General features: G+C 42.4%; 104 protein-coding genes, 3 tRNA genes, 3 rRNA genes and 3 pseudogenes (2 of these 113 only partly in view). 57 read left to right on the plus strand and 56 right to left on the minus strand.

The window, feature by feature from the left end:
* Positions 1–10, minus strand: partial view of a prolipoprotein diacylglyceryl transferase gene (lgt, locus tag NQU59_RS05865; RefSeq protein WP_005238626.1) — the start only. 803 nt of this gene lie to the left of the window's left edge; the window shows 10 of its 813 coding nt (coding positions 1–10); its start codon is at positions 8–10; the stop codon falls past the left edge of the window.
* A 109-nt stretch (positions 11–119) separates the two neighbouring features.
* Here lgt and NQU59_RS05870 point away from each other — a divergent pair, with 109 nt between their 5' ends.
* The 4 genes from NQU59_RS05870 (at position 120) to NQU59_RS05885 (ending at position 4,922) form a co-directional block, all read left to right on the plus strand.
* Complete coding sequence (locus NQU59_RS05870) at positions 120–902, plus strand: NRDE family protein (protein WP_043972251.1); 783 nt, start codon at positions 120–122, stop codon at positions 900–902.
* A 142-nt stretch (positions 903–1,044) separates the two neighbouring features.
* On the plus strand, positions 1,045–2,637 hold the full coding sequence (locus tag NQU59_RS05875; RefSeq protein ID WP_257065309.1) for an alkaline phosphatase: 1,593 nt from the start codon (positions 1,045–1,047) through the stop codon (positions 2,635–2,637).
* 20 nt (positions 2,638–2,657) lie between these two features.
* A complete protein-coding gene (locus tag NQU59_RS05880; RefSeq protein WP_005238630.1) occupies positions 2,658–4,193 on the plus strand; it encodes an alkaline phosphatase in 1,536 nt (511 codons plus the stop codon).
* A 78-nt stretch (positions 4,194–4,271) separates the two neighbouring features.
* Complete coding sequence (locus tag NQU59_RS05885) at positions 4,272–4,922, plus strand: hypothetical protein (RefSeq protein ID WP_005238631.1); 651 nt, start codon at positions 4,272–4,274, stop codon at positions 4,920–4,922.
* Between the two features lie 230 nt (positions 4,923–5,152).
* Here the strand turns inward: NQU59_RS05885 and NQU59_RS05890 are convergent, their stop codons facing one another.
* The 4 genes from NQU59_RS05890 to tatA all read right to left on the minus strand — a co-directional run bounded on the left by NQU59_RS05890 (position 5,153) and on the right by tatA (position 8,753).
* Positions 5,153–7,150 carry a PhoX family protein gene (locus tag NQU59_RS05890; protein WP_257065310.1) on the minus strand — a complete coding sequence of 666 codons (1,998 nt, stop codon included), beginning with the start codon at positions 7,148–7,150 and terminating at the stop codon, positions 5,153–5,155.
* 176 nt (positions 7,151–7,326) lie between these two features.
* Positions 7,327–8,091, minus strand: a complete 765-nt coding sequence (gene tatC, locus NQU59_RS05895) for a twin-arginine translocase subunit TatC (protein WP_005238633.1) — start codon at positions 8,089–8,091, stop codon at positions 7,327–7,329.
* Entirely contained in the window at positions 8,088–8,525 is a 438-nt protein-coding gene (gene tatB / locus NQU59_RS05900) for a Sec-independent protein translocase protein TatB (RefSeq protein WP_257065311.1), read from the minus strand. The genes tatC and tatB overlap by 4 nt, the downstream gene beginning before the upstream one ends.
* 12 nt (positions 8,526–8,537) lie before the next feature.
* The gene (gene tatA, locus NQU59_RS05905; protein ID WP_005238635.1) at positions 8,538–8,753 is read right to left on the minus strand and encodes a Sec-independent protein translocase subunit TatA; all 216 of its coding nucleotides are present in this window, start codon (positions 8,751–8,753) and stop codon (positions 8,538–8,540) included.
* 152 nt (positions 8,754–8,905) lie between these two features.
* On the opposite strand from tatA, the gene NQU59_RS05910 reads away from it, so the two are divergent.
* Positions 8,906–9,793 (plus strand): hypothetical protein, encoded by an 888-nt coding sequence (locus tag NQU59_RS05910; protein WP_005238641.1) that lies wholly within the window; start codon positions 8,906–8,908, stop codon positions 9,791–9,793.
* Positions 9,794–9,810: 17 nt separating this feature from the next.
* Here the strand turns inward: NQU59_RS05910 and rdgB are convergent, their stop codons facing one another.
* The 10 genes and pseudogenes from rdgB to NQU59_RS05965 all read right to left on the minus strand — a co-directional run bounded on the left by rdgB (position 9,811) and on the right by NQU59_RS05965 (position 21,946).
* On the minus strand, positions 9,811–10,434 hold the full coding sequence (rdgB, locus tag NQU59_RS05915; RefSeq protein WP_004757126.1) for an RdgB/HAM1 family non-canonical purine NTP pyrophosphatase: 624 nt from the start codon (positions 10,432–10,434) through the stop codon (positions 9,811–9,813).
* Positions 10,435–10,510: 76 nt separating this feature from the next.
* A pseudogene (locus tag NQU59_RS05920) lies at positions 10,511–10,950 on the minus strand (hypothetical protein).
* Between the two features lies 1 nt (position 10,951).
* Positions 10,952–11,532: pseudogene (locus tag NQU59_RS18750) on the minus strand (class I SAM-dependent methyltransferase).
* Between the two features lie 156 nt (positions 11,533–11,688).
* Positions 11,689–12,276 (minus strand): tetratricopeptide repeat protein, encoded by a 588-nt coding sequence (locus NQU59_RS05935; protein ID WP_257065314.1) that lies wholly within the window; start codon positions 12,274–12,276, stop codon positions 11,689–11,691.
* Positions 12,273–12,866, minus strand: coding sequence for a methionine biosynthesis protein MetW (gene metW, locus NQU59_RS05940; protein ID WP_005238649.1), 594 nt, complete (start codon positions 12,864–12,866; stop codon positions 12,273–12,275). Before metW ends, NQU59_RS05935 begins: the two co-directional genes overlap by 4 nt.
* Entirely contained in the window at positions 12,866–14,026 is a 1,161-nt protein-coding gene (metX, locus tag NQU59_RS05945; protein WP_005238651.1) for a homoserine O-succinyltransferase MetX, read from the minus strand. The genes metW and metX overlap by 1 nt, the downstream gene beginning before the upstream one ends.
* Before the next feature lie 126 nt (positions 14,027–14,152).
* Entirely contained in the window at positions 14,153–15,850 is a 1,698-nt protein-coding gene (leuA, locus tag NQU59_RS05950; protein ID WP_005238653.1) for a 2-isopropylmalate synthase, read from the minus strand.
* 461 nt (positions 15,851–16,311) lie between these two features.
* Positions 16,312–16,995: a Fe2+-dependent dioxygenase gene (locus NQU59_RS05955; RefSeq protein WP_005238654.1), complete on the minus strand. Its 684-nt coding sequence runs from the start codon at positions 16,993–16,995 to the stop codon at positions 16,312–16,314.
* 106 nt (positions 16,996–17,101) lie between these two features.
* Positions 17,102–19,414, minus strand: coding sequence for a TonB-dependent receptor (locus tag NQU59_RS05960; RefSeq protein ID WP_257065315.1), 2,313 nt, complete (start codon positions 19,412–19,414; stop codon positions 17,102–17,104).
* 327 nt (positions 19,415–19,741) lie between these two features.
* Entirely contained in the window at positions 19,742–21,946 is a 2,205-nt protein-coding gene (locus NQU59_RS05965; protein WP_257065316.1) for a TonB-dependent receptor, read from the minus strand.
* A gap of 228 nt (positions 21,947–22,174) precedes the next feature.
* On the opposite strand from NQU59_RS05965, the gene tig reads away from it, so the two are divergent.
* The 4 genes from tig (at position 22,175) to NQU59_RS05985 (ending at position 26,602) form a co-directional block, all read left to right on the plus strand.
* A complete protein-coding gene (tig, locus tag NQU59_RS05970; protein WP_005238659.1) occupies positions 22,175–23,506 on the plus strand; it encodes a trigger factor in 1,332 nt (443 codons plus the stop codon).
* 268 nt (positions 23,507–23,774) lie between these two features.
* On the plus strand, positions 23,775–24,380 hold the full coding sequence (gene clpP, locus NQU59_RS05975; protein ID WP_004877521.1) for an ATP-dependent Clp endopeptidase proteolytic subunit ClpP: 606 nt from the start codon (positions 23,775–23,777) through the stop codon (positions 24,378–24,380).
* Between the two features lie 41 nt (positions 24,381–24,421).
* On the plus strand, positions 24,422–25,732 hold the full coding sequence (gene clpX, locus NQU59_RS05980) for an ATP-dependent Clp protease ATP-binding subunit ClpX (RefSeq protein WP_005238662.1): 1,311 nt from the start codon (positions 24,422–24,424) through the stop codon (positions 25,730–25,732).
* A 153-nt stretch (positions 25,733–25,885) separates the two neighbouring features.
* Positions 25,886–26,602, plus strand: a complete 717-nt coding sequence (locus NQU59_RS05985) for a DUF2846 domain-containing protein (protein ID WP_257065317.1) — start codon at positions 25,886–25,888, stop codon at positions 26,600–26,602.
* 22 nt (positions 26,603–26,624) lie between these two features.
* Here NQU59_RS05985 and NQU59_RS05990 read toward each other — a convergent pair whose 3' ends face one another.
* The 3 genes from NQU59_RS05990 to NQU59_RS06000 all read right to left on the minus strand — a co-directional run bounded on the left by NQU59_RS05990 (position 26,625) and on the right by NQU59_RS06000 (position 29,806).
* Positions 26,625–27,167, minus strand: a complete 543-nt coding sequence (locus tag NQU59_RS05990) for a DUF2059 domain-containing protein (RefSeq protein WP_257065318.1) — start codon at positions 27,165–27,167, stop codon at positions 26,625–26,627.
* A 103-nt stretch (positions 27,168–27,270) separates the two neighbouring features.
* Positions 27,271–28,797 carry a fumarate hydratase gene (locus tag NQU59_RS05995; protein WP_005238666.1) on the minus strand — a complete coding sequence of 509 codons (1,527 nt, stop codon included), beginning with the start codon at positions 28,795–28,797 and terminating at the stop codon, positions 27,271–27,273.
* A gap of 148 nt (positions 28,798–28,945) precedes the next feature.
* Positions 28,946–29,806: an AraC family transcriptional regulator gene (locus NQU59_RS06000; protein WP_257065319.1), complete on the minus strand. Its 861-nt coding sequence runs from the start codon at positions 29,804–29,806 to the stop codon at positions 28,946–28,948.
* A gap of 184 nt (positions 29,807–29,990) precedes the next feature.
* Between NQU59_RS06000 and NQU59_RS06005 the strand changes: the two genes are divergently transcribed.
* Together NQU59_RS06005 and NQU59_RS06010 are read left to right on the plus strand one after the other, a co-directional pair.
* Positions 29,991–30,896 carry a DMT family transporter gene (locus NQU59_RS06005; RefSeq protein ID WP_257065320.1) on the plus strand — a complete coding sequence of 302 codons (906 nt, stop codon included), beginning with the start codon at positions 29,991–29,993 and terminating at the stop codon, positions 30,894–30,896.
* 67 nt (positions 30,897–30,963) lie between these two features.
* Positions 30,964–31,641 (plus strand): DUF6348 family protein, encoded by a 678-nt coding sequence (locus NQU59_RS06010; protein WP_257065321.1) that lies wholly within the window; start codon positions 30,964–30,966, stop codon positions 31,639–31,641.
* A gap of 35 nt (positions 31,642–31,676) precedes the next feature.
* Here the strand turns inward: NQU59_RS06010 and pta are convergent, their stop codons facing one another.
* The 3 genes from pta to NQU59_RS06025 all read right to left on the minus strand — a co-directional run bounded on the left by pta (position 31,677) and on the right by NQU59_RS06025 (position 36,578).
* Complete coding sequence (gene pta / locus NQU59_RS06015) at positions 31,677–33,812, minus strand: phosphate acetyltransferase (RefSeq protein ID WP_257065322.1); 2,136 nt, start codon at positions 33,810–33,812, stop codon at positions 31,677–31,679.
* A 29-nt stretch (positions 33,813–33,841) separates the two neighbouring features.
* Positions 33,842–35,017: an acetate/propionate family kinase gene (locus NQU59_RS06020; RefSeq protein WP_096911282.1), complete on the minus strand. Its 1,176-nt coding sequence runs from the start codon at positions 35,015–35,017 to the stop codon at positions 33,842–33,844.
* A gap of 295 nt (positions 35,018–35,312) precedes the next feature.
* Complete coding sequence (locus tag NQU59_RS06025; RefSeq protein WP_005238677.1) at positions 35,313–36,578, minus strand: glutamate-5-semialdehyde dehydrogenase; 1,266 nt, start codon at positions 36,576–36,578, stop codon at positions 35,313–35,315.
* Positions 36,579–36,932: 354 nt separating this feature from the next.
* Between NQU59_RS06025 and NQU59_RS06030 the strand changes: the two genes are divergently transcribed.
* Positions 36,933–38,246, plus strand: a complete 1,314-nt coding sequence (locus NQU59_RS06030) for an alpha/beta fold hydrolase (protein ID WP_005238678.1) — start codon at positions 36,933–36,935, stop codon at positions 38,244–38,246.
* Positions 38,247–38,295: 49 nt separating this feature from the next.
* On the opposite strand, the gene NQU59_RS06035 is transcribed toward NQU59_RS06030, so the two are convergent.
* Both NQU59_RS06035 and nagZ read right to left on the minus strand, forming a co-directional pair.
* On the minus strand, positions 38,296–39,138 hold the full coding sequence (locus NQU59_RS06035; protein WP_257065323.1) for a class I SAM-dependent methyltransferase: 843 nt from the start codon (positions 39,136–39,138) through the stop codon (positions 38,296–38,298).
* 281 nt (positions 39,139–39,419) lie between these two features.
* A complete protein-coding gene (gene nagZ / locus NQU59_RS06040) occupies positions 39,420–40,442 on the minus strand; it encodes a beta-N-acetylhexosaminidase (protein ID WP_005238681.1) in 1,023 nt (340 codons plus the stop codon).
* A 248-nt stretch (positions 40,443–40,690) separates the two neighbouring features.
* On the opposite strand from nagZ, the gene NQU59_RS06045 reads away from it, so the two are divergent.
* Positions 40,691–42,874, plus strand: a complete 2,184-nt coding sequence (locus tag NQU59_RS06045; protein WP_043972208.1) for a carboxy terminal-processing peptidase — start codon at positions 40,691–40,693, stop codon at positions 42,872–42,874.
* Between the two features lie 72 nt (positions 42,875–42,946).
* Here the strand turns inward: NQU59_RS06045 and NQU59_RS06050 are convergent, their stop codons facing one another.
* From NQU59_RS06050 to NQU59_RS06075, 6 genes are all read right to left on the minus strand, one after another.
* On the minus strand, positions 42,947–43,396 hold the full coding sequence (locus NQU59_RS06050) for a DUF2147 domain-containing protein (RefSeq protein ID WP_043972204.1): 450 nt from the start codon (positions 43,394–43,396) through the stop codon (positions 42,947–42,949).
* A gap of 236 nt (positions 43,397–43,632) precedes the next feature.
* Positions 43,633–44,079, minus strand: coding sequence for a DUF2147 domain-containing protein (locus NQU59_RS06055; protein WP_005238686.1), 447 nt, complete (start codon positions 44,077–44,079; stop codon positions 43,633–43,635).
* A gap of 84 nt (positions 44,080–44,163) precedes the next feature.
* Positions 44,164–44,832 carry an LrgB family protein gene (locus NQU59_RS06060; protein ID WP_005276248.1) on the minus strand — a complete coding sequence of 223 codons (669 nt, stop codon included), beginning with the start codon at positions 44,830–44,832 and terminating at the stop codon, positions 44,164–44,166.
* 11 nt (positions 44,833–44,843) lie between these two features.
* The gene (locus NQU59_RS06065) at positions 44,844–45,206 is read right to left on the minus strand and encodes a hypothetical protein (RefSeq protein WP_043972199.1); all 363 of its coding nucleotides are present in this window, start codon (positions 45,204–45,206) and stop codon (positions 44,844–44,846) included.
* Between the two features lie 39 nt (positions 45,207–45,245).
* Complete coding sequence (gene hflX, locus NQU59_RS06070) at positions 45,246–46,592, minus strand: ribosome rescue GTPase HflX (protein ID WP_257065324.1); 1,347 nt, start codon at positions 46,590–46,592, stop codon at positions 45,246–45,248.
* Positions 46,593–46,666: 74 nt separating this feature from the next.
* Positions 46,667–46,807 (minus strand): hypothetical protein, encoded by a 141-nt coding sequence (locus tag NQU59_RS06075; RefSeq protein ID WP_005238698.1) that lies wholly within the window; start codon positions 46,805–46,807, stop codon positions 46,667–46,669.
* Positions 46,808–46,997: 190 nt separating this feature from the next.
* Here NQU59_RS06075 and NQU59_RS06080 point away from each other — a divergent pair, with 190 nt between their 5' ends.
* Positions 46,998–47,831 carry a lysophospholipid acyltransferase family protein gene (locus NQU59_RS06080; RefSeq protein WP_257065325.1) on the plus strand — a complete coding sequence of 278 codons (834 nt, stop codon included), beginning with the start codon at positions 46,998–47,000 and terminating at the stop codon, positions 47,829–47,831.
* Here NQU59_RS06080 and NQU59_RS06085 read toward each other — a convergent pair.
* The gene (locus tag NQU59_RS06085) at positions 47,824–49,386 is read right to left on the minus strand and encodes a phospholipase D family protein (protein ID WP_010589972.1); all 1,563 of its coding nucleotides are present in this window, start codon (positions 49,384–49,386) and stop codon (positions 47,824–47,826) included. The two genes, NQU59_RS06080 and NQU59_RS06085, sit on opposite strands and share 8 nt — an antisense overlap.
* 169 nt (positions 49,387–49,555) lie before the next feature.
* Between NQU59_RS06085 and NQU59_RS06090 the strand changes: the two genes are divergently transcribed.
* A complete protein-coding gene (locus NQU59_RS06090; protein ID WP_005238703.1) occupies positions 49,556–50,566 on the plus strand; it encodes a metallophosphoesterase in 1,011 nt (336 codons plus the stop codon).
* A gap of 51 nt (positions 50,567–50,617) precedes the next feature.
* Here the strand turns inward: NQU59_RS06090 and NQU59_RS06095 are convergent, their stop codons facing one another.
* Genes NQU59_RS06095 through NQU59_RS06105 form a run of 3 tightly spaced genes read right to left on the minus strand, consistent with a single transcriptional unit; the run spans position 50,618 to position 52,808 of the window.
* Entirely contained in the window at positions 50,618–51,097 is a 480-nt protein-coding gene (locus NQU59_RS06095; protein ID WP_005238705.1) for an OmpA family protein, read from the minus strand.
* 8 nt (positions 51,098–51,105) lie between these two features.
* Positions 51,106–52,329, minus strand: a complete 1,224-nt coding sequence (locus NQU59_RS06100) for a diguanylate cyclase domain-containing protein (protein ID WP_026040180.1) — start codon at positions 52,327–52,329, stop codon at positions 51,106–51,108.
* 5 nt (positions 52,330–52,334) lie between these two features.
* Positions 52,335–52,808 (minus strand): YfiR family protein, encoded by a 474-nt coding sequence (locus NQU59_RS06105; RefSeq protein WP_005238710.1) that lies wholly within the window; start codon positions 52,806–52,808, stop codon positions 52,335–52,337.
* A 556-nt stretch (positions 52,809–53,364) separates the two neighbouring features.
* Here NQU59_RS06105 and NQU59_RS06110 point away from each other — a divergent pair.
* From NQU59_RS06110 to NQU59_RS06150, 9 genes are all read left to right on the plus strand, one after another.
* Positions 53,365–54,901: ribosomal RNA gene (locus tag NQU59_RS06110) — 16S ribosomal RNA — on the plus strand.
* 59 nt (positions 54,902–54,960) lie between these two features.
* Positions 54,961–55,037: transfer RNA gene (locus NQU59_RS06115), tRNA-Ile, on the plus strand.
* A 55-nt stretch (positions 55,038–55,092) separates the two neighbouring features.
* Positions 55,093–55,168, plus strand: a tRNA-Ala gene (locus NQU59_RS06120).
* Between the two features lie 408 nt (positions 55,169–55,576).
* A 23S ribosomal RNA gene (locus NQU59_RS06125) occupies positions 55,577–58,464 on the plus strand.
* A gap of 174 nt (positions 58,465–58,638) precedes the next feature.
* A 5S ribosomal RNA gene (gene rrf / locus NQU59_RS06130) occupies positions 58,639–58,753 on the plus strand.
* Together the 16S, 23S and 5S rRNA genes with 2 tRNA genes alongside form the textbook arrangement of a ribosomal RNA operon.
* Before the next feature lie 90 nt (positions 58,754–58,843).
* Positions 58,844–59,236 (plus strand): putative signal transducing protein, encoded by a 393-nt coding sequence (locus tag NQU59_RS06135; RefSeq protein ID WP_257065326.1) that lies wholly within the window; start codon positions 58,844–58,846, stop codon positions 59,234–59,236.
* Positions 59,237–59,325: 89 nt separating this feature from the next.
* A complete protein-coding gene (locus NQU59_RS06140; RefSeq protein WP_005244407.1) occupies positions 59,326–59,673 on the plus strand; it encodes a GFA family protein in 348 nt (115 codons plus the stop codon).
* Positions 59,674–59,695: 22 nt separating this feature from the next.
* The gene (locus NQU59_RS06145; RefSeq protein ID WP_005244406.1) at positions 59,696–60,259 is read left to right on the plus strand and encodes a DUF4256 domain-containing protein; all 564 of its coding nucleotides are present in this window, start codon (positions 59,696–59,698) and stop codon (positions 60,257–60,259) included.
* 134 nt (positions 60,260–60,393) lie between these two features.
* Positions 60,394–61,557 (plus strand): acyl-CoA dehydrogenase family protein, encoded by a 1,164-nt coding sequence (locus NQU59_RS06150; RefSeq protein ID WP_151837758.1) that lies wholly within the window; start codon positions 60,394–60,396, stop codon positions 61,555–61,557.
* Positions 61,558–61,747: 190 nt separating this feature from the next.
* Here the strand turns inward: NQU59_RS06150 and NQU59_RS06155 are convergent, their stop codons facing one another.
* A complete protein-coding gene (locus NQU59_RS06155) occupies positions 61,748–62,257 on the minus strand; it encodes a GNAT family N-acetyltransferase (protein ID WP_257065327.1) in 510 nt (169 codons plus the stop codon).
* Entirely contained in the window at positions 62,254–62,853 is a 600-nt protein-coding gene (locus tag NQU59_RS06160) for a TetR/AcrR family transcriptional regulator (protein WP_005149660.1), read from the minus strand. Before NQU59_RS06160 ends, NQU59_RS06155 begins: the two co-directional genes overlap by 4 nt.
* 195 nt (positions 62,854–63,048) lie before the next feature.
* Here NQU59_RS06160 and NQU59_RS06165 point away from each other — a divergent pair, with 195 nt between their 5' ends.
* The 6 genes from NQU59_RS06165 to NQU59_RS06190 all read left to right on the plus strand — a co-directional run bounded on the left by NQU59_RS06165 (position 63,049) and on the right by NQU59_RS06190 (position 71,467).
* Positions 63,049–64,857: an acyclic terpene utilization AtuA family protein gene (locus NQU59_RS06165; protein ID WP_257065328.1), complete on the plus strand. Its 1,809-nt coding sequence runs from the start codon at positions 63,049–63,051 to the stop codon at positions 64,855–64,857.
* Between the two features lie 10 nt (positions 64,858–64,867).
* Positions 64,868–65,743, plus strand: coding sequence for an SDR family oxidoreductase (locus NQU59_RS06170; RefSeq protein WP_257065329.1), 876 nt, complete (start codon positions 64,868–64,870; stop codon positions 65,741–65,743).
* Positions 65,744–65,745: 2 nt separating this feature from the next.
* Positions 65,746–67,359 carry an acyl-CoA carboxylase subunit beta gene (locus tag NQU59_RS06175; RefSeq protein ID WP_257065330.1) on the plus strand — a complete coding sequence of 538 codons (1,614 nt, stop codon included), beginning with the start codon at positions 65,746–65,748 and terminating at the stop codon, positions 67,357–67,359.
* A 91-nt stretch (positions 67,360–67,450) separates the two neighbouring features.
* Positions 67,451–68,611 carry an acyl-CoA dehydrogenase family protein gene (locus tag NQU59_RS06180; protein ID WP_005269155.1) on the plus strand — a complete coding sequence of 387 codons (1,161 nt, stop codon included), beginning with the start codon at positions 67,451–67,453 and terminating at the stop codon, positions 68,609–68,611.
* Between the two features lie 10 nt (positions 68,612–68,621).
* Positions 68,622–69,455, plus strand: a complete 834-nt coding sequence (locus NQU59_RS06185; protein ID WP_257065331.1) for an enoyl-CoA hydratase/isomerase family protein — start codon at positions 68,622–68,624, stop codon at positions 69,453–69,455.
* A gap of 53 nt (positions 69,456–69,508) precedes the next feature.
* Complete coding sequence (locus NQU59_RS06190; protein ID WP_257065332.1) at positions 69,509–71,467, plus strand: acetyl/propionyl/methylcrotonyl-CoA carboxylase subunit alpha; 1,959 nt, start codon at positions 69,509–69,511, stop codon at positions 71,465–71,467.
* A 53-nt stretch (positions 71,468–71,520) separates the two neighbouring features.
* Here NQU59_RS06190 and NQU59_RS06195 read toward each other — a convergent pair whose 3' ends face one another.
* From NQU59_RS06195 to NQU59_RS06235, 9 genes and pseudogenes are all read right to left on the minus strand, one after another.
* A complete protein-coding gene (locus NQU59_RS06195; protein ID WP_257065333.1) occupies positions 71,521–72,450 on the minus strand; it encodes a lipase chaperone in 930 nt (309 codons plus the stop codon).
* Positions 72,451–72,461: 11 nt separating this feature from the next.
* Complete coding sequence (locus tag NQU59_RS06200; protein WP_257065334.1) at positions 72,462–73,808, minus strand: sphingomyelin phosphodiesterase; 1,347 nt, start codon at positions 73,806–73,808, stop codon at positions 72,462–72,464.
* A 356-nt stretch (positions 73,809–74,164) separates the two neighbouring features.
* Positions 74,165–74,584, minus strand: a complete 420-nt coding sequence (locus NQU59_RS06205) for a roadblock/LC7 domain-containing protein (protein WP_005244383.1) — start codon at positions 74,582–74,584, stop codon at positions 74,165–74,167.
* Positions 74,585–74,606: 22 nt separating this feature from the next.
* Positions 74,607–75,149, minus strand: coding sequence for a GTP-binding protein (locus tag NQU59_RS06210; protein WP_005244382.1), 543 nt, complete (start codon positions 75,147–75,149; stop codon positions 74,607–74,609).
* 8 nt (positions 75,150–75,157) lie between these two features.
* Positions 75,158–76,125 (minus strand): annotated as a pseudogene (locus NQU59_RS06215) (hypothetical protein).
* Positions 76,126–76,289: 164 nt separating this feature from the next.
* Entirely contained in the window at positions 76,290–76,649 is a 360-nt protein-coding gene (locus NQU59_RS06220) for a hypothetical protein (RefSeq protein WP_005244375.1), read from the minus strand.
* Between the two features lie 384 nt (positions 76,650–77,033).
* Entirely contained in the window at positions 77,034–77,696 is a 663-nt protein-coding gene (locus NQU59_RS06225) for a hypothetical protein (RefSeq protein WP_043971095.1), read from the minus strand.
* A gap of 15 nt (positions 77,697–77,711) precedes the next feature.
* Positions 77,712–78,137 (minus strand): ClpXP protease specificity-enhancing factor, encoded by a 426-nt coding sequence (locus tag NQU59_RS06230; RefSeq protein ID WP_016651224.1) that lies wholly within the window; start codon positions 78,135–78,137, stop codon positions 77,712–77,714.
* Between the two features lie 14 nt (positions 78,138–78,151).
* Entirely contained in the window at positions 78,152–78,811 is a 660-nt protein-coding gene (locus NQU59_RS06235; RefSeq protein ID WP_043971091.1) for a glutathione S-transferase N-terminal domain-containing protein, read from the minus strand.
* Between the two features lie 127 nt (positions 78,812–78,938).
* Between NQU59_RS06235 and NQU59_RS06240 the strand changes: the two genes are divergently transcribed.
* Complete coding sequence (locus tag NQU59_RS06240) at positions 78,939–79,334, plus strand: hypothetical protein (RefSeq protein WP_005244362.1); 396 nt, start codon at positions 78,939–78,941, stop codon at positions 79,332–79,334.
* A 67-nt stretch (positions 79,335–79,401) separates the two neighbouring features.
* Here the strand turns inward: NQU59_RS06240 and rpsI are convergent, their stop codons facing one another.
* Together rpsI and rplM are read right to left on the minus strand one after the other, a co-directional pair.
* Positions 79,402–79,788: a 30S ribosomal protein S9 gene (gene rpsI / locus NQU59_RS06245; protein WP_004640839.1), complete on the minus strand. Its 387-nt coding sequence runs from the start codon at positions 79,786–79,788 to the stop codon at positions 79,402–79,404.
* Between the two features lie 12 nt (positions 79,789–79,800).
* Entirely contained in the window at positions 79,801–80,229 is a 429-nt protein-coding gene (rplM, locus tag NQU59_RS06250) for a 50S ribosomal protein L13 (protein WP_005244360.1), read from the minus strand.
* 267 nt (positions 80,230–80,496) lie between these two features.
* On the opposite strand from rplM, the gene NQU59_RS06255 reads away from it, so the two are divergent.
* From NQU59_RS06255 to NQU59_RS06335, 17 genes are all read left to right on the plus strand, one after another.
* Complete coding sequence (locus tag NQU59_RS06255; protein ID WP_257065335.1) at positions 80,497–81,129, plus strand: hypothetical protein; 633 nt, start codon at positions 80,497–80,499, stop codon at positions 81,127–81,129.
* A gap of 77 nt (positions 81,130–81,206) precedes the next feature.
* A complete protein-coding gene (gene pdxA, locus NQU59_RS06260; RefSeq protein WP_005244356.1) occupies positions 81,207–82,175 on the plus strand; it encodes a 4-hydroxythreonine-4-phosphate dehydrogenase PdxA in 969 nt (322 codons plus the stop codon).
* 31 nt (positions 82,176–82,206) lie between these two features.
* Entirely contained in the window at positions 82,207–83,019 is an 813-nt protein-coding gene (gene rsmA / locus NQU59_RS06265; protein ID WP_005244355.1) for a 16S rRNA (adenine(1518)-N(6)/adenine(1519)-N(6))-dimethyltransferase RsmA, read from the plus strand.
* Positions 83,019–83,858: a symmetrical bis(5'-nucleosyl)-tetraphosphatase gene (locus NQU59_RS06270; protein ID WP_257065336.1), complete on the plus strand. Its 840-nt coding sequence runs from the start codon at positions 83,019–83,021 to the stop codon at positions 83,856–83,858. The genes rsmA and NQU59_RS06270 overlap by 1 nt, the downstream gene beginning before the upstream one ends.
* A 156-nt stretch (positions 83,859–84,014) precedes the next feature.
* Positions 84,015–85,286: a glycosyltransferase family 4 protein gene (locus tag NQU59_RS06275; protein WP_257066188.1), complete on the plus strand. Its 1,272-nt coding sequence runs from the start codon at positions 84,015–84,017 to the stop codon at positions 85,284–85,286.
* 39 nt (positions 85,287–85,325) lie between these two features.
* The gene (locus NQU59_RS06280) at positions 85,326–85,877 is read left to right on the plus strand and encodes a phosphatase PAP2 family protein (RefSeq protein ID WP_257065337.1); all 552 of its coding nucleotides are present in this window, start codon (positions 85,326–85,328) and stop codon (positions 85,875–85,877) included.
* Positions 85,878–85,972: 95 nt separating this feature from the next.
* On the plus strand, positions 85,973–86,173 hold the full coding sequence (gene iscX / locus NQU59_RS06285) for a Fe-S cluster assembly protein IscX (protein ID WP_004652532.1): 201 nt from the start codon (positions 85,973–85,975) through the stop codon (positions 86,171–86,173).
* 108 nt (positions 86,174–86,281) lie between these two features.
* Positions 86,282–86,713 carry a nucleoside-diphosphate kinase gene (ndk, locus tag NQU59_RS06290; protein ID WP_004652531.1) on the plus strand — a complete coding sequence of 144 codons (432 nt, stop codon included), beginning with the start codon at positions 86,282–86,284 and terminating at the stop codon, positions 86,711–86,713.
* Between the two features lie 121 nt (positions 86,714–86,834).
* Positions 86,835–88,070 (plus strand): 23S rRNA (adenine(2503)-C(2))-methyltransferase RlmN, encoded by a 1,236-nt coding sequence (gene rlmN / locus NQU59_RS06295; RefSeq protein ID WP_151837756.1) that lies wholly within the window; start codon positions 86,835–86,837, stop codon positions 88,068–88,070.
* A gap of 16 nt (positions 88,071–88,086) precedes the next feature.
* A complete protein-coding gene (pilW, locus tag NQU59_RS06300) occupies positions 88,087–88,893 on the plus strand; it encodes a type IV pilus biogenesis/stability protein PilW (RefSeq protein ID WP_257065338.1) in 807 nt (268 codons plus the stop codon).
* On the plus strand, positions 88,884–89,678 hold the full coding sequence (locus tag NQU59_RS06305; protein ID WP_005244327.1) for a helix-turn-helix domain-containing protein: 795 nt from the start codon (positions 88,884–88,886) through the stop codon (positions 89,676–89,678). Before pilW ends, NQU59_RS06305 begins: the two co-directional genes overlap by 10 nt.
* A 22-nt stretch (positions 89,679–89,700) precedes the next feature.
* Positions 89,701–90,816 (plus strand): flavodoxin-dependent (E)-4-hydroxy-3-methylbut-2-enyl-diphosphate synthase, encoded by a 1,116-nt coding sequence (gene ispG, locus NQU59_RS06310; RefSeq protein ID WP_005244326.1) that lies wholly within the window; start codon positions 89,701–89,703, stop codon positions 90,814–90,816.
* Positions 90,813–92,105: a histidine--tRNA ligase gene (hisS, locus tag NQU59_RS06315; protein ID WP_257065339.1), complete on the plus strand. Its 1,293-nt coding sequence runs from the start codon at positions 90,813–90,815 to the stop codon at positions 92,103–92,105. The genes ispG and hisS overlap by 4 nt, the downstream gene beginning before the upstream one ends.
* Before the next feature lie 29 nt (positions 92,106–92,134).
* Complete coding sequence (locus NQU59_RS06320; RefSeq protein ID WP_043971081.1) at positions 92,135–92,833, plus strand: YfgM family protein; 699 nt, start codon at positions 92,135–92,137, stop codon at positions 92,831–92,833.
* Entirely contained in the window at positions 92,833–93,975 is a 1,143-nt protein-coding gene (gene bamB / locus NQU59_RS06325) for an outer membrane protein assembly factor BamB (RefSeq protein WP_005244319.1), read from the plus strand. Before NQU59_RS06320 ends, bamB begins: the two co-directional genes overlap by 1 nt.
* A 176-nt stretch (positions 93,976–94,151) precedes the next feature.
* Positions 94,152–95,561, plus strand: coding sequence for a ribosome biogenesis GTPase Der (gene der / locus NQU59_RS06330; RefSeq protein WP_043971077.1), 1,410 nt, complete (start codon positions 94,152–94,154; stop codon positions 95,559–95,561).
* Positions 95,562–95,630: 69 nt separating this feature from the next.
* Positions 95,631–96,281, plus strand: coding sequence for a 4'-phosphopantetheinyl transferase family protein (locus NQU59_RS06335; protein ID WP_257065340.1), 651 nt, complete (start codon positions 95,631–95,633; stop codon positions 96,279–96,281).
* Between the two features lie 16 nt (positions 96,282–96,297).
* On the opposite strand, the gene NQU59_RS06340 is transcribed toward NQU59_RS06335, so the two are convergent.
* Entirely contained in the window at positions 96,298–97,764 is a 1,467-nt protein-coding gene (locus NQU59_RS06340) for an NCS1 family nucleobase:cation symporter-1 (protein ID WP_257065341.1), read from the minus strand.
* A 192-nt stretch (positions 97,765–97,956) separates the two neighbouring features.
* On the opposite strand from NQU59_RS06340, the gene NQU59_RS06345 reads away from it, so the two are divergent.
* On the plus strand, positions 97,957–98,670 hold the full coding sequence (locus NQU59_RS06345; protein WP_257065342.1) for an aspartate/glutamate racemase family protein: 714 nt from the start codon (positions 97,957–97,959) through the stop codon (positions 98,668–98,670).
* A gap of 113 nt (positions 98,671–98,783) precedes the next feature.
* Here the strand turns inward: NQU59_RS06345 and secF are convergent, their stop codons facing one another.
* The 8 genes from secF to queA form a co-directional block, all read right to left on the minus strand.
* Complete coding sequence (gene secF / locus NQU59_RS06350; protein ID WP_257065343.1) at positions 98,784–99,752, minus strand: protein translocase subunit SecF; 969 nt, start codon at positions 99,750–99,752, stop codon at positions 98,784–98,786.
* A 10-nt stretch (positions 99,753–99,762) separates the two neighbouring features.
* Entirely contained in the window at positions 99,763–101,664 is a 1,902-nt protein-coding gene (gene secD / locus NQU59_RS06355) for a protein translocase subunit SecD (RefSeq protein WP_005244309.1), read from the minus strand.
* 51 nt (positions 101,665–101,715) lie between these two features.
* Entirely contained in the window at positions 101,716–102,045 is a 330-nt protein-coding gene (gene yajC / locus NQU59_RS06360) for a preprotein translocase subunit YajC (protein ID WP_257065344.1), read from the minus strand.
* Positions 102,046–102,153: 108 nt separating this feature from the next.
* Positions 102,154–103,284 carry a tRNA guanosine(34) transglycosylase Tgt gene (gene tgt, locus NQU59_RS06365; protein WP_005244303.1) on the minus strand — a complete coding sequence of 377 codons (1,131 nt, stop codon included), beginning with the start codon at positions 103,282–103,284 and terminating at the stop codon, positions 102,154–102,156.
* 442 nt (positions 103,285–103,726) lie between these two features.
* Positions 103,727–104,296: a LemA family protein gene (locus NQU59_RS06370; RefSeq protein WP_257065345.1), complete on the minus strand. Its 570-nt coding sequence runs from the start codon at positions 104,294–104,296 to the stop codon at positions 103,727–103,729.
* 31 nt (positions 104,297–104,327) lie between these two features.
* Positions 104,328–105,356, minus strand: a complete 1,029-nt coding sequence (locus NQU59_RS06375; protein ID WP_257065346.1) for a hypothetical protein — start codon at positions 105,354–105,356, stop codon at positions 104,328–104,330.
* Between the two features lie 102 nt (positions 105,357–105,458).
* On the minus strand, positions 105,459–106,397 hold the full coding sequence (locus NQU59_RS06380) for a hypothetical protein (RefSeq protein WP_257065347.1): 939 nt from the start codon (positions 106,395–106,397) through the stop codon (positions 105,459–105,461).
* Positions 106,398–106,505: 108 nt separating this feature from the next.
* Complete coding sequence (gene queA, locus NQU59_RS06385; protein WP_257065348.1) at positions 106,506–107,543, minus strand: tRNA preQ1(34) S-adenosylmethionine ribosyltransferase-isomerase QueA; 1,038 nt, start codon at positions 107,541–107,543, stop codon at positions 106,506–106,508.
* 180 nt (positions 107,544–107,723) lie between these two features.
* On the opposite strand from queA, the gene NQU59_RS06390 reads away from it, so the two are divergent.
* From NQU59_RS06390 to NQU59_RS06410, 5 genes are all read left to right on the plus strand, one after another.
* Positions 107,724–107,810 (plus strand) — tRNA-Leu (locus tag NQU59_RS06390).
* Positions 107,811–108,234: 424 nt separating this feature from the next.
* On the plus strand, positions 108,235–108,495 hold the full coding sequence (locus tag NQU59_RS06395) for a hypothetical protein (protein WP_257065349.1): 261 nt from the start codon (positions 108,235–108,237) through the stop codon (positions 108,493–108,495).
* 53 nt (positions 108,496–108,548) lie between these two features.
* Positions 108,549–108,803 (plus strand): hypothetical protein, encoded by a 255-nt coding sequence (locus tag NQU59_RS06400; protein WP_257065350.1) that lies wholly within the window; start codon positions 108,549–108,551, stop codon positions 108,801–108,803.
* Positions 108,804–108,832: 29 nt separating this feature from the next.
* Entirely contained in the window at positions 108,833–109,312 is a 480-nt protein-coding gene (locus tag NQU59_RS06405; RefSeq protein WP_257065351.1) for a hypothetical protein, read from the plus strand.
* Positions 109,313–110,066: 754 nt separating this feature from the next.
* Positions 110,067–110,327, plus strand: a complete 261-nt coding sequence (locus tag NQU59_RS06410; protein ID WP_257065352.1) for a hypothetical protein — start codon at positions 110,067–110,069, stop codon at positions 110,325–110,327.
* On the opposite strand, the gene NQU59_RS06415 is transcribed toward NQU59_RS06410, so the two are convergent.
* Complete coding sequence (locus tag NQU59_RS06415) at positions 110,324–110,518, minus strand: hypothetical protein (RefSeq protein ID WP_257065353.1); 195 nt, start codon at positions 110,516–110,518, stop codon at positions 110,324–110,326. The genes NQU59_RS06410 and NQU59_RS06415 overlap by 4 nt on opposite strands.
* 152 nt (positions 110,519–110,670) lie before the next feature.
* Here NQU59_RS06415 and NQU59_RS06420 point away from each other — a divergent pair, with 152 nt between their 5' ends.
* The 3 genes from NQU59_RS06420 to NQU59_RS06430 form a co-directional block, all read left to right on the plus strand.
* Positions 110,671–111,942, plus strand: a complete 1,272-nt coding sequence (locus tag NQU59_RS06420; RefSeq protein ID WP_043971056.1) for a sensor histidine kinase — start codon at positions 110,671–110,673, stop codon at positions 111,940–111,942.
* 73 nt (positions 111,943–112,015) lie between these two features.
* The gene (gene glnE / locus NQU59_RS06425; RefSeq protein ID WP_257065354.1) at positions 112,016–114,763 is read left to right on the plus strand and encodes a bifunctional [glutamate--ammonia ligase]-adenylyl-L-tyrosine phosphorylase/[glutamate--ammonia-ligase] adenylyltransferase; all 2,748 of its coding nucleotides are present in this window, start codon (positions 112,016–112,018) and stop codon (positions 114,761–114,763) included.
* Positions 114,764–114,793: 30 nt separating this feature from the next.
* On the plus strand, positions 114,794–115,343 hold the 5' portion of the coding sequence (locus NQU59_RS06430) for a branched-chain amino acid transaminase (RefSeq protein ID WP_005244271.1). 377 nt of this gene lie beyond the right edge of the window; the window shows 550 of its 927 coding nt (coding positions 1–550); its start codon is at positions 114,794–114,796; the stop codon falls past the right edge of the window.

Below are 115,343 nucleotides of genomic sequence, written 5' to 3' on the forward strand. Positions count from 1 at the left end.
AGGTCAGCATCGCTGCTCCTCAATTTTATATTTTGAGCAGATTGTAGCGGAATGATATGAAAAATGTTGTACATTCAATGTGAAAGATCAAGGTCCCAAAAGGCGGGAGAAAAGGATTTATGTGTATTGTCGCTTTTGCATGGCAGGTGCTGGATGAGATGCCTCTATGTTTAATTTCAAATCGTGATGAGTTTTACCATCGACCAAGTTCTGCCTTGCATGCATGGGAAAATAGCAGCATTGTGGCAGGACAGGATTTGCAATCAGGGGGGACTTGGATGGGGGTGACGGCTTCTGGTCGCTGGGCGATTGTGACCAATTTTCGCAATGGCCGGGAGCAGAAAGCTTATGCCACTTCTCGTGGGTATTTGATTCAATCCTTTTTAGAAAGTGACTTGGCGCCGATTCGATTTGCCTGGCAACTGGAAAAACAGCAACAGGACTATGCGGGCTTTAACTTGTTTGTGGGGGATCGAACACAAGCGGTATATATGAGTAACCGTGGTGAAGCGCCGCAACTGCTCGCCAATGGCGTGTATGTGGTATCCAATGGCCTCATGTCTGAAGATTGGGAGAAAACCCGACATTTACGTCAGCGTTTTACCCAAGAATTTTTACCGATGTTGCAGCAAACACAAATGACTGAATCCGCAATCGATGCCGCCGCTTGGGATATTTTGGAGGATGAACGAAAGGTGATTCCAGATTTGTTACCCGATACGGGAATCAATACAGAAATGGAAGAATTATTGTCCTCTACTTTCATTCAGAGTCCAGTCTATGGAACACGCTGTTCAAATTTTTTAAGACTTAGCCCGACACAGTGGCATTGGCTGGAAAAATCCCAGCAAGGGCCGTCACGAGGTGCAATTGTTGATCTTCAGTTAAAATTAGCGCCTTGAATTGATATGTTATAACATAATTTCAATATAAAACAACAAGATGAAATAATACTGTCATCAAGGTGACATAAAAGGGTCACCCAGCATTGTTAAGGTGTAGCCAATCGAGTTACGTCCAAACAAATAGATCTGGGGATATTTTATGTTCTTATCAAAGATGAGCTTTTCCAAAAAGCTCTTGGCGGTCAGTTTAATGACAGTACTGTCAGCTGGCATGACTGCATGTAACGACAGTGATAAAAACGACAAAACGGAAGTACCTACAACACCAAAAGCTAAAAATGTGATTTTCTTTTTGGGTGATGGTATGGGAATTACTACTTTAACGGCATCACGAATTTATTCTGTTGGGGAAGATGGTGATTTGACCATTGATACACTGCCAGAAACTGCTTTTGTACGCACTTTTTCGGAAGATGGTCAGGTGACTGATAGCGCGCCGTCTATGGCGGCTTATATGACTGGCGTGAAAATGAAAAATGAAGTCATTTCCATGCAGACCGGAACGATCGCATCTGCACCAAAAGCAGATGGAACCAGTACCTGTGATGATGTTGCAGAGAATAAAGGCAAAAAACCTGTTGAAACCTTACTCGAACTTGCCAAAGCGCAGGGGATGGGTACAGGTGTCGTGACTACCACGCGTATTACCCATGCAACGCCAGCCACAACCTATGCCCATGTTTGCCATCGTGATGCAGAGAATGATATTGCGGCACAGCTTGTTCCCGCAGGTAAAGGGACCGGATGGGGCGCTTATAACAGCAAGCTTAAAGATGGTGTAGATGTAGTGTTAGGTGGTGGTTTACGTCAGTTTAAACCGACGACTGTTGCAGGCGGTAAACGTGCTGACGGCCGAGACCTAGTAAAAGAAATGCAAGATCAAGGTTATAACTTTGTTTCAAGTGGTACTGACCTTGCAAAAATTGATCCAAGCAAAACTAAAAAATTATTGGGTCTCTTTAATGCCAGCCATATGAATTATGACTTGGATCGTACTAATAAGAAGATTGATGAACCTAGCTTAGCGGATATGACTACCAAGGCGATTGATGTCCTACAGGCAAAAAACAAAAGTTTCTTCTTGATGGTTGAGGGTGGCCGTATTGACCATGCACTACATGACACCAATGCAAAACGTGCGTTGCAGGATACGGTTGCTTTTGACAATGCGATTAAGGCAGCGATTGATAAAATTAAACTGACCGATCCAGAGCTCAAAAATACCTTGATCGTGGTGACTGCTGACCATGACCATACCATGGTCTTGAATGGTTATGCGAAGCGTACAGGTAAATATGTAAAAGGTGCTGAGACCAGTGTCTTGGGCCTAGTGAAGAACTATAACAAAGCGGGATTCTCAACCGATGTCAACGGCAATCCATATCCGATCATTGGCTTTGGTACAGGTAAAAAACGTTTAGATAATGACCGTATTGAAGCGCGTGGTGTTTTAGCTGATAACGATAGTTGTAATCCAGCTGCAGGCCCAGCAGGTAAATATACCGATAGCCGTGGGACGGATATTGATAAAGAGGGTTGGTGTACGGGTACAGCTTCAGATGATTTCCAGCAAGAAGCAGTGGTGCAGACTGGTTTCGCTGATAGTGAAACGCACGGCGGTACCGATGTATTCCTTGGCGCGATTGGTGTGGGGTCAGACAACTTCCACGGCAGTCTAGAGAATATCGAAGTATTTAATTTAGTTCGCAAAGCCATTGGCCTAGATAAATAACAACAGACTGGAGAATGATGATGTTAAAACAATTTAAATTAGGTCAGTTGGGTATGAAAGCATCTGCTTTAACTGTTGCACTCTTGGCTGCAAGTACAGGTGTACAGGCGGCGGGCGAAGCTAAAAATATCATTTTCTTTTTAGGTGATGGTATGGGGCCAACTACGGTCACGGCAAGCCGTATTTATGGCTATGGTGAATCTGGCAAATTAACCATGGACACCTTGCGCCGTACAGTACGTATCAAGACCTATTCTGAAGATGGTCAAACCACAGATAGTGCGCCGTCAATGGCAGCCTATATGACAGGGAAAAAAACCCGTAATGAAGTGATTGGCATGACACCGGGAACTGTTGCTGTTGAGCCAAGCTCAGGTACGGCACCGGATGGAACGAAAGTGTCGAATGCCGTGAATAACTGCCCAACGCCTGGTTCGAGTGTAGCAGCAGGCAGTCCTGCCGAGACGATTCTTGAATTGGCCAAGGCCAATGGCAAAAAGGTAGGGGCGATTACCACCACAGAATTAACCCATGCAACCCCAGCTGCAACTTTTGCTCATGTGTGTAACCGTAATGCGCAATTTGAGATTGCGCGTCAAGTGATTCCTGGTGGTGCAGGATATAACCCTAAACTGCTTGATGGTGTAGATGTGCTCATGGGCGGGGGACGTAACCACTTTACCCCATATAACGCGACTGACAATAAAAAGGGTCGTATTGACGGGCGTAATTTGCTGGATGAGCTAAAAGCGAAAAATTATACCGTCGGTGCAACCAAAGCAGACATGGATGCTGCACCACTGAATAAAAAATATATCGGTCTTTATTCGGCAACTTCACATCTGGAATATGATTTGGATCGCCCTAGAACGGCACCGAATCAACCAAGTTTGGCTGAAATGACCGCGAAATCGATTGATTTATTGCAGGCACAAGATACCGCAGGCAAAGGCTTCTTCTTGATGGTTGAAGGTGGACGTATTGACCATGCATTACATGGAACCAATGCCAAACGTGCCTTGCAGGATACTATTGCCTTTGATAATGCGATCAAGACCGCACTGGATAAAATCAAGAAAACTGATCCTGAGTTAAAAAATACCTTAATCGTCGTCACGGCTGACCATGACCATACCATGACGTTTAATGGTTATACCGCACGTACTGGCAAAACCACGGCGACGAATCCAGGTATCTTGGGTTTAAGCTATAGTTATCAAGAGGCAAAAGCATCAGATACGCGTAGCCGCGTGTTAGAGGATGGCAAGAAACATGCCCCTAACTTTGATGCGAAAGGCAAGACCTCAACCACTTTAGTGTTTGGTAATGGTGGTGGGCCACGTCCAACGTCACGCATCGATATTACGGACAATGAGGCAGCAGCCGATGATTATTTACAAGAGGTTGGGGTAAAACTTGGTAGTCCTGGCTCTGAAACACATGGTGGTGGAGATGTCTTATTGTTTGCTGAAGGTGCAGGTTCACAAGTCTTTAAAGGGACGAGAGAAAATGCATGGGTATTTAGCAAATTAAAAGAAGCATTTGGCTTTAAATAAACCTTTTATTGAAGTTTTTCATCATATTGCAAGAAACCTCAGTCACTATGACTGAGGTTTTTTTATGTAGGAAATAACATGCGTCTTGTGATTAGTTCGGTCTTACTCTGTTTGGGAATGACTTGTTTGCATGCGGCACCCTTATTAAGCGCCAGTATTATGCGTGAGACGCAAACCATTGGGAATGATGGTGTGACACGTACCAGTGTGTTTCAGGAGCGTATGTATCGTAATACACAGAATATCTGGATTGAGCGTGTATTGCCTAAACATCATCAACATGGTCAGGAGAAAGGTGGCCATAAACATTTAGATTTGGCTGAAGCAGCGCAACATTATTTTATTGATCATAAAAAACAGCCAAAACTCAATTTAGTGTTAATGGAAGATAAAACAGTTGTGCATTTACAGGATGCCGATGTTGATATGTTAGGCTTAAGTAATTGCTGGTCATGCGTTTATTCATTGATCGACCCTAAAAGTCTAAAAGCAATGACAGTGAAGAAAAAGGATGCAAACACGACATGGTATGAGACTCAGAATAAGAAAAATAAAATGAGTATTGAATGGGATAATCGCAATAACATTGCCAAACGTGTTGAAGTGCGTAGTCTGGATGGTTTGCGCTATGACATCTTAAAAGCCAATATTCAACAGGTGAATATTGCCGAACCTTGGAAAACATATAGTAAGTTTACAACGAAGGACTATTCCGATTTTGGGGATTAACTGAACTAAAATTGCATGTTTGAATTTAGCCCCTTCTTAAAGGGGCTTTATCATAATAAGACGCATCAAAATAGATTTAGCCAAGTAATCAGTATAAATGAGCCAGATCACTCCAATATAATCAGTCGAACATTGCGATATTGCTTATTTGTGTCCGAACGGATCATGATGAATTGATCTAGACATACAAAAGCCGACATGATGTCGGCTTTTGTATTTTCAATGCTTGCTTATTTCGTTGTTGTAGCTTTCTTTTCTACGGAAGGTGCAATTGGATCTGCAGTAATATAACCCACGGCAGCAGCAAAACGGTCTTTGTAGTTTGCACGGACTAAAGGATCAAGCGTTTTTTGTACTTTGTCGTGTAATGGAGATTCCCAGTCACCCGGGTGCTGGAAGTTGCTCATGATATAAGTCCAACCATTCACCGCATCTACAGCATGTAGACCTGTTGATTCAGCACCAGCAGGCGTGGATAAGATACGGCTTAATTGTTTGGTATCGACATGATAAGCCCATAAGAAGTTATTGATGTGCATGCCACTATCTTCACCAATGAAGAGGGTACGTAAATTTTCAGAGAACTTGATGTTATCTGGGTTGGCAATTTTATCTGCATTGGCAAGGTTACCTAGGGCATCAGCAGTGGCAAGGTCTTCACCAACCAAAGCCGCTGGAGCTTCCATGTGTACCGAAACCCATTCACTATTAATCAACTGGTTTTTTTGATCAACTTGGCTACCTTTTAAGGTGTGAGCATACACGGCACCTGCTTTCGGACCTTGGACTTGGATATCAGTGGTTTTGTCAATCATAGAAGACTGAACATAAGACATTGCAGAATAAGCAATTTTATCCTTAATGTTGACCGTTGTACCTTCCATTTTGGTAAATCCCATACTTGCACCGACTAACGCTGCATAACGATGGGTTTCAAGGAATGCAGCCTCACGTTCTTTACCTGCAACTAATTTCACCCAGTTATCTTTGCCACTGAAGCGAATCTTGGTATAGCTTGCATCTTTAGGATCAGCAGTTTTGACATCCATAAGATCAGAAATTTTATATTGATCAGCCCAGCCTTTTACTTCATCGCTTGTTGCATGACCAAGATTGATCCAGCTGATATCACCCGCACCTGGGCCTACGCCAGATGTTTGCTTCCATTTAGCAACATAGAGCGTGCCTGCAGATAAATCTTTTTCTTTATCTGCAACGAACATAAACAAGCCGCCATTGGTTGCATCATCACCCATTAACGCCGTGCGGTTATCTGGCATGACTTGTACCAGCTCATGTGAAATACGACCTAAACAGTAATGTTTTTTAATTGAACCCGTACCATCGGTATTAACCGTCACTTCTGGTAAATGACCGTAGTGGTAAGGATTGCCTGTATTGCTGTCGCCAAATAGGTTTTGACTGAATACAGGTAGATAGCTTGCTGCAACGTTATTTGCATCAGGCTCGTATTCTTCACTCGAAAGATGTGTTCCCCATGGCGATAAGCTGGCACCACAAGTAATCCATAAGCCATTGACCTTGGAGGTATCCACATTGTGATATTTCACCAAAGATAAATGACCTGTTTTAGGGTCTTGATCCAGAGTTAAAATGGCGATGGGGGAAGGTAAAAGACCATACATAGATTTTAGATTTTGATCACGAGTAGTGTATTCAAATTGCACCACATGGAAAACAGGATTTCCTGTAACACCTAAGGCTTTCTTATCTGCATCAGTAAAATCTTTACCTGTCGCTTGTTTAAAGCTGATCAACGAACTTCCATCTGGACAGTCTGAAAAGAATTGGCGTTCTTGCCCTGCTTTTGATTTATCGATAATCGGTTGGTTATTGATATCAACATAACCTCCAGCAAGAATTTTGCCGCCTTTGCCATCTGTTACCAAGTCCCCTGTGGTGAAGAATGGCTTATAAGCAAGGGTGTAATCGGTTTTTGAACCATCATCCCAATTGATACTGAGCGTTGAGGCAACGCTGGTCGTTGCCATTGCGGCAGGGTCAGTTAGATTAGGTGCTGCCATGGGGGTAAATGTTGCATTTTTAAATTTGGCAGCCAGAGGTGCAGGGGTGGCAGAGTCATTATTGTCATCATTGCAGCCGGTTAAAACGGCGGCGGTACTCATTGCTCCGAGGGGTAAAAAGGGAACGCCTGCGAACCATTTTAAAATATCACGACGACTTGGCTGATGGGTATTGGCTGTCATAGTAAATCCATTTCTTTAATATAGGGCAAATAAATCCTGATCGATTCTATGAAGCAGAGATGACATTTTTTGACAGTTTTAATGCAATTTTAAGACAGTTAATTTTTATAAATAATTAAAAAATATGAAATTAAATAAAAAATCCCTGAGGTTTTTCAGGGAGCTGTAGCCAGTTTTCAGTCAGTTACTTTTCTTTTTTCCAGTATTTTTCCGAACAGTAAACCCAGTTCAAACAACATCCACATAGGGACTGCCAGCATAATCATCGACAAGGCATCGGGTGGCGTGACAAACATGGCCAAAAAGAAACAGCCCACAATAATGAAGCGGCGTTTTTCAACCAGACTCTGGGTGCTCACCACACCAATTAAAATCAGGACGAGGGTAATAATCGGGATTTCAAAGGTAAAGCCAAACACCAAAAACAGCTTTAAACAGAAGCTTAAATAACTATTGATGTCAGTCATCGGTGCTACAGTTTCAGGGGAAACACTAATAAAGAAATGTAGAATTGCAGGCAGTGTAATAAAATAAGCAAATGCCACGCCTAAATAGAACAGCACAATACTGCCGAATAAGAGCGGAATGGCCAGATGACGTTCTTTTTCATACAGTGCAGGTTTGATGAAAGACCAGATCTGATAAATGATATAGGGCATTGCCAGCATAAATGCGACGAATAGATTCAGCTTAAACGGTGCCATAAATGTAGCAGTGACATCGGTTGCAATCATGGTTGATGTTGCGGGTAACTGCTGTCTTAACGGTTCAGAGAGCCATTGATAAGTGGTATTTCTAAATGGCAATAAGCAGAAAAAAAGAAGAATCGTTACCCCAACAATCTTAAACAGATATTGTCGCAGCACAATTAAATGCTGCATCACCGGCATTTGTTGCAGGGATTCTTCAGTACTGGCTGAGGTTGATGGTAATTGGCTCATACGGCAATCTTTAATTCTGTAGCAAACTTTGGTGCCGATAAGGGCAACTCAAGCTTATGAGGTAAATACTTTTGATAGCTAATACTAAACGGTACAATATGTTGCGTTGAACAAGGGCTATAAGTCACGGGTGACTGAGTCTTGGTTTCTGCAACTTCTGTCTCTGATGTTGGTGTACCTTTTAGCGCATCAAGTTGTTGTTGCATCCTGCGTTCGAGCTCAGTAATTTTATCAATTTCTTTTTGCATTTCTTCACGGAACTCAGAAAGGCGGAGTTCTCGATCAATTTCGTTCTGAATGTTGTTGATAAATTTTTTAATTTTTCCATACCATTTTGCTACGAACCGTGCAGCTTCTGGTAATTTATCCGGGCCAAGCACCAGCAATGCAATCACTGCAAAGCAAAAGATCTCGGTCATTCCCAAATTCAGCATAGTCGTGCTCGCTTAGCCTTTTACTGAGTTTTCAGTATTTTTAACTTGAGCATCAATGGTGCGAGGTTCATTTAAAGGAGCAGTTGTTTCTTCTTCTTTCATGGACTTTTTGAAGTCTTTTACTGCACCACCCACATCTTTACCCAAGTTTTTAAGCTTCGATGTACCAAAAAGTAAAATCACGACAATTGCAAAAATCAGTACATGCCAAATTGATAAGCCAGCCATTCTTCTATTCCTATAAAACTTTGCTATATCTCAACAGTTGGGCATGACAAAGATGTGACACTTGTATTGCAGTTTTAAGACAAAGCAGCTGTTTTCCTGTAAATAGTGCTAGCATAAGCAGCGTATAAATAAGTGATCAAAACTAGATTGATATGACTTTTATCCTCCCAATAGGTGCCTTGTTTTTCGGGTTTTTGATCGCTCAATTCAAAGTCTCAGAACAGACCAAAAAAATCTTGTCTGCTTTATTGGCGCGGTTATTTATTCCTGTCGTGATTATTTACAATATGGTGTTCTATCAGGCAGGTAGCTTTGCACTTATTCTATTTAGTTTCATTTCATCGATCTTGCTGTTTTACTTATTTGCGTATTTCTCTAAAGACCGTTTGCAGGCACTTTGTTTGAGTTATAGCAATATTGGTTGGCTTGGTTTTCCATTCGCCATAGCCTTATTTGGCGAGCAAGTCAGTGCAGCGATGATTGCACTGTATATTGGCGGATCTTTATTTGGCAATATTTGGGCGGTGACTGCCGTTTCAAAAGAATCATCAAACGCCTCTATGATTTTCCAGAAAGTTTTAAAATCACCGCCAGTCTTGGCCTTGTTGGCAGCATTGATTTTATGGCTATGTGGTATTCAACGTTTACAGGGGAATCTTGTTCTAGAAGGGCTGTATGATGTTGCCAAATTTGGGATGAGCTTTGCGGGCATGTGTATTTTAGGGATGTGGCTCCGATATACACGGGTACATCGGGCTGACTTATGGCTCAGTACGCGCACACTGATGCTGAAATTATTGTGTGGTCTGGTTATTTGTAGCGTGACTTATTATTGCATTGAGATTCCACAGATTAACTTCTTGATACCTGTGCTGTTCCTTTTATTTTGTCTGCCGCCTGCCGCTAATATTGTTGCTTTGGAAACGCATTACCAAGGTACAGGCATTTCAGCCCGTTATATTGCTGCAGGAACTATCGTAAGCTGTGTGGTGATTGTGATCTATGGTCTATTGCTGCATATAAAAAGTGCCCTCATATAGGAGAGCACTTTAGGGTTTTAAACCAAACTGGCTTTAAATAGCTGCATCGCTTGACCGCGATGGCTGATCTTATTTTTCTCAGCTTTGCTGAGTTCAGCACTCGAAACATTGAGTTCTGGCAGCCAAAATAAAGGGTCATAACCAAAACCGTTTTCACCACGTGCAGCGGCTAAAATCTCACCCTTCCAAATACCTTGGAAAATTTGTGGCAAAGGGTCTTCTGCATGGGTGACCAATGCCAAAACACAAACAAACATGCCTTCAATGGTTTCACCTTCTTTACGCAAAGGTGCAAGATCAGCCAACAGCTTTTGATTATTGGCAGCATCATTGCCATGTTCGCCTGCATAACGTGCTGAGTAAATCCCAGGTGCACCACCTAAGATCGGGACACATAGTCCAGAATCATCTGCCAGTGCAGGTTTACCTGAAAGTTTAGATGCATGACGTGCTTTGATAATGGCATTTTCAACAAAGCTAAGACCATCTTCAATCGCATCTTCAATATCGAGTTTGCCTTGCGGAATAATCTCGACAGGTAGATTCAGTTGTTGAAACAGATGTTCAAATTCAACAACTTTGCCTTTGTTGTTACTTGCAAGGACAAGACTGCCTTGGTTGAGCCATGCTTGGGTAGACATGCTGAAAATCTCAATATTTTAAATCAGATGAATTGTACTCGATTTGGTGGTCTAAGTCGGTTGTATATCTTTGTGATTAAACACCGATAATAGTAAGTCCATCAACATCTTGTTCTAATAGTTTGCTGAAGAAACGTATAAGATCATCCATCATTTTGATCACTTCCACTTTATATTTTGGATATTTTTCTTAAAAATTTTTGTTTCTTGTTTAAATAAAAGACCAACATTATCGTTATAGCGTAAATATTTTTTAGCTTCTAAGTAAACTTTATATGTATCAAGTTTTGCAATCACTTGCACTATTTCTGCTGCATCAAGATATGTATTTTCCCAGTGTGACCAAGGCTTTTTATCCCCTAAAAATAAGTGTTCAACTAAAGAAAATGCGATCTCATCAATGACAATTGAATGATCACAATTCGGATTTCGTTGCAAATCATAGGGAATGATCTGCATGTTAAGACCAGCATAAATTCCATTTGAATAGGATGTAACGGTAAAAGAAAATTTCATGCTAAAGTTTTTTCAAAATCAGTGTGTGGAAATTCCAGAATTTAATTTTTCCGTGAGCATTTGGATGTTCTGTTCTGGTTTCTTGATTCAATAAAATTTCATAATCTTCAATGAACAGTTGTTCAATTTGCTGGCGATTAAATCCTCGCATGGTCTGAGGCCGTTGTAATAACCAAGCATCATCTTGACCTAAAAGTTGTATTAATAAAATCCCGCCTTGCGGCAAGGCATGTTTCATCTTTGCGAGTACATGATCAATTTGGTTAGGGGCGCAAAAGAACAGACTGAATAGGGCAATGATAATACTGGCTGATGGAAACGGATAATTTTCAAAAACATGATTTGAGAAAAAGAATTTAGGATGATTTTTAAATCGATACTGACATACCCGTTGTGCTGCTTCAGAGGGATCAAAGGCATAAACCCGATAGTCATTTTCAGTAAGAAGGCTGCTTCATTGCCTGCGCCACATCCACAATCAATGGCAACACGAGGGAGGGTCGCATCAACATACTGGAGTGCATATTCCAAGATCGGACGATGTGATTGATCTTGGGTGAGTTCCGCAAATATCTGAGACATGAGTACTAAAAAATGAACAATTTAAAATAAATAACAGCTTAAGATCTCTTTGTAAAAGTAGAAATTGAACTACATTTAAATCAATTTGGAATAAAGCCAATAAAAAACCGACTCTCACAAGTCGGTTTTTATATCATCCAATAGATCTAAATCAGATTATTGCGCTTGAATCCATTTATCAGCACGGTCACGTGCAGTACGGATCTGATCTTGAGTCAAGTTTGCAGCCAATGCGGTTTTCTTCCCTTCAGATAGGCTGATGACTTTAGTATCCAGCATGCCATCACGGGTAGATAACTCATACCATTGATAAGCGCCAACAAAGTTTTTCTTTTGCTCTTCCATCATTGCAAGATTGAAGCTGGCACGGTTATCGCCGTTGCTTGCTGCTTTCTCGAAATATTTACGCGCTAAAGCTTCGTCTTTTTTGGTACCAATACCATCGGCATACATACGACCGACATTCAACTGCGCTGCAGATAAGCCTTGATCTGCTGCTGCCTTGAATAAAGAGAATGCTTGTTTCTCATCTTTAGCAACGTCTTTACCAAATTGGTAGCGGGTTGCTAAATAAAACTGTGCCCCAGCTTGACCAGATCTTGCTGCGCTTTGTAATTCACTGATACTCATGACTGAATATCGCGCTGCCTGTGTTGCCACAGATTGTGGTTGAGCAACATAGTCAGCGTGCGCTTGTATACTGATCAGACCAAATAAAAATGTGCTGATTAATGTCTTTTTCATAGAGCGCTCACTCGATAAATTGCGACTTCACCAAATAGGTTCGGCATATGCTTACTGAGCACACTACCTTGTTGGTCACCATTAACGGCAAGTCGATTAATAATTTTAATCCGATTCTCAGCACACAAGGCTTCAAAGTCACGGAAAGTACATAAATGAATATTCGGGGTGTTATACCACATATATGGCAAAGCTTCCGAAACAGGCATTTTCCCTTTCAAGGCAAGAAAAGAACGTGTCTTCCAATGCGCAAAGTTTGGAAAAGTAATAATGGCCTGTTTGCCGACACGCACCATATCACGAAGTAATACATCGGGGGCATCTACAGCTTGCAAAGCTTGTGCCATGACCACAGAGTCAAAAGACTGGTCGGCAAAACGGCTTAAACCGAGGTTTAAGTCCTGTTGGATAATATTTAACCCCCGACTGATGGCAATTGCAATCTTTTCTTGATCAATTTCTAGCCCATAGGCACGAATATTGTGCTGTTTACTCATATGAGCCAGCAATTCACCATCACCACAGCCTAAGTCTAACACGCTAGAGTTCGGGTTGATCCATTTTTCAGCGAGTCGTTGATCTATACGCATTAGTGCTGCTCCTGCGATGTCGATTGCAACTGTTGTTCTCCACCTAAAAATGCGCGTAGGGTTTTCACGTAGAGTGGAATAGGGAAGAGGAAAGAGTCATGCCCTTGTTCAGCATCAATGTCTAAGTAGCTGACAGGCTTATGATTATCAATCAAAGCATCCACCAGTTCCTGTGAGCGACTCGGACTAAAACGCCAGTCTGTGGTAAATGAAATCACCAAAAATTGGCACTTCGGTTGACTCATGGCTTTCGTCAAAGAATGTTCATATTCACGTGAAGGGTCAAAATAATCCAAGGCCTTGGTCATAATCAAGTAAGTATTTGCATCGAAATTGCGACTAAATTGTTCACCTTGGTAACGCAAATAGCTTTCCACTTGGAATTCGACATCAAAGCCATACATAAATTTGCCCGATTTTAAATCGCGACCAAATTTTTGTTTCATGGCTTCTTCAGACAGGTAGGTGATATGACCGACCATCCGTGCCAGAATCAAACCGCGTTTGGGATAGCTGTCATTTTCAAGATAACGGCCATGATGGAAATCAGGATCGGAAAGAATTGATTGGCGCGCAACCTCGTTGAAGGCAATATTTTGTGCGGAAAGCTTGGGTGCACTGGCAATAATGGCACATTTTTTTAAGCGGTCTGGATAATCCAGTGACCATTGTAGTGCCTGCATTCCCCCCAAAGAGCCGCCAATCACTGAATACCAAACTTTAATCCCTAAACGATCTGACAGCATGGCTTGGGTTTTGACCCAATCGCGAACTGTGACCAATGGAAAGTCTGGGCCATAAGGACGATTTTCATTTTCAGGATTGGGTGAGGTTGGTCCCGTTGAACCGCTGCAACCCCCGATATTATTTAAGGAAACGACAAAGAAGTGATTGGTATCAATCGCTTTTCCCGGTCCAATACAACTGTCCCACCAACCTGCTTTTTTGTCATCATCATGATGGTAGCCTGCCGCATGGTGATGTCCTGACAATGCATGACAAATCAGAATGGCATTGGATTGATCTGCATTGAGTGTTCCATAGGTTTCAACCATTAAATCGAAACGCGGCAATACTCGGCCACATTCAAGTTCTAAAGGTTGTTCAAACTGAAACTTTTGTGGTGTGACTAAACCCACTGAATCCGATGGAAAAGACACTGGAATGATTCGCCCTATAATAAATCATTAATAATAAAAGGATACCAATTCAGGTATCCTTTCCAAAGTCATTTTTTCTGATATTACAACTCAGCTTTACTGACGATTATATGATATTTCACTGATCTAAACCGCAGCAGCAACCACTTGATCTGTGGTCAAGACGCCTTGTTCAATCAGACGGTTGGTACAGGCAATAATGGCCTCGATTGATGACGTCACGATGTTGTCATGCACACCGGCACCGAATGCACTCTTACCTGTGCCTTTGACTTGAAGCTCAATCAAGGCAAGGGCTTTGGCATTGGCACCAGAACTGATGCTGCGCTCTTCATAGTTCACCACATCAATTGGTAACTGCAAGGCATTGAGCATGGCTGAAATTGGGCCATTACCTTCACCACGGAGGCGTTGAATTTCGCCGTCGATTTCAACGTCTAATTCAATGATTTGTGTACCATTAATATCCGACAATTGATAATGTTTGGTGTGATAATGACTGTTTTTCACATCCACATAAGTCTTTTCAAATAATGACCAGATTTCATGTGCACTGATTTCAGTCCCGTTTTCATCAGTATGTTGTTGTACGATCTGACTGAATTCAATTTGGACACGGCGTGGCAAGGCAACGTTGTAGTTCGATTCCAATAAGTAAGCGATACCGCCTTTGCCTGACTGGCTATTGACACGGATGACCGCATCATAGTCACGACCCAAGTCTTTCGGATCGATTGGCAAGTAAGGCATATCCCAGATCTCTTCGTTTTTCTGGAATTCGAAGCCTTTTTTAATTGCATCCTGGTGCGAACCAGAGAATGCAGTAAAGACCAAGTCACCTGCATATGGATGACGAGGGTGTACTGGTAAACCTGTACATTCTTCGACGGTGGCAATCACTTCGTTGATATTTGAGAAGTCTAAGTTTGGTGCAACACCTTGGGTATACATGTTCAAGGCAATTGCAGCAACGTCGACATTACCTGTACGCTCACCATTCCCAAACACACAACCTTCAACACGGTCAGCACCCGCCATGATCGCCAATTCAGAGGCTGCAATACCACAGCCACGGTCATTGTGGCAGTGAACTGAGATAATCACGCCATCACGACGCGCCAAGTTACGGTGCATCCATTCGATTTGATCGGCATAGACATTTGGTGTAGACACTTCGACCGTTGCAGGCAAGTTCAAAATGACTTTATTGGTCGGTGACGCTTCCCAGATTTCCGTGACAGCATCGCAGACCTCTTTGGCAACCTCTAATTCAGTTGCAGAGAAACATTCTGGACTGTATTGGAAAATCCAGTCCGTTGCCGGGTATTGTGCTGCATATTCTTTGACTTTTGTTGCGGCATTAATCGCAAGTTGTTTTGAGCCATTGGCATCGACATTCAAGACTTTCTTACGGAAAGTAGGCGAGTTTGAGTTGTAGATATGCACAATGGCACGTTCTGCACCAACTAAGGCTTCAAAAGTACGTTCGATCAAATGATCACGTGCTTGAACTAAAACCTCGATGTAAACATCTTTAGGGATCAAATTTTCTTCAATCAACTTACGGGTAAAATCAAAGTCGATTTGTGAGGCAGAAGGGAAGCCAATTTCAATATGTTTAAAGCCGATTTTAACCAACATGTGGAACATTTTTAATTTTTGATCCATATTCATCGGTTCAAAAATCGCTTGGTTACCATCACGAAGGTCGGTACTCATCCAGATCGGTGCTTGATTGATTTCATTATTCGGCCACTGGCGATCGGGTAAATCCACGCGCTGGTACATACGGCGGTATTTTTTGCTTGGGTCAGCCAACATCATGAGAGAACTCCTTGTCGTAGCCATGGTTGCTGATTCAAATTTAAGGCAACATGCTACAGATATATATGGTGTCTAAAAGAAATAATTTAAAGAGAAGGTGCAGATTGGGCGCCTAAAAGTAGAGGCGAAAAAATTATATGCGCGCGAGGCGCAGCATCAGGAGAAGTGCAGCGAGATGTGTTGTATGAGACGGGTGGGTAAAGCCGCAATTTGTTTTCATCATCTACCATCATTCATATTTGTCATTTAATTTTGCAGTTATCTTAATCATCTAACTAGACTCAGTCTAGGTGAAAATACAGACGACTGCAAAGGGCTGTAAAATATTTTAATTTGAATGAATGGAAAATATTTCCCTGTTTTTGCACTATTTTGTGGAACAGGGAAATATTTTTCGTTAATTTTATTAATATTGGAAAATAATGTGAGGATCGACTCTAAATGTGACGAGAACTGTTAAATTATAGCTCAGCCCATTTACGCATGAGATTATGATAAAGATTGGTGAGTTTAATGACTTCTGCATGAGTGTCACCGAGTTGCATACGTAGATTCTGAATCGTTTGATCTAAGGTGAACAGCATATTCCGATCAGCGTCATCACGCACCATACTTTGCACCCAAAAGAAGGAAGCAGTTCGGCAGCCGCTACGAATCGCAGTGACTTCATGCAGACTTGATGACGGGTAAAGTACCATATCACCCGCAGGTAATTTGGCTTCATGGTAGCCATAAGTATCTTCAATGACTAACTCACCCCCTTCATACTCATCCGGTTCAGATAAAAATAGAGTACAGGAGAGGTCTGTACGTAAACGCTCTTTAGTACCACGAATGCGACGGATTGAATTATCGACATGGAAACCAAAAGATTCCTGATTTTCATAACGATTGAAAAGAGGAGGGATAATATCTAGGGGGAGAGCTGCTGAAAGGAAGAGAGGATGTTTCCCCAATTCCTCTAAAATAATATTACTCAGATGGTGGGTTAAAGGGTGATCTTCAGGCAGTTGCTGATTATTTTTTACTGTGGCAGAGAGGGTGCCTGCGGTAACTTTGCCATTGGCCCATTCGATTTTATCCATTTCTTCGCGAAAGTACTGAATTTGTTCTTTGCTTAATACATTTGGAATATGATGGATCACAATGATTACCTTTATAAAAACAATGAATGATAAAAAATAGCCTCATTATTATGAGGCTATTTTTGCAATAAAATCCATAATTAAATTATGGGTTTTATTGGTGAGATTAGTACTTAAAGTTTACAGAGAGTACCGCACTGCGGCCTTCAGCCTCTGATGCATAGTGTGATGCATAAGCTTTGGTGAAGTAGCGTTTATCAGATAAGTTGTTGATGTTTAATTGTAGGTCAACATTTTTATCTACATTATAACGAGCCATTGCATCGTAGCGAACATAGCCTGGAACCCATTTGGTATTCGCTGCATCACCATACACTCTATCCATAGCCACTGCACCAGCGCCTAAAGTAAGCTGTGGCAAGACTTTATAGGTTGTCCAAAGTGTTGCTGAGTTTTTTGCAACGTTTTGAACTCGGTTACCATTGGTTGGGCTTGGTTGATAATCTGGTGCAGTTGCAGTTCCCTTATTAACAAAGCCAGCATCTACGATTTCACTGTCTAGATAGGTATAACCAGCCGATACAGCCCATTTATCTGTGAGGTTACCATTCGCACCAAGCTCAATACCATCCACACGCGTTTTACCAATGTTTCTTGTGAAACCATCCGTATCTAAGGCACGTGTATTATCTTTCTGTGTACGGAAAATAGCAGCGGTTAAATTTAATTTATTATTTAATAAATCCCATTTAGTACCAATTTCGTATGTTTTCACTTCTTCAGGTTTTAAGTTGTTGATTGCACGTGACTGTTCATCCGTAGTGCTTCGCCCTGGAACGCTAATACCCTCTGAACTATCACCAGCATCCACACCGACAGGGTTGGCAGAAGTTGCATAGCTGATATAAACAGCACCATTCTCAGTTGGTTTGAAAGTAAGGCCAGCCTGATAGTTGAAGAAATCATTGCTTGAACTATATTTTGTCCCAGCTTTGACAAGTGTCGCACCTGAACCCGAATCTTGATTGTATTTCATATCAGTTTCGAATTTGTCCCAACGAACACCCAGATCAAGTAACCATTGTGGGGTGATCGTGATGTTGTCCAGCACATAAACCGATTGAGTTTTTGAGGTAATATTGGTGACATTCGGATTTGCTTTGATATTGCCTAACCATGCATCACCAGAATTAGGATTGTTTAGGCTAGTACACCAGCCATTCGAGTTGGATAATGAACAAGCATTATTTGCATTATTATTGCTTGAACTCCCTCCAATTTTTGAAGTGTTTGGATCGGTAACAATGTTGGTTCCACGATCTGAATCTTGCTTAGAATATTCAACGCCAGTATTGAAACTATGTTTAAGTGAACCCGTATCAAACTTACCAGTTAATGCAAGTTGATCCGTAAAGGTATCCGTATTGGTTAAATTGGTATTGACTCGACGCCAAACTTGACCATTTACAATATTGCCTTGGCTGTCATCTGGTTGAGTCCATAAATAATCGTTTTTAGATTTGCTATAGACGGCTGTATTACGAAGCGTCAAATTTTCGCTTAAATCATGTTCTAACTTGATGGTACCAATCTGATTTTCTTGTTTTTGGAAATCACGATCTTTCCAACCATAATAAGTACCCTGTTTAACATCTACAGGTTTTCCCGCAGTTGTTTTCTTAGTCGTATCATATTGATATGGGATACCAGAATCTGGCTCATCATTTGTTTTTAAGTAGTAATAGCTCAAAGTCCCACGAGTGGCAGAATCTAAACCGAAGCTAATACTTGGTGCGATACCTGCACGTTTATATTCAGCCCCATCATGTTGGCCCGCTTTTTCATTTTGGTGACCCATCACAACGACACGAGCTGCAACACCATTACCAAAATCTTTATTACCATCTAAAGTAATACGAGCGTAATTGTCTGTACCCCCAGAAATAGAGCCTTCTAAAGCATCACCTTTTTTAGCGACTTTAGAAATCATGTTGATGCTACCGCCAGATGTACCTGCACCACCTAAAGCAGATGCTGAACCTTTGGTCACTTCTACTTGTTCGATGGCGAACATTTCGCGGTTTTGAGAGGTTGAGCTACGAATGCCATCTACATACATTGAACTTTCAGAGTTATAACCGCGAATGAATGGACGGTCACCATTTGGGTTACCACCTTCACCCGCACCGAGGGTAATGCCTGGAACAGTACGTAAAGCATCACTTAAGGTTGTAACTTGCGTGTCTTCAATCAATTGTTTTGAAATCACAGAAACCGATTTTGGTGTATCCAGAAGCGGGGCAACAAATTTGCTGTTTGCAGATTTATCTACTTTGAGACTTTGTTCTTGTTCAGCTTGAGCATGAATTGTTGGGAGTTGCACTGCTTGGTCTTGTGCAATAGCAGGTACTGCAATCACAGAAAGTGAAGATGCAATTGCAGAAGAAACGAGTTTCTTCCGTGATTTAATAAAAGACATTTGGATAAATCCTGTTACAGACCTTAATGGTTTTGTAAATAATAATGATTTCTATTTTTATTGCAGCGATTATTAATTTGTTTTTGCTATTAAAAAATAGATTATAATTTGTAAAAAGAATGGTAAAGATGATTAAGTTATACGTAAATATTTGATTTTATTTTTATATTAGAAAAAATTCTTATTTTTTAAATTTTTATGGTTATTTTGGATGGATCGTGAATTGATTGTAAAACTATATCTTTTGATTGTTGTGTTTGGGTGAATTTTCTTCATTTAGAAATATAAAAAAGGGCTTTCACGAATGAAAGCCCTAGAGCCGATTGATTAGAAACGATAGGTTCCTTTAATTGCAAAAGAGCGACCTGGTGCAACGGTTGAGAAAACACCAACATGAGACGCATCATAAATGCGTTCATTGCTTAGATTGTTGATATTCATTTGTAGGCCAAGCTCAGGCATAACTTGATAACTTGCAAAAGCATCAAAACGAGTGTGTTCTGGTAAGTAATAAGTATTGCTGTCATCTACATAGCGTTTACCAACATAGGTCGCGCCACCGCCTAAACGCAACTTATCGGTCACCGCATAGGTTGTCCATAAGTTTGCATTATGTTTTGCAATAAATTTCATCTGATTGCCATTATCAGGGTTGCTGACATAGTCAGAGCCTTGTTTAACAAAACCGCCATCCAGTAATTCGCTATCTAAATAGCTATAGCCAGCTGAAATATCCCAAAGTGGCGTGATTTGGCCAATCGTGCTGAGCTCGACACCACGTACACGGTTTTCGCCATCAATGGTTACAAAGCCATGAGGGTCTGTGGTTCTTGCATTGGTTTTACGCGTTTCAAACAAGGCAGCATTGACGGCTAAACGTTGGTTTAAAAGCTCCCATTTTGTACCCAGTTCAATACTACGACTTTTTTCAGGATCAATATTGTCAGCTAAACGGTTACCACTCGATATGCCATCCGCACCACCAGCTTGACCTAGATTATCACCACTTGGGTTTAGTGAGGTGGCAAAGTTTGCATAGACGCGACCATTGGGTGCAACTTTGTAAACACTACCAACTTGATAACTAAACATGTTTTCTGAAACAGTATCTTTAAAGTTGGTCGACTCATAGTCATCGAAACGTAAGCCAAGATTCAAGTCCAGTTTATCGTTTAGACTCACTGTATCAGTAACATAGATCCCCGTATTTTCGATTTCACCATCTTTCTTTTTAGCTGCATAGGTGATGTGGAAATTTGGGTGGGTGTTACGGCTTGGATTGTAAAAATCAATAATTTCTTTGCCAGCACCGGTAACGGTCATGGCTTTACTGCCAATGCGCTCTTTACTGTAATCGACGCCCGTTACAAGATTATGTTGAATTCCCCAAGTATTGAATTTCGCTTGTAGGTTTAACTGTCCACTATTGACATGGCTGGTCCGATAAGAGGTACGATCATTTTGCTCATAGGTCAGACCAGAACCTTCCGTTTTACAGGCAGCACCGCTGATTGCACTATCACAGCCAAAACTTAAGCGAGTAAAGAAATAGTCTTGAATGGTTTCTAAATCACGGGCAAGAAAGTTCAACTTTAAGTTTTCATTAAAGTCATGTTCTAAGCGTAAGTCGAAGCTTTCAGAGGTGTAATTTCTAAAATCAATGTCTGGGCGACCAAAATTGGTCTCAAATGGCATGCTTTCAATTGGGGTTTTACGATTAGGGTTTTTGGCATTGCTGAAGGGTAATCCCATATCAGGCGTGTCGTTAAACTCTAAACGGCTATAGCCTACAGTGAAGCGGGTAGGGGTATTGAGGCCAATGGTAATTGATGGTGCAACACCCCAACGATCAACTTCAACATTATCACGGCGGGCAACTTCACCTTGATCCAGCATGGCATTAAGGCGCACTGCAATATTGTCATTTATTGCAACATTATTATCTGTGGTAAAGCGATATTTGGTGTGACCTTTACCTGAGTTCTGGTATTCAGAGGTAACTGTCGATTCAGTTTTATCTTTTGGTTTCTTGGTGATCAGGTTAATTGTGCCGCCCGTAGAGCCACGACCCGTATAAACTGAACCTGGTCCTTTAGTCACTTCAACGCTTTCTAGGTTAAAGACCTCATGTGAACCACGTGCATAATCTCGCATACCGTCAATCAGAATATCTGTACTGGCTTCATAACCACGAATAAATGGGCGATCTCCCATCGGTGTGCCACCCTCACCTGAACCCAAGGTAATTCCTGGTGTGGTACGTAATACATCTTGTAGCGAGCTTGCACCACGCTCATCAATTTCTTCTTTTGAAATAATATTAATGGTACGGGCTGTATCTAAAAGCGGGGTGGTAATTTTGGAATTACTGGATTCCTTAGCGTAGTAAGACGTGTGTTCAGCTTTTGTTTTAATGGTTTCGAGTGTGTGTACGACTTCTTCGTTGGCCATTGCAAAAGGCGTTGCTGTCATGCCAATGAGTGATGCAACTGCTAATTTGTTCTGTTTTTTCCTACTCTTAATATAACCCATACCCATTTACGCCCTATTTTAACCAGAATCAAAAAAGGAAAATAATAATGATAAAGTTTATCATTTACAATAAAAATAATTATTTTTAAGGTTGTTTTAAGAAAACTATGATTTTGGCTAAAATGAGAAATATATGTGCTTTTTAGCATCCGATTTTGTATATCCAGAAAGTTGTCATATAATGTGGCACTTTAAAAATTGTTATTACTAACTAATATCGAGGAAGCCATGCAAGTAACGACTGAAGCGGTTTCGGGCGTTGCCCGTCGTTTAAATGTTTCTGTACCGACGAGCCGTGTTAACGAGCAGTTTGAAGCTCGCTTACAACGCACTGCCAAAACTGTGAAGATCAACGGCTTCCGTCCAGGTAAAGTGCCTTTGAATGTTGTTCGCCGTGAATATGGTGCGAGCATTTATCAAGAAGTTGTGAATGACATCATTCGTGACACTGTATTTGAAGCAATTCAACAAGAAAAAATCAATGCGGTCGGTATGCCGAACATTGAGAAAGTTGAAAACAAAGATGATGCTTTAGTTTTTGAAGCGACTGTTGAAGTTTATCCAGAAGTAGAAGTGAAAGCTTTTGCTGATCTAGAAGTTGAACGTAAATCATCAGAAATCAACGACAAAGACGTTGATGTAATGATCGAAAACTTGCAAAAACAACGTCAAACTTGGGCTGTAACTAAAGGTATGGCGAAGAAAGACATGCAAGTAACTTTCGACTTCGAAGGGACTGTTGATGGTGAGAAGTTTGAAGGCGGCGCTGCTGAAGACTTTAAACTGGTACTTGGTTCAGGTCGTATGATCCCAGGTTTTGAAGACGGTATCGTTGGTATGAAAGCTGGCGAAGAGAAAGTGATTGATGTCACTTTCCCTGAAGATTACCAAGCTGAAAACTTAGCGGGTAAAGCGGCTCAATTCAAAATCACTGTGAAGCAAGTTGAAAAAGCAAAACTTCCTGAGATTGATGCTGAATTCTTAAAAATCTTCGGTTTGACTGAAGAGGAAGGCCTAGACAAGTTAAAAGCTGACGTTCGTAAGAATATGGAACGTGAAGTTCGCAACGGTCTTCGTAACCAAGTTAAACAAGCTGCATTTGATGCGCTTGTTGCTGCAAACGAAATTGAAGTGCCAGCTTCAATGGTTGCTCAAGAAGTTGACCGTCAACGTCAACAAATGATCCAGCAGTTTACGCAACAGTTTGGTGCTCAAGGTGCAGGTGCATTTGACAGCAGCATGCTTCCAGATGAATTGTTCAAAGAACAAGCTGAAAAATCAGTTAAGCTTGGTGTATTGGTCAGCAAAGTATTGGCTGACGCTAAACTTGAAGTGGATCAAGCACGTGTTGATGCTTATATCGATGACATGGCTTCTTCTTATGAAGACCCAACAGAAGTTGTTGAATACTTCAAAAATGACAAACAACAACGTGCTCAAATCGAAGCAGTTGTGTTAGAAGATCAAGTGGTTGATCACATCTTAGCTTCGGCTAAAGTAAAAGATGTTGCGATCAGCTATGAAGACTTATTAAAAGAGCAACAAGCTCGTCGTGGCTAAGCTTTTAAAAGTTGATTAAAGAAAAAGGCGCTTAATGCGCCTTTTTCTTTAGAAGAAGATCGCGTGCCTTCATATCTTTTGTGAGATGCAAAAGCATTCATGTCAGCTCTTTAAACCCTCTGTTATGAAAGTGTTAATTTAATTCGAAATTGCCAGATTTTAGTCTAAATAATCGAATATTTCAGATTGAACCTTTTGCAATTTCATTGATTATCCCTCATATTGTTGGCATAGATCGAGTCACAATAATTTAGGAATAAGTAAACGTATGTATGTTCCAACAATTGAAAATGCTTTAGTTCCTGTTGTCGTTGAACAATCCTCTCGTGGTGAGCGTTCATTTGATATTTATTCACGTCTATTACGTGAGCGTGTTATTTTTCTAACGGGTGAAGTTGAAGATAACATGGCGAACTTAATCGTTGCGCAGATGTTATTCTTAGAAGCAGAAAATCCAGAAAAAGATATCCATCTCTATATTAACTCACCGGGTGGTTCTGTGACTGCGGGTATGGCGATTTATGACACCATGCAGTTTATCAAACCTGATGTTGTAACTTATTGCATGGGACAAGCAGCATCAATGGGTGCATTCTTATTGAATGCAGGTGCAAAAGGCAAACGTTACTGTCTGGAAAATGCACGTGTCATGATTCACCAGCCACTTGGTGGTTTCCGTGGTCAGGCGTCTGATATTGAAATTCACGCACGTGAAATTCTGTTTATCAAAGAGCGTTTAAATCGTTTGATGGCTGAACACAGTGGCCAAGATTATGAAACGGTTGCACGTGACACAGATCGTGACAATTTTATGACTGCTCAAGCAGCCAAAGAATATGGTTTAGTTGACCAGGTACTAAGCAAACGTCCGTAATTTTTAGGGCCTAAGTTTAAGATTTAAGTTGTGGAGTAAATATGTCCGAACATCCTCAAGGACAAAAACATTGTTCATTTTGTGGTAAAACGCAATCTGAAGTTGGAAAGCTGATTGCAGGTGAGGACGCATATATTTGTAATGAGTGTGTAGATGTCTGCTTGGACTTGGTTCAAACCAGTCAACAAGTGGAAGCAGGGGATTGGGCAACCAAAGCCTTGCCGAAACCACATGAAATACGTGCTGCCTTAGACCAATATGTGATTGGGCAAGATGTTGCGAAGAAAACCTTATCGGTTGCAGTATATAACCATTATAAACGTTTGAAAGTGGGTCAGTCGACTCATGGGCATCAAGAGATTGAAATTGCGAAAAGTAATATTTTGCTGATTGGGCCTACGGGTTCAGGTAAAACATTATTGGCGCAAACATTGGCTCGTTTGCTCGATGTTCCCTTTGCGATGGCAGATGCCACCACTTTAACCGAAGCAGGTTATGTCGGTGAAGATGTTGAAAACATCGTGCAAAAGTTATTGCAAAAAGCGGATTACGATGTAGAGAAAGCACAAAAAGGCATTATCTACATTGATGAGATTGATAAGATTACCCGTAAATCTGAAAATCCATCGATTACCCGTGATGTGTCAGGTGAAGGCGTACAACAAGCCTTATTGAAAATGATTGAAGGTACGGTTGCGTCTATTCCACCACAAGGTGGTCGTAAGCACCCACAGCAAGAATTTATCCAAATCGATACGGCCAATATCCTGTTTATTTGTGGTGGTGCGTTCTCTGGTCTGGAAAAAATTGTCCAACAGCGTCAAGAGAAAGGTGGGATTGGTTTTACCGCAGATGTGAAAAATAAAGATGACAGCAAAAAAGTCTCTGAATTGTTCCGTCAGGTTGAAGCAACAGACTTGGTTAAATTCGGTTTGATTCCAGAATTTATTGGTCGTTTGCCTGTGATTGCGACATTAGAGGAACTGGATGAAGAAGCCTTGATGCAGATTTTGACAGAACCGAAAAATGCATTAACACGTCAGTATCAATATCTGTTTACCATGGAAAATGTAGATCTGGTCTTTGATGAGTCTGCGTTACGTGCCGTGGCGAAAAAAGCACTTGACCGTAATACAGGGGCACGTGGTTTACGTTCAATTCTGGAAAATGTATTGCTGGAAACCATGTATGACTTACCAAGTCGTACCGATGTTGGAACTGTGATTGTGGATGCAGCTGTGATTAACGGAACAGCGAAACCAACATTTAAAGCAGAGCGGTTACCGCAGGTTGGGACGCCAGAAGTGATTGAAAAGAAGGATTTGAAGGTAGTTGATTCTAAATCGGCTTAATTCACATTCATCTAAAAAAGCATGAAAGGCTTAGCTTTTCATGCTTTTTTTATTTGCAATTGAACGTTGAGGTGTTAATCTTAAAAAATTGAAAAAATCCGCATAGTTTTGCGCAGTTAAAAATAAATCCAAGAAAACGCCTTGAGGGATGTCATGCGTTATTTAATATTGTCATTATGTTGTGCAGGGGTGTTGGCTGGCTGTCAAAGTCATAAAACAGTTGAAGAAAAACCAACCGCACTGACTGCAACACTACCATCTGTTGATACAGCAAAAGAACCAGGCCTATTGGATCAATATCATGTTGGTGGTTTCAGCGCTGGTGGTTGGGTCAATCAAAAGTTAGGCCAATATTACGCACCAATCAAACCACAAAATGATCAAGCAGCGATCGTTTATCTGTATCGTCCCGATACCCGTTGGAATCGTCAGGAAATTGCCGCAGCAAATTTGTTTGTTAATGGCTATCGTATCCCCAGTCTGTTACATAACCACTATTATTGGCTGGAACTTCCTGCAGGTACCTATCGTCTGAGTGTAAGTCGTCCACTGGTGGGACTGCATTTTCAAAAGCCAAAATATTTAGACTTTACTGTGGATGCTGCACAAACCTATTTCATTAAATATGATGAAGAAAATAAGATTTCACGCAGTGAGCACACGGGCCCTTTTATGATTACACCAGAAAAAGTGGCCCATCAGGAAATTGCATTTACCCGTTTAAAATCATCGAGCTATAACTTCGTGGCACAAGATGCATCAGGTAAGGTGCGTTCCAAACCACAAGAATTAAAGCCAGCCAGATATGATGAGAAATCAGAAGTACATTTGGTGAAACCGTTTAAACTCTGGAATCCTTTGACTTGGTAATCACCATCAAGAAAACAGCAGTTTATTCCGCTTGAATTAAGGGTTGAAGGATAGTGAGGAACTGCGCTTTCAATTGTGAGCTTTGCTCTGGATCGCTTAAGGTTTTTTGACTGATGTTGCTCATATATTGAAAAATATTGGTGCTAATCAGCAAGGTTTTTTGATTGATGGATTGACCTTCGGGTGTTTTTAAAAACTTTAAATACGCCTGTACTTCTTCTTCGCTCAAGGCATCGGCATAAATTTTCTCAATTGCCTGTAGGGTTTCCGGACGAGCAAATACTTTGGAACTGGTCTCTTTGAGAAGTTGGCTCAGTTCTAAAACCGCGAGATGCTCTTGAGTTGTGGTGAGTTTTTCTTTTCCCAATACCCGCAATAAAATAGTTTCAGCTTCAAGGTCAAGCGTTGGTTGCATTTCATCAAGTGACGTATTTAGCACATGTTCAAGGTCACTGAGTTGAACCAGTTCTTTGACCGATTTGCTTTGAGCGGGGGATGCAAATGTATTTTGTATGCCTGCGAGAAGGCAAAGTCCAGTCACTAAGCTGAACATCGATTTATTCATCTCTATATCGCCTTATTCTTCTCATCTTTTTTATAATCTAGCAGAAGCTTTAGGCAAAAAAATAGCCGAATACGATGATTCGGCTATTTGAATTGTATGAATATTATGACGCAGCAGCATCAACCACTGGAATCTTGCCAATCTTGGCTTGCCAGATTTTTGGTGCAGTGGCATGGATTGAAGTACCATTTACATCCACCGCAACGGAAACAGGCATATCTTCAACCACGAATTTGTAGATGGCTTCCATACCTAAATCAGCAAAGGCCACGACTTCCGCTTCACGAACTGCTTTAGACACGAGGTAAGCCGCACCACCAACAGCCATCAAGTACGTTGCCTGATTGTCTTTGATCGCTTCAATTGCCGCAGGACCACGATCCGCTTTACCAATCATACCGAACAAGCCAGTTGCTTCTAACACTTGGCGAGTGAACTTATCCATACGGGTTGCAGTGGTTGGGCCAGCAGGACCAACGACTTCATCACCCACAGGATCAACGGGGCCAACGTAGTAAATAAATTTACCTTTTAAGTCGACTGGAAGTTCTTCGCCATTGTTTAACATGTCAACCATACGCTTATGCGCAGCATCACGACCTGTATAAATGGTACCGTTCAATAATAAGGTATCGCCTGGTTTCCAAGCATTCATTTCTTCTTGAGTAATGGTATCGAGGTTGACACGTTTCGATTGTGAAGAATCCCAAGTCACGGCAGGGTAGTCTTCAAGTTTTGGTGCTTGAATATGCGCAACACCTGAACCGTCTAACTGGAAGTGTGCGTGACGAGTCGCGGCACAGTTCGGAATCATACCGACGGGTTTACCTGCTGCGTGGCATGGGTAATCCTTGATTTTAATATCAAGGACTGTAGTTAAACCACCAAGACCTTGTGCACCAATCCCCAACGCATTGACTTTCTCGAAGATCTCGATACGGAGTTCTTCCATTTTGCTTTGTGGACCACGACGAAGTAATTCGTCCATGTTGATTTCTTCCATGAGTGCTTCTTTTGCAAGCATCATGGCTTTTTCAGCAGTACCACCAATCCCGATACCGAGCATACCCGGTGGACACCAGCCTGCACCCATAGTTGGAACAGTTTTCAGTACCCAGTCCACAATTGAATCAGATGGGTTGAGCATTGCAAGTTTAGATTTATTCTCTGAACCGCCACCCTTCGCTGCAACGGTAATATCAACTTTATTACCAGGAACGAGTTTGTAATGAATCACGGCAGGGGTATTGTCTTTGGTATTCTTACGACCAAAAGCTGGATCTGCTAAAACTGAGGCACGCAGTACGTTTGAGTTTTCTAGGTAACCTTGGCGTACACCTTCGTTGACTGCATCATCCAGACTCATGCTTAAATCAAATTTAACATCTAAGCCGACTTCAAGGAAAACGTTAACGATCCCTGTATCCTGACAGATTGGTCGGTGACCTTCAGCACACATACGTGAGTTGATAAGGATCTGGGCAATAGCGTCTTTTGCAGCTTTATTTTCTTCACGATCATAGGCACGGCTCATCGCTTGGATGAAGTCTTGTGGGTGATAGTAAGAAATAAACTGCAGGGCATCCTTGATTGATGTAATCAAGTCATCTTGTTTGATGATCGTTGTCATATCAAATTTCTCTTGAGCGGGCGATTAGCTGGCGGGCTAAATTATATGACAAAAAGCAATGAATGTGGGAGTTTTAGCTTAGATTTGGCGAAAGGTCTAAAGCGAATTTGAGCTTAAGAAATATTCGAAAAACAACACGGTCTGGATTTTAGTTTTTCCTGATGTGTGAAGGTGAATAGCCAAACTGCTTTTTAAAGCGATGGCTGAAATGACTGCTGGAGCTAAAGCCAAATTGTACGGCAATCTCAGTCAAATTGGCTGTACTCAGTTCAAGTGCTTGATGGGCTCGCTTAAGACGGCGCTGCATCACGTATTGGTGTGGTGGCATCTGCATCGATTGTTTAAACATATGCGCAAAATGATATTCGCTGAGTTGCGCTTGTTGCGCCAGATCAGACAAGGTCAAACTCAAATGGAGATGTTGATCAATCCATTCCAAGAGCTGTTTCAGTACATATGGGGACAATCCACCTTTAACATCAGGTGCTTGCCATTGTGCATGACTATAATTCTTGATCAGATGATTGAGTAATAGCGTGGTCGCCGTACTCATCTGTAAATGATTTTCACGATGTTGCCAAGCACCATTCAGTAAGAAGTGCCGGTAGATCATGGAAATGTGCGGGTCAGCCACAAAAATTTGCGGATTTAATATGATCTGGCTGGGCTCGCGATCCCAGACTTGTTCTGCGACGCGGTGTAGATGTTGTTCGGTATAGTAAAGATGCACAAAGGTCAGTGGATCACGCAAATCCCAAGTGGATTCAAAATCTTGTGGCATCAGGCACATACGATCTGGCCCACCACCATTGTGCCAGCCTTGAGCCGTCTTTTGGTAGCTTTCATAGCCTCCTTGAATATACATGCTCAAGGTATGATGATTACTACAGACGCTGACACGGTCTTGGTTATTTTGCCACATGGCGAGCTGCATACCCGAACCCAGTTCTACCGAGTCGAGCAATTGTGCTTTATATTGCTGTAATTGATCTAGAATCTGATATTTCATCTTCTATATGCAGTGCCGAATATTCTCCAGTTTAGTGTAGAACTTTCAGCCAGCTTTGTCATCTGCTCAACAAATTCATCTAAAAAACGCAAGGTGATGACAATCACCGCAAGATTATGCAAGCAGAGAGAGGGCTCAAACTCGCAAAATAGCCGCTATAGAGATTGAGTTTGGTTTTAAGAATATGAATGCGCTGTTATATGCGTTGGTTGTGGTGATCTGGGGAACCACATGGATTGCAATTACCCTGCAACAGCAAAGTGGAATTTCGGCCAGTGTGGCGGTGTTTTGGCGCTTTTTTATTTCTGCCATGGTGTTGTTTGCTTTTATTGTATTGAGTCGGAAGTTACAAAAACTGACAGGCAAAGATCATCTGTTTTGTATGTTGCAGGCTTGCTGTATTTTTGGCTTTAACTTCGTCTGTTTTTATTATGCGGTGCAATATATCAGTAGTGGCTTGGAAGCGGTGATTTTCTCCATGGCGGTGATTTTCAATACCATCAACGCCAGATTATTCTTTGCCCAGCAGGTGTCGACGCGTTTTTATCCTGCTGCTTTACTTGGTGTACTTGGGATTATTGCCTTGTTCTGGCATGACGTGGTGGGAACGACTTTAAATAGTCATACTCTGCTCGGTATCGGGCTGTGTATTCTAGGCACTTATGGTTTCTCTTTGGGCAATATGATCAGTACTCGCCATCAAAAGCATGGGTTGGATATTTTTACCACCAATGCTTATGCCATGTTGTATGGCTCATTGCTGATGGCGTTGATTTCATGGTTTAGACAGGATGAGTTTTTGCCGAGTATGCCATTCAGTGCAATCAGTGCTTTATTGTATCTGGCCATTTTTGGTTCTGTGATCGGTTTTACTGCGTATTTCTATTTGGTCGGACGGATAGGTGCAGGCAAAGCGGCTTATAGTACCTTATTATTCCCTTTGGTGGCTTTAGTGATTTCGACAGTCTGGGAAGGCTATCACTGGCAAATGAATGCGGTGATCGGTGTGATTTTGATTTTATGTGGCAATGCGATTTTCTTTGTAAAAGGGCCGCAGTTGAAAGCGAATACCGTTTCAAAACAAGCCTGAGTATGAAATTTGATTTAGTTGGTATATGAAGCTGATATATTGAATAAAAAAATATGGAATATGCTTTATGAATAATCAATCAGTCACACAAATAATGATTGATTTGTTGGAAGAACATGGTGTTTCGGTTCAAACGTTTGATGACTGGATTGTACCTTATGGGCAACTCCCAGCGATGCGGGCCAATTGGTTAGAGCATGAAACACATGGTCGTCTAGATGTTGAGGTGATGTTAGAGGATAAGCGAATCATCACTGAGAGTTTTGTGGGCATAGGGAGGGGAAATGAGGGGGTGCTGAATGCGCTGCAGAATTTTTCTGTTAATTCATTACATGTTTTTCTTGCTGCTTTCTGGAAGCAGCATGACCACACTGAAGTCACTATAGAGCAATGGCAAATAGCGGGAAAAAAATATACAGCTTATATCGGTAATATTGGACAGCGTAGCGATCTTAATAATTCACCAGCGCCACCTAGCGAATTCTTTTCTTCAATTGAACAGGCCATTCTAAAACACAAACCAGCTCATGATTTTGCGTGGTATAGAGTATTCTTTTGTGATTTTAAGGGTGAGCAAACGTTTGAAGCACTAGCTGAAAACCAAGACTGGGCAGATGGCTTAGAAGCTTTAAAACAGTTAAGTTGGGAACCAAGCTCTGGGTATTATAGTGTTCGTAATTTTATTATATTAAAACGCAAGAAAGATCGTGGTTGGGAACGGATTAGAAATTACTTTAAAAACTGATGTAGCAAAACCTGCTACATCAGTTTTTTTTATTCTTACATTGACTGAGCTGCCTGAATCGCAGTTAAAGCAATGGTAAACACAATATCATCAACCAATGCGCCACGAGACAAGTCATTCACAGGCTTGTTTAAACCTTGTAGCATCGGACCGACACTGACCACATTGGCAGCACGCTGCACCGCTTTATAGGTGGTGTTACCTGTATTTAAATCCGGGAAGATAAATACATTGGCACGCCCAGCCACTTGAGAATCAGGGGCTTTTTGGCGACCAACACTTTCAACTGAAGCTGCATCGTATTGTAATGGGCCATCAATCAGTAAATCAGGGCGGCGTTGCTGTGCAATTTTAGTCGCTTCAGCAACCTTCTCAACATCGGCGCCAGCACCTGAGGTTCCAGTCGAATAACTGATCATGGCGATACGCGGATCTAGACCAAAGGCTTTAGCTGAATCCGCAGACTGAATCGCAATCTCGGCAAGCTGTTCAGCATTTGGATCAGGATTGATCGCACAGTCACCATAAACATAGACTTCATCAGGCAGTAGCATAAAGAAGATTGATGACACCAGTGAGTAATTCGGTGCCGTTTTAATTAACTGAAAGGCAGGGCGTACGGTATTGGCGGTGGTATGAATGGCACCTGAAACCAGACCATCGACCTGATCCAGAGCCAACATCATGGTGCCCAGCACCACGGTATCTTGCAGTTGCGCTTTGGCTTGTAGTGCATCCAGTTTACCTTTACGTAACTCGACCATGGGTTCGATATATTGATCACGAATGGTATCTGGATCAATGATCTGTAAATCATCTGGTAACTGAATACCCCGTGCTTTTGCCACCTCAGCGACTGATTCCGGTTTTGCCAATAAAATACATTGTGCAATGCCACGAGTTTGACAAATCACAGCCGCTTGTACCGTGCGCGGCTCATCCCCTTCAGGCAGGACGATACGTTTTTTAGCTGAAATGGATTTTTGTACCAATTCATAGCGGAATGCTGAAGGCGAGAGACGTGGATGTAGATTATTTTGGGTATGTTGATCAAGCCAGTTATTGTCAATATGGCTGGAAACAAAACGCGTCACTTGCTCAGCGCGCTCAGTATCATCAATTGGAATTTCATTCCCAAAGCGCTGTAACAGCTGTGCGGTTTCCAAGGTGTCGAAAGGGGTATGTAAGATCGGCAAACCTTGCTTAATCGCACTTTGGCAAAATTCCAGTACATTATTTGGGGGCGCTGTTTGCTCGGTTAAAACCAAACCAGCCAATGGCGTACCATTGCTACTGGCAAGACTGGCTGCCAGAATCGCATCCGTTCTTTGTGAGGCACTAATAATCAGTTCACCGGCAACGAATTTATGCAGTTCGGATTCAATATTTGATGCAATCAAACTGGTGTGCAAAATACGACGTTGTTTGGCTTCACCTTGATGTAACCACGTGCCATTGATGATCGAAGCAATGTCCAGACTACGCGGCACGCTCAGAATATTACTAAATGGAACCAGGCCGATAATTGGCAGTTCATCGGTTCCCATATAGCGGTTATAGCGTTGTAGTTCTAGCGCAAAGGTTTCAATATGCTGGTCTAAACGTAGACTTGGATCAAGTGTCACTGGAATTTCAGCTGTTCCCTCAGGTAGACCTTTTGTCCGCATGAATAATACGCCTGTGGTGCGGGCTGAAGCGGCACCGCCGAATTGACGTAAATGTGCATCGACTTTTTCTGCTGTTTTACGTGGGTCTGCTAAATCTGCAGTGCTGACCAAGACCACTTGTGCATCCAGTGCTTGTGCAAGTGCGGCATTGATTTCACTGACAAAATGATCTTGCCCATTGGGTACCAGACCTTCAACGATAATGACATCATGATCGGCAGCGATTTGACGATGTAGGGCCACGGCCTCTTCAAGCAACTCATCGGTTTCACCTAGGGCAATCAGTTGTGTGAGTCGTTCATAGCTGATCGGTTCAACAGAAGGATGTTGAAATAAATGACGATACAGTGTGGTGGTGCGGTCTACTTTGGTATCTGCAATCTGAGAACATGGTTTTAAGAAACCCGCATTAATCCCTTTACAATCCAGCGCGTAGATCATACCTAAACAAGCTGAGGTTAAACCAACGCCTTCACCTGTGGGGATGAGTAAAATTGTATTCATAATGACCTTAAATATATCTAATCGGTTGATTAAGCAATTTTTTCAACTACTTGGCGGGTTTCTTTGGCAATACGGCCTTCTTCGTCGGTTGGAATCACCCAGATTTGTGGACCTGTACCATCGTCGATACGACCTTCACTACCGCGAGCCAAAGCATTATTTTTTTCTTTGCTAAATTGCAAACCAAAGTGCACTAAATAAGCCAAAGTCTTTTCACGGACATAAGCCGAGTTTTCACCAATACCACCTGTAAAGACTAAACCATCTAAACGTGGTAGACCGCAACTTAAAGCCGATAAAGATTTGGCCAAACGATAACAGAATACTTCAATGGCAAGGGTTGCACCTTCATGACCCTTTCCAGAAGCTTCAACCAAGGTGCGCATATCATTGGATAGACCTGACAAGCCCAGTAAACCACTTTCTTTATTGAGCATGCTGTCAATTTTCTGGATATCCCAACCGAGATTGCTGGCAATGAATAAATGCAAACTCGGATCGACGTCACCGCTACGCGTGCCCATCACCACACCTTCAAGCGGGGTCATCCCCATCGAGGTATCGACACTATGACCATTCCAGACAGCACAGGTCGAACTACCATTACCTAAATGGGCACTGAGCCAGCCACCTTCATTTTTATGGCCTGCCAGTTCGCTGGCGCGTTCAGTCACATAAGCATGGCTGGTGCCGTGGAAACCATAGCGACGCACTTGATAATCGGTATATAAGTATTGTGGCAGCGCATAACGATAGGCACGTTCAGGCATGGTTTGGTGGAATGCGGTATCGAATACAGCCACTTGTGGTAACTGGGGGAACAAGCGCAAGGTGGCTTCAATCCCAATCAAATGTGCTGGGTTATGCAAAGGCGCAAGTGGTGTTGCGGCCTCAATACGCTCAACCAGTTCGGGGGTCAGGAGTTCTGCTTTGGTGATGTCACCGCCGTGAACCACACGGTGACCAATGGCTTGTGGATTGTAATTGGCTAAGCGTGCCAATAGGGTCTCAAGGGCTTTGGCATGATCTGCATAGGGAATTGACAGTTCCAGTGGTTCGCCACCAATGGTTACCCCTTTAATACGGGCATCTGCGGCGCCCAGATTTTCTGCTAAACCATAAATACGGTCTTCACGGCGTTCCGAAATGAGCGCGTATTTGATGGATGATGAACCACAGTTAATTACTAATACCGATATAGCCACGTTTGAACACCTAACAGATTTTAAATTTTATGATGAACACTTTGATCTTGCTGCAATGCATCAGGCAATGGGATCAAGCGCAATGTTTTAACATGGGATGTCATCTTGGCGAAGATAGACTTTAGCCTATACAACCCGTCTATAAATCAATCTATTCAGTATAGTTTGGAAATCATCTGTTCTTTTGATTGATCTGTTGGTTTTATCATTATTTTTGTATGCAAATATATAAAAAAACGAGAAAGATCAAGTAAATGAACTTCCTCGTGTTTCTGTGAGCAAATGCCCGATTCTGCTATTGGCGGATTTGCCCGTCACCAAAAACGATCCATTTTTGTGAGGTTAAGCCCTCTAGACCGACTGGCCCACGTGCATGGATTTTATCGGTTGAAATCCCGATTTCAGCACCTAAACCATATTCAAAACCATCGGCAAAGCGGGTTGAGGCATTGATCATGACTGAGCTGGAATCCACACGTGCCAAGAACTCACGAGCTAGACTAAAGTTTTCAGTAATAATCGCATCGGTATGGTGTGAACCATACTTATTGATATGCTCAATTGCTTCATCCATCCCAGTCACCACTTTGACTGCAAGAATTGGACCGAGATATTCGGTATACCAATCTTCTTCTGTCGCTGTTTTTACAGAGATGCCTAAAATACGTTGGGTTTCGGCACAGCCACGTAGCTCAACTTGTTTTTCTGCATAGAGTTCAGCAATACGTGGTAAGAACTCTTCGGCAATCGCTTCATCGACCAATAAGGTCTCCATGGCATTACACACGCCATAGCGATGCGTTTTGGCATTGAGTGCGATGGGTAAGGCTTTTTGCAGGTCTGCTTGTGCTTCAACAAATACATGGCAGTTACCATCTAAGTGTTTAATCACAGGAATACGTGCTTCATTGCTGATACGTTCAATCAGGCTTTTACCGCCACGTGGCACAATCACGTCCACAAATTCGGTCATGGTAATCAGATGACCGACTGCAGCACGATCTGGTGTATCAATCACTTGAACCGCATGTTCAGGCAGACCTGAAATTTGCAGACCGTGTTGAATCGCCGTTGCAATCGCTTTATTCGACTCGAGTGCTTCTGAACCACCACGTAAAATAATAGCGTTACCTGATTTTAACGCCAATGAAGCAGCTTCAAGTGTCACATTCGGCCTAGATTCATAAATCATGCCGATCACACCCAAAGGCACACGCATTTTTCCGAGTTGGATACCTGATGGGCGATAAGCCAAATCGGTAATTTCACCAATTGGATCAATCAAGGCAATTACATCTTTTAAGCCTTGTAACATGCCCTTAAAGCGAGCAGGGGTCAGTTCTAAACGGTCAAGTAGGGCACTGTCGAGTTGACGTTGACGACCACTGTCCATGTCAATTTGATTGGCTGCCAAAATTTGGGTTTGATTATTTTCCAAAGCCGTATAGATTGCAGATAGGGCATGATTTTTTAAATGCGTCGATGCACTCGTTAAAATACGAGAGGCCTGACGTGCCTGAGCGCCGACTTGTTGCATATAATTTTGTATAGAGTCTTGCATAGCAGTTTGGTATTTGCATGTATTTATAAAGATAGTAACAGTCAACGGCTGAACAATGAATAGGCTGAACTGACAATTCAAAAAATTATCAAGCGTTAATTGGCACAAATTTTTTTATTTTAGTGCGATGAAGATATTGAATCTAAAGTCGAGATTACATATTTTGCAAAAGATTATGGAGCGAAACAAGATAAGTGGTTAAGGAAATGATTGCGTATAAAACGTGCATATGTATAGAATGAAAAAGTATAGGATAAATGTAATACAAATTTTATAAATTTGTTAACTTGCAAGTAGAAGTCATAGAAAATGAGATGCTTGCAACACAAAAATAAACAAGGATGGAGGAAGGGCATGAATTCCATTATCCAAATGGACTCGGATATCAATCATACCTACACAGGCTTTGGTTTTTTCGACATTTACAATAAAAACAGTTTTAAACAACCAGCGCGTACCACGTGGATTGATGGTTGGAAAATTGAATATATGGCAATTGCAGATCCGAAAACGATCTACAACACGCCGATTGTAATTGTCGGGGGCGCATTTCAAAATTTTAACTCTTATAAGTATTGTGTTGAGCAACTTTTCGAGAGTGGGCCCGTTATTTTAATTGATTTACCTTCGATGGGTGCGAATCAGCAAATTCGTAATGTTGATACAGGTGAATCTGCAGGTATTTTAGAACTGCCAGATTTATCTAAAATGCTAGGTCAATGGCTGGATATTGTTGGGATTGACAAAGTTTCAATGATGGGCATGTCATTGGGTTCCGTGGTGGCTTCGTCTTTTGCAGACCAACGGCCTGAGTTGATTGACCGTATGGTTTTGATGGGAGTGATGCAGAAAACCCGTAAAAGCTGGCGGATGTTGCTCGAAGAATCACTGCACTTAATGCGCGAAGACCGGATGGAAGAATTTGGTCAGGCCGTGATTCTTTATCTGGTCAATCATGCCAAACTTGATAAAACACGGATGTCACCTACTGCAAAACGTTTGTTCTTTAAACAGATGGCTGAGTTCAGTGCAACTGAACGCGAACGTTATGAAATCAACTGCAATCGCTTGTTGCGCTTAAGTGATGTACCTGTACCACAGTGTAAAACCTTGGTGGCAGCAGGGCAGTATGACAGTTTTACTTTACCGCATGAGAATGCAGATTTTGCATTGCAGTGTCAGGATATGCAGTTTGCATTGATTGCCAATGCTGATCATGTGCCACAATTGCAGCGCCGTAAAGAAACCATGAATTTGTTTACCACCTTTTTAAAAGGTGAATCCATAGACAATCTGGATGGCATTATCTCAATGACACGGGAACAAATGCAGCAGATCGAGCGGCGTGGTGAAGAACGTATTACGGTCTTACAGCCCGAAAGCAAATTATCGCATCGCCATCTTGCGACAGAAGCTGATGTGAAGATCGTTGATATCACTTTCTTTGGCGTGTATTTAAAGCTTCACAATATTGAGCAACTTGATTTTATCAATCAACATCCACGTGATTTAGCCTTACATTTAGCTGATGAAGAGGGTGAGTTTAAAATTGAATGTTTAATCTTTGATGCAACTGAGCAAGGACTGCGCATCTTATTTAAACACGGCAGTTTTGATATCGCAGAGCGTTTGACTCGTTTTATTCAACGCCAACAGCCAACTGAATAACGAGTATTTCAAGATTAAAAAGTGGCAATTTGCCACTTTTTTTGTGCGCTTATTTATTGGTGGCTTGAATCATCCAGACTAGGTCGCCTAAGTGTTGCTGCGTACTTTCTAAAGTGACTTGTTGAAAAAATTGCTTGGGTTGTAGCACCTCAACGTGATTAAAGCCAGCTTTATGAAAAAACTGTTCAACTTCGGCAGGGGTTTGAAAATGAAAGCTAAACGCACTGCGCGACATCCATTTTAATAAACGGCTACTGTTCCAGATAATGGTGGCGAGTTTGTTTTGGGTCGGTTCTGGATAGATGTCTGTTAAATAATGCAGCGTTTTAAAGCCTTGGCCGTAATTGGCAATGGCTTGAATCAGTTGCTGTAACATTGGTTTTTCAAAGTAATTGATCAGTCCCTCGCTGATAATCACCAAAGGCCGTTGAGGATCGAACACCTCAAATGCGGCAGCAAAAGCATCGGTAAATAAGTCGACAGACAGTACAGCATCGGTATTGCTTTCAATTTGTTGCAGTGCCGCTTGTTTGGTGGCAGCCATGTCTGGCAAATCCAGTTCACGGTAAGTGATCGTTGCATAATGTTGTCTAAACCACCAACCACGTGGTGATAAGCCACATGCAATTTCTAGCACTTGCAGGTCTGGATGTTGCTCAATCAGTGCTTTTAACTGGTTGTCGAGCATGCTGTGACGTTGTTTCAGTGTAGTGCGCATGCTGCCACCGACATATTTTTCTGCCCAGCTCTCAATTGGATGAACGAGAGCCGCTAAAGTTTTTCCTTTTGCTGTTGCCAGTGCTGGATGTGAAATCCCCATTTGATACCAGATATAGCCGGTGTAGTGTGCGGTAAATGAAATGTGGCGGTGTTTTGAAAGTTGTTGTGTCATCTGTCCTAGACTCTTTTTCCCTAATTCTTATTTTTAACGATATCTATAACGGTGTCTTGCTAAGTCCTCATCTGATATCAGGATAAGCTTTCAGCTGGAGTTACTTTGGTTTCGCCCAAAGTAACCAAAGGCATTGTCATCCGCAAAACCTGTTCATTCCTTGCATGTGATTAATTACAGCATATAGACAGACTATATCTATCTTTTGGAAATCACGCAGGTTGCGGATGACATTACCGGGTATCGTATATCGGCAAAAATATTTTTTAATATGAAGTAAGTTAGAACGAATTCTTAAACTCTTCAATGACTTTTCTGACGTTGTGCCAGTTTTCATCATCTAAAGTCAACGTCGTGCCGACTTGGATATTTGGAATTTTACCGCGCATACGTTCTAAGCGTTGTTGATTTGGCAAAGCCAAGGTTTGGATGCCATCCAAAGCGGTACATGCTGCGGCACGGTCATTACAGACCAGCCCCATATCACAACCTGCTTTTAAAGCGGCTTGGATACGTGCATCGGCACCACCTGCGACACAGGCAGCCTGCATGCTCAAGTCATCTGAGAATAATACGCCGTCAAATTTAAGCTGTTGACGTAAGATTTGCTGTAACCAGAAAGGGGAGAAACCTGCAGGATTTGGATCAACTTGATCGTAGATCACATGGGCTGGCATCAAGGCATCCAGTTGCGGCATCAGCTTGATAAAGCTTTGCATGTCTTTGTCGTAAATTTCTTGGTATGAGCGGTTATCAATTGCAGCGGCAACATGTGAGTCAGCCTTGACTGAACCATGTCCTGGGAAATGCTTTCCTGTCGTTGCCATGCCTGCTTTTTTCATACCACGCATAAAGGCATCTGCCAGAGGCACGATGTCTTGCATGTTTTTGGCGAAACCGCGATCACCAATTACATCGCTGACATCATTCAGGTCAAGAACTGGAGCAAAACTAAAATCAATCCCTACGGCCAGTACCTCAGTCGCCATTAACCAGCCGCATTGCTCAGCCAGTTCAATCGCTTGTTGTGGCTTGCTGAGGTAGCGCTCACCCAATCGGCCCATGGCTGGAAGTAAGGTAAAGCCTTGTCTTAAGCGTTGGACGCGGCCCCCTTCCTGATCAACGGCGATCAGAATCTCTGGACGGATTTGGCGCATATGGTCGGTTAAAGCACGAACTTGTTGAGGGGATTCAATATTTCGTGCAAATAAAATCATGCCGCCGACTTGCGGAGCTTGTAAGAGTTCAATATCTTCTTGGGTAAGTTCTGTGCCAGCAATATCCAGCATCAATGCGCCGATCATAAGGATTCCGTTTGAATTTTGATAAAAAATTGATGAAAAAAACGATAGCTAAATTGTGCAATGATTTGCTACATTTTGTCAGTACAGAATATGATAAAACTAGATGATATTGATGATAAGTGCTTGTTGGTGATTTATTTATAGTGACTTATGAGTTTTACATGTTGTGATGGAGGTGAATGAAAGGTGTTCATATTGATCAGATCAGCATGTAATAATTGCCATATCCAAGGAAGTACCAAAATTTTATGAAACTTCAAATGATAGCGTGTGCAGTTGCAATTGCGACTGGTGGTTTATTTTTCTCTCATACCATAAATGAGGCATTTGCAGCGACTGAGACACCTCTTGTTTCAACAGTCATCAAGCCATCTCAGGAACAGGCCTTGGTTGCGCGTCAGTTAGCTACATTGGTTGATCGTCAGCATTATTTAAATATGCGTCTGGATGCAACCACGTCAAACCGTATTTTGAATATGTATCTGGATAGTCTTGATCCAGATCATTCATTATTTTTAAGTGGTGAAGTGGAAGACTATCAAAAGAAATATGGCGCTACGTTTGGCAGTTCATTAAAAGCGGGTAACCTGACGGGACCGTTTGCGATTCATGCACAATATCGTGATCGTTTGAAACAATTCTATGAGTTTATGTTGGCTGAATTGAAGAAGCCGCAAAACCTCAATCAAAAAGATGTCTACCTTGATACGGATCGTGAAAAGGCAGCATATTTCAAAACCACGGCTGAACAACAGGCTCACTGGCAAAAAATGCTGGTTTCACAGCTCATTAATTTAACCATTAGCAAAGAAGAAGAGCAGGCTAAACAAAAAGCATTAAAAGCAGATCCATCGCTTGCCAATGGTCAGGATTTAACTGGACCCGAAGATTTAACCCCAGTTCAGACCTTGACGAAACGTTATACCCGTCAGTTAGAGCGTATTGGACGTGTGAAAAGCGATGATGTGTTGGAAAAAACCTTGAATGCCATGTTGGCCACCTATGATCCACACAGTAATTACTATCCGCCGATTGATGCGATGGAGTTAAACCGCCAAACCACTTTGCAGTTAGAAGGGATTGGCGTTTCGATTCGTCCTGAACGTGGCAATGAAGACTACACCAAAATTGAAACCATTGTTGAAGGTGGCCCGGCAAGTAAATCGGGGCAGGTGAAATCAGGTGATCGCATCATTGGGGTGGCTCAAGACGGCGAGAAAATGGTTGATGTGATTGGCTGGCCAAGTTCGGAAATCGTGGGGCTGATTCGAGGTAAACGGGGGACCAAAGTCGTGGTACGGTTACTAGGTGCTGGTGCATCAATGAGCCAGGCACGTAATGTGACCTTAACCCGTGACATTATCCAAGAAGAAGATGCTGGAGTCCGTTCCCGTACCATTGAAATTACTCGTGATGGTAAAAAACATCTGTTTGGTGTACTGGAAATCCCATCCTTCTATTTTGACTATCGTTCACGTCGTGCTGGGACCGAATATCGCTCCGTATCGGAAGATACAGCCAAAGCATTAGAGTCGCTGAAAGCACAAAAAGTAGAAGGGATCTTGGTCGACTTGCGTAATGACCCAGGTGGCTCACTGGAAGAGGTGGCACGTATGCTTGGTCAGGTGATCAAGTCTGGTCCTGTGGTGCAGATCCGTGATGGTAATGGTAATGTCAATGTCTTTGAAGATACCGATGGCGGTGAACAGCTTTATGCTGGTCCAATGGCGGTACTGGTCAACTTGGCTTCTGCTTCTGCAAGTGAGATTTACTCTGCCGCGATTCAGGATTATGAGCGCGGTATTATCATTGGCAGTACTACCACAGGTAAGGGGACCGCGCAGGTTCAGCTAGATTCACTGGCTTATGGTCAGGCAACGTTAACACAACGTAAGTTCTACCGTATTACGGGTGGCAGTACACAAAATAAAGGTGTGATTCCAGACATCAAATTGGTCGATATTTACAATGAGGAGTTTGGTGAGCGCAAAGCGAAAAATGCCCTGAAGTGGGATACCATTCCAACAGCACCATTTAAGCGCGAAGGCTCTGTACAACCTTATATTGCTAAATTGACGGAGTTTTCTCAACAACGTGTTGCAGCAGATTCTCAGTTTAAATATCTAGAAGCACGAACCGCAATTGCCAAGAAAACTTCGGATCAAAAGAAAGTATCGCTGGATATTGGTCAGCGTCGTGCTGAGTTAATTGATCTTGAAAAGCAAACCTTGAACGCGGAGAACCAACGCCGTAGTGCAACAGGCTTAGCACCTTATGCAAACTGGGAGAGTTATCAAGCTTCTATCGACGCTCTGGTTGAGTCGCGTGCCAAAATGAAAGCACACTTGCGTCCACCATTGCCGGAAGAAGAAACCTTCATCACTGAAGCTGCAAACGTCCTTTTAGATTATTCTAAGTTGCAGTCTCGTTAAGCCTTATCACGTCCAAGCCATAAAAAAGCCCTGCATCTGACAGGGCTTTTTTATGGCTTGGACTCGGTAAATTTAATTGACTCGGATCCAGATTTGGCTTCGTCCTAATGCAGAGACACCAACATAACCGCGTAAATGTAAGCGCTGCCCATTAGAACTTAGTTTGGCAGTCAGGCTATAAACACGAGCTCCATTGGGATCAAGGATCTTGCCACCTGTATAGGTCAGGTCATTTTTATGCTTGAGTTGAGTGATAACATTTAGGCCTAAAATTGGCTTGTTGGTATAAGGCGCAGGGCAGCCTGTGCAAAATTCTTTGGGGGTATAACCTGTACGCGGGGTAATTTTAATGATTTTACCTGTATAAGAACCATCGGCTTCTTTTATGATTTCAACCTGTCCTTTGGGGGCACCTGTCACATCATCAACACTTTGCCAAATCCCGGTAATATCTTGAGCAAAAGCAAAATGACTGAAGGTCAATAGAAAGAAAAAAGAAATCAGTTTTTGGGACAAGTTCATGTTTAAGCCTCCTTGCTGCCATGGTTGTATCCTATTATTTCTGATTTCTAATTAGAGATTCAATTGTTATTTTACAGTTGTAAATTATTAATCGTTGACGTTTCAATCAAATTTTTGAACGGAAAATAAAAAAAGCTTCTTCATTATAATACAAGATGAAGAAGCTTTTTTTGACGACAACCGAGATCTGTATGATCAGTGCAATGTGCGCATCGTGGCGCTAAATTTTATTTAACTTACTCGGCGCGAATCCAGATCTGATTACGGCCTAAAGCAGAAACCCCCAGATAACCGCGCAAATGCAAGCGTTTACCATTGGCACTGAGTTTGGCTTTCATACTATAAACTTTACCTGAGTTTGGGTCGAGAATACGGCCGTTGGTATAATTCAGACCTTCACTATGTTTTAAGCCTGTCACCACATCCAAACCAACAATCGGTTTGTTGGTATAAGGTGCTGGACAATCTACGCAGGTTTCTTTTGGTGTATAGCCCGTACGTGGCGTAATTTTAACTACTTTGCCTGCATAAGTTCCATTGGCTTCTTGGCGGATTTCAACCAATGCTTTAGGTGCCCCCGTTTTGTCATCAATACTTTGCCAGAGCCCCGTAATATCCTCTGCAAAAGTAAAACTGCTCACCGCAGATAAAAATAATGCACCTAATAATTGTTTGCTCATCATTAAAAATCCTTTTAACGTTTAAGCTTACATTATGGAGGATATCTGACAACTAGTTCAATCTTTATGTGATATTTGTGGCAAATTTTAAGATAAAGAGAGAATGAATGTAGGGAGCCAAATGGCTGTAAATACACCATTTACTGCCATGCCAAAGGCCGCATAACGTCCTGTAACAGGGCCACGTTGCCATGCTTGCGCCGTACCGATCGCATGTGCAGCTAAACCTAAGGCAAGACCAGAAGCACGCTCATCGTGAATATGTTTTAAGATCCATGGCGAGAATGCAGCCCCAATCACTCCAGATAGAATCACAATCAGGGTGACCATCATTAAAGGAGCATGCAGGAGCGTTGCGATGTTCAATGCAATCGGGGTGGTCACGGCACGGGTGGCAAAAGCCATAATGGTTGGTTCAGACATATGCAGCAGATAGGCCAAGCTCATCGGTAAGGCAACCGCACTGATGCTGGCAAAACCAAGGATGCCAATCATTGATTTAAGTGGCAAATCATCATAACGCATGGCAGCCAATGGAATGGCCAAAGCAACCGTGACATAGCCAAGCAGGTGACTAAAAACGTTGTTCACATTATCCATATACTGTTGATATGGAATACCAAAAATGGCTAAGAATGCGATGACAATAAACATGCCAAATACAATTAGTGGAATCTGTGGAAATTTCTGATTCAGTGGTTTAGCAATCAGATAACTAATCAGGGTAATAATGAAGCCATAGATAACCATTGACATAGATCAGCTCCTTATAACCAGCGTTTCGCCATTTTGGCATAGACCCATAATGGCAATAATGTACTAAAGGTTAGGATAAATAAGAATGCAGGAATTTCTTTGCCCATATGTACCAGCATAATTAATGAGCCTGCACAAATCGGCAAAAAGGCGAAGCCGCTTTCTTTCAAGATTTTATTATTGGTGTCTGTCAGGCGATTGGAAATTTTTCTAAACCGCCTCCAGATCAGTAATGTGATTAATAAACTGATCAGACCAACCAGATTGCCCAGTTCTGGGTGACCAAAAAGTTTTGTGATCGCAACAGCCCCTTCACGATAGACAATGATTAAGAGAAGTGTGCCAAACCAAGCTGTCCAATCTATATTTTTCATTTTTTTACTCTTGTCTATCCAGATGATGGCTGACCACAATTAAGGTGTTGGGTGATCAATCTCAAATTCTTCCAAAGGTCGTTGGAATAGGGAAGCTTTTTTCCCAAGAATTTCGTCTAATGGTAAATGTGCTTGTTTAATGAGTTGTTCCAATTTGTGTGGCGCGATACAGACGGATAAATGTAGATCACCTTGATCATCATAATGCTCAGATTGAATCACATTCAAGCTGTAGAGTTGGGTACGTAATTTACCGTAAGCCGCTTTGAGTACCAGATCAAATTGTTGTAGCTGTCCCATTAAGCATTGTTGCACTGCTTCGCTGAGTTGTTCAAGCCCTTGTCCTGAATGTGCCGAAACATAGACGCGATCAGGCAGACCCGGCGTTTTATAAATGATTTTGGCTGCATCGCCACTTAAGTCAATTTTATTGTAGACCTGCAAAACTGGGGCATCAGCACCGATTTCCTTGAGTACCGACTCTACGGCTTCGATCTGTTCAGGCATATTCGGGCTGCTGCTATCAATTACATGTAAGAGCAGTGTTGCCTCTAGCGTTTCTTCTAATGTGGCTTTGAAAGATTCAACCAGATCATGTTGTAAATTTCGGACAAATCCAACGGTATCAGCCAGTACAACCGTACCGACACCATCCCAGTCTAAACGACGTAAGGTTGGATCGAGGGTTGCAAACAGTTGATCAGCTGCATAAACATCGCTTTTAGCAAGGATATTGAATAATGTCGATTTTCCAGCATTGGTATAGCCCACTAGTGAAATGGTCGGAATGGCGGCTTTTTGACGAGCAGCACGACCTTGTAAGCGGGTTTGCTGAACTTTGGTCAGTTTATCTTTGAGTTGGGTAATACGGACACGGATTAAGCGTCGATCCGTCTCTAGTTGCGACTCACCTGGCCCACGCAGACCGATACCGCCTTTTTGTTGTTCTAAATTGCCTGTAAAACCACGAATCAAACGGGTAGAGAGGTGTTTTAGCTGAGCCAACTCCACCTGTAATTTACCTTCATGGGTACGTGCACGTAAGGCGAAAATATCAAGAATCAAACCAGTGCGGTCAATCACGCGGCACTTAAGAATACGTTCCAAATTGCGTTCTTGCGCAGGCGAGAGTGAATGGTCAAAAATCACCAACTCTGCTTCATGGCTTTTCACTAACTCTGCAATCTCATCAACTTTGCCAGAACCAATAAAAAACTTTGGATCGGGTTTATTGCGCTGCACAATGAGATGTTCAAGGATTTCAGCGCCAGCAGATTGAGCGAGCAATCGGAACTCTTCAGCATCCAGATCATCGAGCAGGTGAACCGATACACTGACTAAAATTGCCCGTTCACCACGATGTTGATGCTGCTCAAAATTTTCCACGCTGTTCTGAAATCCTTATTTTTAAAGTCTTATTCTAGAATAAACCTCAAGCAAAGGGCAAAGACTTCGTGGATTTATATGATATTACGACGTAATAGCTCAATGAATCCAACCAATGTACCCATGTATAAAATTGACCATCCCAGAAACATTCTTAAAGCATAGCCATAAGGAATGGTGGTTTGTGGTTCGGATGTTGTGCTTTGCTGATTCATCACATCACCTTTTGATCAGTAAATTCGATCTATTTATAATATTTGATCTGATAAATCTTTTAAAATTGGAAAAATTTATGCTCACATTCGTTTTTTGTTATGGTGAAAACTTCTATAAATTGATATCGGCATGATATAACAAGTTTAATTCAATGCACACGTGCATCTATGCGTACGGTTTTAAGAATTTATGACTCAACAAGCAACAGCAGTAAATCATCCTCCTTTAAGTTTGTTTTCAAAATTTAGTTTATACAGCAAAAAATTAGCTGCAGGTCTCGAAACCATTGGTGAGGGTTTTTATCTTATTTACCGACATGGCTTATATAAAGACCCGAATAATCCTGTAAATACCCGTTATGTACAGTATTTCTGCCGTCGATTATGTGAAGTATTCAATATTGAAGTGCAAGTGCACGGCAGCATTCCGCGTGAACCAGCACTATGGGTCAGTAATCACGTCTCTTGGCTGGATGTTGCGGTGTTGGGTTCTGGGGCACGTATCTTTTTCTTGGCCAAAGCCGAAGTGGAAAAATGGCCGATCGTCGGTAATTTAGCAAAAGGTGGCGGGACTTTATTTATTAAGCGGGGCTCTGGAGATTCGGTTCGAATCCGTGAACAAATTGCTGAGTTCTTAAAGCAAGATATTCCGGTTCTGTTTTTTCCCGAAGCCACAACGACTGATGGCAGTAAGGTTAAAAAAGTCCACGGACGTTTACTCGGCGCTGCTATTGAAGCACAACGACCGGTGCAGATTTGTGTGATCTGCTATGTTAACCAACAGGGGCAACTAGATTTGGTTGCGCCATTTATTGGTGAAATGAGTTTTGCAGAACATGTACAACGTGTTTTGGAAATGCCCAAAGTTACTGCACATTTGCTCACTTTACCCGCGATTCCTGTGGCAGGTCATACTGTAGAAACGTTGACCAAAGAAGTAGATCATCAAATGAGAGCGGGTTTGGAGCGTTTGCAGAGAAAGGTGCTTGCCGTGTTACCAGAAGAAGCCTTAGAAACTACATGAAGCCTTCAATCGGCAGCCATGAAATCAGTTTCATACCTGCTCTTTGCCACCATTTCATTTTCGGTTCTTTGGTATAAATCAGAGGGCCGTGAGGTGTTTCACGCTGCCAAGTAATTTTATTGTTGGCATCTAAAACTAAACGATAGGCATAGGTCTTCAGGTTTTGATCCATGGTGGCATGCACTGCTTGTGCCAATGGTGGGCTATTCAGTAACACGCCAATCTCAGTATTCAGGTAGGCTGAGCGCGGATCAAAGTTAAATGAGCCGATAAATACCTGTTTTTCATCAAGTGCCATTAATTTGGCATGTAAACTGGAACGGCTTAAACCTTTAATATTGACCTTGGCTTTTTTTGCTAGCTCTTCGGTATGTTTGTCTAAATCACTTTTATCGAGTGCGGGCAAAAATTCATAGAGTTGTACACCATTTTCAAGTAATTCCTGTCGATATTTACCATAGAAAGCATGCACGACAGCAACGTCATTGGCTTTAAATGAATTTGTCAGGATTCTGACTTTAACTCCATCTTGTGCCAAATCACTTAAAATTTTTGCCCCCTTTTTTTCTGGAACAAAATAGGCAGAAATTAAATCAATATTTTTTTCGGGCTGTTCAAGATGATTGATCAGCTGAAAGTTGAGATGTTCTTCTTTTTTAGCTTTTGATTTAATTTTGTCGGGGGAGTCTTTCACGACTTCAGCTTTGACCCAATCGAGTGAAATATCACGATTCATTAAGGCATTAATGGCGACCGACTGGCTGGTTAAATCCAAATAGTTTTGAACCGTAATGCGTTTATAGTGTTCATCGAGTTGTTGTTTAAGGCTTTCATAGCTTAAACGATGAGAACGCTGTTTGACGACTTCCCGAACATCATAGGCATATTCATGATTCCAATAATCATCAAATGATTTGGAGATATCTTCTACAGCTGTACCAAACAACATCACATCCACATCGGAAAATTGGTAATTATCACTGACGTTGTAATATTGATTAGTCATATTGCGTCCACCGATCAAGGCAACCTGATGATCAGCAATAAAACTCTTATTGTGCATGCGACGATTGATACGTTTTAAGTCTAGCACCATATCTAGCGCACGATATTTACGAAAACGATAGGGATTAAAGAGCTTAACTTCTATATTGGGATGTTGTGCGAGTGCAAGAAAAATGCCTTCGGTATGCTTGGCATTATTATCATCAATCAAGAGGCGAACCCGAACACCTCGATCTGCAGCGCGAATCAAGGCATGTAAAGCCAAGGCGCCAACTTTGTCGTTATCCCAAATATAATATTGTAAATCAAGAGTCTTTTCAGCCTTGTCAATCAGGCGAAGTCGTGCTGAAAGAGCTTCTAATGGTTCATATAAAACATGATAGCCAGTTAGATCGGGATGCTGTTCTTGCAAAGGCTGAATGACCTGTGCGAGTGAAGTATGAGAGGTATCAATCTGGGCAGATGTTTGGATGATCGGTTCAATTTTATGCTTGGGTAAGGTGCTACAACCTGTAACGGTCAGCGCAATTGAGCAATAAATCGCAATCATACTTTTATTGTAAGCACTTGTACTTATCTTTGTATGTTTGTTATTTAAATGAGAAAATTGCGTCATAATCGTCACTGATTAAAAGTTGGGCTTGAGTATACCACTTCATCGAAAAAGATAAATATAAGATGAGATGGATGGCCCTAAAGTGAAGTTAATGAGGGCTTTAATGTCGAATTCGGATACTATTATTCTTGGTTTTTATCTTATTTTCGCTGTTCTGGCGCTCTGGGCTTTGATTCAGGCCTGGGTACACCAATCCCGTACAGAAACCATTCATCCATTTAAAGCTTTTATACATTTATTGGCGTTTTATCTGTCTTATTTATTGATTCCACTGTGGTTTTTTAGTGTTTATGCGGGATGGGTCGAATATTACAGCCTGCATCAGGCTGGCTTCATCTTTTTACTCAGCAGTATCTTGATCTATGCGCGTTTTATCGAGCCGCATCAAATTCATGTAAAACATCATCAATATCGACTGAATTCAGAGCGTGAGTTTCGCCATCCAATCAAAGTTGCTTTGGTTGCAGATATGCATGTCGGATTATTTTCTGGACACGAACGTCAACTGAAAAGTATGGTCAAGAAATTGAACCAAGCGCAACCGGATTTGGTGGTGGTTGCAGGGGATTGGACCTATGAACCTGAAAATCGACTGGTGCAGGAATTGGCTGTTTTAAAACAAATTCAGGCTCCCGTTTACTCAGTCCCAGGTAATCACGATGAACAATATCCAGGTCCACCGATTCAAGAGCTGCTAAAAAAGGCTTTAGAGCTAAACAATGTTATTGATATTGAAGGCAAGATTGTCGAATTTGATGAATTTCGCCTGATTGGAATTGGTGATTTGTGGGCAGGGAAGGCAAATATGCGATTTATGCCCGATTTACCTCAAGATAAACCTTGGCTGATTTTGTCGCACAATCCAGATACGGTAGATATGGTTCCAGAGCTGCCAACGCGACCACTCATGTTATCTGGTCATACACATGGCGGGCAAATTGAGTTGCCATGGATTACCAGTTACATCATGAAACGTGTCTCTATTTTAGGTCATAAAAAGGGCTTTTATACACATGAACATGCAGAAGTTTTTGTGACCGTTGGTACGGGGATGGTCGGTGTACCATTTCGGTTTCGGGTTCCACCAACGATTGATATTATTGAACTGATCTAAAAAAAGCCGACTGCATTGCGTCGGCTTTTTTATGCTATGGAGCAGTAATTATTAAGGAATAATGATGACATTCACACGACGATTGCTGGCACGATTTTCATCAGAGGTATTTGGAACAAAAGGCTGACTCGCACCACGACCGACTACAGTTAAGTTATTCGGCTTGAACCCTTGTGTGATAAAGATTGTTGAAACACTCTGAGCACGTTCTTCTGAAAGCTTCTGGTTATACTCAGGATTGCCGATATCATCAGTATGTCCTACAATTTTTAACTTTTGTAAGTCATATTTGTTCAGCTGGTTTGCTAAACGGACAATTTCCTTTTGATGTTCAGGTTTGATTTCTGCTTTATTAAAGTCAAACAGCAAACGTTCTGGTAGACCTAGGGTCCAGCCCTCATCGGTCAAAACGAAGCCTTCTTTCTTTAGCATTTTGACCTGACGATACTTTAATGGACCAAAACTCAAGCAGCCAGCCAATGTTAGGCAGAGTAACGCAATAAATGAAATTTTAATGGTGTGAGCGCGCATAACATGTCCTAAATTTCTGGTTTATAAAGAAACCAATGTGGGTTTAAATGTTTAGCTCTATACATAGCTTGATCGGCCTGCATGATCAAATCCTCTGGATTCTCTGCAAACTGAGAAAAAGCAACCCCTAAGCTAAAACTGAAATGAATCATTTGACCATTAAACTCTAAAGGTTCTCCACAACTTGCAAGAACGCCTTCAGCAATTGTTGTTAAATGATCGGTATGATGAATTGAATGTAAGATGATGGCAAATTCATCACCTCCTAAACGAGCAATAAAATCCTCATGACGAACTGAAAGTCTTAAGCGTGTAGCCATTTCTTTTAAAACTGCATCTCCAGCTAAATGTCCAAACTCGTCATTGATGTATTTAAACTTATTATTGTCGATAAACAATAAAGCAGAGTTGTGACGATACTGCGGGTTTTCAAAGATATTAAATAGCTCTTGGTAAAAATAATGGCGATTTGGCAAACTGGTGAGTTGGTCGTGATGCGCCTGAAATGAAAGTTGACGATTTTCTTTTTGTAGATGTGTGTGCCAGATCTGGATTTCTTCTAACAGTTCATTGAAAACCGTGTTTAAGTTCTGAAACTCATGAATGTGGTTATTCGGGAAACGTAAATTATAAGCTTTTTGATCACTGACCAGTTGTGCAATATGCGTTAATGGTTTGATCGCTTGCATAATTTGGCGGTAAGTAATGTTCACAGACCAAAGCAGGGCAATCACAATGAAGAACATTGAAATGGCGAGACCAATGATAATGGTCTTTAAAAAATGCAAAATATTTTCAGAACTGCCATACAGTACCAACTCGCCTACTTTTTTCTTATGATGCACAATCATGAGTTTAACAGGATCATGAAGAAACCAGCGATCCATTAAATCTTGCATGACGGAGGTATGAGCAACTTTCTTGCTACTTTCAGCTAACAACTGTTGTTGAGGATCGTAGACATGAATACTGCGAATGGCATGTTCACTGGTATAGTCATCAAGAATTTGATCAATGGCACCTTTATCCCTAAATACTACGGCAGGCTGAACACGCTCCAAAACGGTTTGGCTCAATAACTGTAAATTTTGCTTTGCATAAGTTTCCATGGTGAACATGGAGATGGTGGCGAATGTAAAAGAACAGATCACAAAGGTAATTGCAAAGATTGCAAATTGTGATTTACGAAATAAAGCATGTAAGGATGTTGATTGGTATAAGTTTGGAATCACAGTGCTTACCCCGCATTCTTTGCTAAAAGTAAAACACGTGGGTCGATATGCACTTTGGAATAGCTTAAAGCCTCCAAATTCACCTTGAAGGTAGAAAAGGTCTTTTTATTATATAAGCAGAAAATACTTCCTACTTCGCATGCCGGGTTATTGGTGCTTAAAGAAAGCAAAGATCGAGAAGGGTAGGCCTGAATTAAATTCTGCTGTTGCTGTGGAGAGGTTGTGGTGAAATAGGCAACATGACACTCCGTTTTTGGAAAGTCTTTAGCACTAACCGCTTGTACCTGATATTCATAAGCCAACTGACGGATATTAGATTGAAACTGATTTGCAGCATCCTGATTGTCAATCACACAAATGGTTGGACGATTGGTATTGGACCATTTGCTATAACTTAAAATAGATAAAGCCAACTCATAGAAATTATGTGTTGAGATGGCATAGCAAAGCGGGCTCGCAGCAAAGGATGCAGCAAGCAATAAATATCGAGCCTTTTTACTAGCAAACCGTATTTTCAATCAAAAGTGCCAAAAAATGTGAAGCAAGAGACATATTCTACTGGACTTAATTGTTTAAAAAAAGTTCTTGAACACAAAGAAAAAGCATTAAAAGTAACTGAAGCGTTCAAAAATTGTTCACTCGAATAAAAAAGTTTATTTAGGGGGTTGTATTGGGTTAGGAATGCTGTAGAATGCACATCCATCGGCGGTGATGCAGATAAAAACTTATTGAGAAACAAGGATTTGGCTGAAAAGGTTAGATTCTTGAGTTGATTGATAAGTTTGCTAAATATCTAAATTACCTGTTGACTTTTAAGAAATTGAGAGTAATATAGCCGACCTAGCTTGATGATGACGAATCATCGAGAAGATCATTAAGAGAATAGAAGAACAACTTGTGTGGATTTTTACTAGTTGATCAATCGAAAATATTTCATTGATTGAAGAGTAGAAATTTCTCGAAGTTTATTTGAGCGAATTTTTAGTCAGAAAATTGATGAGCCAAGATTTGTAGCCATAAGCTACTAATGATTTTAAACTGAAGAGTTTGATCATGGCTCAGATTGAACGCTGGCGGCAGGCTTAACACATGCAAGTCGAGCGGGGAAGGGTAGCTTGCTACCTAACCTAGCGGCGGACGGGTGAGTAATGCTTAGGAATCTGCCATTTAGTGGGGGACAACATTCCGAAAGGAATGCTAATACCGCATACGTCCTACGGGAGAAAGCAGGGGATCTTCGGACCTTGCGCTAAATGATGAGCCTAAGTCGGATTAGCTAGTTGGTGGGGTAAAGGCCTACCAAGGCGACGATCTGTAGCGGGTCTGAGAGGATGATCCGCCACACTGGGACTGAGACACGGCCCAGACTCCTACGGGAGGCAGCAGTGGGGAATATTGGACAATGGGCGGAAGCCTGATCCAGCCATGCCGCGTGTGTGAAGAAGCGCCTTATGGTTGTAAAGCACTTTAAGCGAGGAGGAGGCTACTTAGATTAATACTCTAGGATAGTGGACGTTACTCGCAGAATAAGCACCGGCTAACTCTGTGCCAGCAGCCGCGGTAATACAGAGGGTGCGAGCGTTAATCGGATTTACTGGGCGTAAAGCGTGCGTAGGCGGCTTTTTAAGTCGGATGTGAAATCCCCGAGCTTAACTTGGGAATTGCATTCGATACTGGGAAGCTAGAGTATGGGAGAGGATGGTAGAATTCCAGGTGTAGCGGTGAAATGCGTAGAGATCTGGAGGAATACCGATGGCGAAGGCAGCCATCTGGCCTAATACTGACGCTGAGGTACGAAAGCATGGGGAGCAAACAGGATTAGATACCCTGGTAGTCCATGCCGTAAACGATGTCTACTAGCCGTTGGGGCCTTTGAGGCTTTAGTGGCGCAGCTAACGCGATAAGTAGACCGCCTGGGGAGTACGGTCGCAAGACTAAAACTCAAATGAATTGACGGGGCCCGCACAAGCGGTGGAGCATGTGGTTTAATTCGATGCAACGCGAAGAACCTTACCTGGCCTTGACATACTAGAAACTTTCCAGAGATGGATTGGTGCCTTCGGGAATCTAGATACAGGTGCTGCATGGCTGTCGTCAGCTCGTGTCGTGAGATGTTGGGTTAAGTCCCGCAACGAGCGCAACCCTTTTCCTTATTTGCCAGCGAGTAATGTCGGGAACTTTAAGGATACTGCCAGTGACAAACTGGAGGAAGGCGGGGACGACGTCAAGTCATCATGGCCCTTACGGCCAGGGCTACACACGTGCTACAATGGTCGGTACAAAGGGTTGCTACCTAGCGATAGGATGCTAATCTCAAAAAGCCGATCGTAGTCCGGATTGAGTCTGCAACTCGACTCCATGAAGTCGGAATCGCTAGTAATCGCGGATCAGAATGCCGCGGTGAATACGTTCCCGGGCCTTGTACACACCGCCCGTCACACCATGGGAGTTTGTTGCACCAGAAGTAGGTAGTCTAACCGCAAGGAGGACGCTTACCACGGTGTGGCCGATGACTGGGGTGAAGTCGTAACAAGGTAGCCGTAGGGGAACCTGCGGCTGGATCACCTCCTTAACGAAAGATTGGTGACTGGTAAGAATCCACAACAAGTTGTTCTTCGAAGATGTATCTGAGGGTCTGTAGCTCAGTTGGTTAGAGCACACGCTTGATAAGCGTGGGGTCACAAGTTCAAGTCTTGTCAGACCCACCAAATCTGATTGCTGAAGCTTAGATTAAAAGATATGTCGTTCATTAAGTGATAAGCTGGGGACTTAGCTTAGTTGGTAGAGCGCCTGCTTTGCACGCAGGAGGTCAGGAGTTCGACTCTCCTAGTCTCCACCATGAATTAAAAGAGTTTGTAAGAACGAAATTAATTCAAAGCTAAGAAGATTATAGAGTTTAGTGAATACAGTCCAAGTTGACTGGTTTATTAATCTCTGTGATTTATCACAGTTTACTACGCACCGACGAGGTGGTAGTTAATCATTAACAGATTAGTAGAATTGAGTCTGAAATAAATTGTTCAAACTCGATTAATTTGACACTAACGGTAATACGTAAGTATTTCAGTTAGATGAAGAGTTAATCTGAGAACTAGCAAAAACACTGAATCAAGCGTTTTGGTATATGAATTTAGATTGAAGCTGTACGGTGATTAAGTTCACGAAACAACAAGCTGTATGAATTAATGTTTACATTGATTCTGTTGCTACACCCACTTGTAGGTGTAACGACTGTTTGGGGTTGTATAGTCAAGTAATTAAGTGCATGTGGTGGATGCCTTGGCAGTCAGAGGCGATGAAAGACGTGATAGCCTGCGAAAAGCTCCGGGAGGCGGCAAATATCCTTTGATCCGGAGATTTCTGAATGGGGAACCCACCCGCTACAAGGCGGGTATCATAAGCTGAATACATAGGCTTATGAAGCGAACGAGGGGAAGTGAAACATCTCAGTACCCTTAGGAAAAGAAATCAATTGAGATTCCCTTAGTAGCGGCGAGCGAACGGGGAGCAGCCCATTAAGTTGTGTGTGTTCTAGTGGAACGCTCTGGGAAGTGCGAACGTAGAGGGTGATATTCCCGTACACGAAAGGGCACACACAATGATGACGAGTAGGGCGAGGCACGTGAAACCTTGTCTGAATATGGGGGGACCATCCTCCAAGGCTAAATACTCCTGACTGACCGATAGTGAACCAGTACCGTGAGGGAAAGGCGAAAAGAACCCCTGTGAGGGGAGTGAAATAGATCCTGAAACCGCATGCATACAAGCAGTGGGAGCCGACTAGTTCGGTGACTGCGTACCTTTTGTATAATGGGTCAGCGACTTATATTCAGTAGCAAGGTTAACCGCATAGGGGAGCCGTAGAGAAATCGAGTCTTAATAGGGCGTTTAGTTGCTGGGTATAGACCCGAAACCAGGCGATCTATCCATGAGCAGGTTGAAGGTTGGGTAACACTAACTGGAGGACCGAACCCACTGTCGTTGAAAAGCCAGGGGATGACTTGTGGATAGGGTGAAAGGCTAATCAAGCCTGGTGATAGCTGGTTCTCCCCGAAAGCTATTTAGGTAGCGCCTCGGACGAATACCATTGGGGGTAGAGCACTGTTTCGGCTAGGGGGTCATCCCGACTTACCAAACCGATGCAAACTCCGAATACCAATGAGTACTATCCGGGAGACAGACTGCGGGTGCTAACGTCCGTAGTCAAGAGGAAAACAATCCAGACCGCCAGCTAAGGCCCCAAAATCATAGTTAAGTGGGAAACGATGTGGGAAGGCATAGACAGCTAGGAGGTTGGCTTAGAAGCAGCCACCCTTTAAAGAAAGCGTAATAGCTCACTAGTCGAGTCGGCCTGCGCGGAAGATGTAACGGGGCTAAAACTATGTGCCGAAGCTGCGGATTTGACTTTAAGTCAAGTGGTAGGGGAGCGTTCTGTAAGCCGATGAAGGTGTATTGAGAAGTATGCTGGAGGTATCAGAAGTGCGAATGCTGACGTGAGTAACGACAAAACGGGTGAAAAACCCGTTCGCTGAAAGACCAAGGGTTCCAGTCCAACGTTAATCGGGGCTGGGTGAGTCGACCCCTAAGGCGAGGCCGAGAGGCGTAGTCAATGGGAAATTGGTTAATATTCCAATACTTCTGTGTAATGCGATGAGAGGACGGAGAAGGTTAAGTCAGCCTGGCGTTGGTTGTCCAGGTGGAAGGCAGTAGGCATGCATCTTAGGCAAATCCGGGGTGCTCTATGCTGAGAGCTGATAGCAAGCTGTACTTGTACAGTGAAGTGGCTGATACCATGCTTCCAGGAAAAGTCTCTAAGCTTCAGTTACACAGGAATCGTACCCGAAACCGACACAGGTGGTCAGGTCGAGTAGACCAAAGCGCTTGAGAGAACTCTGCTGAAGGAACTAGGCAAAATGGTACCGTAACTTCGGGAGAAGGTACGCTGCTGACGGTGATGGGACTTGCTCCCTGAGCTATTGGCAGCCACAGAAACCAGGCCGCTGCAACTGTTTATTAAAAACATAGCACTCTGCAAACACGAAAGTGGACGTATAGGGTGTGATGCCTGCCCGGTGCTGGAAGGTTAATTGATGGGGTTAGCGTAAGCGAAGCTCTTGATCGAAGCCCCAGTAAACGGCGGCCGTAACTATAACGGTCCTAAGGTAGCGAAATTCCTTGTCGGGTAAGTTCCGACCTGCACGAATGGCATAATGATGGCGGCGCTGTCTCCAGCAGAGGCTCAGTGAAATCGAAATCGCTGTGAAGATGCAGTGTACCCGCGGCTAGACGGAAAGACCCCGTGAACCTTTACTGCAGCTTGACATTGAACTTTGACCTTACTTGTGTAGGATAGGTGGGAGGCTTTGAAGTTAGAACGCTAGTTCTAATGGAGCCGTCCTTGAAATACCACCCTGGTAATGTTGAGGTTCTAACTCTGCCCCGTAATCCGGGGCGAGGACCATGTCTGGTGGGTAGTTTGACTGGGGCGGTCTCCTCCTAAAGAGTAACGGAGGAGTACGAAGGTGCGCTCAGCGTGGTCGGAAATCACGCGTAGAGTATAAAGGCAAAAGCGCGCTTAACTGCGAGACCCACAAGTCGAGCAGGTACGAAAGTAGGTCTTAGTGATCCGGTGGTTCTGTATGGAAGGGCCATCGCTCAACGGATAAAAGGTACTCTGGGGATAACAGGCTGATACCGCCCAAGAGTTCATATCGACGGCGGTGTTTGGCACCTCGATGTCGGCTCATCTCATCCTGGGGCTGAAGCAGGTCCCAAGGGTATGGCTGTTCGCCATTTAAAGAGGTACGCGAGCTGGGTTTAGAACGTCGTGAGACAGTTCGGTCCCTATCTACCGTGGGCGCTGGAAATTTGAGAGGATCTGCTCCTAGTACGAGAGGACCAGAGTGGACGAACCTCTGGTGTACCGGTTGTGACGCCAGTCGCATCGCCGGGTAGCTATGTTCGGAAGGGATAACCGCTGAAAGCATCTAAGCGGGAAGCCTACCTCAAGATAAGATTTCCTAGGAATTTATTCCTCTAAAGAGCCGTTCGAGACTAGGACGTTGATAGGTTGGGTGTGGAAGCACGGTGACGTGTGAAGCTGACCAATACTAATTGCTCGTGAGGCTTGACTATACAACACCCAAACAGTTGTTGTATTCAAGGTAAATTCAATACATAACTTGATTTAGTGTGAAAACTAGTTACAATACCGACTCAATTAACTAATCCGTTAATAACTCTTTGGACCGTAAGTAAGGCATACGATGAATACATCGTGATTAAGACCCGAAAGCACCACAACAGTTTGCTGGCGACAATAGCAAGAGTGAACCACCTGATCCCTTCCCGAACTCAGAAGTGAAACCTCTTAGCGCTGATGGTAGTGTGGCACTTGCCATGTGAGAGTAAGTCATCGCCAGCTTTTAAATACTAAACACCCCCTAACTAATGTTAGGGGGTGTTTTTTATTGGGTGTAATTTTATATACTGAGTCTTTTATGGGCTTTCTGATATGGCTTGGATCGTAGTACAAAGCTTTTCATTTCCTTATGAAGCTCAGATTGCTAAAACGCAATTAGAAGCAGCTGAGATTCCAACTCGTATTGAAAATGAACATACCATTAATATGGATTGGCTTTACTCCAATGCTTTAGGTGGTGTTAGATTATTGGTTCCTGAGCATTATGCAGATGAAGCGAAAGCGTTACTGGCACAAGACTTTAGCCAAGAATTAGAACAACAGTTTGGAGCAAGTGAAAGTTGCCCTAGTTGTGGTAGTAGCGATATACAGCCGTATACAGAAGGGAAGCGGCCCGCATATTTAGTTTTCTTATTACTTGGTTTTCCGTTATTTTTTTATAAACATGGAACTAAGTGTCAACAATGCCAACATTTCTGGAGTTAGCCCTGCCTGAGTATTGATTAACAGAATCACCTTTGAACTTTTATAAGCAATGCATTAATACTAGATAAAAATTAAAAAAGGAAAAGAAAATGGAATATAAGGGAAGTTGTCACTGCGGAAAAATCTCCTTTGTTGTACAGGGGGAGTTAACCGAGGCATTGTCATGTAACTGTTCGATTTGTCAAAGAAAAGGCTCGTTATTATGGTTTTTACCTACGGATCAGGTTGATATTTCAGTCCAAGAAGATGCATTAGCGAGTTATCAATTTAATAAACATGTGATCGATCATCATTTTTGCACGAGCTGTGGCATTCATCCTTATGCAGTTGGCGTTGATCCTAAAGGCAATAAAATGTATGCCCTTAATATCAGGTGTATCGAAGATTTAGATTTGGAAAGCATCAATGTTAATCATTTTGATGGACGTTCGGTGTAATCATCAAATTTAGAGAACAAAAATGACCAAGCATAAAAAGTTAGATCCAGAACAAGTTGCAGCACTACTAGATGGATTAAAAAAGCGTTTTCAAAAAAATATGCATCGTCATAAAGACTTGAATTGGGCTGATATTGAAGATCGATTACAACAGCAGCCAGAAAAGTTATGGTCACTCAATCAAATGGAAGATACGGGTGGAGAGCCAGATGTAGTTTCATTTGATTCAAAGTCATCAGAAATTGCGTTTTATGATTGTGCCGTGGAAACGCCCAAAGGGCGTAGAAGCCTTTGTTATGATCGTGCTGCTTTGGATGCGCGTAAAGAACATAAGCCCGAAAACAATGCGGTTGAAGTTGCGGAAGTGATTGGAATTGAATTGCTGACGGAAGAACAATATAAGCAATTACAATCGGTTGAACATTTTGATTTAAAAACCTCAAGTTGGGTAAAAACGCCTGAAGATGTGCGTAAATTGGGCGGTGCAATTTTTTGTGATAGCCGTTATGGCCGTGTTTTTACCTATCACAACGGCGCACAATCTTATTATGCGACCCGCGGATTTCGTGGTCGATTAAAAATATAGTTTTATGACTCGATGACCCTTTTGACATGTTTTTTTAATCTTTAATTGTGCCAAGCGCTTGCTTGGTTTCTGTGCTTTTGCTACTTTAGTGTTCATTCAGTAAACAATGATCAATAATTGCTAGGAAGCAGAATATGCACCTTAATCCTTTGTACTATAGCGAGCAGCATCTTGAATTTGCCAAGAGTATTCGACGTTTTGTTGAAAAAGAAATTTCGCCTTTTATCAATGAATGGGATGAAAGTGAAACCTTTCCGAGAGAGCTCTATAAGAAAGCAGCAGATATTGGTTTGTTGGGATTAGGGTTTGAAGAGCAATATGGTGGAATTGCGGGTACAGATGCATTTTATACGTTGTTATCTTCGATTGAGTTAGCAAAATGTGCTTCGGGTGGTCTAGCTGCTTCCTTACTTTCACATACCATTGGTGCGCCACCCATCCAACATTTTGCCAATGAAGTGGTCAAAGCTCAGGTGCTGCCTCAGATTTTATCAGGTGAAAAGATATCGGCATTGGCGATTACTGAGCCAGGAGGTGGTTCAGATGTCGCTTCACTTAAAACCAAGGCAGTGCGTGAAGGTGATTATTTTCTGGTGAGTGGTGAAAAAACCTTTATCACTTCAGGGATGCGAGCGGATTATTATTCAGTGGCAGTGCGTACTGATCCGAATGCGAAAGGGGCAAATGGTATATCCATGCTTCTCATAGATGCACATAGTGCAGGAATCACTAAAACCAAACTAGATAAAATGGGATGGTGGGCTTCAGATACAGCACATTTGCATTTTGATAATGTCAAAGTACCTGCCAGCCATTTATTAGGTCCAGAAAATATGGGCTTTCTGGTGATTATGAATAACTTCAATATGGAGCGTTTTTTCCTTGCAGCCAGTAGTTATGGCTTTGCCTTGACTTGTTATGAGGAAGCATTGGATTGGGCACAGCAACGCCAAACCTTCGGTAAGCGTCTAGTTGATCATCAGGTGATGCGCCATAAATTGGTGGACATGGCTACGCGACTGACCGCCACTCGTGCTTTACTCGAGGATACAGCTTATCGTTTAGGTAAGCCTGAATTGCAGGGCAGTGAACTGATCGCCCAGATTTGTATGCTGAAGAATGTTGCCACTCAAACCATGCAATTCTGTGCTGATGCTGCGGTACAAACACTTGGAGGCATGGGCTTTATGCGCGGTACCAAATCCGAACGAATCTATCGTGAAGTGAAGGTAAATATGATTGGTGGAGGTGCAGAAGAGATTATGAAGGACTTAATTAGTAAGCAATTGGGTTATTAAAATGATCTCCAGGAGCTTATCGTATTGGTTCAAGCCAATAAGCTCCTTTTCCCTCAGAATGAACTGCGATATACCAAATAGATGAATCCTGAGCGTAGACCCAAAACGGCAATCTTTGATGTTGCATATATTTCGCCTAAAGAATTGGCATTAGTTTCTTTTTACCTTAATAGATCCGATATTTCAACGATTAAAAAGTCTGGTATTTTTTATCGGTCCAATCGCTATTTAAAATGGCCCAACGCTCATGGTCTTTCCATTCTTTTCCGCCCACTCGTAGATACTGGCGAGAAAAGCCTTCTTTTATAAAACCTGCATGTGCCACAAGGCGAATAGAGGATAGATTGTCTGGTTGAATATTGGCTTCTAGTCGATGTAGATTCAGTGTTTGAAATGCTTCGTGTAAAACCAGTTGCAGTCCATGCCGCATATAGCCTTGTCCTGCATAAGGATAAAAGGCTTCATAACCTAAATAGGCAGAATGGAAGTGACCTCGGATAATATTGGAGATATTAAAGGTGCCAACAATGGCATGATTTTCTTTCAAGCAGACAAAATAACGATGTTCTTGAGCGAGGTAGTGTTCAAAATCAGTCGGCGGATAGGTCCACGGTTGATGCAGATGAATACTATTTGAGTAGGCATGTTTGATTTCAGTTAAATCACTGCGTTGCGGCTTACGCAAATAGACTGGACTCATTTCACCGCCATTTCCCAAACCATGTCAGTCAATTCATCAATTTTGACTTTGCCTTCGGGTCTATACCAAGTCACGGTCCAAGAAATCGAACCGCCGAGCAAACGACGCCAGATAAAAGCATCATGTTTGACTTTACCTTGGGCGCGTAGTTTTTCAATCACATCCAGCCAGACTTGCTCATATTCATTACGCATTTTTAAAAGGTAGTCTTGTTTTTCTTTTGATAGTGCAAACCATTCATGTACCAATACGGCCATAGCCGCACCTGTATCACCTGCAATGGAAAGTAATTCAGCCTTAATGAGATGACGTAATTGCTGTTCAGGATCAGTTGAGCGTTCAGCCGCTTCTTTTAAGCGGGCGAAGTTATAGATAATGGTTTGTTCCATCACTGTCGCTAGAATCTCATCTTTGCTTTTAAAGTGATGAAACAGGCTACCCGATTGAATGCCAATAAATTCACCGAGCTGACGAACCGTGGTTTTATCATAACCTTGTTTATAAAATAGATAGGCAGCACCTTGCAGTAGACGCCCGCGTGGACTGTCATCAAAACAAACAATCTTGGGTATTTGCTCAATTGAGGTTGCGATCATGCCTATCCGTCTATCCCGTTTAATCTAAAGTCTATTGTAACAAAATTCATTTCATGAATTGTCTTATCTTTTTATAACAAGCATTTGCTTGAGTTTGTCTGTTCTTGCCAATACAGCATAGCATTATGCACTTTACAAACCAAGCACTTGCTTGGTAATGTTAAGGCGTTTTTAGTAATAACAATGAGAAAGCGCATGACAAGTGTCAAACAGGATGACCAGAGGCTAGTCAAAATCGGGTGTGCATCAGGGTTTTGGGGCGATACCAATACCGCTGCCTTTCAGTTGGTGCATCTGAGTGATATTGATTATTTAGTCTTTGATTATCTGTCAGAAATCACCATGTCGATTATGGCCAAGGCGATGATGCTGGATCCAAGTCATGGTTATGCACTGGATTTTGTCAGTCGAGTGATGGCACCCCTGATCCATAAAATTGCTGAGAAAAAAATTAAAGTGATCAGTAATGCAGGTGGGGTAAATCCATTGGCTTGCCGTGATGCCTTACAGAAAATCATTGATGAAAAAGGCTTGGATTTAAAAGTTGCTGTGGTGTTAGGCGATGATGTATTGCCAAAGCATGCTGAATTACTCACCCAAAATGTTCAGGAAATGTTTAATGGCGATGCCTTGCCTGCACATGTGGCCAGTAGCAATGCCTATCTCGGTGCAGTTGCGATTCGTGATGCTTTGGACTTAGGTGCAGATATTGTGATTACAGGCCGTGTGGTCGACTCCGCAGTTGTGCTTGCCCCATTATTGCATGAGTACAAATGGTCCCTCGATGATTATGACAAGCTAGCACAAGGTTCCTTGGCTGGGCATGTGATTGAATGTGGCGCACAGTGTACAGGGGGGAATTTTACCGATTGGCGTTTGGTTCAAGGCTTTGACAATATGGGCTTTCCAATCGTAGAAGTCAGCGCTGATGCCTCATTTATCGTGACCAAGCCTAAAGGAACGGGTGGATTGGTTTCGACTGCAACGGTAGCAGAGCAGATTGTCTATGAAATTGGCAATCCACAAGCTTATCTTTTACCTGATGTCACTGCTGATTTTAGCCAAGTGCATTTAGAACAAGTAGCAGAGCATCGAGTCAAGGTGACAGGAGCAACAGGTCGTGCACCAACCCAGCAATATAAAGTCAGTGCGACCTATGCAGATGGTTATCGAGTCTTGGTTAGCTTTTTAATCGCGGGTCGTGAAGCGCCAGAAAAAGCCCAAGCAATTGCCGATGCGATTATCAACAAATGTGAACGCGTCTTGGCCTTACGTTCAGTCCCCCCATTTAGTGAAAAATCAGTCGAGATTCTTGGCATTGAAAGCACTTATGGTGCACATGCGAAAGTGACAGACAGTCGCGAAGTAGTGGTCAAGATTGCGGTCAAGCATTTATTTAAAGAAGCCTGTATGTTCTTTGCGTCTGAAATTGCCCAAGCTTCAACTGGTATGGCACCTGCATTGGCAGGGATTGTTGGTGGTCGCCCTAAAGCATCGGCCGTGGTGAAACTATTTTCATTCTTGATTGATAAAGATCAATTAAAGATCGAAGTCGATTTTGCAGGGCAGCGTTATCCCGTACAGATTCCAACAGGACAAACGGCACCAGAGATCGAGCTACATCCAGTGGGGGAAGTGGCAACCTATCAAGGCGATGAGATTGAAGTGCCTTTGATTGAGGTGGCACATTCACGTAGTGGCGATAAAGGCAATCATAGCAATATTGGGGTGATTGCACGTCAAGCAGAATATTTACCATGGATTCGTGCCGCACTGACTGAAGCCAATGTTGCTGCGTATATGCAGCATGTTCTTGATCCTGATAAATCAAAAGTGATTCGTTATGAATTGCCAGCCATGCATGCACTGAATTTCATGCTGGAAAATGCATTGGGTGGCGGTGGGATTGCCAGTTTGCGGATTGACCCGCAGGGCAAAGCCTTTGCACAGCAACTATTAGATATGCCGGTGAAAGTGCCAGCTCAATTGTTAGAAAAATATTAAGGATGTAAACATGGGTTATCAATCAATTTTCAGGGCAGATGCATTTGCTAATAAAGTCATTATTGTGACAGGAGGTGGCTCTGGTATTGGCCGTTGTACTGCACATGAACTGGCATCCTTAGGAGCGCAAGTCATCATTACAGGACGCAAACTTGAAAAACTGGAAAAGGTTAGCCAGGAAATTCTGGAAGATGGCGGCAAGGTCCATTTCATCGTCTGCGACAACCGTGATGAAGAACAGGTCAAAAATATGATTGCGGAAGTGCTGGAAAAATTTGGCCAGCTCGATGGTTTAGTCAATAATGCGGGTGGACAATTTCCTTCTGCATTAGAGAATATTTCTGCCAATGGTTTTGATGCCGTGGTTCGTAATAACCTGCACTCAACTTTTTACCTGATGCGAGAAGCCTATAACCAGTGGATGACAAAGCACGGCGGCAGCATTGTGAATATGACCGCAGACATGTGGGGCGGTATGCCGGGCATGGGGCATTCAGGCGCAGCACGCTCAGGGGTAGATAATCTGACCAAAACGGCTTCAGTGGAATGGGGTAAATCTGGAGTACGTGTCAATGCAGTTGCACCGGGCTGGATTATTTCTTCGGGCATGGACAATTATAGCGGTGATTTTGCCAAAGTGATCATTCCAAGTTTAGCGAGTAATGTTCCGTTAAAACGTATGGGTACAGAATCAGAAATTTCCTCGGCGATTTGTTATCTACTTTCTGATGCAGCGGCTTTTGTATCAGGTGTCACCCTCCGCATTGATGGGGCTGCTTCACAAGGTACACGGATGTATCCATTGGCTGATGCAATCAACAATGAAGCCTTTAATGGTTTCCATCGTGCTTTTATCCCTGACATATTCAAAACTGCTGGAGAATAAACATGACTATTCTCCAATCTGAAATTGCGGTCGGGAGTGAACAATATCAGCAGAATCGAGAAGCTTTACTGGCTCAACTGGCTGAGGTTCGTGCTGTACAGCAAAAGAGTATTGATAAGTCTTATGCGGCAAAACCTAAATTCGACAAGAAAGGCAAGATTTTACCGCATGAGCGTATTCGCTTGCTGTTAGATGCGGATTCACCTTTTATTGAGTTATGTGGTTTGGTTGGCTACAACATGCATGACGATAAAGATGGTTCCGAAGCTGGCGGTGGTGTGATTGCAGGGATTGGTTTTGTCAGTGGTGTGCGTGCGCTGGTTTCTGCCAGTAATAGTGCCATCAAAGGTGGCACCATGTCCCCAATGGGCGTACATAAAACCTTACGCTTGCAAAAGATCGCATTAGAGCAAAAGTTACCGATGGTGACCTTGACAGAAAGTGGCGGAGCTAACCTGAATTATGCAGCGGAAGTATTTACCTATGGCGGCATGACCTTTGCCAATCAGGCGCGTTTATCTGCGGCAGGGATTCCCCAAGTTGCGGTGGTGCATGGCAATGCGACCGCGGGTGGGGCTTATCAGCCAGGTTTATCTGATTATGTAATTGCAGTACGTAAACAGACTGAAATGCTATTGGCAGGACCACCGTTGTTATTGGCAGCAACAGGTGAGGTTGCAACTGCGGAAGAGCTGGGTGGTGCGGAAATGCATACTCAGGTTTCAGGCGTGGCGGAATATCTTGCGGAAAATGATGCTGATGGTATTCGTTTAGCACGTGAGATTATTGAACACCTGAACTGGAGAGAACAAACCGCACAATTGAATCAGCATTATAAAGAACCGCGTTATGCTGCGGAGGAATTGTTAGGCATTATTCCTCAAGATCCAAAGCAACCTTTTGATATGAAAGAAATCATTGCACGGATCATTGATGATTCAGATTTTCTGGAATTCAAGCAGGAATATGATGCTTTAACGGTCTGTGGCTGGGCAAAAATGGGAGGGCTACATATCGGCATTATTACTAATAATGGCCCAATTACCCCGCAGGGAGCGGCTAAAGCAGCGCAGTTTATTCATCTGTGTGAACAGACCCAACGCCCACTCTTGTTTCTTCACAATACCACTGGTTTTATGGTCGGAACCGATGCCGAACAGAACGGCATTATCAAACATGGTTCCAAGCTGATCCAGGCTGTGGCCAATGCCACAGTACCCAAGATTTCGATTGTGGTTGCAGGTTCTTATGGCGCAGGCAACTATGCCATGTGTGGCCGCAGTTTGTCGCCACAATTTATCTTTGCATGGCCCAATTCACATGTTGCAGTGATGGGTGCAGCACAAGCGGGCAAAGTCTTGCGTATCGTGGCTGAGGGCAAACAAAAAGCTTCAGGAATGGAACCTAATCCGCAGATGCTGGACTTCTTGGAACAAAGCACAGCCATGAAATTGGAACAGCAGTCGACGGCTTTATTCAATACCGCAATGTTGCATGACGACGGCATTATCGATCCGAGAGATACCCGAAAAGTACTGATTTTCTTATTACAAACCATGTATGAAGCACAGCAACGTGAGTTAAATCCAACCCGATTTGGTGTGTCGAGATTTTAATAATCCCTCCCAGCCTCCCTTTAAAAAGGGAGGAGTTCTCCTCTTTAATTAAAGAGGGGTTAGGGGAGATTAATTTTAAGGAACAAAAACAATGAAATTTACCGCAGAACATGAAGCTTTACGCCGTACCACACGTCAGTTTGTGGAAAATGAATTAAACCCTTTTATTCCAGAATGGGAAGAAGCAGGCCGTTTTCCAATTCATGACGTGTTTAAAAAAATGGGGGATTTGGGCTTATTGGGGATTTGTAAGCCTGAGGAGAATGGTGGTTTAGGACTCGATTATTCATACAATCTTGTCGTGGCAGAAGAGTTAGGTCGTGCAGCGTGTGGGGGCGTACCACTTGCGATTGGCGTGCAGACCGATATGGCGACGCCTGCACTGGCACGTTTTGGTAGCAAAGAACTACGAGATGAGTTTTTAAATCCTGCGATTCGTGGTGAATATGTCGCGTCGATTGCGGTCTCGGAAGTGCATGCGGGTTCTGACGTGGCAGCCATTAAAACTACAGCAAAAAAAGATGGCGATGATTATGTCATTAACGGCAGCAAGATGTGGATTACCAACTCATTGCAAGCCGATTTCTTTTGTCTATTGGCAAATACCTCGGATGACAAACCACACGTCAATAAATCCATGATTATTGTCCCAGCCAAGGCAGCAGGGATTAGTTTTTCAGAGCCACTGAATAAATTGGGCATGCGTTCAACCACCACTGCACAAGTCTATTTTGACAATGTTCGAGTACCGCAACGCAATTTAGTTGGTGTGGAAGGCATGGGCTTTATGATGCAAATGATGCAGTTCCAAGAGGAACGTATGTGGGCCTGTGCCAATGCGGTGGGAGGGATGGAAAAAGTCATTCAGCAAACCATTGATTACACTAAGGATCGCACCACCTTTGGTCAGCCCCTGATTCATAACCAATATGTACATTTTCGTTTTGCTGAGCTGATGACTGAAGTCGCAGCACTGAAAGCTCTAACTTATCAAGCCTGTGAGCAGCATATTGCTGGTGAGGATGCAACCTTGATGGCGTCAATGGCGAAGCTGAAAGCAGGACGATTAAGTCGTGAGGTGGCAGATAGCTGTCTGCAATATTGGGGCGGTAATGGCTTTATGTGGGATAACCCTGCATCACAACTGTTCCGTGATGGGCGCTTAGGGTCGATTGGCGGCGGTGCAGATGAAATTATGCTTGGAATCATTTGTAAGCTCACCGATATTTTGCCGAAGAAACAGAAAAAATAGGAGCAGGAGCATGACAGTTGCAACTTCTCTTGCAAGCTTGGCGATAGATGACAGCATTCAGCTAGAACAACAAGGTGGCATTTTAACGCTATGGCTGAATCGCGCTGAAAGCCGCAATGCCATGAGTTTAAATATGGTCACTGCTATTCAACAGGTGTTTAGCCAGATTGCCGATGATGTCTCTATTCGTGCGGTTATCTTACGTGGTAAGGGCGGGCATTTTTGTGCAGGCGGCGATATCAAAGATATGGCGAGCTTACGTGTTGAAGCTACGAATATAGGCAGTTTGCAACCTTATGTCGATTTTAATCGCCGTTTTGGTGCCATGATTGAACAGGTGGATCAAGCTCCACAAACCGTCGTGGCTGTTTTGGAAGGTGCTGTACTCGGTGGTGGCTTTGGACTGGCCTGTGTTTCGGATATTGCCATTAGCCGTGAGAGTGCCCAGTTTGGTCTGCCAGAAACAGGCTTAGGTATTTTGCCTGCGCAGATTGCGCCTTTTGTGGTGAAGCGAATTGGTTTGACCCAAGCCCGTCGTTTAGCGTTATTGGGTTTACGTTTTGATGGCAAGACGGCTTTGGATTTAGGTGTCGTTCACCAAGTTGCACCAGATGATGCTGAGCTAGAACAGCAGCTTGCAGACACGATTCAGCAGATCAAACGTGCTGCACCTCTAGCTTCCCGTGCCACCAAAGCGTTATTACATCGGACTTTGAATGAACCTTTGACCCAGCTCTTAGATAATGCAGCCGAGCAATTTGCACGGGCAGTTGCTGGGGAGGAAGGGCAAGAGGGAACCATGGCCTTTATTCAGAAGCGGTTGCCAAACTGGGCCGAAGAGTGACATCGCATAGAGTACAAGCATTGCTGAAATGCGATGTTTTGAGGGATTAAACAATGAGTTTTTCAAAAGTATTAGTGGCAAACCGTGGTGAAATTGCAGTTCGTGTGATGCAAACAGCCAAAGCAATGGGCTATCAAACGGTGGCTGTCTATTCAGATGCGGATGCCAATGCCCGTCATGTGCAGCTTGCGGATGAAGCGGTTTATATCGGCGCATCTAAAGTTTCAGAATCCTATTTATCGATTGCCAATATTATTGCAGCCTGCCAAAAGACAGGGGCCGATGCGGTCCATCCTGGTTATGGTTTCTTGTCTGAAAATACCGACTTCGCTCAGGCTTGCCTTGATCATGGCATCACCTTTATTGGGCCGACGGCTGCTGCGATCGAATTGATGGGCAGTAAACGTCTTTCAAAAATTGCCATGATTCAAGCAGGGGTGCCATGTGTGCCTGGTTATGAAGGTGATCAGCAAAAGCTTGAATATTTGGCTGAACAAGCTGAGAAGATTGGCTATCCTTTAATGGTCAAAGCTTCGGCAGGTGGTGGTGGGCGAGGGATGCGTCTGGTCCAACACGCTGTTGATGTATTGGACGCATTAAAAACAGCACGTTCGGAAGCAGAGAATGCCTTTGGTTCGGGTGAATTGATTTTAGAAAAAGCGGTGATTGCCCCACGCCATGTTGAAATTCAGGTGTTTGGGGACACACATGGCCATTATGTGTATTTATTTGAACGGGATTGTTCGATCCAACGCCGTCATCAAAAAGTGGTCGAAGAAGCCCCTTGTCCAGTGATGACGGCTGAACTGCGTCAGAAAATGGGCGAAGCAGCAGTTGCAGCGGCCAAGGCTTGTGATTATGTCGGCGCAGGCACGGTCGAGTTTTTGCTGGATCAATCGGGTGAATTCTATTTCTTGGAAATGAATACCCGTTTGCAGGTCGAACATCCAGTGACAGAAATGGTGACGGGACTGGATTTGGTGGAATGGCAATTGCGTGTTGCCAATGGCGAAACCCTGCCTTTACAACAACATGAGTTGACACTGAATGGACATGCGATTGAAGTTCGCTTATATGCAGAAGATCCACGTCAGGACTTTTTGCCACAAACGGGAAAAGTACTGCGTTGGCAGCCTGCAGGCGCTGATGGTAGTTTAGCCAATGTCCGTATTGACCACGGCATGTTAGAACAAGGGGAAATTAGTCCCTTCTATGATCCGATGGTGGCAAAGGTCATCGCCTATGGCAAAACCCGTCAGGATGCGATTCGACTGCTTGCTCGGGCCGTTGATGATTGTGTGTTGTTGGGGGTGAACAGTAATAAGCAATTCTTAAGCAACTTATTACGTCATCCAGTTATTGTCGCTGGGGAGACCAATACTGCCTTTATTCAGCAGCACTTTCAGGATGATATTAGTCTGCATCAGCAAACTTTGAAACTTGAAACGCTTGCCGTCGCAGCCGCACTGTTTAGCCAGCAAAATCAGCAGCAAGTCGCTTGGCAAACAGGAGTTGGCATGCCGTTCCCACTGAAACTAAAATACGCCGATCAGCAGATATTGCTACATGTGCAACATGATCAGCAGCAGGTCAAAGTTGCGTTATGTGATCAACACGTAACGATCAATATTGTAAGCATCAGTGATGTGCAGGTTGTTTATAGCTGTGAAGGTGTTCGACGCAAGCTCGCCTATGTCTTTGATCAAAATCAGCTCTATTTAGATGTAGGCAATGGTAATAGCGTGCTAGAAAATATTACTTATGCAGCCCCAGCGGCAGCAGAAGTGGTGGGTGATGGTAAAATCCGTGCACCGATGGATGGGGCAATTGTGAATCTGTTGGTGAATGTCGGAGATCAGGTAGTGAAAGGGCAAACCTTATTGGTACTGGAAGCCATGAAGATTCAGCAGCAAATCAAATCTGATGTCGATGGCATCGTACATGAGCTGATTGGCCAAGTCGGACAACAGGTGAAAAAACGACAGCAATTATTGAATATTGCTGTCGATTAATGGAATGCCATGATTGAACCATCCACATCTATAAGATTGATGGTTCATTTATTTTAGGGAAACATCTTTAAACGCAGGTTTTCTAAACGACTTTGATATTGCTTTTGCCATTCTTCGTTTGGCAGTTGAGTTTTTAACGGCTCCATGTCTTGTTGTAACTGCTGCACGGCTTGTTGATATTGATCAACTTGCTGCTGTTGCTGGGTTTCACGGTGCTCGCGCTGTTGAACCTGTTGACGTTCCTGCTCAGTCAAATACTGTTGCTGCAATTTTTGCTTTAAACGTTCAGTTTCAGCTGGGCTATGTTGCCCTTGGCTAATTAAATCAACGGCTTGTTGATAAAGTCCCATTTTATTTTGCTGCTGACTTGCGTCAGGATATTGACGCTGTAGCTCTTCAAAAGCTGTTAAACGTTGTTCAGCACTAAGTTTTTGATTTTGCACCAAGTCATTATAAGCAAAGCGATAATCCGCATAATTGCGCTCTTGCCCAAAACCGAGCATGGCTTCGGCTTGTCCCAAAGTTTGTTCTCTGAGCTTCCACAGCGCATCAAAACGTTGTTTCGGTGATAAAGCGGTGGATAATACCGTGCTTTGCATCTGCTTTTCATATTGTGGCATGCGTTTCAGCAAGTTTTCCACTAAGTGTGCAAACTGTTGATCGGGATAGTTGGCAAGCGCTTTTGCAAGTGCTACATGACAATCTGAGACAGGGCAGTTGGCTTTAAAGTTATTGAGAAACTCGGTGATATTCCCAGGTTGCTGCTGTAAGGTTTTGAGTTGCTGCAAAAGTGAATCCTGCAACAGTTCGTCCTTGCTTTTATTGGGCATGCTGGCATTGTTCATCTGTGGAGACGAATTTTGAGATGTTGAGGTGGATTTGGTGTGCTGGATTGCAGCGGAAGAGGCAGTGCTCTTCCAGACTACAATCCCAACCAAGACCACGACAACAATTAGAATTGTCAGCAATAGTCTTTTATTCATACCATATTCCGTTAAGGGTTGTAATTAAACTGCCCCATTACAGGGAAATGATCAGAAAGATCCCAGATCATATACAGTGGATCAGCCGTAGTACGCAGGATGCGCACATCGTTACGTGACTGAACGGGCTGACGGTGGTTATTGGATGCCACGATATAATCCAGATATTCAACGGTTGAACCGCCTGAACCTGCTGCACCAGCTAATTTATTCACACGAGGGTCAAAGGTTGATGCGGTATACCCCGTATTGCTTGATGCCGCAGTCGCATTCAAGTTGCTCAGCATATTTTGATAGTCTTGTGGCCAGAGTAACTTGTTCACATTAAAATCTCCCCCCATCAACACTGCATCGAAAGCTGGAATATTTTGTTGGTCTACCAGTTGACGAATTTGCTTGAACTGAGTCTGGCGCAGTGCACGCGCTGCATCGGTATCAAAAGAAGCGGTATGTGTTGACGTGACATGATAAGCTTTACCATTTTTAATGATTTCAGCATACAACACGCCTTTATCGGCAAAGCAATCGGTTCCTGTACAGTCTGGATAAATAAATTGGGCGGTTTTGACGATTGGATAACGACTTACAATGACCAAACCGCTATCAAAAAGGTTATAGCCAGAACCGACAGGGATATGTGTCTGATAGGGATATTGTTGTGCCAGTTGATTCAACATACCTGTACGCGAAGAAGCGAACGCTTCTTGCATCATAATGACATCATAGCCATTCAAGTGGTTGGGTAATTCGGCCAAACGTTCACTGATTTTACTCGCCACCATCGGCAAGGCATAAATATTATAGGTTAGGACTTTTAATTCATTGGCACTGGCTGAAACAGGTTCCTGAATCGTGTTCTGGTGAATCGTGTAGTGGAAATCATCATAACCACCTGTGTATTCAGCTTTTACTGCTGCCTGAGCGGATAAACCGCCATAGGTTGTATTGATGCGATGTACATCACGATCTGAATACCACGGGGAAGTTGTGTTTGCTGTTTGAATACCGTGTTGAATATTACTACCGGACCATGTTCCAGTCATGGTTTGTTTGAAGGTCACTTGTGAGTTGGCACTGGTCACTACGGTATCAAAGTTATAGGTTTTACCTGATTTGATCCCTGTATAACGATTGATACGTAATACACGTTTGGTTTCATAGGGTGCAATCTGTGTCGCTTCCTGAGCCCATTCATTGCCTTGCTGCAATTGTGCCCCAGTTTGGTTGACTTGTACGGATACTGTTTGTGGTGTGGTATTGGTTACAAATACATAGGAATCTGCCAAACATTGTTGGGTGGCAAAACCGCTGAGTAATAGTGCAGTTCCTGCGCCGAGTTTTAAGCTCTTCAGCCTCATCTTTTCTCTCCATAGTGCTTAATAATAGTTGAACAAACACAATCCCGTTTTATTGAAATTATTCATTTATGAAAATTTTGTGATTGTTATTTGTTCGAAAATTATAATAATGAAAAAGTATTTCTAAATCATTTAAATTTCTAACCATTCATCTGATCTTTTTAAAAACAATATTTTATTGCGAATTATTGAATGATATTGGATTTTTAAACAGATTGGGATGGTTATTTAGTGAAATGTAGTAAAAGAGATGGTTCAAAAATGAAAATAGAAAGGTAATGTATTCAGTATAAAGATGATTAATGACGAAAATCTGACAAGTGTTGCACTGTGTCAGATTTGATTGTGTCTGGAAATTAGACTTGGTCAGCGTCGACGATTGCTGTACTGGCTTGCTTCAAGCTATAAAGCAGTTGGCCGAGTAGAACGTCCTTATTACTTAAGGTCACCATTACCATTGGATGATGGGGAGCCGGAATTGAGGTTAAAATAGCCTTGCCATTCTCGGCATCCAGCGTAATGCTTTGACACCCAGTCAACTGGATTTCATTAAGGAAAGCGCTCACCATGGCCAAGATTGAACTACTGACTGCAGCCAATTTAGTACTGTTATAGGGATTTTTCTTATAAATTGCAGCGAGCTCAAAGCCATCTGTCGAGCAGAGCATAATATAATCGATCCCTCGAATATTCATAAGAACATCATTGGCTTGAGCTTTTGCAAACTGGATCAGCTCTTTGGGAGCAGTACGTTGCTGACTAGGAATACTGAACATAAATCTTCTCTTTATAAAGTGATTAATTTGTTGCTTTTAAATTAACTTCTAGTGCTGCGATAAGAGATTCAATCATCAGCAAAATATGTTCTTGCTTACGTGCATCGATAAAAAATAAAGGATAGTGGTAGTCATTCTGGATTAACCAGTCTCGGTAAATCGTTGTTGGTTGTCCTTTATTTTCATCGACATGGGTAATACCGATCGAAATATTTTGCGTATAGTCTTTAAAGGTGTCGAGATAGCTTTCAAGCTCTTCAATAGGCACTTTACTGTTATGATCGACAAGTAAAATCACGCCCAAAGCACCTTGGCAAATCACTGGCCAGATAAAGTCAAAACGTGATTGACCTGGGGTACCATACAGCCCGATTTTTACGCCGTCATCTAAGGTAATTTCCCCATAATCAATACCAACCGTAGTTTGCATCTTATTATGAGCCTGACTGTCTGTATTCAATGCTTCGGTCGCAAGCACGGGAATTTCTGAAAGCGATTTAATCGCTTCGGTTTTTCCGGCGCCCATGCTTCCTGCAAAGACGATTTTATATTGTTGGAGAATCATAGTATTCCTTAAAGCCCAAAGCGGCGTCTGATTTTGCCGAAAAATTTATTTAAAAAACCTTGTTGTTCAGAAGTTTGTTCAGCAACTTCTGCTTTTAAGTAATGACTTTCTGATGCTGAAATAATGCCACCATTGTTGGAGATCATACAGGCAGCGATAAATTGTTGAACCGTTTGAATAGGAAGTTTTAATTGTGTGGCGACTTGATAAAGTTGGGCTCCTTGTATAAAGCAGGCTGAGAGCAATAGGGTGGTTTTGCGGTCTTGGCTTTGCGCAGGCTGTGGCCAATATTCAATTTTATAATAGTCATTTTCATTCGGCGCCAACCGCTGGAATTCAAGAGAATGCCAGAACAGATTCCAGAGCCAATCTTGCAGGTTATACTCAACTTTTCGAGAGACTTTGGTAAAGTTGGATGTCGTCGCAAATTCGTACTTAAAACTATGGTTGGTCTGAGTCTGGATGCGTGTTGGCTCCAGCCAGGCAATCTGGCTACGCGTATCAATAATCGCCAAGGTGCCATGATCATCAAATAGATGGAGTCGGGCATTCTCTGGATTTAACATATCACTTAAATACTTTTCATTAATGGCATTATGTGTGGAAACAGTCGCTGTTTTAGGTTGTTGTGATTGTTGATGAGATAGATAACTCAGTAAGCGCAGCTGAATCCAGTTTTTTAATGCATCCGTATGCTGAAAAGGTAAGTAAAGCGTATTGTGTTCTTCAATATGATGTGAACCTTCTCCTTTTGAAACCTTTAAGCAGGGAAGTTTTTTTTGTTCTAAAATACGTTGAATACCTTCGGTATCAAAAAATTTTCATTTATTAATAATAAGTCGATATTGGGATCGGCTATGTTGATCCAGTTAATGCCAAATTCATTCGGTATTGTTTTTCTAAGTTCTATTTTTAATTCATCTGAAACTTTTAAACTTATACCTGAAATTGCGATATTAATGCAATGTCCATTCATAGTATCACTTTAATGTTTTATAAAATATTGGACTGCACAAAATTAGTCTTAATGCTAAAGACTAATAATAGACCACTTGTATTATTTCTATTTTCTTATTATGTATAAGTTAAATAGAAATATATACAAGAGATCTAATATATTAAATATATTGAACTTGCAAATTAAGCAAAGTCGAGTTCTTTCTCAAAAGTTTTAAGTTCGTGACGAGCCATCGCTAGGTTAGACTTAGTGCGATCTAATACGAGATAAAGGAACAAATTGCCATTGCTTTCTAATGGACGGATTAAATGGTATGCCTTGCCGAGTGTAATTAAGATATCCTCGATATCATCATTAAGTTTCAATGAGTTAGCTACACGACGTTTTGCGCGAATAACTTCAGTATTACCTGCTGCTGCCAGTTCTAAATCAAGTGCCCCACCACCTTGAGTTGCTAGCGCCAAACCACTTTCTGTATCGACTAATGCTGCTGCAACGAACCCATCAATATTTGTTAAGCTTTCTAATGAAATTTTAGCCATGATCTTATCTCTACTAATACATCTTTGTTTATGAATTTATATATAGGCCACTTTTGTTTTTTGATTGGTTTTCAAAAGTAGTTAATCTCATTATAGGAAACTCTTTTATTAAATCAATAATACTTTAAAATAATTGAAATCACAGGAGTGCTAGTAATTGACAATTTTTGTCAAATAAACAAATTAAAATATTGATTGAGGATTGGAATTGGTTTTTATTGTGATTTTATTCACATTAATATTGGGGTTTAATATTATTTTTTCATTGTAAATAAATGTAAATTTAACGCTTAAATTAATTAAAATAATATTTTAATTAAAATTAAATTTAAAATAAGTCCATGATAAAGAAAGTAATTAAAAAACTCTATCATGGATGGTAAATTAAGCTGAAATTAATTGGCAATATGAGCAATACAAAAAAATCAGAATGACCAATGCGATCACAGGTGAAACGATGTAGGCCCATGTCGGAATGGCAGGCATTTCTATTTCAGCTGTTGGTTCATGATCTGTCGTTGTGGGCTGAGCTTGATGCACCATTTGATTAAATTCCTGCATGGTTGCTTCAAGAGAGACTTCTTGCTGTACGACCGGTTTTGAGCCGAGCAATTCTGTGAGTTGGTTGGTTGACCATACCCAGTCTTCAGCTTGTCCTGATAAATGTTCAATTTGACCCAGTAACAGTTCGGTTAATCCTGTTTGCCCGAAGCTCCCAGTTGCATCGAGCTGTTTTAATTCAGCTAATTGTAGCGTGAGAACATCAGAAATACTGCTTTCAAGTTCAGTTGCTTTAAGCGTTGATTGGTTATGGGCTGAGGTGGTCAGATGGCGAGACACTTCTTGAATATAAAGCGGATCAGCAGTTTGAACTTCCTGATAGAGTTTCTGTGGATTTTGTTTCCACAAACTGATCAGCTGTCCCAATGCTAATACGTTCACTTCGTCAATATAGGCATGTTTTTCTTTAGGAGAATATTGACTAAAAAGTTGCGGTTTTTGAATTTTAATTTGTTCAGCAAAATACTGAACTAAGTCAAATGCCATCGTGTCTATCCTCGCTTAATCTAGAATTCTTAGTGAAGGTTTCTTTTTGGTTGGTTCAGTTTCTTGCTTGGCTTCTTCGGCTGGCGCTACAGCTGTTTCTGTAAGTGCTTCATATTCTGAAGGATCAAAAAATAAACCTTGACCATTTTCTCTGGCATATATGCCGAGTACCGCACGAATCGGGACATAAATTTCTTTTGCGACACCGCCAAAACGAGCAGAGAAGGTAATCGCTTCATTGCTCATATGGAGTTGATGGATGGCGTGTGGTGCAAGGTTTAAGACAATCTGACCATCTTTTACAAATTGCAAAGGCACATCGGTGTGTGGTTGGGTTGCATCAACTAATAAATAGGGCGTCAGTTGGTTATCGCAAATCCATTCATAAATGGCGCGAGCAAGATAGGGACGTGTCGGCGTAAAAGTTATTTGCTCAGACATAATTGAAAAACTTATTAAATCGTAGAAATCAATTCATTGTAGCTGTTTTTTTCTTGAGCTGTCATTGATTTAATGAACGATGGTCGGCTAAAGATACGATGACAATACAAGAATATAGGTCGACAGTGCTGTGCTGGCAATTCAACTCCCATACTTTTCAGCCGAAGGAAGATCGGGGCCAGCATACAATCGAGAATGGAAAATGTTTCTGACATGAAAAATGGGAAATGCTGAAATAGCGGAGTCAGTGAAATTAAGGTATCTCTCAACTCTTTCTGTGCGTTTTGCTGCTGTTTTTGATCTAATGTATCTGCATGTCTAAGCATCTGATCCGCCAGCTTGAACCAGTCTTGTTCAAAACGCCAGATATATTGACGCTGCTCTGCACGAGCCATGGGCGCATCGGCGTAGAGCTTATTTTGACGATAGCGATCATCTAGATATTCGGCAATCACATTGGCCGAAAACAGTTTTAGATTTTGTTCGATCAACATGGGAAGTTGATTATAGGGATTGAGGTCCGCTAAATCCTCATCTTCGTGGTCGGTGATAATGAGCTGATATTTGATTTGTTTTTCAGCCAGTAAAAAACGAATCCAGTGTGAACGGAAATCATCTGCATGACTATAAAGCGTAATGCCTTGGACAGGGCTTGGGGGATTTTCTAGAGACATAAGTCCAAAAAATTATGGTTGACTGTTTAGAATACTAAAATTAACGTTGGAAATCACTTAAAGCTGAATAATATGATTGTTACGGAATAGATTTATGATTCAATAAGTTTAAAGAGAGAACAAGGGAATGAAAGGATATTACTTGGCCGCACTTTGTACTGGGTTATTACTGGGTGGCTGTGTAAGCGCGCAGACTGTCTCCAAGCAGGTGCATCGTGCTACATCGGCGGAGAGCCGAGCCGCTACGGATGTTGCGATTGCTGTGGCAGCTGATCAAGATGACTCGCAGTATGGGGGTATCAAAAAACAGTATCTGGTCAAAGCTTGTAAAGTGACGATTTATAACGATGGGCCAATTCGAATGGTCAATGAAAAAACGGGGCAGCCGTGTAATGCGCCAATTCCTGAAGATCATCAATTTTCGAAAACTACCAGAACCTATCAAGAAAATGGCTGTATGATCACGGAATTTGCTGCTGCCGATGGTGTAGGGGATGCAATGATGGATTGTTCTCAAAAGTAATAATTAAAACTAGGCAATAAAAAAACCCCGGATAAAATCCGAGGTTTTTGTCCAACTCGTAAAACGATTAACGTTTAGAGAATTGAGGACGTTTACGTGCTTTACGTAAACCAAGTTTCTTACGTTCAACTTCACGAGCATCACGAGTAACGAAACCAGCTTGACGAAGAGCAGGTTTTAAAGTTTCGTCAGCAGCGATCAATGCACGAGTAATACCGTGACGGATAGCGCCTGCTTGACCACCAATACCACCACCTTTAACAGTGATGTAAAGGTCAAATTTTTCAGTAACTTCTAAAAGCTCTAAAGGCTGACGCACAACCATACGAGCAGTTTCACGACCGAAATATTGCTCAAGCGTACGGTTGTTAATTACGAGTTTACCTGTACCAGCTGATAAGAAAACACGTGCAGTTGCGGTCTTACGGCGACCTGTACCATAATTAGTAGCCATGTGCTGTATCCCTTAGATGTCCAAAACTTGTGGCTGTTGAGCAGTATGAGGATGCTCAGTACCAGCGTACACTTTCATTTTTTTGATCATTGCATAACCAAGAGGACCTTTTGGCAACATACCTTTAACAGCTTTTTCTAAAACTGCTTCAGGTTTGTGAGCAATTAACTTCTCGAAGTTAGTCTCACGGATACCACCAGGGAAACCAGTATGGCGATAATATTTCTTATCAAGTGATTTTTTACCAGTCACTTGAACGTGTTCAGCATTGATAACAACGATGTAGTCGCCAGTGTCAACGTGAGGAGTATAAGAAGTTTTGTGCTTACCGCGTAAACGACGAGCGATTTCAGTCGCAAGGCGACCTAAAGTTTTGCCAGAAGCATCAACAACATACCAGTCATGTTGAACTTCAGCTGGCTTAGCGCTGAGAGTTTTCATTTAAACCACTACCTATTATAGTTGGTTTGGACGGTGAAATCTGTCCAAACAAAAGGAGACCGAATTCTACATGAGTTTATAAAAGTGCACAAGGAAAATTCGCCTGAGACGCCAGAATTTGCTGCAATGTGACCGAATTGGGAACTAACACACGCGGAATTGAAGAGAACATTTTGGGTGTTGTGAGCGGAGTGGATTTCCCCTATGATTTTTATACCAAACATTTGAAATAAATAGAAGTATTTACCTATTCTCTTGGGGAATTTGATGCAGTTGTCGTTTTCTACAAAAATTGTTGTAGTCACATTATTGATCGGCGTTTGTTCAGCACAAACCAATGCACGACGACTCTATAAATGGGTAGATCAGACCAGTGTAACGAACTACTCCGAGTTTCAGCCCAAAGAGGGAACCAGTCGTAAACTGGAGGTACTGGAAAGTCGGGGCAACGATCATATTGACCCTGCAATGGCGGTGACGGCTGAAATGAAAGCGATTGAAATTCCGGTTGATCAAATGAATCTACAAGGACAAAGCACTACTGCAACCACTCACACGGTTCCACAGCCCACAACACAAACCGTGGTCAAGCAAGGCTCAATTGCAGCACCGTATGCGCGTCCTGCAGGTACTGTGGTTGCGACAGCGGCAGTGGAGAAAAAAGAGGCAGCACAGCCGACGGCAGTTGCCGAAAAGAAAGAGCTTGTGAGTAATCCTCTGCTTGATAAAGCTGCGAGTTCTGTGGTGGTTAACGAGAAAAAGGACGATGTCGCAAGCATACCGCCAGAGAAAAAAGTACAACCTAAAATTAATCCATGGACACGCAAGGTTGAGTTTGTACCTTCGAATCTAGTGCCACAAAACTTACCCAAAGCAACAGTCAATCCTGAAGGGAAATAATTTATAAAAACGCAGGGCTGTAGCTGCTTTTAGATTTTGGTTACACTAAGACTTAAATCAAAACATGGGCGTTATCGATGCTTCCTTTATATGTGACTTCAGGTGAACCTGCGGGCATTGGTCCAGATATCTGTCTGAGTCTGGCCGAGCGTGTTGATGAACGACCATTGGTTATTCTGGCCGATTTGCAGATGTTGCAACAACGTGCCAATCAGTTAGGGATTGATGTTGAACTGATTCCATATCAGGGGCAGACACAATCCAGCCGAAAAGGGCAACTGTTTGTAGAACATGTCGCTTTAACCAGACCTGTTGTTTTAGGGCAGCTAGATTCAGCCAATGCTACTTATGTATTGGAACAGTTACGTCGCTCAGCAGACTATGCCATGTCAGGCCAGAGTGTGGGGGTGGCTACTGCACCCGTGCAAAAGTCAATTATCAATGATGCAGGCATCGCTTTTAGTGGACATACCGAGTATTACCAAGAGTTTGCAGGTGTGGATCGTGTGGTGATGATGTTGGCGACCAAAACATTGCGTGTTGCCTTGGCAACGACCCACTTACCGTTACGGGATGTACCTGATGCGATTACCAAAGCGCGTCTGCATCAAGTGATTGATATTCTGATTCACGACTTAAAAACCAAATTTAAAATCGCTCAGCCACGTATTTTAGTCTGTGGTTTAAATCCTCATGCAGGTGAGGATGGCTATTTAGGCCATGAAGAAATTGAAGTGATCAATCCTGTATTGGAAACGTATCGTACACAGGGGCTGCATATGAGTCTCAGTCTACCTGCGGATACCTTATTTACCCCAGAAAATCTAAAAGATGCGGATGCTGTTTTAGCGATGTATCACGATCAAGGTCTACCTGTGCTAAAATCACAAGGCTTTGGTGAAGCAGTAAACATTACATTAGGCTTGCCATTTATTCGAACCTCGGTCGATCATGGTACAGCACTTTCTCTTGCAGGCACTGGACAGGCAAAAGCATCAAGCTTGCATGTTGCAGTGGATTTAGCACTTGATTTAGCCCGTCAGTGATGGGCAAGAAATTATTCACGTTGGAATTATTATGTATCAAATTAATGCCCTAAACCCTAAAGATGAAGGGCATCAGGCTCGAAAACGTTTTGGTCAAAACTTTTTACATGATCAACGTGTGATTGCCAAAATTGTACGCTCAGTAAATCCTCGTGCGGGCGAAAACATTGTTGAAATCGGCCCAGGTTTGGCGGCCTTGACCTCACCTTTAATTGGCGAGTGTGATGCGTTGACCGTGGTTGAGCTAGACCGTGATCTGGCAGCGGGTTTACCGGGACGCGTGCCGCATCCTGAACGTTTAACCATTGTTGAAGCCGATGCTTTAAAATACGACTTCACTCAGTTGTTCCAAGAAGGTCGTCCACTGCGTGTGGTTGGGAATTTGCCTTATAACATTTCAACACCCTTGCTGTTCCATCTCTTGGAGTTTGGCGACAAAGTGAAAGACATGCATTTCATGTTGCAAAAAGAGGTGGTGGATCGTATTACGGCAACGCCAAATACCAAAGAGTATGGCCGTTTATCGGTGATGATCCAGTATTACTGTAAGCCAACCTTCTTGTTTGAAGTGCCACCAGGTTCATTTAACCCGCCACCAAAAGTAACATCGGCGGTTTTCCGTTTAGAACCCTATGATGTTAAACCAATTGTGGCAAAGAATGAAAAAGCTTTAGCACGTTTAGTGGGTCATGTGTTTACCCAGCGTCGCAAGACTTTGCGCAATAGCTTAAAAGGGATGTTGGTGGAGGATGGCTTTGAAAAAGCAGGTGTTGATCCAATGGCGCGTCCAGAAACCTTAAGTTTGGCAGATTTTGTTGCACTCTCTGATCAGATGGTGGCTTGATGTCTAAACGCTATAACTACGTCATTGGTGATGTGCAAGGCTGTTTCGAAGCATTGAAAGCGTTGCTGAAAGAAATCCGTTTTGATCCAGACCAAGACTTTTTATGGTTTGCTGGTGACTTGGTTGCACGTGGCGAGAACTCGGTTGGTACATTGCGCTTTATTAAAAAGCTGGCTGATCGTGGCGCCGCAGCGACGGTGTTGGGTAACCATGATTTAACTCTGATTGCCTGTGCCCGTGGTTTTAAAAAGGCCAAAGACAAGGATCACACCCAAGAGGTGATTGATGCCATTGATGGGGATGAACTGATTGACTGGTTGCGCAAGCAGCCGTTGAGTCTATCTCCGAATGCACACACCTTAATTACCCATGCGGGTGTGCCATGTATCTGGAATGCCGAGCAAACGGTTGCGCTGGCGCGGGAAGTGCAACAGGTTGTTGCGCATGAAGACTTGTCAGTATTGGATGGTTTTCTTGCACAGATGTATGGTTCGCAGCCTGATCTATGGTCAGATGAACTTACAGGCATGCCGCGTTTACGTTGCATTACCAATTATCTGACCCGAATGCGTTTAACCGATGTAACTGGGCGTTTAGAGTTTGAGTTTAAAGATGCCTTAGATGCCCCGATGCCAGCAGGTTTTCAACCATGGTTTGAGTTTGAAAGTCATGCAGCACAAAGCCATCAATTGATTTTCGGACATTGGGCGGCTTTACAAGGCAAGACCATTAGCGCTCAAATTCAAAATGTCGATGGGGGCTGTGTTTGGGGGCAGCAATTAATGGCATTCCGTTTGGAAGATCAGCAGCTTTTTGCAGTAGATAACCCTTTGGCTTGATGTCGCATCAACTTCTTTTAAATGCCCACTTTCAGCTTGAAATTGGGCATTTTTTATTTTAAGGCTGTCAAAAAACTGTCATAGACTGATCATTAAAGTGTCAAAAAATATTTTTATGCTGAAAACATGAAAATAACGACACAAATGGATGGCGATATGCACAGTACATACGCTACATCTCTATTCAAGCAAGAGTTTCCTGAAAATTTTAAATTCTACTTTAAAAGGAAACAACTCAAAAATAAACAAGATGAATTGTCTGAACTGCGTGATCTGGTTCGTCCTCGTCTCCGCATTGCCATTGTGACTGAAACGTGGCCACCAGAAATTAATGGTGTGGCTCTGTCGATGATGCAACTGTGCCAAGGGTTACAAAAGCTTGGACATAAAATTTTATTGGTACGCCCGATACAAAAAGAAGTGTGTACCGAGTTTCATCCAGAGCAGGAATGTCTGGTCATGTCTCAGCCGATTCCTAAATATCCAAGTATTCAGTTTGGCTGGCCACAATATCTCAAAGTTTCAAAAGCTTTTGAAAAGTTTGCGCCAGATGTGGTGCATATTGTAACTGAAGGCCCGTTAGGCTTAACCTCATTACAAGCCGCTAAGTCGAGAAAAATCGCAGTATCGAGTGGCTTCCATTCAGCCTTTCATGATTTCAGTCGCTTCTTTGATCTGGCTTTTTTAGTCAAACCAATCCAGCGCTATTTAACGTGGTTTCATAACAGCACCGATGTGACCTGTGTACCGAGTCAATATACCGAGCAAGCCTTGCGTGGTTTTGGTGTGACTTGCCCTTTGGTAGTGGTGGGTCGCGGTGTAGACACCGTAAAATTTTCACCTCAGCATCGCTCACAGCAACTTCGCCAACAGTGGGGTGCTGATGCAGAAACGCGAGTCATGCTTTATGTGGGGCGCTTATCTCCAGAAAAAGAAGTCGATGTGCTGATTAAAAGCTTCCACGCCTTGCAGGCCCGACAAGGCAGAAATATCAAATTTGTGATTGTGGGTGATGGGCCTGATCGAGTGCGGCTTGGAAAAATGGCGCAATCTGATGATGTGATCTTTATGGGCAGTTTAAGTGGGCAAGCGCTTTCGGCAGCCTACGCCAGTGCCGATGTATTTGCCTTTGCTAGCCAAGCCGATACCTTTGGTAATGTGGTTTTAGAGGCGATTGCCAGTGGCTTGGCTGTAGTGGCTTATGACTATGTCTGTGCCCATCAGCATGTCAAACATGATGTCACAGGATGGTTGAGTCCACTGGGGCATACAACAGATTTAATGCAGTCAATTTGTGATTTACCCGCGCTGCCGCAATTAAGAGCGATGGGTTTACTCGCAAGTGAAAGTGTCCAGCAGAGCAGTTGGCAGTTTCCAGTACAACAATTAGAACAAGCATTGTATCAAGTCGTGAGGAGTCTCCCATGACCACGACTTAAAGTATTCTCAATAAAGAGGAGAAAGAGTATGAATCTTCAAAATGCAAAAATAAAAATACTAGATTTGGATTTAAAAGGGTGTCTCTACCTGAATCATCTCTCTCAATCACAACGTGTCGCCTTGTTTTTTAAAATGATTAGTCGTTTGGGTGATGGGCCATTTTGGTATGCCATGTTGTTGTCAGTATGGGCAATGCAAGGCTGGGCGTATGGTCTACAGCTGTTATATCTGGTTGGGGCGGGTTCTATTGGTACCCTGATTTATAAATTTCTGAAAAATAAAACCACCCGTCCAAGACCCTATCAGGTGCATCAGGTCATTGTCTTGGGAGAACGTCCGCTAGACCACTTTAGCTTTCCCTCAGGCCATACTTTACATGCCGTGATGGTCACCATTACTTTGGGGTATATCCAACCCATGTTATTGATTTTAATGCTACCATTTAGCATTTTGGTTGCATTGTCCCGCATGATATTAGGTCTGCACTATCCCAGTGATGTAATTGTGGGAGCCATGATTGGTGCATCGGTTGCCAGTGCGATCATTTTACTCGCACCGAGCTTTCATATGGCGTTATAAGTCTTTTAACAAGAATTTAGCAACAGAACACTATCTCTTAAATCAGGTGTTTTGTTAAAGTACGCTCAACGATACAAATTGATTTAGGTTGTTATATGGGCTTACGTTGGACGGATACGATTGATATTGCGATTGAGCTCACCGAAGCACATCCAGATGTAGATCCTCAATGGATTCGTTTTACTGATCTACATGCATGGGTATGTGCCTTGCCTGATTTTAGTGATGATCCGAATAAATCGACGGAAGGTTTGCTTGAAGCCATTCAAATGGCATGGTTAGATGAAGTTCGTTAAAAATTCGTCAGAAATCGCAGAACTTTTGCATATTCAAGCTGATTATTGGCGATGACATCGGTATAATGCGGCAAATTTTTTTAGTTTAGACCATAATAGGAGTCAATCATGGCGATTGAACGCACTTTATCTATCGTAAAACCAGATGCAGTTTCTAAAAACCACATCGGCGACATCTTTGCTCGTTTCGAAAAATCAGGTTTGAAAATTGTTGCAACTAAAATGAAACACCTTTCTCAAGCAGATGCTGAAGGTTTCTATGCAGAGCACAAAGAACGCGGTTTCTTTGCTGACCTCGTTGCATTCATGACTTCTGGTCCAGTGGTTGTTTCAGTTCTTGAAGGCGAAAACGCAGTTCTTGCTCATCGTGAAATCTTGGGCGCGACGAATCCTAAAGAAGCAGCTCCAGGTACAATTCGTGCAGACTTCGCTGTAAGCATCGACGAAAATGCTGCTCACGGTTCTGACTCAGTTGCTTCTGCTGAGCGTGAAATCGCTTACTTCTTTGCTGATAACGAGATTTGCCCACGCACTCGTTAATCCAAAGTATTCAAGCCAGATAAGTGGTATACTACTTATCTGGTTTTTTATTTCTTATAGATTGGGTTGTGCAAATTATGCACAGCATTTTCTAGCGCTGATATCGTTTAGGTAAATATACATGAGTTCTGCAGTGGTCGTTTCATCGGAAAATTTGGATGAAAAACAACAGTCTGTTTCTACACCTGTCGTTCATGCTGTCGAGCAAAAAGTAAATTTACTTGGCATGTCTCGAACTGAATTAGAAAAGTTCTTTGAAGATTTGGGCGAAAAAAAGTTCCGTGCCAGTCAGGTGATGAAGTGGATTCATCAATATTTTGTGACTGATTTTGCCGAGATGAGTAATATCTCAGGAAAATTACGCGAAAAATTAGAAAAGATTTGTGAAATTAAAGCGCCAGAAGTGGTTCACCGTAATTATTCCAAAGATGGAACACGTAAGTGGGTGTTCCGTGTGGGCGACGGTGAAGGTTCTCTGGTTGAAACCGTACTGATTCCGGCTGATGACAAGACTGGGGCACGTAAGACCTTGTGTATTTCATCGCAAGTGGGTTGTGCACTGGATTGTTCATTCTGTTCAACAGGGAAACAAGGTTTCCAGCGTGACCTAACACCAGCAGAAATTATTGGTCAGTTGTGGATGGCAAACTATTCCTATATGGAAGATGTGCCTGTGGCTGAACGCGAGCGTACAGTGACCAATGTGGTCATGATGGGGATGGGCGAACCGTTACTCAACTATGATGCTGTACTCAGTTCAATGCAATTGATGCTGGATGATTTTGCTTATGGCATGTCAAAACGCCGTGTGACGCTATCAACTTCAGGTGTTGTACCTAAAATTGATCAGCTGGCGCAGGACATTGATGTTGCTTTGGCGATTTCATTACATGCACCAAATGACGAACTTCGTAATGAACTTGTGCCAATCAATAAAAAATATCCATTACAACAATTAATCGCTGCTTGCCAACGCTATTTAGCCAAAGATGGCAATGAAAGTGCACGTCGTCATGTCACTATTGAATATGTAATGTTGGAAGGGGTCAATGACCAACCTGAGCATGCCCAACAACTTTTAAAATTGTTGAAAAACTTACCAAGTAAAATCAACCTGATTCCATTTAATCCATTCCCGCATGCCCCGTATGGTCGTTCAAGCCGTAACCGTATCATTGCCTTCCAAAAAACTTTGTCGGATGCCGGATTTGTGTGTACGATTCGTCAGACACGTGGTGATGATATTGATGCCGCATGTGGACAATTAGTAGGACAGGTTGCAGATCGTACTCGTCGTGCTGAACAATGGAAAAAGAAAGTGGCGCAACGACAAGAAATTTTGCGCACACAAGGATAATACTTGGGGAAAGGCGTTGAATACCACTCGAACAAAAACCATTACTGTGACGGCTGTTGTGTTTACTTTGTTTGGCTTAACAGCTTGTCAATCGCCTTCTACAGGATTAAAAAAAGATCCAGAAAAAGCAGTTCAAGTTCGAACACAGCTGGCTGCAGAATATATTCGTAGCCGTGATCTAGATTCGGCCAAACGTTCGCTTGATCAAGCGTTAAAAGTGGACTCTCGTGATGCCAATGCCAATATGATGATGGGCATCTTGCTGCAACAAGAAGGCAGTGCAAGCAATATGGAAAAAGCAGAGGCTTATTTTAAGCGTGCGATTTCCTCAGAACCTGATAATGCTCAAGCGCGTAATAATTACGGTACATATTTGTATCAGCAGCAACGCTATAATGAAGCGATTGAGCAATTTACCCGTGCGGGTGCAACGCTAGGCTATGATCAACGATTTCAGTCGTTGGAAAACCTGGGACGAATCTATTTAAAATTGGGCGATGTTGCGAATGCTGAAAAATCACTCAAACAAGCGCTACAAGCGAATCGAAACGCAACCATTTCAATGTTAGAGTTGGCGGAAATTTTCTATTTGCAACAAAATAATAGAGATGCGTCACAACTATACGAACAATATGTTCGTAATGTAGGGCAGAACAACCAAGGTGCTCGTGCGCTTTGGATTGGTCTACGCATTGCTCGAGCGAATGCGGATCAATTAGGAATGCAGGTACTGGTTAATCAACTACGTGCTCTATTTCCTGATAGTCCAGAATATCAACGTTATTTGCAATTACAGTACAGTACTGAGGCCGTATGGAAATAAATCCAAATTCACATCAGCCAACTGGCTCAACCTCGCCAGCGTCAACGTTAGGAAATATTCAACGACCTGGTGAGTATTTGCGTCAAATTCGTATTGCACAAAAGAAAGAAATTGAAGAGATTGCAAACGTATTGAATATGCCTGTCAAAACTTTGACAGCATTAGAGCAGGATGATTATAAATCCTTGCCGGAAGCGACGTTCATTAAAGGATATTACCGTGCGTATGCAAAGCATTTAAATGCAGATGCCAGTGCGATCATTCAACGTTTTGATGAAATTTATGTGAATGATACTGGACTTAAAGCCAGCCATGCCCTGAATAATTCTCCAATTAAAATCATGGGGAAATTATCAGGTTCGAAAAGTGTGCGTAATCGTATCTGGTTAAAGCGTATTGCAATCGCGGTGGCTGTCGCTGTATTGGCGTGGTTAGCTGTAATGGCGGTTCAGAACTGGACATCAAGTCATAAAGATGATGAAGATGTGCCAAAGATTAAAAATTCGGATGTGCAGATTTTACCAATGGGAACTAGCACCACAGCAACATCTGGTGACCAACTGGTTCTGGACTTTAATCGACCAACCTCTGTGCATATCGTAGATGCAACAGGTAAAGTATTGGCAACAGGTCGTCAAGCATCAACATTGACTTTAAGTGGTGAATCACCATTTCAAATTCGTTTAGATGATGCGACCGCCGTAGCATTGACTTTAAATCAAGAGAAAATTTCCTTGTCTCCATATACGGTCAATGGAAAAGCAGAATTCCGTTTGTCTCGTTAATGCCAGAGAGTAGAGCTATACGATGATTGTGAACCCAATTAAACGCCGCCCAACACGTAAAATCCGTGTTGGTTCGGTGTATGTCGGTGGTGATGCCCCGATCAGTGTTCAAAGTATGACCAATACTGAAACTTGCGATGTTGAGGCAACTGTGGCGCAAATTCAGCGCTGTGCAGATGCTGGCGCAGATATCATGCGTGTTTCGGTACCGTCGATGGAAGCAGCAGAAGCGTTTGGAGAAATTCGTAAACGCGTTTCTGTGCCATTGGTGGCGGATATTCACTTTGATCATCGTATTGCTTTGGCTGTTGCGGATTATGGCGCAGACTGTCTGCGGATTAACCCAGGCAATATTGGCTCGGATCAAAAAGTACGTGAAGTGGTTGCAGCAGCAAAACATCACGGTATTTCGATTCGTATTGGGGTCAATGCGGGTTCTTTAGAAAAAGACTTACAGGTCAAATATGGTGAACCGACAGGGCAGGCTTTACTTGAGTCAGCAATGCGTCACATCGATATTCTGGATCGTTTGGACTTCCACGAGTTTAAAGTCAGCGTAAAAGCATCGAATGTGTTTTTAACCATGGATGCTTATCGCTTGCTGTCACAACAGATTGATAATCCATTGCATTTGGGTGTGACTGAAGCTGGGATTTACCGTACGGGTACAGTCAAATCGGCGATTGCACTGGGTGGACTGTTGATGGAAGGCATTGGCGATACCATGCGTATTTCGCTTGCGGCAGAGCCGGAAGATGAAATTAAAATCGGCTTTGATATTTTAAAATCATTGGGTTTACGCTCAAACGGGATTAACTTTATTGCTTGTCCAAGTTGTTCACGTCAAGAATTCAATGTAATTCAAGTGATGCAGGCATTGGAAGAGCGTTTAGAGGATATCCGTACGCCGATGGACTTGTCGGTGATCGGGTGTAAGGTGAATGGCCCAGGTGAAGCCAAAGAGGCCGATATCGGGATTGTCGGTGCATCACCGCGTTCACTGGTCTATCGTAATGGTGAAAAAAGTCATTTAATTGACACAAATCAGTTGGTTGATGAAATTGAAACAATGGTTCGTCAACGTGTTCAAGAGCTTGAAGAAGCAAAATCTAAAGAAATTATTCGTAGTTCATCATGAGTTCAATCGTCGCTATCAAAGGTTTTAATGACATCCTTCCAACGCAAACTGCGGCTTGGAGAAGTCTGGAACAACAACTTGCATCATTAATGGATGCGTATGGTTATCAACAGATCCGTTTGCCCATTGTTGAGCAAACTGGTTTATTTAAACGTGCAATTGGTGATGCGACCGATATCGTTGAAAAAGAAATGTATACCTTTTTCGACAAAGGTACGCCACCTGAATCACTCACCTTACGTCCTGAGGGGACGGCGGGTTGTGTACGTGCCATGTTAGAGCATAACCTGTTGCGTGGTGCGACACCGCGTGTCTGGTATCTCGGGCCCATGTTCCGCTATGAAAAGCCACAAAAAGGCCGCTATCGTCAGTTCCATCAATTTGGTGTTGAAACTTTTGGTGTGGCAACGCCTGATATTGATGCTGAACTCATTTTAATGACCGCGCGTTTATGGAAACGTATGGGTGTGGCAGCGAATGTTCGCTTAGAGCTCAATACTCTTGGTGAAACAGATGAGCGTGCAGAATATCGTGCGGCTTTGGTTGCGTTCTTAAACCAACACAAAGATGCCTTGGATGAAGATTCACAACGCCGTTTAACCACGAATCCTTTGCGTATTCTGGACTCGAAAGTTGAGTCAACGCAAAAGATTTTGGAAAATGCACCGAAGTTGCATGATTTTCTTAAAGAAGATTCAATCAACCACTTCCAGCAATTACAGCAATACCTCACTGATGCAGGTGTTGAGTTTGTGATTAACCAAAAGTTAGTGCGTGGCTTGGACTACTACAACAAGACTGTATTCGAATGGACCACCACCATGTTGGGTTCTCAAGGAACGGTGTGTGCGGGTGGTCGCTATGATGGCTTGGTTGGACAGCTTAAAGGTAAAGCCGATCAGTCTGTTCCGGCGGTTGGTTTTGCCATGGGAATGGAACGTTTGCTGTTGTTGGTTGAACAAGTTGCACAAGCCAAAGACGTACGTGATTGTGAAGTATTCTTGTTGGCTGAGCCAGCGTACCAAGCCAAAGCTTTGGTATTGGCAGAGCAGATGCGTGATCAGTTAGAGGCAGTAAATAGTCCAATTCGCCTGAAAACAGGTTCACAAGGCAGCATGAAAAGCCAGATGAAAAAGGCCGATCAATCTGGCGCAATCTATGCGGTGATCTTGGGTGAGCGCGAGTGGGAATCACAGCAGCTTCTCGTTAAAGAACTTGCGACAGCAGAACAGTCACAAGTTGCTTTAACTGAACTGGCGCCATTTTTTATCGAAAAATTTAAACAATAAATTGCACAAGTTAGGAAAAGGACAATCACATGAGTTTAAGTGATGAAGAACAACTCGACCAGTTCAAGTCGTTTGCCAAAAAATATGGTTCTGCAATCATTAGCGGAATTCTCATTGCCTTGATTGCCTTTTTCGGATGGGAATACTGGCAAAAGAAAAATCTTGCCGAATCCCAGAACCAGACTGCCAAGGTACAAAAGTTGATGGATGAAGCGAAGGCGGCATCGGGTCAGCCGAATGCCTTTGCGACGTTGTCAGAAACAGCAGATAAAATTGTCAAAGACGATGCAGACTCTGCTCAAGCGATTCAAACACAATTTATCATGGCGAAGCTTGCTTATGACAAGCAGGACTATGCGGCAGCTGAAAAAGCATTGAAGAAAGTTGAAGCTTCAAAAGTCAAGGATGCGGGCTTGCTGCAAATTGTTAAATTACGTTTAGCAGATTCGCAACTGGCACAAAGCAAATATGATGAAGCTTTGAAAACTCTATCTAGCGTGACAGATCCAGCATTCAAGGCAACTGCGGATGAACTTCGTGGTGATATTTTTGTTGCCAAAAAAGACAATGAATCTGCACGCAAAGCGTATCAAAGTGCATGGGATAACTTGCTCGAGCGCAAACAGGAACGTCAGCTTTTACAAATTAAACTCGAAAGTGTTGGCGTTTTAGTAGATGATCCTGAGTTTGAGCGCCCGATCTTAGATACCAAAGTGGATGAGTCTTAATGCAGAATAAACTAAAACTACCTTTGGCAATTGCCATTGCTTCAGCTTTACTCGTTGGTTGTTCAAGCAATAAAGTAAAAGAAGCAAAACCGAATCCATTGCCAAAAATCGTACAAGAACAAAGTTTAAACCTTGTGTTCTCACAAAGTGTTTCGTCGACCAATGCGGCAGAATCTTTGCGCTTGCAGCTAGATACCGACAATGGTGTGATTTTTGCGATTGATCCGGATGGTCAGATTTCTGCTTACAAAGGTAAACAGCGTCTTTGGAAAAGTAAAATCACCAAACAAGAACTCACTGCGGGTGTTGAAGCGGGTGAAGGGATTGTGGTCAGTGGCAATCGTAAAGGCCAGTTATTTGCTTTAGATCAAGCGACAGGCGAGCAAAAGTGGACAGCGAAATTGTCTGGTGCCATTTTGTCTCCATCTTTGATCCAGTCAGGTCGTGTGATTACTATTGCCAATGACGGGACTGTATTTGCACATGATGCGGTGACTGGACAACAGGTCTGGGCCTATAAGCTGCCAAATGTTCAATTTAGTTTACGTGGTCAACCTGCACCCGTTCGTCTAGATGAGCGGACGGTATTGATTGGCTCTGCAAATGCCTATATTTATGCCTTGGATATTATCAGTGGTGTACCACGTTTCCAGCGTCGTGTGGCAATCAGCGAAGGCCGTTCAGACATTCAGCGTTTAGTTGATGTCGTGGGTGATCCTGTTGTTGCAGGACAATATTTAGTGACCACCAGCTTCCAAGGTCAAGTCACAGTGACTGATCTCGCGACACAACGTGTGGTGTGGAGTGAAGATGCCAGCAGTACCAACAGTGCTGAAGTTGCGGATGACAAAGTTTTTGTTGCGACGACGGATGGCAAGCTGAATGCCTATAGCCTGGCGACAGGTGAGCTGGTTTGGCAAAATGAAGAATTGCTGAATCGCAAGCTAAGTAATCCTGTAATGCTAGGGCAAAATCTTGTAGTGGGTGATTTGGATGGCGTATTGCATCTGATTAATCCTGCTTCAGGTAAGTTGATTGGCCGTGCCAAAACCAGCGGTGAGGTTCGTTCACTGCGCGTGATTGACAATCAACTTTATGTTGCAACACGAAAAGGTGCATTAAGCATTTGGCAGAATCGTTAATTTTGTTCTAGCTTGTGGTAAAATGCGCAATTAGCTATTGCTAATAAAAGAATGATCGGGGTATTTGTTTAAACAAAACCCCGAATTTTTATTGTGATTACTTGATCACCAAAATCTTCCATACTGTTTCTGATACGATGTCATCAACGATGGCTCGTCTGAATTAAGGTTAATCTATGAAACCCGTTATTGCGCTCATTGGTCGTCCAAACGTCGGAAAATCAACGCTATTTAACCAAATCACCAAAAGTCGTGATGCTTTGGTTGCTGACTTCGCTGGTTTAACTCGTGACCGCAAATATGGCGATGCGGTTTATCAAAATAAATCGTTCATTGTCGTAGATACGGGGGGTATCGGTGAGAATGAGGGCGGTATTGATTCATACATGGCCGAGCAGTCGAAGACCGCGATCCATGAAGCAGACATTATTGTGTTTGTCGTCGATGCGCGTGCTGGCCTGTTGGCATCCGATGAGCAAATTGCACGCGAACTTCGTACCCTAGGCAAAAAAGTCTACTTGGTTGCCAATAAGGTCGATGGTGTTCATGCTGAAGCAGCTTTGGTTGAGTTTTATAAGCTCGGTATGGGTGAACCAATGCAGGTTGCGGCCAGTCATGGTCGTGGTGTACAGCAAATGCTGGAAGAAGTATTGGCTGAAGTCCCAGAAGATGAAAATCCAGATGAACACAATAAAAATACCGGTTTACGTTTAGCGATTATCGGCCGTCCAAACGTAGGTAAATCGACTTTGGTTAACCGTTTGTTGGGCGAAGAACGTGTGGTTGCATTTGACCAGCCGGGAACAACACGTGACTCAATTTATATTCCTTATGAGCGTGATGGTCGTCAATATACTTTAATTGATACGGCGGGTGTGCGTCGTAAAGGTAAAGTCGATGAAATGATTGAGAAGTTCTCAATCGTGAAAACATTGCAAGCCATGAAAGATGCCCATGTGGTGGTCGTAGTAGTGGATGCACGTGAAGGTATTGTTGAACAAGACTTACATTTGATTGGTTATGCACTTGAAGCTGGTCGTGCCATGGTGATTGCGATCAACAAATGGGACAACATGACCGAGTATGATCGTAAGCAGTGTAAGCTTGATGTTGAACGCCGTTTTGACTTCATTCCGTGGGCGAAAATTCATTTAATTTCTGCATTGCATGGGACTGGGGTGGGTGAACTCTATCCATCGATCCATCGTGCTTATGAATCAGCAAATTTAAAAGTTTCTCCTGCGAAACTGACCCAGATTTTAAGTGATGCAACTGAAGCGCATCAGCCGCCAATGATCAGCGGTCGTCGTATTAAAATGCGTTATGCGCATATGGGCGGACAAAATCCACCGACTATCGTGATCCACGGGAACAAGGTTGATAAGACACCTGCTGACTATCGTCGTTACTTGGAAAACGTATTCCGTCGAGTGTATAAACTTGAAGGAACGCCAGTCCGTATTGATTTTAAAACGTCAGAGAATCCATTTGAAGGGCGCAAATCGCAAGTGGATGAGCGTGTAGCGGCGCGTAAACGTCGTTATGTTCAGAAATTCAAAAAAGCAGAAAAGAAATTTAAGCGTTAAGCTATTCTGGATGCCGAAAAGCCCAAAGTTTGCTTTGGGCTTTTTTGTATCAATAACGGGAGTGATCAGATGGCAGGTCAAATCGAAATCCATGTTCAGGCATTGGCACAACTTCTGCAAAAAAATAAAGCTGACTTTGCTGATTTAAAATCGTTTAATCACTATAAAAAAGAACAGATTAGAACCTATAGAAATACGTTGCTGGCAAATCAACAGCTTTGCTCGGTGGACGATTTAAGTTTTTCCAAGCATGAACACGGTAAACCCTTTTTAAGCTCCCATACCTTACATTTTAATCATTCGCATAGTCAGCAATATTATGCCTTGGCGATGAGTGAACAGGTGAAAGATATTGGGATTGATGTCGAAGAACTGGATCGTAAAGTGCGTTTTGATGCCTTGGCTCTACATGCATTTCATGCCGAGGAATATCGAATCTGGCAACAGCAGGATCAGGATGCTGAATACTGGTTCAGAGTCTGGACCACCAAAGAAGCAGTTTTAAAAGCATCAGGTTTAGGTATTCGTCTGGACTTGAATAGTCTGAATACCCAAGTACATCCGTCCAATCAGGGTGGAATGTGTTCTCATCCGTTGATTGGAAGCTTTGCTTATCAAAACTTTATTCTTCATCAGAACATGGTATTGACTGTCGCGTGGCGGGCAGAGCAGTCCTGCCGTGGTTTCCAGTTTCCACAGATCCAGATCATTCAGTATTAAAAAACCATCCATGCATTCATTGATGGTTTTGAGGAATATTCAAGCTTTGCTGATGATGGATATTGCTTGTTTTCGAAGCAACGCTTTCCCGAGAGAGGCGATAGTAAAAACTACTGCCGAGGAGGACTCCAATAAACCAGTTGAAGGGCGCCAAAAACTGAAAACTTGGAATAAGCACCAAGAGCAGGCCGATGCTGACCGCGGCCATTAAGCTCACGACGGCTTTTCGATTGATGCCTTTTTGATAGTAATATGATGCTGTGGGTTGGTCGCTAAATAAGTCATCGACCAGCACTTGTTGTTTATTAATCAGGTAAAAGTCAGCGAGTAGAATGCCAAATAGTGGACCGATAAATGCCGCTAAAGTATCAAGCGTATAGTGAATCAGTTCAGGGGAGTTAAATAGATTCCATGGGGTGATAAAGATTGAACCAATCGCGGCAATCATGCCAGCTCTGCGAAAACTAAGAAAGCGTGGGGCAAGATTAGAAAAATCAAACCCAGCTGAAACGAAATTCGCCACAATATTAATGCCAATGGTCGCGGTTAATACTGTTAATAAACCGAGTACCACTACAACCCCGTTATCGATCATGGCAACCGTTTCGAGTGGATCATGTACCATTTTTCCAAACACAGTAAACGTCCCTGAAATAATCATGACGACGATGACAGCAAAGAAAAGAAAGTTAAATGGCAGTCCCCAAAAGTTACCTTTTTTGACCTGTTGCATATCTTTGCCATAACGGGAGAAATCACCAAAGTTGAGTAAGGGACCTGAGAAATAAGACACTACTAATGCGATGGCGATAATGGTTTGCATGATCTGTTGATTGACGCTGAGGTGTTTATCACTGAGCTTAAAGGAAATCTGCTGCCAGCCTGCTTTCCATACCAACCATAATGCCAGTGTCAACATCACCACATAGACCATTGGGCCTGCCCAGTCGATAAACACCTTGATGGTGTCCATCCCTTTCCAGAAAACCAGTGCTTGTATCGCCCAGATCAAACCAAAACAGATCCAGCCAATCGTGCTTAGACCCGCAAATTCCGTCAGTGTAAGCGGATGTAAGGCTGGATAGAACTTAAGTAGAATCATCATCAGGGCATTGGAGGCCAGCCAGGTTTGAATGCCATACCATGAAACCGCAATCAGGCCGCGAATTAAGGCTGGAATATAGGCTCCATAAATCCCGAAGGCTTGGCGAGAAATCACCGCATAGGGAACACCTGAAATTTGACTAGGTTTTGCAACCAAGTTCGCCGCAATTTGGACAATTACGATACCAATCAGTAAAGCTAGCAACACTTGCCAGCTGGCAAGACCAAGCGAAAATAAACTCGCTGCGACCACATAGCCACCCATACTATGTACATCGGACATCCAAAAGGAAAAGATGTTATACCACGTCCAATTTTGTTGCGCAGGGATGAGATCTTCATTGGAGAGTTTAGGACTATAGTTCGGGTTATCGCTCATGACGGGTCTTCAAGACAAACAACTGTTCAGACCAGTGATGCAGAAATTAAGCCAACTTCATTTCATTATTTTAAATTTATTGTTAATTTATTGATTGTATTTGTTTAAATATTTAATTTTAGATTTTAACTGTTCAGACCAGTTGGATTGAAATATGATCAATCTTATTTTTTGAATTAAAAATGTGCAGAAATGAGAAACGCGACTCGAATTCAAATCATTAATCCAAATACCTGTGTCGAAATGACCACATCAATTGCTGAGGCTGCGCGTCAGGTAGCCGCGGTAGATACCGAAATTATCGCCCAGTCTCCTGAGAAAGGCGTGCTATCGATTGAAGGGCATTATGATGAGGCAATGTCTGCCATTGGGGTACTTGAATTAATTCAACAAGGCAAAGCGCAGCAGGTCGATGGGCATATTATTGCCTGCTTTGGTGATCCAGCCTTGCATGCGGCCAGAGAGTTGGCTCAAGCGCCTGTGATTGGCATTGCCGAAGCTGCATTCCATATGGCCAGTTTGGTGGCGACAAAATTTTCGATTGTCACCACCTTGGCCCGAACCAAAATTATTGCTGAACATTTATTGCATCAATATGGCTTTGAACGGAAATGTGCACAGATTCGATGCATTGATCTTCCTGTATTGGCTTTGGAACATGATAAGCAAGCGGCCTATGAAAAATTATTGGCAAGCTGCCAGCAAGCCAAAATGCGTGATGGGATTGGCGCGATCGTCTTGGGCTGTGGCGGCATGGCCGAGATGGCGGATCAGGTCAGTCTAGAGCTGGGAATTCCGATTATTGATGGGGTTCGGGCTGCGGTTAAACTGATTGAAAGCCTGCATGGTTTAGGCATTCAAACCAGTAAGTGGGGAGATTATGATTATCCCTTAATAAAAGGATAATGAAGTACGCCTGCTGGTGAAAAAGAGATCGTGGGTGTTTGTTTAGGCACGTGTTTAAAGCCAATAAAAATGCCAGCATTTCGCTGGCATTTTTAGTTTCAAGAAGAACTGATTTAAGGAATCTCTTCTTCTTCAAATTCAGGTTTAACTTGAACGATAAAGTCCTGACGGTTCAGACCACGCCATAAGGCGAATGCGGTACCGATATAGATCGATGAGTAAGTACCGACAAAGATACCGACAAACATTGCCATAGAGAACCAGTGTAAGCCATCACCGCCTAAGAACATCATGGCCAGAACCACGAGTAATAAGGTCATCGAGGTGTGAATGGTACGACGTAAAGTTTCTGTTAAGGCGATGTCCACGATTTCACGTGGTGTTGCACCACGAATCTTACGGAAGTTTTCACGGATACGGTCCGATACCACGATATTATCGTTGAGTGAGAAACCGATCACCGCAAGTACAGCCGCCAGTACGGTTAAGTCGAATGGCCATTGGAACAGCGCAAAGGCACCAAAAATGATGATAATGTCATGGAATAATGACATTACAGCGCCGACAGCCATTTTAAACTCAAAGCGAATGGTCACGTAGATCAACATCAGGATCAAAGCAAGTGCGACTGCGCCCGCAGAACGTACATACAGCTCATTACCTACCGCACCACCGACAGAGTCCACTTTGTGAACTTCTACCGTGTTATTTGGCAATTGAACTGCTTTGGTAATGCTGTTGCTCAGGTCTTCAACATTCAGGTCTTCTTGTACAGGCATACGCACGATCAGGTCGGTATTACTTCCCAAAGTTTGTACTACAGCATCTTTGAAGCCTGCACGATCCAAGGCTTGAATCACTTGCGCAGGTTGAACCCCTTGCTTGTAGTTTAATTCAGCCGAAATACCACCAGTAAAGTCCAAACCAAGATTGAGACCTTTGGTGGCGATAAAGAAGATACTGGCAATGGTAATCAGGATCGAGAAGATGGCCGCAGGTGTGGCAATCTTCATGAATGGGATGATTTTTAGATCATCTGGGCGACCGTATTGCTTTGAGTCTTGTTGAGTCAGATCAGTCATGTGAATCTCCTTAAATACTCAACTTGTTCAAATTACGGCGTTTGCCATAAATGAGCTGTACGATTGCACGCGTTACTGTAATCGCAGTAAACATCGAACAAATAATACCAATCATCAAGGTCACCGCGAAGCCTTTGATCGGACCTGTACCAATCGCGAATAAAATAAACGCAACAATGAACGTGGTTAAGTTCGAGTCGAGAATGGTGTTATAGGCGCGATCATAACCCGCAACAATTGCCTGTTTGGGCGAGGCACCCCAGAGCATTTCCTCTCGTATTCGTTCACAGATCAGGACGTTGGCATCGACCGCCATACCAATGGTAATCACGATACCCGCAATACCCGGTAGGGTGAGGGAAGCCCCAATCCAAGACATCACGGTTAAGATCATGGCAAGGTTGAACACCAAGGCAAAGTTGGCGATCAAACCGAATAAACGGAAGAATACCACCATCCAAATCGCAACCAACAAGAAGCCGATTTGAGTCGATAACACGCCCTTATCAATGTTCTCTTGACCCAAGCTTGGCCCCACCACACGTTCTTCAACGAAGTACATTGGGGCAGCCAAAGCACCTGCACGAAGCATTAAGGCAAGTTCTGCTGCTTCTTGTGGTGAATCTAGACCGGTAATACGGAATTGCGAACCCAATACCGCTTGGATCGTTGCAGCGTTGATCACCACAGATTCGGTATATGGAGTACGAACTTCAGTTTGAACACCTGTATTTGGATCAGCCACGTAAGAGATTTTTTGTTTATTCTCGATAAACAAAACCGCCATACGTTTGCCAACTGCACCACGCGTGGCATCTGCCATCAGCTTACCACCCGAAGAATCGAGGGTGATATTTACTTCAGCACCGCCAGAGTCTTGGCTAAAGCCAGAACTTGCGTTTTGTACACGTTCACCAGTCAAGATACGGTTACGTTGTAACAGGAGTTGACGACCACTGTCTAAAGACTGATAGGCAAATACCTCAGTCCCAGGAGGAAGTGGCTGGCCATTATATTTACCCGTATATGGATCAATATATTGATCATTGCTATCTGCAACCAAACGGAACTCTAAGTTCGCAGTACGACCCAAGACACGTTTTGCTTCAGCGGTATCTTGCACACCCGGTAATTCAACCACAATACGGTTGCTACCCTGTGTTTGTACCAGAGCTTCAGCCACACCGAGTTCATTAATACGGTTACGTAAGGTGGTTAAGTTTTGGTTGACTGCATAAGATTGAATTTCCTGACGGCGTGCATCGGTATAATTCAGTCTTAAAGTTGCACCAGATGAAGTAGCAACCGCTTGTTGAGTAAACTCATTGCCATTACGACGTAAAAAATCAGTCGCTGCATCACGGTCGGCATTGCTGGCAAACTGGATGGTAATGGTGTTGTTACTTAACGCAAGGTTGTTAAATTTGATTTTGTTATCACGGAATTGACGACGCAAATCAGTCGCAGATGTTTCCATACGCTGACTAATGGCTTTATCCATGTCGACTTCGAGCAAGAAGTGTACGCCACCACGTAAGTCCAAACCAAGTTTCATCGGTTTTGCGCCAATCTTTTGCAACCACTCAGGGGTGGTTGGGGCAAGGTTGAGCGCAACGACATAATCATCACCTAAATCACGGCGTAACACTTCTTTGGCTTTTAACTGTGCTTCAGAAGAGCTTAAACGTAATAATGCCGCGTTATTGGTGAAGCTATTGTCGTGGCTGCTAATGTTGGCAGTTTTTAAAATCTGCTCCGCTTTTTGCACGATAGTCTGATCAATTTTAGTGCCTGCTTTTGCCCCCGAAATTTGGACAGCAGGTTCATCTGGATACAGACTTGGAAGTGCATATAACGTACTGATCACAAGTACCACAAGGATCAGTAAATATTTCCATGCAGGGTAACGCATTCGCTTTCTTCTTAAATGAAAAAGTCGTGCTGAGGCACGACTATTTTATGATTAAAGGTTATTTAATGTGCCTTCAGGTAATACTGAAATGACACTCGCACGTTGGATTTTTACCTCAACACCGCGAGTGAGTTCAACAACTGCAAAGTCACCTTCAAGTTTGGTAATTTTCCCCATTAAACCACCAGCAAACACGATCTCGCTGCCTACACCCAGGCTTTCGATTAAAGAACGGTGTTCTTTAGCGCGTTTCGCTTGAGGTCTCCAGATCAAGAAATAGAAGATTGCGATAAATACCGCGATCATCAACAAGTTTGCCATAAGGCTTGGACCTTGTGCCGCAGCAGGTGCAGCGTGAGCAGTAGAGATGAAAAAACTCATTTCGATTTCCTAAAATTAAAAGGCAAAAAATTAATAATAAATTCCAATTCGTTTTGCAATGTACCTTGTCTTGCGATCAGGCGCAAATCTTGATGCAAATCGTTCAGCTTAGTCCTCTGGACATGCTGGAACTTCTAAGCCACGACGGGCATAAAAGTCCTGAACGTACTCATCAAATGTGCCATTATCCAATGCATCACGCATACCTTGCGTCAGACGTTGGTAGTAACGCAAGTTGTGGATCGTGCCAAGCATTGATGCAAGCATCTCACCGCACTTCTCTAAATGATATAAATAGGCACGGGTAAAGTTTTTACAAGTGTAGCAATCACAATGTGGGTCTAAAGGCCCTTTATCATGACGATATTTACTGTTACGGATACGGACCAGACCATCGGTGACAAAATAATGACCATTACGGGCATTACGGGTTGGCATCACACAGTCAAACATATCGACACCACGGCGAACTGCTTCGACGATGTCTTCTGGTTTACCCACACCCATGAGGTAACGTGGTTTGTCTTGCGGCATTTTGTTGGGTAAATAATCAAGTACCTTGATCATTTCTTCTTTCGGTTCACCGACCGAAAGCCCCCCAATCGCATAACCATCAAAACCAACTTCCAACAAGCCTTTGAGTGATTCATCTCGTAGGTCTTCGTACATGCCGCCTTGAATAATGCCGAATAAGGCATTTTTATTCTTGAGCGCGTCATGATGGTGGGTTTTACAACGTTTTGCCCAACGTAAAGAAAGCTGCAATGATTTTTGCGCTTCTTCATGCGTGGCAGGGTAAGGGGTACATTCATCAAAAATCATCACGATATCTGAATTCAGTACATGTTGGATCTCCATTGAAATTTCTGGAGACAAGAATACCTTTGAACCATCAATCGGAGAGCGGAAGGTTACACCTTCTTCTTTGATTTTACGCATTGCGCCCAAGCTGAAGACCTGGAAACCACCAGAGTCGGTCAAAATCGGTTTATCCCATTGGATAAACTCGTGCAGACCGCCATGCTCTTTAATTACTTCCAAACCTGGACGTAAATATAAGTGGAAGGTGTTTCCTAAGATAATCTGTGCCTGAATTTCTTCAATATCACGAGGCAGCATGCCTTTTACTGTACCGTAGGTACCAACGGGCATAAACACCGGGGTTTCCACCACACCGTGTTCTAAAGTAAGTCGACCACGACGGGCGCGCCCCGACTGGCCTAATTTTTCAAATTTCATGTAATAACCTGAGCAAGATCGAAGTGCTACTATGATTGCAGCGCAAGAAGGCGAAAAAACAGTTCGCTGATCGAAAGCGGCTATTTTCCCCGATTATGGCGTGTAGTTCTACTACTAAATGTAGCGAGAGATAAAATAGATTTAGTTTGATAAGTTTTGGGTGATATTTGCTCGAATGTTGATGAGCAAATACTGATTTAAGTGAATAAGGTTTTTGCATTTTGTAATGCGAAATTTGTGAGGGAATTTGCTATCTAGATGGCGGCATGGATGCCGCCGCGTTAGACTGCGGTAGCAGGGATGTACCGTCAGTCTATGAACAGCGATTAAAGCTGTGCAAGGGTTTTGGTTACTTTTGCCAAAACAAAAGTAACTCCAACCGAAGGTTTTTGCTGAAATGAGTGAGATAACTGTAAGACGCTAAAATGTTATAACTACCGCACTAAAAATTCGGTTTATAGTCAAAATTTTCAGTCGCCAGATTATCCTTAAATGGGCGAATGGCTTTCTTCGATAAAGTCAGGGTATTGATCAGGTTGTTTGGAAACACTTCGATCTGGTTATTAAACAATTCCACATTGCGGTTAAAGATGGTGATTGCTGCACCAACATTTTCGTTTTGTTCCTGAATATCATCCATCATCTTGCTATACAACGCATCGGCTTTCAGTTCAGGATAATTCTCGACCACCACATTCAGGCTGCGAATCAACTCCTTACTCATTTTCTCGATCTGTTGTAGTTGAGAAATATCAGTGTCATTCACATTCAGGTTGAGAATCTGCTGCCGCAACTCGGTGACTTTTTCCAAGGTCGATTTTTCAAACTGGGTGTATTGATCCAGTGTGGCTTCCAAGGCTTCCAGAGTCTTTACTTTTTGACGCTCGAAGTTGGCCACTTCTGACCATGCCCGTTTGGTGGCATTAAAATAACGTACGATGGTATTGCGGATAGAAATACCCCACACGATCAGGAGTACAAAAAAACCTAAAAAGATAAGTAAACCAGTCATCGCCATTCCCCTTATTGTTATTACTCAATGATTAACGAATTAAATTCAGCATCCATTGTTGAAACGTCTGATATTGCGGCATGGTCATGGTGCGTAAATGTCCACGCAATGCAGGAATATCATGGATGTCGTTGCGTTTACTGGCGGTTTCGAAAAGATTTTGTTCGCCCACGTAACACAGGATTTGTTCTTGATGATGATAAATTAAATCTCCTGTAAAATGTTGAAAAAAATCATGTAGTTTTAAAGTGAGGCTCGGGCTGACTTCTTTGGCGAGTTGATGCTGATTCAAGCCAAAGATATTCAATTCTTGATTAATCAAAATGTCGCTGCTTTGCCAAGAACTGGTATATGGTTCAAAAAAATCTGAGCGCTGATTGCTGACGGCAATTCCCAAAGCTGGCATTTGAAAAATAAAAGCACCCCATAAATCTTTATGCATTTCTTTGACAATTTTTTTATCACTGTTTTGATCCTGAAGAATCGGCATTTCACTGACATAATGATATTGAAACAGGAGAACCTGATGTTCTGTGTTGCCATCATGCCAAGTCGTAGAGGCGTAGTGGGTAATCTCATTGGACTCACTGCCGCGGTTAAACAGTGGGAAATGTTGCTTTAATTTGCTCATCACCAAAATCGGTTGCGCTTGAATGGGGAGATAAGCAGGGAGTTGCTGGAACTGCAAACCATAGCGTAATATGGTCATACGTTGTTCCAGATAGTTGATCACACGTGTTAATGGTTCCTGTGGTTCATAGAGCAGATAGGCCAGAAAACCGGTAAGAAATGCCCCGAGCAGGCTCCAGATATATTGAATATATGGATGGATAAAATAGCCAAACACCAGCGTTCCGATACTGATGATACCCAGTAGGTAGGGAAGGGCATTAAAGAAACACAGATTATGATCTTCACGCCAAGGATGCAGTGCATCTAACAAATCCTGATCGCTATGTGATTTTTGTCCAGCCTCCCACAACCGGGCAATATTACGGAACACCTGCGCATTTTTTTTGCGTCGGATGTGGAGAGCTTGTTGTACTGTATCGATCGGCATGGAGGTTTTATTTCATTATAATTGCTTTGTATGAGCTGAATTATGCTTTAAATTTCAGAAACTAAGAAGCCTTGTAAGCTATTTTAATTATTTTAAATAAAATTATAGCGTCTTGAGTAAACTGGCAAATGCATTTTGTAAATGTTGCAGTTTTGGCATTTGCAGTTGTTCCAGTTTTTCAGCCAATTCATTCACTGTAATCGCCTGAAATAAATAATTATTTTCTGCCAAAGGAGATTCATTGAGTAACCAGCACATTAAGCCTGTGTGTGGATCAACATAAAAATCACTATGAAAAGCCAGCATCATATTCTCAAGTGCCAGTAACCGCTCTGGTGTTAAGAATTTAACAAACTCAAACTCATTGACACCACTTTGTTGATACTTTTGATTAAAGCGAATGTCACTGGATTGCCATTCAATGCCAAGATGACAACGACTTTTATGCGCGGCTGAAATACTGATGCCCTGAAATGGGAAGTTTTCCATCAACACACCCCATAAATTAGAATGGTGGGTTTCATAGAAAGTTTGACCTTGCTCGTCGGTTTTTTCGACAGAATAAGCGTAACGATATTTAAAAACTGAATAATCATAGGTTTTTTCTTTAACTATCATTTGTCCAGCAAGCAAAGTTGTAACGGTATTGTCTGTATCGCCGAATTGAAATAAAGGGTGATCCAGTAATGCATGATTTAAGGGTGGTTCATCCTGCTGAAACTTCACCTTATAGGTCTGTTCCAGCATATAAACTCTGAGTTGTTCTTTTAAGTTTTCCAGTTCACTTGTGGGAATACGATAACGGATGCCAAGGCTAAACAGAACAACACTAACTATCAGATAGTAGGCTGAGAACAAAAGGCCTGCCAATAAAAAAATGAGACTCAGGGTGGCCAGCGCCCAGTAAAGATAATTCTTGATGAATAGGGTTTGTTTGCCTTGCCAATGTTTTAAGCGACTAATAAGCGTTTCTGGTGAGGGCTGCTCTGCAAGCAATTGGCGAATGGCCTCAATATTTTCTAAGGTTGCCTGATTATGCATAAATTGATTTTGAAAGTTTGTTTGAATTTTTTTGATATAAATGGCATAATTTTTTAAATCATCATTTTAAAAAATCGACTAAACCGTAGTTTAGTCGATTGATCATTATTAAGCGTCGAGCTTATCCACCAACATCGCATCGCCATAACTAAAGAAGCGATAACGTTGTTCTACTGCATGGGTATAAGCAGCCAAGATATTGTCCCGATTCGAGAGCGCTGAAACCAACATCAGTAAGGTCGATTCTGGTAAATGGAAGTTGGTAATCAAACGATCTACGATACAGAACTGATAACCTGGATAGATAAAGATCTGGGTATCGCCTGTCCAAGCTGCAATTTTACCTTGATTGGCTTGTGCTGCACTTTCTAAGGCACGGGTCGCCGTAGTGCCTACCGCAATGACTTTGTTACCGCGTGCTTTGGTTGCCAAAATCAGATCAATGGTGGCTTGCGGTACATCACACCATTCACTGTGCATAATATGATTGGTGATGTCTGTGGTACGCACAGGCATAAACGTTCCTGCACCGACATGTAGCGTGACAAAGGTTTTTTGTATGCCTTTAGCGGCTAGTTTGTCTAATAAGCCTTGGTCGAAATGCAGGCTTGCTGTCGGCGCAGCAACGCTGGCAATTTTTTCAGGGTCGTGGAAGACGGTTTGATAGCGTTCGGTATCAATCTCTTCGGCTTCACGATTGAAATAAGGTGGAATCGGCAGCTGACCGTATTGATCCAGTACTGACAGAATTGGTTGTGAAAACTTCACCACAAACAGATTTTCATGGCGACCTTGTACCGTGACAGGCACAGCATCTTCACCGATATACAGTTCTGCGCCTGCTTTAGGTGAGTTGCTTGATTTGATATGGCAATGTGCAGTGTGGGTGTCCAACATGCGTTCAACCAGAACTTCGATAGCTCCGCCTGTAGCACGTTTACCTTTTAAGCGTGCCTTCATGACTTTGGTGTCATTTAGTACCAGCAAATCACCGTCTTCGAGTAGATCGAGAATATCGGTGAAGCTATGGTCGTGATATTGACCTTGGGCATCGATATGCAGCAGGCGAGATGCGCTACGGCTGTCTAATGGATAGCGAGCAATAAGTTCATCAGGGAGATCAAACGAAAAGTCGGAGAGTTGCATACATCTAAAACATTGCAAAAATTGGGCGTAGTATAGTCTTTTTTGCGTTTTCTCGCTGAGTTCGCGTGTTTATTGAGAGAAAAATATCTGAGTGATTTAAAAGTGAGCAATAAGCGTAAGTTAGTGTTTGACAATAAAATCAAACAGGTTATTATACGCAACACAAAGCATCGCACTCTTCCCGAGGTGGTGAAATTGGTAGACGCGGCGGACTCAAAATCCGCTGTCAGAGATGACGTGTCGGTTCGAGTCCGACCCTCGGGACCAAGATTCAAAGACCCCAAGCTGGTATTAAAGGCTTGGGGTTTTTAATGGGGAAATTAAAAATTATAAATAGGTTGGTAAAAAATCTTAACTAAGTTTTTGAATGGTTTGAATAAAATATATTTTTATTTCACATGAAAATTTTTTATGCAAAAAGTCTTGGATTGGATTTCCATCAAATGCGAAAAATATTTTCAGATTCCTATATCTGCCACAGATTTTGCTTTGATATGGACAATATAATTTAATTTTTTAGCCAAACAATTTCGTTCTTTAGAATTCTTATTCTTTTATATTTCTACTGTTTATTTTTAGATAGAAAGATTAGTTCATTTTGATACAATCCTTGTTATTTTTTTGACCTGAGGGATAGGGTCAAAGTGGAGTGATGCATGGGGTCAGAAAATATTTTTAAAATGGAACAGTGATGACTTTAAATATAAATAATCTTTCTCAGGAAGATTTTGATAAAGCAAGAAATGCTTATGAAAATGCGGCAACAGATCTAGCATTTCCATTCTATCGATTTTTAAGTAAATTAGAGAGTATTGAGAAGGAAAACCAGAGTAATGTTGAATATGAGTTTATACAGAAGAAAGTAAATAGTTTTAAAAAATTTATAGACAGATTTTCTACTAATATCTCTAGCTTTTATATGGATAATCCGGAATATATTGTTTTTGGATAAAAAATTCAACTATTTTAGAGGAATTAGAAGAATTAGAAGCACTACTGATAAGTTTGGAACCTAAAGAAAGCATAAATTATGAATTGGACTTAGATAAAGTTATTAATAAATTTGATGATGTATTTCAAGTTTACTTAACAGCAAAAAGAATTGCAGAAAGAGAGAGTAAGGCAAATAGACTAATTTCTGAATTAGAGGAGCAAGTTGAAAAAGCAACTAATAGTGTAAAGTCAGTCATCTCAGCTAAAGAAGCATTAGAAAGCAAACCTACAGAGGATATTTATTCTAATGCTGCAAAAAGTATATAAAAACAGCGCGTTTTTATGATGTTTTACTCTTGATTCTATTAGGGGTTTTCTATTATTTAACCAGTCAATTTTTTCAAAATTTTCAAATGATTGCTATTTTTAAAGCAATACAGAAATCATCATCAGAAGCACAAACATTAGCTATATTCTTCTTTATCACAAAGCTGACGATCATATCTATAGTTATCACCTTAGCTACAATTTTTATCCGAAGATCTAGTCATTTTCGCAAACTGCATGATCAAGCAAATCAGACTTCGTTAGAGTTAAATGCTTTACCAAACTATCTGAGGCAGGTGGATAGTGAATTTCATTCTGAAATTTATAAAGATTTGATTCCTAAGTTTTTTGGTAAAGAATTTGATCAGAGCCAAAATGATAAAATTGGGGATCTGATGCAAGACCAACTTTCAGCAGGAACAGAGTTGATCAAAGCGAGTGCTGAGTTGGTTAAAAGTGTGAAGTCGAGTGCCTTAGCAGATAATCCAAGTGATAGATCAAATAACTAATAATTACATTGAGACAGTAAAATAATGTTAATCAAAATAGAAAAGAAGGTTGGTTAAAATGCTTTCTCCAATTCAAAAAATAATTTTCAATGATTTGAAATTTTTAGTTGAAATTTTTTACCTATTTTTAAATTTGGCATAGGTTTGGGGGCAGCATGTTTAATTTATTATCTTATAGAAATTCAATATTTACCTAATGAAATATCTTTGGGTGATGGCTTTGTCCTCTTTTTATCGCAATGGTTTTTGGTTTTTACTACTGTTTTTTATTTTGTCTGAAATTGTAATAGGAATGATGATTTGGAATGCTATTTCTTCTATTTTTGTTAAGATTTCGAGTAAAAAAATTAGAACATTATTAGATTCTAAATTTAATAAATGGTTAGGTGTAGAGAAAGGAAGAAATAGATTTCTTACCCCTAAAGTTAAAAAAGTACTTATATTTTTCTCGCACCATTAGTTTTAATTCCTCTTATATTTTTGAATTTGATAAATTTGGAATCATTTGGGCTGTACTAATTGGCCTCTTTTCTTTCCTTTTTTAATGTAATTTATACTTTGTCTAAGGAATATAACTTTTTTACAGACTTAAAGATCATGTTGATGTTGAAGATGATTCATCTTTTTATAAAGGTATAATAAATAGAATTAATTTTAAAAATATTGATAATCAAAATACTGTCAGGTTTTCACTTTTGGTGGTTGTGTTTTTCCCATTTTTTATAGTGCATATCAGTTTAATGTGCCCTTTAAAATGATTTCTTCTTCTATGAATTTAGTTAGTATGAGGAAAGAGAAAACAATTATCTATGTCAAGAAAGAGTATGCAGAAATAATAGTAGGCTCTAAAGCCGCAACCTCAAAAGAAAATTACTATCCTATATCTGAAGTCACAATACTTTTTAAAGGTATTGGGAAAAACACCTATTTGCAATTTGAAAAAAATGACACGATTCAAAGGTTAGAAATTCCTAATGACGCAATACTTAACACAGTCATTATGAAAGAAGACTAAATTGACGCTTCAAGCTGAATGGTCAAGCCACCCATCGAGTATGTGTGAACAGCTTTTTCAACAATCCATTTAAGCTTGGCCAACTGGGGCTTCAATCCTGCCTGTTCAATAAGTGTTTCGATTGAAATGGTCGAGTTATCCCAAATATTAGTAATACTAAAGTTCAAATTATTGAGTTGGATTAGACTCAAGTTAAAATTTAATGAAATTTCACGTTTTGTTGCGAATTGATTGAATCAACAATTGCCTTTTCTGTTAAATTTTGTTAATACTGAGTGATAGTTTTCACATTTTTTTTAAAAAACGTAAAGAACCGTATAACGAAAATATTCGAGAGGCGGGAATGACGATTCAATTATTAGAACTACAGCAAGCCGAAAAGTTAAGTGCTTGTAAAATCTCTCTTTCTTTGGGGCTAACTTCAGAGCAGAACTTGCTTGAGCAATTTTTACAGTTTAACCGAAAACTGATGCAAGCCAGTACCGCATTGCTGTCATTTCACCAAGAACCTTACCTGTGGCATCGTTGTCCTGAAAAACTCAAAGCCATTGATTCCGCAAAAATTACCAAAAGCTTAAATACGCTATTTGTGAATGGAGATCTGGTCGATAGCGGTCATCCGCAATACTCAACTTTACTGGCATTTCTCGCACCCCTGAAAAAGAAAGTTCAATCTGCGGTCGCTCTACATCTTAGACATCCAGACCAAACTTCACTCGGTTATATCATCCTGTTTGATGAAGCTGCACAAGGCTTTAGTGAATTACAAAAACAACTGCTGCAAGAGCATTGCATCAATTTCATGCAACAGCTGGAATTGAAATTTAACCACGATGAACTCAAAGAATTATACGAACAAGAATCCGCACTGAATTTTAGTAAAACCAAATTCTTTTCGATTATTTCCCATGACTTACGTGCACCATTTCATGGCTTGCTTGGTTTCTCGGAAATCTTGGCCAAAGAACGTGAAACCTTAGACGAATCCAGTATTCAGAATATTGCCGACTATCTTTACGATACCTCACAATCGACCTATAACTTATTAGAAAGTTTACTGAATTGGTCGATGGCTGAAGGTGGGCGCTTTGTTTATCACCCGATCAACTTCAAGTTGCGCCAAATTACCAATATCGTGACTGATATTCTCAAAACCTTGGCCATTAAGAAAAATATTCAGCTGATTAATGAAGTAGATGAAAATCTTAAAGTCTATGCTGATATGAATATGATCACCTCGGTGATTCAGAACTTGGTCTCCAATGCGCTGAAATTTACCGATGTGGACGGTACAGGCAAAGTCTATATCCAAGCGCAACATAAAGGCACCTATGTCGAAATCTATGTCAAAGACACGGGCTTAGGCATGACCCCAGAGCAAATCAAAAATTTGTTCCAGCCGCGGATTACCATGAGCTATAAAGGTACAGCGGGGGAAAAGGGGGCTGGTCTGGGCTTAAGTTTATGTAAGCGCTTTGTGGAAATGAATTTGGGTGAAATCAATGTCAGCTCCAATGAGGGCGAAGGCACAGTGTTTACAGTGTTGTTGCCAATCGAACGAGAACAGGTTGATTTATGTACGGATCAACAAAAAAGCAAAGCGAAATTAGTCTAAAGAGATTTTAAAGATAAGCTTGTAACTGATATAACTAATCCAAGATGACCTGACATCAGTCGAGCCTTTTTATATGAATGCGCAACAGCTACAAAGAACCTTAGTTGCAAGCCAATATGCTGAACAAGTTTTAAATTTATACCAAGCAGAATTAGAACAAGACTATTCCGTAGATCAATTTCTGGACTCGCTGTCGACTGAAACCATCCATCAAAAAGTGCAACTGGCTGTGGCTGAGTTCGCAGACGAACAGGCGTGGATGAAAGCCTTACGTATCTTGCGTGCCAAGCTGATGTTTCGCTGGATTTGGCAAGATGCCAATCAACTCACCAATGTCGTCACACTGACACGTGAGCTATCCGATTTTGCCGATGCCAGTATTTGTGCCGCTAAAACCTTTGCACTACCACCTTTATTAGCCAAACACGGTGAGCCCATCGGTTATTCAGGCCAGTTACAAGATCTGATTGTGATTGGCATGGGCAAGCTCGGCGCGCAAGAACTGAATTTATCCAGTGATATTGACCTGATTTTTGCCTTCGATGAGCAAGGCGAGACCAATGGACGTAAATGTATTGATGTACAGCAATTCTGCATTCTGTGGGGACAGAAGCTGATTTATCTGCTCGATCATATTACCGCAGATGGTTTTGTATTCCGTGTCGATATGCGTTTGCGTCCGTGGGGCGATGGTTCAGCCTTAGCAATCAGTCATAGTGGTTTGGAAAAGTATCTCAGCCAGCATGGGCGTGAATGGGAGCGTTATGCATGGATCAAGGCACGGGTGATTACGGGCGGCAAAGCGGGCGAAGAATTGTTAGATATGTCGCGTCCGTTTGTATTCCGTCGTTATGTCGATTATTCCGCTTTTGCTGCCATGCGTGAAATGAAAGCCATGATCGAACGTGAGGTCATGCGCCGTAATATCGAAGAGGATATTAAATTGGGTGCAGGCGGGATTCGTGAAATCGAGTTTATTGTGCAGGTATTCCAGTTGATCTATGGTGGATCGAAGCGTGAACTGCAAGATCGTCAATGTTTAGTGAATCTACATCACTTGGGTGAAGCCGAATTGCTGGATCAGCAAGCAGTGATTGATCTGGAAGATGCCTATCTATTCCTAAGACGAGTCGAACATGCCATTCAAGCCTTGAATGATCAGCAAACCCAGTCTCTTCCAACTGAACCCGAGCTGAGACAGCGTATGCTGGAGACATTAGGCTTTGCTGATTGGTCTGCATTCTTAGAGGTGTTGAATCAGAAACGTGACAAAGTCAAAGTCCAGTTTAAACAGTTGATTCAAGAAAAAGAGTTTGCTGAGCCGGTCGATGATTTTGTTCAGCTTGAACAAAAGCTCAATGTGGTACTGGATGATGATGCCAAGAACCTGATTCAAAACTTCTGGCATGGGCAAGCGTTACGCAAAATTCCAGCCAGTGCCTTAGAGCGCTTAAAGAAATTCTGGCCGCATTTGGTCGAAGCAATTTTACAGTCGGATCAGCCACAAGTGGCACTGTTGCGCTTGATGCCTTTGATCGAGTCGGTGTTACGCCGTACCGTGTATTTGGTGATGTTGATGGAAAGCCGTGGCGCGTTGCAGCGGTTGGTCAAGATGGCAACCGTCAGCCCGTGGATTTGTGAGGAACTGGCGCAATATCCTGTGCTGTTGGATGAATTCCTGTCGATGGATTTTGGTCTGCCACAACGCAAAGATCTGGAAGATTCTTTGCGTCAGCAATTGTTGCGCATCGAGATTGATCAAGTTGAAGATCAGATGCGGGTATTGCGCTTATTTAAAAAGAGTAATGTACTCACGGTTGCAGCCAGTGATGTGTTGGCGGAAAGTCCGTTGATGAAAGTCTCCGATGCGCTCACGGATATTGCTGAAGTGAGTGTACAAGCGACTTTACGCTTGGCTTATGAAGCGGTTGCACAGCGTCATGGTTATCCAGTCGGCAATGATGGGCAACGATGCAGTCTCGATAAAAAAGGTTTTGCGGTGATTGCTTATGGCAAATTGGGTGGCATTGAACTGGGTTATGGTTCCGATTTAGATTTGGTGTTTATCCATGCACTTGAGGAGCAAGGTGAAACCGATGGTCGTAAGCGTATCAGTGGCGCTGAGTTTGCGATTCGTGTTGCGCAGAAGTTTATGTCCTTAATGACCACGCAAACACTAGATGGACGAGTCTATGAGATTGATACCCGTCTGCGACCTTCAGGTGAAGCAGGGATGTTGGTCACCAGTCTAAAAGCCTATGAGCAATATCAACAAAAAAGTGCCTGGCTCTGGGAGCATCAAGCCTTGGTGCGTGCCCGTTCGATTGCGGGAGATAGTGGATTATGCACGCAATTTGAACAGATTCGCTGTCAGATTCTGACCCAAGTGCGTGATGAAAATGAAGTACGTGAAGAAGTGCTGAAAATGCGCCAAAAGATGAAAGATCATTTGGGATCATCTTCTGAGCAAAAAAAACATGGGATTTTTCATTTAAAACAGGACTCAGGTGGTATCGTTGATATCGAATTTATGGCACAGTATGTTGTGCTTGCATGGAGTGGGACGAATACAGATCTCGCCCATTTTTCCGACAATGTAAGAATTCTAGAAGATGCTGCTCAAGCAGGCTGCTTATCCAGTGAAGATGCCACAGCATTAATACACGCTTATCTCCGTGAACGAGCTGAGAGCCACCGTCTAGCGCTTGCAAATCAATCTATGCAAGTTAATGCTGCGGATTGGCACGATACCCGCGAGATCGTTTGCAAGTTATGGCAAAGATTAATTGATCCAACTGCGCAAGCATTGGAAAGTGAATAATTGTGTAAAAAAGAAAATGGAGTATGTGCGATGAGTTTGGCTGATCGTGATGGTTTTATTTGGCAAGATGGAAAATTAGTTGATTGGCGTGATGCAAAAATTCACGTCTTGACTCACACACTACACTACAGCATGGGTGTCTTTGAAGGCGTCAGAGCTTATGAAACCCCGAAGGGTACCGCAATCTTCCGTTTGCAAGATCACACTAAGCGCTTATTAAATTCAGCAAAAATTTATCAGATGAATGTTCCATTTGATCAAGCGACATTAGAACAAGCACAAATCGATGTGGTGCGTGAAAATAAACTGGCTTCTTGCTATTTACGTCCACTGATCTGGATTGGTTCTGAAAAACTCGGTATTGCCGCAACAGACAACACTATTCATGCTGCAGTGGCTGCATGGGGATGGGGGGCATATCTGGGTGAAGAAGCCATGGCGCGTGGTATTCGTGTTAAAACTTCATCATTCACGCATCACCATCCAAACGTAACCATGTGTAAGGCAAAAGCATGTGGTAACTATACCGTGTCGATCTTGGCGCATCAGGAAGTGGCACGTTCAGGTTATGACGAAGCGA

Origin of the sequence: Acinetobacter colistiniresistens, assembly GCF_024582815.1 — a bacterium.
In the GTDB taxonomy this organism is placed as follows: domain Bacteria; phylum Pseudomonadota; class Gammaproteobacteria; order Pseudomonadales; family Moraxellaceae; genus Acinetobacter.

What these genes read in the sequence shown, in the direction of transcription:
- NQU59_RS05870 (WP_043972251.1), top strand. Translation starts at nt 120, where the DNA reads ATGTGTATTGTCGCTTTTGCATGGCAGGTGCTGGATGAGATGCCTCTA.
- rpsI (WP_004640839.1), bottom strand. Translation starts at nt 79,788, where the DNA reads ATGGCTACTAATTATGGTACAGGTCGCCGTAAGACCGCAACTGCACGT.
- NQU59_RS06200 (WP_257065334.1), bottom strand. Translation starts at nt 73,808, where the DNA reads ATGAGGCTGAAGAGCTTAAAACTCGGCGCAGGAACTGCACTATTACTC.
- NQU59_RS05890 (WP_257065310.1), bottom strand. Translation starts at nt 7,150, where the DNA reads ATGACAGCCAATACCCATCAGCCAAGTCGTCGTGATATTTTAAAATGG.
- NQU59_RS06065 (WP_043972199.1), bottom strand. Translation starts at nt 45,206, where the DNA reads ATGAAAAATATAGATTGGACAGCTTGGTTTGGCACACTTCTCTTAATC.
- NQU59_RS05990 (WP_257065318.1), bottom strand. Translation starts at nt 27,167, where the DNA reads ATGAATAAATCGATGTTCAGCTTAGTGACTGGACTTTGCCTTCTCGCA.
- clpX (WP_005238662.1), top strand. Translation starts at nt 24,422, where the DNA reads ATGTCCGAACATCCTCAAGGACAAAAACATTGTTCATTTTGTGGTAAA.
- NQU59_RS06145 (WP_005244406.1), top strand. Translation starts at nt 59,696, where the DNA reads ATGACCAAGCATAAAAAGTTAGATCCAGAACAAGTTGCAGCACTACTA.
- NQU59_RS05885 (WP_005238631.1), top strand. Translation starts at nt 4,272, where the DNA reads ATGCGTCTTGTGATTAGTTCGGTCTTACTCTGTTTGGGAATGACTTGT.
- NQU59_RS06165 (WP_257065328.1), top strand. Translation starts at nt 63,049, where the DNA reads ATGACAAGTGTCAAACAGGATGACCAGAGGCTAGTCAAAATCGGGTGT.
- tatA (WP_005238635.1), bottom strand. Translation starts at nt 8,753, where the DNA reads ATGGCTGGCTTATCAATTTGGCATGTACTGATTTTTGCAATTGTCGTG.
- NQU59_RS06030 (WP_005238678.1), top strand. Translation starts at nt 36,933, where the DNA reads ATGAATTCCATTATCCAAATGGACTCGGATATCAATCATACCTACACA.
- NQU59_RS06170 (WP_257065329.1), top strand. Translation starts at nt 64,868, where the DNA reads ATGGGTTATCAATCAATTTTCAGGGCAGATGCATTTGCTAATAAAGTC.
- metW (WP_005238649.1), bottom strand. Translation starts at nt 12,866, where the DNA reads ATGCGTATAGATCAACGACTCGCTGAAAAATGGATCAACCCGAACTCT.
- NQU59_RS06270 (WP_257065336.1), top strand. Translation starts at nt 83,019, where the DNA reads ATGTCTAAACGCTATAACTACGTCATTGGTGATGTGCAAGGCTGTTTC.
- NQU59_RS06010 (WP_257065321.1), top strand. Translation starts at nt 30,964, where the DNA reads ATGAATAATCAATCAGTCACACAAATAATGATTGATTTGTTGGAAGAA.
- NQU59_RS05910 (WP_005238641.1), top strand. Translation starts at nt 8,906, where the DNA reads ATGACTTTTATCCTCCCAATAGGTGCCTTGTTTTTCGGGTTTTTGATC.
- tatC (WP_005238633.1), bottom strand. Translation starts at nt 8,091, where the DNA reads ATGAGCCAATTACCATCAACCTCAGCCAGTACTGAAGAATCCCTGCAA.
- glnE (WP_257065354.1), top strand. Translation starts at nt 112,016, where the DNA reads ATGAATGCGCAACAGCTACAAAGAACCTTAGTTGCAAGCCAATATGCT.
- NQU59_RS06085 (WP_010589972.1), bottom strand. Translation starts at nt 49,386, where the DNA reads ATGATTGCGATTTATTGCTCAATTGCGCTGACCGTTACAGGTTGTAGC.
- der (WP_043971077.1), top strand. Translation starts at nt 94,152, where the DNA reads ATGAAACCCGTTATTGCGCTCATTGGTCGTCCAAACGTCGGAAAATCA.
- NQU59_RS06345 (WP_257065342.1), top strand. Translation starts at nt 97,957, where the DNA reads ATGAGAAACGCGACTCGAATTCAAATCATTAATCCAAATACCTGTGTC.
- NQU59_RS06160 (WP_005149660.1), bottom strand. Translation starts at nt 62,853, where the DNA reads ATGATCGCAACCTCAATTGAGCAAATACCCAAGATTGTTTGTTTTGAT.
- rlmN (WP_151837756.1), top strand. Translation starts at nt 86,835, where the DNA reads ATGAGTTCTGCAGTGGTCGTTTCATCGGAAAATTTGGATGAAAAACAA.
- pta (WP_257065322.1), bottom strand. Translation starts at nt 33,812, where the DNA reads ATGAATACAATTTTACTCATCCCCACAGGTGAAGGCGTTGGTTTAACC.
- yajC (WP_257065344.1), bottom strand. Translation starts at nt 102,045, where the DNA reads ATGAGTTTTTTCATCTCTACTGCTCACGCTGCACCTGCTGCGGCACAA.
- NQU59_RS06225 (WP_043971095.1), bottom strand. Translation starts at nt 77,696, where the DNA reads ATGGCATTTGACTTAGTTCAGTATTTTGCTGAACAAATTAAAATTCAA.
- NQU59_RS06255 (WP_257065335.1), top strand. Translation starts at nt 80,497, where the DNA reads ATGCAGTTGTCGTTTTCTACAAAAATTGTTGTAGTCACATTATTGATC.
- NQU59_RS05985 (WP_257065317.1), top strand. Translation starts at nt 25,886, where the DNA reads ATGCGTTATTTAATATTGTCATTATGTTGTGCAGGGGTGTTGGCTGGC.
- NQU59_RS05880 (WP_005238630.1), top strand. Translation starts at nt 2,658, where the DNA reads ATGTTAAAACAATTTAAATTAGGTCAGTTGGGTATGAAAGCATCTGCT.
- clpP (WP_004877521.1), top strand. Translation starts at nt 23,775, where the DNA reads ATGTATGTTCCAACAATTGAAAATGCTTTAGTTCCTGTTGTCGTTGAA.
- NQU59_RS06205 (WP_005244383.1), bottom strand. Translation starts at nt 74,584, where the DNA reads ATGTTCAGTATTCCTAGTCAGCAACGTACTGCTCCCAAAGAGCTGATC.
- NQU59_RS06095 (WP_005238705.1), bottom strand. Translation starts at nt 51,097, where the DNA reads ATGCGCGCTCACACCATTAAAATTTCATTTATTGCGTTACTCTGCCTA.
- NQU59_RS06220 (WP_005244375.1), bottom strand. Translation starts at nt 76,649, where the DNA reads ATGGCTAAAATTTCATTAGAAAGCTTAACAAATATTGATGGGTTCGTT.
- NQU59_RS06175 (WP_257065330.1), top strand. Translation starts at nt 65,746, where the DNA reads ATGACTATTCTCCAATCTGAAATTGCGGTCGGGAGTGAACAATATCAG.
- leuA (WP_005238653.1), bottom strand. Translation starts at nt 15,850, where the DNA reads ATGATGTTGGCTGACCCAAGCAAAAAATACCGCCGTATGTACCAGCGC.
- NQU59_RS06370 (WP_257065345.1), bottom strand. Translation starts at nt 104,296, where the DNA reads ATGACTGGTTTACTTATCTTTTTAGGTTTTTTTGTACTCCTGATCGTG.
- tgt (WP_005244303.1), bottom strand. Translation starts at nt 103,284, where the DNA reads ATGAAATTTGAAAAATTAGGCCAGTCGGGGCGCGCCCGTCGTGGTCGA.
- iscX (WP_004652532.1), top strand. Translation starts at nt 85,973, where the DNA reads ATGGGCTTACGTTGGACGGATACGATTGATATTGCGATTGAGCTCACC.
- NQU59_RS06240 (WP_005244362.1), top strand. Translation starts at nt 78,939, where the DNA reads ATGAAAGGATATTACTTGGCCGCACTTTGTACTGGGTTATTACTGGGT.
- NQU59_RS06025 (WP_005238677.1), bottom strand. Translation starts at nt 36,578, where the DNA reads ATGCAAGACTCTATACAAAATTATATGCAACAAGTCGGCGCTCAGGCA.
- ispG (WP_005244326.1), top strand. Translation starts at nt 89,701, where the DNA reads ATGATTGTGAACCCAATTAAACGCCGCCCAACACGTAAAATCCGTGTT.
- NQU59_RS06080 (WP_257065325.1), top strand. Translation starts at nt 46,998, where the DNA reads ATGACTCAACAAGCAACAGCAGTAAATCATCCTCCTTTAAGTTTGTTT.
- rsmA (WP_005244355.1), top strand. Translation starts at nt 82,207, where the DNA reads ATGTATCAAATTAATGCCCTAAACCCTAAAGATGAAGGGCATCAGGCT.
- NQU59_RS06235 (WP_043971091.1), bottom strand. Translation starts at nt 78,811, where the DNA reads ATGTCTCTAGAAAATCCCCCAAGCCCTGTCCAAGGCATTACGCTTTAT.
- NQU59_RS06190 (WP_257065332.1), top strand. Translation starts at nt 69,509, where the DNA reads ATGAGTTTTTCAAAAGTATTAGTGGCAAACCGTGGTGAAATTGCAGTT.
- NQU59_RS06050 (WP_043972204.1), bottom strand. Translation starts at nt 43,396, where the DNA reads ATGAACTTGTCCCAAAAACTGATTTCTTTTTTCTTTCTATTGACCTTC.
- hisS (WP_257065339.1), top strand. Translation starts at nt 90,813, where the DNA reads ATGAGTTCAATCGTCGCTATCAAAGGTTTTAATGACATCCTTCCAACG.
- NQU59_RS06135 (WP_257065326.1), top strand. Translation starts at nt 58,844, where the DNA reads ATGGCTTGGATCGTAGTACAAAGCTTTTCATTTCCTTATGAAGCTCAG.
- ndk (WP_004652531.1), top strand. Translation starts at nt 86,282, where the DNA reads ATGGCGATTGAACGCACTTTATCTATCGTAAAACCAGATGCAGTTTCT.
- NQU59_RS06410 (WP_257065352.1), top strand. Translation starts at nt 110,067, where the DNA reads ATGATTTCTTCTTCTATGAATTTAGTTAGTATGAGGAAAGAGAAAACA.
- NQU59_RS06305 (WP_005244327.1), top strand. Translation starts at nt 88,884, where the DNA reads ATGGAAATAAATCCAAATTCACATCAGCCAACTGGCTCAACCTCGCCA.
- NQU59_RS06060 (WP_005276248.1), bottom strand. Translation starts at nt 44,832, where the DNA reads ATGTCAATGGTTATCTATGGCTTCATTATTACCCTGATTAGTTATCTG.
- tatB (WP_257065311.1), bottom strand. Translation starts at nt 8,525, where the DNA reads ATGCTGAATTTGGGAATGACCGAGATCTTTTGCTTTGCAGTGATTGCA.
- NQU59_RS06210 (WP_005244382.1), bottom strand. Translation starts at nt 75,149, where the DNA reads ATGATTCTCCAACAATATAAAATCGTCTTTGCAGGAAGCATGGGCGCC.
- NQU59_RS06005 (WP_257065320.1), top strand. Translation starts at nt 29,991, where the DNA reads ATGAATGCGCTGTTATATGCGTTGGTTGTGGTGATCTGGGGAACCACA.
- nagZ (WP_005238681.1), bottom strand. Translation starts at nt 40,442, where the DNA reads ATGATCGGCGCATTGATGCTGGATATTGCTGGCACAGAACTTACCCAA.
- NQU59_RS06000 (WP_257065319.1), bottom strand. Translation starts at nt 29,806, where the DNA reads ATGAAATATCAGATTCTAGATCAATTACAGCAATATAAAGCACAATTG.
- NQU59_RS06275 (WP_257066188.1), top strand. Translation starts at nt 84,015, where the DNA reads ATGCACAGTACATACGCTACATCTCTATTCAAGCAAGAGTTTCCTGAA.
- NQU59_RS06185 (WP_257065331.1), top strand. Translation starts at nt 68,622, where the DNA reads ATGACAGTTGCAACTTCTCTTGCAAGCTTGGCGATAGATGACAGCATT.
- NQU59_RS06035 (WP_257065323.1), bottom strand. Translation starts at nt 39,138, where the DNA reads ATGACACAACAACTTTCAAAACACCGCCACATTTCATTTACCGCACAC.
- NQU59_RS06075 (WP_005238698.1), bottom strand. Translation starts at nt 46,807, where the DNA reads ATGAATCAGCAAAGCACAACATCCGAACCACAAACCACCATTCCTTAT.
- NQU59_RS06155 (WP_257065327.1), bottom strand. Translation starts at nt 62,257, where the DNA reads ATGAGTCCAGTCTATTTGCGTAAGCCGCAACGCAGTGATTTAACTGAA.
- NQU59_RS05935 (WP_257065314.1), bottom strand. Translation starts at nt 12,276, where the DNA reads ATGAAAAAGACATTAATCAGCACATTTTTATTTGGTCTGATCAGTATA.
- NQU59_RS06320 (WP_043971081.1), top strand. Translation starts at nt 92,135, where the DNA reads ATGAGTTTAAGTGATGAAGAACAACTCGACCAGTTCAAGTCGTTTGCC.
- NQU59_RS05965 (WP_257065316.1), bottom strand. Translation starts at nt 21,946, where the DNA reads ATGGGTTATATTAAGAGTAGGAAAAAACAGAACAAATTAGCAGTTGCA.
- NQU59_RS06090 (WP_005238703.1), top strand. Translation starts at nt 49,556, where the DNA reads ATGTCGAATTCGGATACTATTATTCTTGGTTTTTATCTTATTTTCGCT.
- tig (WP_005238659.1), top strand. Translation starts at nt 22,175, where the DNA reads ATGCAAGTAACGACTGAAGCGGTTTCGGGCGTTGCCCGTCGTTTAAAT.
- NQU59_RS06140 (WP_005244407.1), top strand. Translation starts at nt 59,326, where the DNA reads ATGGAATATAAGGGAAGTTGTCACTGCGGAAAAATCTCCTTTGTTGTA.
- NQU59_RS06335 (WP_257065340.1), top strand. Translation starts at nt 95,631, where the DNA reads ATGGCAGGTCAAATCGAAATCCATGTTCAGGCATTGGCACAACTTCTG.
- rplM (WP_005244360.1), bottom strand. Translation starts at nt 80,229, where the DNA reads ATGAAAACTCTCAGCGCTAAGCCAGCTGAAGTTCAACATGACTGGTAT.
- NQU59_RS06045 (WP_043972208.1), top strand. Translation starts at nt 40,691, where the DNA reads ATGAAACTTCAAATGATAGCGTGTGCAGTTGCAATTGCGACTGGTGGT.
- queA (WP_257065348.1), bottom strand. Translation starts at nt 107,543, where the DNA reads ATGCAACTCTCCGACTTTTCGTTTGATCTCCCTGATGAACTTATTGCT.
- NQU59_RS05960 (WP_257065315.1), bottom strand. Translation starts at nt 19,414, where the DNA reads ATGTCTTTTATTAAATCACGGAAGAAACTCGTTTCTTCTGCAATTGCA.
- NQU59_RS06230 (WP_016651224.1), bottom strand. Translation starts at nt 78,137, where the DNA reads ATGTCTGAGCAAATAACTTTTACGCCGACACGTCCCTATCTTGCTCGC.
- secD (WP_005244309.1), bottom strand. Translation starts at nt 101,664, where the DNA reads ATGCGTTACCCTGCATGGAAATATTTACTGATCCTTGTGGTACTTGTG.
- NQU59_RS06395 (WP_257065349.1), top strand. Translation starts at nt 108,235, where the DNA reads ATGACTTTAAATATAAATAATCTTTCTCAGGAAGATTTTGATAAAGCA.
- secF (WP_257065343.1), bottom strand. Translation starts at nt 99,752, where the DNA reads ATGACTGATCTGACTCAACAAGACTCAAAGCAATACGGTCGCCCAGAT.
- NQU59_RS06380 (WP_257065347.1), bottom strand. Translation starts at nt 106,397, where the DNA reads ATGCATAATCAGGCAACCTTAGAAAATATTGAGGCCATTCGCCAATTG.
- NQU59_RS06195 (WP_257065333.1), bottom strand. Translation starts at nt 72,450, where the DNA reads ATGAATAAAAGACTATTGCTGACAATTCTAATTGTTGTCGTGGTCTTG.
- rdgB (WP_004757126.1), bottom strand. Translation starts at nt 10,434, where the DNA reads ATGTCTACCCAAGCATGGCTCAACCAAGGCAGTCTTGTCCTTGCAAGT.
- NQU59_RS05875 (WP_257065309.1), top strand. Translation starts at nt 1,045, where the DNA reads ATGTTCTTATCAAAGATGAGCTTTTCCAAAAAGCTCTTGGCGGTCAGT.
- NQU59_RS06420 (WP_043971056.1), top strand. Translation starts at nt 110,671, where the DNA reads ATGACGATTCAATTATTAGAACTACAGCAAGCCGAAAAGTTAAGTGCT.
- NQU59_RS05995 (WP_005238666.1), bottom strand. Translation starts at nt 28,797, where the DNA reads ATGACAACGATCATCAAACAAGATGACTTGATTACATCAATCAAGGAT.
- NQU59_RS06375 (WP_257065346.1), bottom strand. Translation starts at nt 105,356, where the DNA reads ATGCCGATCGATACAGTACAACAAGCTCTCCACATCCGACGCAAAAAA.
- pdxA (WP_005244356.1), top strand. Translation starts at nt 81,207, where the DNA reads ATGCTTCCTTTATATGTGACTTCAGGTGAACCTGCGGGCATTGGTCCA.
- NQU59_RS06280 (WP_257065337.1), top strand. Translation starts at nt 85,326, where the DNA reads ATGAATCTTCAAAATGCAAAAATAAAAATACTAGATTTGGATTTAAAA.
- NQU59_RS06055 (WP_005238686.1), bottom strand. Translation starts at nt 44,079, where the DNA reads ATGATGAGCAAACAATTATTAGGTGCATTATTTTTATCTGCGGTGAGC.
- NQU59_RS06180 (WP_005269155.1), top strand. Translation starts at nt 67,451, where the DNA reads ATGAAATTTACCGCAGAACATGAAGCTTTACGCCGTACCACACGTCAG.
- NQU59_RS06150 (WP_151837758.1), top strand. Translation starts at nt 60,394, where the DNA reads ATGCACCTTAATCCTTTGTACTATAGCGAGCAGCATCTTGAATTTGCC.
- NQU59_RS06340 (WP_257065341.1), bottom strand. Translation starts at nt 97,764, where the DNA reads ATGAGCGATAACCCGAACTATAGTCCTAAACTCTCCAATGAAGATCTC.
- bamB (WP_005244319.1), top strand. Translation starts at nt 92,833, where the DNA reads ATGCAGAATAAACTAAAACTACCTTTGGCAATTGCCATTGCTTCAGCT.